The 114,103-nt window shown below is 69.7% G+C and carries 98 protein-coding genes, 2 other RNA genes and 2 pseudogenes (2 of these 102 cut by a window edge); 39 read left to right on the forward strand and 63 right to left on the reverse strand.

The window, feature by feature from the left end:
* On the reverse strand, nt 1–567 hold the 5' portion of the coding sequence (gene miaA / locus QNA08_RS10020) for a tRNA (adenosine(37)-N6)-dimethylallyltransferase MiaA (RefSeq protein ID WP_283740558.1). Its footprint begins 360 nt before the window's first position; only the first 567 of its 927 coding nucleotides appear in the window; its start codon is at nt 565–567; its stop codon lies off the left edge, out of view.
* A gap of 16 nt (nt 568–583) precedes the next feature.
* Between miaA and serB the strand changes: the two genes are divergently transcribed.
* Nucleotides 584–1,495, forward strand: coding sequence for a phosphoserine phosphatase SerB (gene serB / locus QNA08_RS10025; protein WP_283740559.1), 912 nt, complete (start codon nt 584–586; stop codon nt 1,493–1,495).
* An 82-nt stretch (nt 1,496–1,577) separates the two neighbouring features.
* Here serB and QNA08_RS10030 read toward each other — a convergent pair whose 3' ends face one another.
* From QNA08_RS10030 to QNA08_RS10050, 5 genes are all read right to left on the reverse strand, one after another.
* A complete protein-coding gene (locus QNA08_RS10030) occupies nt 1,578–3,068 on the reverse strand; it encodes a DegQ family serine endoprotease (RefSeq protein ID WP_422679892.1) in 1,491 nt (496 codons plus the stop codon).
* 122 nt (nt 3,069–3,190) lie between these two features.
* Nucleotides 3,191–3,388 (reverse strand): DUF2065 family protein, encoded by a 198-nt coding sequence (locus tag QNA08_RS10035; RefSeq protein ID WP_283740560.1) that lies wholly within the window; start codon nt 3,386–3,388, stop codon nt 3,191–3,193.
* A gap of 27 nt (nt 3,389–3,415) precedes the next feature.
* A complete protein-coding gene (gene hflC / locus QNA08_RS10040) occupies nt 3,416–4,327 on the reverse strand; it encodes a protease modulator HflC (RefSeq protein ID WP_283740561.1) in 912 nt (303 codons plus the stop codon).
* On the reverse strand, nt 4,324–5,451 hold the full coding sequence (gene hflK / locus QNA08_RS10045) for an FtsH protease activity modulator HflK (RefSeq protein ID WP_283740562.1): 1,128 nt from the start codon (nt 5,449–5,451) through the stop codon (nt 4,324–4,326). The genes hflC and hflK overlap by 4 nt, the downstream gene beginning before the upstream one ends.
* A gap of 161 nt (nt 5,452–5,612) precedes the next feature.
* Nucleotides 5,613–6,143 (reverse strand): dihydrofolate reductase, encoded by a 531-nt coding sequence (locus QNA08_RS10050; protein WP_283740563.1) that lies wholly within the window; start codon nt 6,141–6,143, stop codon nt 5,613–5,615.
* Between the two features lie 419 nt (nt 6,144–6,562).
* Here QNA08_RS10050 and QNA08_RS10055 point away from each other — a divergent pair, with 419 nt between their 5' ends.
* Nucleotides 6,563–8,152, forward strand: a complete 1,590-nt coding sequence (locus tag QNA08_RS10055; RefSeq protein WP_283740564.1) for a peptide chain release factor 3 — start codon at nt 6,563–6,565, stop codon at nt 8,150–8,152.
* 69 nt (nt 8,153–8,221) lie between these two features.
* On the opposite strand, the gene QNA08_RS10060 is transcribed toward QNA08_RS10055, so the two are convergent.
* Nucleotides 8,222–8,716: a GNAT family N-acetyltransferase gene (locus QNA08_RS10060; RefSeq protein ID WP_283740565.1), complete on the reverse strand. Its 495-nt coding sequence runs from the start codon at nt 8,714–8,716 to the stop codon at nt 8,222–8,224.
* 111 nt (nt 8,717–8,827) lie between these two features.
* The gene (locus tag QNA08_RS10065; protein ID WP_283740566.1) at nt 8,828–9,622 is read right to left on the reverse strand and encodes a thymidylate synthase; all 795 of its coding nucleotides are present in this window, start codon (nt 9,620–9,622) and stop codon (nt 8,828–8,830) included.
* A gap of 122 nt (nt 9,623–9,744) precedes the next feature.
* Here QNA08_RS10065 and ssrA point away from each other — a divergent pair.
* From ssrA to QNA08_RS10090, 5 genes are all read left to right on the forward strand, one after another.
* Nucleotides 9,745–10,098: a transfer-messenger RNA gene (gene ssrA, locus QNA08_RS10070) on the forward strand.
* An 83-nt stretch (nt 10,099–10,181) separates the two neighbouring features.
* Nucleotides 10,182–10,796 (forward strand): SspB family protein, encoded by a 615-nt coding sequence (locus QNA08_RS10075; RefSeq protein WP_283740567.1) that lies wholly within the window; start codon nt 10,182–10,184, stop codon nt 10,794–10,796.
* Between the two features lie 132 nt (nt 10,797–10,928).
* The gene (gene fumC / locus QNA08_RS10080; RefSeq protein ID WP_283740568.1) at nt 10,929–12,329 is read left to right on the forward strand and encodes a class II fumarate hydratase; all 1,401 of its coding nucleotides are present in this window, start codon (nt 10,929–10,931) and stop codon (nt 12,327–12,329) included.
* A 59-nt stretch (nt 12,330–12,388) separates the two neighbouring features.
* The gene (locus QNA08_RS10085) at nt 12,389–12,592 is read left to right on the forward strand and encodes a DUF4169 family protein (RefSeq protein WP_283740569.1); all 204 of its coding nucleotides are present in this window, start codon (nt 12,389–12,391) and stop codon (nt 12,590–12,592) included.
* Complete coding sequence (locus QNA08_RS10090) at nt 12,589–12,813, forward strand: ribbon-helix-helix domain-containing protein (RefSeq protein ID WP_283740570.1); 225 nt, start codon at nt 12,589–12,591, stop codon at nt 12,811–12,813. Before QNA08_RS10085 ends, QNA08_RS10090 begins: the two co-directional genes overlap by 4 nt.
* 164 nt (nt 12,814–12,977) lie before the next feature.
* Here QNA08_RS10090 and QNA08_RS10095 read toward each other — a convergent pair whose 3' ends face one another.
* Nucleotides 12,978–16,646 (reverse strand): AsmA family protein, encoded by a 3,669-nt coding sequence (locus QNA08_RS10095; protein ID WP_283740571.1) that lies wholly within the window; start codon nt 16,644–16,646, stop codon nt 12,978–12,980.
* A gap of 131 nt (nt 16,647–16,777) precedes the next feature.
* Complete coding sequence (locus QNA08_RS10100) at nt 16,778–18,193, reverse strand: FAD-binding oxidoreductase (protein ID WP_283740572.1); 1,416 nt, start codon at nt 18,191–18,193, stop codon at nt 16,778–16,780.
* A gap of 299 nt (nt 18,194–18,492) precedes the next feature.
* Between QNA08_RS10100 and QNA08_RS10105 the strand changes: the two genes are divergently transcribed.
* Nucleotides 18,493–19,071, forward strand: coding sequence for a thioesterase family protein (locus QNA08_RS10105; RefSeq protein ID WP_422679893.1), 579 nt, complete (start codon nt 18,493–18,495; stop codon nt 19,069–19,071).
* Between the two features lie 18 nt (nt 19,072–19,089).
* Here the strand turns inward: QNA08_RS10105 and QNA08_RS10110 are convergent, their stop codons facing one another.
* Entirely contained in the window at nt 19,090–19,362 is a 273-nt protein-coding gene (locus QNA08_RS10110) for a hypothetical protein (protein WP_283740573.1), read from the reverse strand.
* Nucleotides 19,363–19,526: 164 nt separating this feature from the next.
* On the opposite strand from QNA08_RS10110, the gene QNA08_RS10115 reads away from it, so the two are divergent.
* From QNA08_RS10115 to QNA08_RS10130, 4 genes are all read left to right on the forward strand, one after another.
* On the forward strand, nt 19,527–22,004 hold the full coding sequence (locus QNA08_RS10115) for an ATP-dependent helicase (RefSeq protein WP_422679894.1): 2,478 nt from the start codon (nt 19,527–19,529) through the stop codon (nt 22,002–22,004).
* A gap of 146 nt (nt 22,005–22,150) precedes the next feature.
* Nucleotides 22,151–22,348, forward strand: a complete 198-nt coding sequence (locus QNA08_RS10120) for a type II toxin-antitoxin system HicA family toxin (protein ID WP_283740575.1) — start codon at nt 22,151–22,153, stop codon at nt 22,346–22,348.
* Between the two features lie 7 nt (nt 22,349–22,355).
* On the forward strand, nt 22,356–22,646 hold the full coding sequence (locus QNA08_RS10125) for a type II toxin-antitoxin system HicB family antitoxin (protein WP_283740576.1): 291 nt from the start codon (nt 22,356–22,358) through the stop codon (nt 22,644–22,646).
* Between the two features lie 143 nt (nt 22,647–22,789).
* On the forward strand, nt 22,790–23,710 hold the full coding sequence (locus QNA08_RS10130) for a 50S ribosomal protein L11 methyltransferase (protein WP_283740663.1): 921 nt from the start codon (nt 22,790–22,792) through the stop codon (nt 23,708–23,710).
* Between the two features lie 13 nt (nt 23,711–23,723).
* Here QNA08_RS10130 and QNA08_RS10135 read toward each other — a convergent pair whose 3' ends face one another.
* Entirely contained in the window at nt 23,724–23,846 is a 123-nt protein-coding gene (locus QNA08_RS10135) for a hypothetical protein (protein WP_283740577.1), read from the reverse strand.
* A 36-nt stretch (nt 23,847–23,882) separates the two neighbouring features.
* Nucleotides 23,883–24,104: a hypothetical protein gene (locus QNA08_RS10140; protein ID WP_283740578.1), complete on the reverse strand. Its 222-nt coding sequence runs from the start codon at nt 24,102–24,104 to the stop codon at nt 23,883–23,885.
* A 374-nt stretch (nt 24,105–24,478) separates the two neighbouring features.
* On the opposite strand from QNA08_RS10140, the gene QNA08_RS10145 reads away from it, so the two are divergent.
* Nucleotides 24,479–26,305 carry an aminopeptidase P family protein gene (locus tag QNA08_RS10145; protein WP_283740579.1) on the forward strand — a complete coding sequence of 609 codons (1,827 nt, stop codon included), beginning with the start codon at nt 24,479–24,481 and terminating at the stop codon, nt 26,303–26,305.
* A 25-nt stretch (nt 26,306–26,330) separates the two neighbouring features.
* Here the strand turns inward: QNA08_RS10145 and QNA08_RS10150 are convergent, their stop codons facing one another.
* The 3 genes from QNA08_RS10150 to QNA08_RS10160 are packed head-to-tail and all read right to left on the reverse strand — an operon-like array spanning nt 26,331 to nt 28,191.
* Nucleotides 26,331–26,636: an AzlD family protein gene (locus tag QNA08_RS10150; RefSeq protein ID WP_283740580.1), complete on the reverse strand. Its 306-nt coding sequence runs from the start codon at nt 26,634–26,636 to the stop codon at nt 26,331–26,333.
* Complete coding sequence (locus QNA08_RS10155; RefSeq protein ID WP_283740581.1) at nt 26,633–27,364, reverse strand: AzlC family ABC transporter permease; 732 nt, start codon at nt 27,362–27,364, stop codon at nt 26,633–26,635. The genes QNA08_RS10150 and QNA08_RS10155 overlap by 4 nt, the downstream gene beginning before the upstream one ends.
* Nucleotides 27,361–28,191: an AraC family transcriptional regulator gene (locus tag QNA08_RS10160; RefSeq protein ID WP_283740582.1), complete on the reverse strand. Its 831-nt coding sequence runs from the start codon at nt 28,189–28,191 to the stop codon at nt 27,361–27,363. Before QNA08_RS10160 ends, QNA08_RS10155 begins: the two co-directional genes overlap by 4 nt.
* Before the next feature lie 314 nt (nt 28,192–28,505).
* Between QNA08_RS10160 and QNA08_RS10165 the strand changes: the two genes are divergently transcribed.
* A complete protein-coding gene (locus QNA08_RS10165) occupies nt 28,506–29,552 on the forward strand; it encodes a YdcF family protein (protein ID WP_283740583.1) in 1,047 nt (348 codons plus the stop codon).
* Between the two features lie 18 nt (nt 29,553–29,570).
* On the opposite strand, the gene ligA is transcribed toward QNA08_RS10165, so the two are convergent.
* The 23 genes from ligA to QNA08_RS10280 all read right to left on the reverse strand — a co-directional run bounded on the left by ligA (nt 29,571) and on the right by QNA08_RS10280 (nt 57,446).
* Complete coding sequence (gene ligA / locus QNA08_RS10170) at nt 29,571–31,694, reverse strand: NAD-dependent DNA ligase LigA (RefSeq protein ID WP_283740584.1); 2,124 nt, start codon at nt 31,692–31,694, stop codon at nt 29,571–29,573.
* A gap of 125 nt (nt 31,695–31,819) precedes the next feature.
* The gene (gene recN, locus QNA08_RS10175) at nt 31,820–33,487 is read right to left on the reverse strand and encodes a DNA repair protein RecN (RefSeq protein ID WP_283740585.1); all 1,668 of its coding nucleotides are present in this window, start codon (nt 33,485–33,487) and stop codon (nt 31,820–31,822) included.
* Nucleotides 33,488–33,514: 27 nt separating this feature from the next.
* Nucleotides 33,515–34,411 carry an outer membrane protein assembly factor BamD gene (locus tag QNA08_RS10180; RefSeq protein ID WP_283740586.1) on the reverse strand — a complete coding sequence of 299 codons (897 nt, stop codon included), beginning with the start codon at nt 34,409–34,411 and terminating at the stop codon, nt 33,515–33,517.
* Between the two features lie 336 nt (nt 34,412–34,747).
* Complete coding sequence (gene lpxC, locus QNA08_RS10185) at nt 34,748–35,689, reverse strand: UDP-3-O-acyl-N-acetylglucosamine deacetylase (protein ID WP_283740587.1); 942 nt, start codon at nt 35,687–35,689, stop codon at nt 34,748–34,750.
* 309 nt (nt 35,690–35,998) lie between these two features.
* The gene (gene ftsZ, locus QNA08_RS10190; RefSeq protein WP_283740588.1) at nt 35,999–37,750 is read right to left on the reverse strand and encodes a cell division protein FtsZ; all 1,752 of its coding nucleotides are present in this window, start codon (nt 37,748–37,750) and stop codon (nt 35,999–36,001) included.
* 131 nt (nt 37,751–37,881) lie between these two features.
* Entirely contained in the window at nt 37,882–39,222 is a 1,341-nt protein-coding gene (gene ftsA, locus QNA08_RS10195) for a cell division protein FtsA (protein ID WP_283740589.1), read from the reverse strand.
* Nucleotides 39,219–40,187, reverse strand: a complete 969-nt coding sequence (locus tag QNA08_RS10200) for a cell division protein FtsQ/DivIB (RefSeq protein WP_422679897.1) — start codon at nt 40,185–40,187, stop codon at nt 39,219–39,221. Before QNA08_RS10200 ends, ftsA begins: the two co-directional genes overlap by 4 nt.
* Nucleotides 40,188–40,237: 50 nt before the next feature.
* The gene (locus QNA08_RS10205) at nt 40,238–41,161 is read right to left on the reverse strand and encodes a D-alanine--D-alanine ligase (protein WP_283740591.1); all 924 of its coding nucleotides are present in this window, start codon (nt 41,159–41,161) and stop codon (nt 40,238–40,240) included.
* 83 nt (nt 41,162–41,244) lie between these two features.
* Nucleotides 41,245–42,168: a UDP-N-acetylmuramate dehydrogenase gene (murB, locus tag QNA08_RS10210; protein ID WP_283740592.1), complete on the reverse strand. Its 924-nt coding sequence runs from the start codon at nt 42,166–42,168 to the stop codon at nt 41,245–41,247.
* Nucleotides 42,169–42,209: 41 nt separating this feature from the next.
* On the reverse strand, nt 42,210–43,652 hold the full coding sequence (gene murC, locus QNA08_RS10215; protein ID WP_283740593.1) for a UDP-N-acetylmuramate--L-alanine ligase: 1,443 nt from the start codon (nt 43,650–43,652) through the stop codon (nt 42,210–42,212).
* Complete coding sequence (murG, locus tag QNA08_RS10220; RefSeq protein ID WP_283740594.1) at nt 43,649–44,773, reverse strand: undecaprenyldiphospho-muramoylpentapeptide beta-N-acetylglucosaminyltransferase; 1,125 nt, start codon at nt 44,771–44,773, stop codon at nt 43,649–43,651. The genes murC and murG overlap by 4 nt, the downstream gene beginning before the upstream one ends.
* 5 nt (nt 44,774–44,778) lie before the next feature.
* A complete protein-coding gene (locus QNA08_RS10225; RefSeq protein ID WP_283740595.1) occupies nt 44,779–45,936 on the reverse strand; it encodes an FtsW/RodA/SpoVE family cell cycle protein in 1,158 nt (385 codons plus the stop codon).
* A 3-nt stretch (nt 45,937–45,939) separates the two neighbouring features.
* A complete protein-coding gene (gene murD, locus QNA08_RS10230) occupies nt 45,940–47,394 on the reverse strand; it encodes a UDP-N-acetylmuramoyl-L-alanine--D-glutamate ligase (protein WP_283740596.1) in 1,455 nt (484 codons plus the stop codon).
* Nucleotides 47,395–47,401: 7 nt separating this feature from the next.
* Nucleotides 47,402–48,508 carry a phospho-N-acetylmuramoyl-pentapeptide-transferase gene (gene mraY, locus QNA08_RS10235; RefSeq protein ID WP_283740597.1) on the reverse strand — a complete coding sequence of 369 codons (1,107 nt, stop codon included), beginning with the start codon at nt 48,506–48,508 and terminating at the stop codon, nt 47,402–47,404.
* Nucleotides 48,509–48,526: 18 nt separating this feature from the next.
* Nucleotides 48,527–49,963, reverse strand: a complete 1,437-nt coding sequence (locus QNA08_RS10240) for a UDP-N-acetylmuramoylalanyl-D-glutamyl-2,6-diaminopimelate--D-alanyl-D-alanine ligase (protein WP_283740598.1) — start codon at nt 49,961–49,963, stop codon at nt 48,527–48,529.
* Entirely contained in the window at nt 49,960–51,411 is a 1,452-nt protein-coding gene (locus QNA08_RS10245) for a UDP-N-acetylmuramoyl-L-alanyl-D-glutamate--2,6-diaminopimelate ligase (protein WP_283740599.1), read from the reverse strand. Before QNA08_RS10245 ends, QNA08_RS10240 begins: the two co-directional genes overlap by 4 nt.
* A 30-nt stretch (nt 51,412–51,441) precedes the next feature.
* Nucleotides 51,442–53,226, reverse strand: a complete 1,785-nt coding sequence (locus QNA08_RS10250; RefSeq protein WP_283740600.1) for a peptidoglycan D,D-transpeptidase FtsI family protein — start codon at nt 53,224–53,226, stop codon at nt 51,442–51,444.
* Between the two features lie 11 nt (nt 53,227–53,237).
* Complete coding sequence (gene ftsL / locus QNA08_RS10255; protein ID WP_283740601.1) at nt 53,238–53,624, reverse strand: cell division protein FtsL; 387 nt, start codon at nt 53,622–53,624, stop codon at nt 53,238–53,240.
* Nucleotides 53,624–54,661, reverse strand: coding sequence for a 16S rRNA (cytosine(1402)-N(4))-methyltransferase RsmH (gene rsmH / locus QNA08_RS10260; RefSeq protein ID WP_283740602.1), 1,038 nt, complete (start codon nt 54,659–54,661; stop codon nt 53,624–53,626). Before rsmH ends, ftsL begins: the two co-directional genes overlap by 1 nt.
* Nucleotides 54,658–55,161 (reverse strand): division/cell wall cluster transcriptional repressor MraZ, encoded by a 504-nt coding sequence (gene mraZ, locus QNA08_RS10265; RefSeq protein WP_283740603.1) that lies wholly within the window; start codon nt 55,159–55,161, stop codon nt 54,658–54,660. Before mraZ ends, rsmH begins: the two co-directional genes overlap by 4 nt.
* Nucleotides 55,162–55,505: 344 nt before the next feature.
* Nucleotides 55,506–55,905, reverse strand: an RNA gene (rnpB, locus tag QNA08_RS10270) — RNase P RNA component class A.
* A 152-nt stretch (nt 55,906–56,057) separates the two neighbouring features.
* Nucleotides 56,058–56,732, reverse strand: a complete 675-nt coding sequence (locus QNA08_RS10275; RefSeq protein ID WP_283740604.1) for a lytic transglycosylase domain-containing protein — start codon at nt 56,730–56,732, stop codon at nt 56,058–56,060.
* Nucleotides 56,733–56,864: 132 nt separating this feature from the next.
* Entirely contained in the window at nt 56,865–57,446 is a 582-nt protein-coding gene (locus QNA08_RS10280) for a lytic transglycosylase domain-containing protein (RefSeq protein WP_283740605.1), read from the reverse strand.
* A 340-nt stretch (nt 57,447–57,786) separates the two neighbouring features.
* On the opposite strand from QNA08_RS10280, the gene QNA08_RS10285 reads away from it, so the two are divergent.
* From QNA08_RS10285 to QNA08_RS10320, 8 genes are all read left to right on the forward strand, one after another.
* Nucleotides 57,787–58,041, forward strand: a complete 255-nt coding sequence (locus QNA08_RS10285) for a hypothetical protein (protein ID WP_283740606.1) — start codon at nt 57,787–57,789, stop codon at nt 58,039–58,041.
* Between the two features lie 73 nt (nt 58,042–58,114).
* Nucleotides 58,115–58,828: a TerB family tellurite resistance protein gene (locus tag QNA08_RS10290; RefSeq protein ID WP_283740607.1), complete on the forward strand. Its 714-nt coding sequence runs from the start codon at nt 58,115–58,117 to the stop codon at nt 58,826–58,828.
* Nucleotides 58,829–58,845: 17 nt separating this feature from the next.
* Nucleotides 58,846–59,634, forward strand: a complete 789-nt coding sequence (locus QNA08_RS10295; protein ID WP_283740608.1) for an N-acetylmuramoyl-L-alanine amidase — start codon at nt 58,846–58,848, stop codon at nt 59,632–59,634.
* 90 nt (nt 59,635–59,724) lie between these two features.
* The gene (locus QNA08_RS10300) at nt 59,725–61,383 is read left to right on the forward strand and encodes an efflux RND transporter periplasmic adaptor subunit (protein WP_283740609.1); all 1,659 of its coding nucleotides are present in this window, start codon (nt 59,725–59,727) and stop codon (nt 61,381–61,383) included.
* Nucleotides 61,384–61,395: 12 nt separating this feature from the next.
* Nucleotides 61,396–62,148, forward strand: coding sequence for an ABC transporter ATP-binding protein (locus QNA08_RS10305; protein ID WP_283740610.1), 753 nt, complete (start codon nt 61,396–61,398; stop codon nt 62,146–62,148).
* On the forward strand, nt 62,145–63,377 hold the full coding sequence (locus QNA08_RS10310; protein WP_283740611.1) for an ABC transporter permease: 1,233 nt from the start codon (nt 62,145–62,147) through the stop codon (nt 63,375–63,377). Before QNA08_RS10305 ends, QNA08_RS10310 begins: the two co-directional genes overlap by 4 nt.
* A gap of 252 nt (nt 63,378–63,629) precedes the next feature.
* The gene (locus QNA08_RS10315) at nt 63,630–64,091 is read left to right on the forward strand and encodes an Lrp/AsnC family transcriptional regulator (RefSeq protein WP_283740612.1); all 462 of its coding nucleotides are present in this window, start codon (nt 63,630–63,632) and stop codon (nt 64,089–64,091) included.
* A 186-nt stretch (nt 64,092–64,277) separates the two neighbouring features.
* Entirely contained in the window at nt 64,278–65,285 is a 1,008-nt protein-coding gene (locus tag QNA08_RS10320; protein ID WP_283740613.1) for a 1-aminocyclopropane-1-carboxylate deaminase, read from the forward strand.
* A 175-nt stretch (nt 65,286–65,460) separates the two neighbouring features.
* Here QNA08_RS10320 and metH read toward each other — a convergent pair whose 3' ends face one another.
* From metH to QNA08_RS10335, 3 genes are all read right to left on the reverse strand, one after another.
* A complete protein-coding gene (metH, locus tag QNA08_RS10325) occupies nt 65,461–69,207 on the reverse strand; it encodes a methionine synthase (RefSeq protein ID WP_283740614.1) in 3,747 nt (1,248 codons plus the stop codon).
* Nucleotides 69,208–69,281: 74 nt separating this feature from the next.
* Nucleotides 69,282–70,202, reverse strand: a complete 921-nt coding sequence (metF, locus tag QNA08_RS10330; RefSeq protein WP_283740615.1) for a methylenetetrahydrofolate reductase [NAD(P)H] — start codon at nt 70,200–70,202, stop codon at nt 69,282–69,284.
* The gene (locus tag QNA08_RS10335; RefSeq protein ID WP_283740616.1) at nt 70,202–71,215 is read right to left on the reverse strand and encodes an ArsR/SmtB family transcription factor; all 1,014 of its coding nucleotides are present in this window, start codon (nt 71,213–71,215) and stop codon (nt 70,202–70,204) included. Before QNA08_RS10335 ends, metF begins: the two co-directional genes overlap by 1 nt.
* 536 nt (nt 71,216–71,751) lie before the next feature.
* Here QNA08_RS10335 and QNA08_RS10340 point away from each other — a divergent pair.
* Entirely contained in the window at nt 71,752–74,094 is a 2,343-nt protein-coding gene (locus QNA08_RS10340; protein WP_283740617.1) for a methyl-accepting chemotaxis protein, read from the forward strand.
* A 256-nt stretch (nt 74,095–74,350) separates the two neighbouring features.
* Here QNA08_RS10340 and QNA08_RS10345 read toward each other — a convergent pair whose 3' ends face one another.
* Complete coding sequence (locus QNA08_RS10345; RefSeq protein ID WP_283740618.1) at nt 74,351–75,046, reverse strand: B3/B4 domain-containing protein; 696 nt, start codon at nt 75,044–75,046, stop codon at nt 74,351–74,353.
* Nucleotides 75,047–75,309: 263 nt separating this feature from the next.
* Here QNA08_RS10345 and QNA08_RS10350 point away from each other — a divergent pair, with 263 nt between their 5' ends.
* The 4 genes from QNA08_RS10350 to QNA08_RS10365 all read left to right on the forward strand — a co-directional run bounded on the left by QNA08_RS10350 (nt 75,310) and on the right by QNA08_RS10365 (nt 80,048).
* Nucleotides 75,310–76,569, forward strand: coding sequence for a dicarboxylate/amino acid:cation symporter (locus QNA08_RS10350; RefSeq protein WP_283740619.1), 1,260 nt, complete (start codon nt 75,310–75,312; stop codon nt 76,567–76,569).
* 123 nt (nt 76,570–76,692) lie between these two features.
* Nucleotides 76,693–77,193, forward strand: a complete 501-nt coding sequence (tsaA, locus tag QNA08_RS10355; protein WP_283740620.1) for a tRNA (N6-threonylcarbamoyladenosine(37)-N6)-methyltransferase TrmO — start codon at nt 76,693–76,695, stop codon at nt 77,191–77,193.
* Between the two features lie 32 nt (nt 77,194–77,225).
* Nucleotides 77,226–78,218, forward strand: a complete 993-nt coding sequence (locus QNA08_RS10360) for a LacI family DNA-binding transcriptional regulator (RefSeq protein ID WP_283740664.1) — start codon at nt 77,226–77,228, stop codon at nt 78,216–78,218.
* Between the two features lie 243 nt (nt 78,219–78,461).
* Nucleotides 78,462–80,048, forward strand: a complete 1,587-nt coding sequence (locus tag QNA08_RS10365) for an alkaline phosphatase D family protein (RefSeq protein ID WP_283740621.1) — start codon at nt 78,462–78,464, stop codon at nt 80,046–80,048.
* A gap of 101 nt (nt 80,049–80,149) precedes the next feature.
* Here the strand turns inward: QNA08_RS10365 and QNA08_RS10370 are convergent, their stop codons facing one another.
* Nucleotides 80,150–81,625, reverse strand: coding sequence for an AMP nucleosidase (locus QNA08_RS10370; protein ID WP_283740622.1), 1,476 nt, complete (start codon nt 81,623–81,625; stop codon nt 80,150–80,152).
* Nucleotides 81,626–81,896: 271 nt separating this feature from the next.
* Here QNA08_RS10370 and opgC (QNA08_RS10375) point away from each other — a divergent pair, with 271 nt between their 5' ends.
* The 4 genes and pseudogenes from opgC (QNA08_RS10375) to QNA08_RS10390 all read left to right on the forward strand — a co-directional run bounded on the left by opgC (QNA08_RS10375) (nt 81,897) and on the right by QNA08_RS10390 (nt 83,219).
* Entirely contained in the window at nt 81,897–82,160 is a 264-nt protein-coding gene (opgC, locus tag QNA08_RS10375; protein WP_283740623.1) for an OpgC domain-containing protein, read from the forward strand.
* Nucleotides 82,148–82,569: pseudogene (gene opgC / locus QNA08_RS10380) on the forward strand (OpgC domain-containing protein); the annotation flags it as partial. The gene opgC (QNA08_RS10375) and the pseudogene opgC (QNA08_RS10380), both read left to right, overlap by 13 nt.
* 126 nt (nt 82,570–82,695) lie before the next feature.
* Entirely contained in the window at nt 82,696–83,088 is a 393-nt protein-coding gene (locus QNA08_RS10385) for an SGNH/GDSL hydrolase family protein (protein WP_283740665.1), read from the forward strand.
* On the forward strand, nt 83,085–83,219 hold the full coding sequence (locus QNA08_RS10390) for a hypothetical protein (protein ID WP_283740624.1): 135 nt from the start codon (nt 83,085–83,087) through the stop codon (nt 83,217–83,219). The genes QNA08_RS10385 and QNA08_RS10390 overlap by 4 nt, the downstream gene beginning before the upstream one ends.
* Before the next feature lie 9 nt (nt 83,220–83,228).
* On the opposite strand, the gene QNA08_RS10395 is transcribed toward QNA08_RS10390, so the two are convergent.
* The 4 genes and pseudogenes from QNA08_RS10395 to ettA all read right to left on the reverse strand — a co-directional run bounded on the left by QNA08_RS10395 (nt 83,229) and on the right by ettA (nt 86,886).
* Nucleotides 83,229–83,894: a DUF1345 domain-containing protein gene (locus QNA08_RS10395; protein ID WP_283740625.1), complete on the reverse strand. Its 666-nt coding sequence runs from the start codon at nt 83,892–83,894 to the stop codon at nt 83,229–83,231.
* A gap of 45 nt (nt 83,895–83,939) precedes the next feature.
* Nucleotides 83,940–84,710, reverse strand: coding sequence for a trans-aconitate 2-methyltransferase (gene tam / locus QNA08_RS10400; RefSeq protein ID WP_283740666.1), 771 nt, complete (start codon nt 84,708–84,710; stop codon nt 83,940–83,942).
* A gap of 204 nt (nt 84,711–84,914) precedes the next feature.
* Nucleotides 84,915–85,343: pseudogene (locus QNA08_RS18990) on the reverse strand (GNAT family N-acetyltransferase); the annotation flags it as partial.
* Complete coding sequence (gene ettA / locus QNA08_RS10410; protein ID WP_283740626.1) at nt 85,231–86,886, reverse strand: energy-dependent translational throttle protein EttA; 1,656 nt, start codon at nt 86,884–86,886, stop codon at nt 85,231–85,233. The pseudogene QNA08_RS18990 and the gene ettA, both read right to left, overlap by 113 nt.
* Before the next feature lie 260 nt (nt 86,887–87,146).
* Between ettA and QNA08_RS10415 the strand changes: the two genes are divergently transcribed.
* Complete coding sequence (locus QNA08_RS10415) at nt 87,147–88,874, forward strand: carbamoyltransferase family protein (protein ID WP_283740627.1); 1,728 nt, start codon at nt 87,147–87,149, stop codon at nt 88,872–88,874.
* On the opposite strand, the gene QNA08_RS10420 is transcribed toward QNA08_RS10415, so the two are convergent.
* Nucleotides 88,867–89,832, reverse strand: coding sequence for a LysR substrate-binding domain-containing protein (locus QNA08_RS10420; protein WP_283740628.1), 966 nt, complete (start codon nt 89,830–89,832; stop codon nt 88,867–88,869). The genes QNA08_RS10415 and QNA08_RS10420 overlap by 8 nt on opposite strands.
* Nucleotides 89,833–90,083: 251 nt before the next feature.
* Between QNA08_RS10420 and QNA08_RS10425 the strand changes: the two genes are divergently transcribed.
* The 4 genes from QNA08_RS10425 (at nt 90,084) to QNA08_RS10440 (ending at nt 94,675) form a co-directional block, all read left to right on the forward strand.
* Nucleotides 90,084–90,971, forward strand: coding sequence for an NAD(P)-dependent oxidoreductase (locus QNA08_RS10425; protein ID WP_283740629.1), 888 nt, complete (start codon nt 90,084–90,086; stop codon nt 90,969–90,971).
* Nucleotides 90,972–90,989: 18 nt separating this feature from the next.
* Nucleotides 90,990–92,720 carry an IlvD/Edd family dehydratase gene (locus tag QNA08_RS10430; RefSeq protein ID WP_283740630.1) on the forward strand — a complete coding sequence of 577 codons (1,731 nt, stop codon included), beginning with the start codon at nt 90,990–90,992 and terminating at the stop codon, nt 92,718–92,720.
* A 153-nt stretch (nt 92,721–92,873) separates the two neighbouring features.
* Entirely contained in the window at nt 92,874–94,313 is a 1,440-nt protein-coding gene (locus QNA08_RS10435; protein WP_283740667.1) for an aldehyde dehydrogenase family protein, read from the forward strand.
* Between the two features lie 110 nt (nt 94,314–94,423).
* The gene (locus QNA08_RS10440; RefSeq protein ID WP_283740631.1) at nt 94,424–94,675 is read left to right on the forward strand and encodes a hypothetical protein; all 252 of its coding nucleotides are present in this window, start codon (nt 94,424–94,426) and stop codon (nt 94,673–94,675) included.
* Between the two features lie 65 nt (nt 94,676–94,740).
* On the opposite strand, the gene QNA08_RS10445 is transcribed toward QNA08_RS10440, so the two are convergent.
* The 10 genes from QNA08_RS10445 to QNA08_RS10490 form a co-directional block, all read right to left on the reverse strand.
* Entirely contained in the window at nt 94,741–95,868 is a 1,128-nt protein-coding gene (locus QNA08_RS10445) for a Gfo/Idh/MocA family protein (RefSeq protein WP_340321972.1), read from the reverse strand.
* 118 nt (nt 95,869–95,986) lie between these two features.
* Nucleotides 95,987–96,775 (reverse strand): ATP-binding cassette domain-containing protein, encoded by a 789-nt coding sequence (locus QNA08_RS10450; RefSeq protein WP_283740632.1) that lies wholly within the window; start codon nt 96,773–96,775, stop codon nt 95,987–95,989.
* A gap of 3 nt (nt 96,776–96,778) precedes the next feature.
* Entirely contained in the window at nt 96,779–97,936 is a 1,158-nt protein-coding gene (locus QNA08_RS10455) for an ABC transporter permease (RefSeq protein WP_422679898.1), read from the reverse strand.
* Between the two features lie 142 nt (nt 97,937–98,078).
* A complete protein-coding gene (locus QNA08_RS10460; protein WP_283740634.1) occupies nt 98,079–99,023 on the reverse strand; it encodes a sugar ABC transporter substrate-binding protein in 945 nt (314 codons plus the stop codon).
* Nucleotides 99,024–99,411: 388 nt separating this feature from the next.
* Nucleotides 99,412–100,422, reverse strand: coding sequence for an AraD1 family protein (araD1, locus tag QNA08_RS10465; protein WP_283740635.1), 1,011 nt, complete (start codon nt 100,420–100,422; stop codon nt 99,412–99,414).
* Between the two features lie 29 nt (nt 100,423–100,451).
* Complete coding sequence (locus tag QNA08_RS10470) at nt 100,452–101,972, reverse strand: tripartite tricarboxylate transporter permease (RefSeq protein WP_283740636.1); 1,521 nt, start codon at nt 101,970–101,972, stop codon at nt 100,452–100,454.
* Nucleotides 101,973–102,016: 44 nt separating this feature from the next.
* Nucleotides 102,017–102,517: a tripartite tricarboxylate transporter TctB family protein gene (locus tag QNA08_RS10475; RefSeq protein WP_283740637.1), complete on the reverse strand. Its 501-nt coding sequence runs from the start codon at nt 102,515–102,517 to the stop codon at nt 102,017–102,019.
* Between the two features lie 20 nt (nt 102,518–102,537).
* A complete protein-coding gene (locus tag QNA08_RS10480; protein WP_283740638.1) occupies nt 102,538–103,941 on the reverse strand; it encodes a flagellar biosynthesis protein FlgA in 1,404 nt (467 codons plus the stop codon).
* A 104-nt stretch (nt 103,942–104,045) separates the two neighbouring features.
* On the reverse strand, nt 104,046–105,038 hold the full coding sequence (locus tag QNA08_RS10485) for a tripartite tricarboxylate transporter substrate binding protein (RefSeq protein WP_283740639.1): 993 nt from the start codon (nt 105,036–105,038) through the stop codon (nt 104,046–104,048).
* 104 nt (nt 105,039–105,142) lie between these two features.
* Nucleotides 105,143–106,138 carry a 4-hydroxythreonine-4-phosphate dehydrogenase PdxA gene (locus tag QNA08_RS10490; protein ID WP_283740640.1) on the reverse strand — a complete coding sequence of 332 codons (996 nt, stop codon included), beginning with the start codon at nt 106,136–106,138 and terminating at the stop codon, nt 105,143–105,145.
* A gap of 302 nt (nt 106,139–106,440) precedes the next feature.
* Here QNA08_RS10490 and QNA08_RS10495 point away from each other — a divergent pair, with 302 nt between their 5' ends.
* Complete coding sequence (locus QNA08_RS10495) at nt 106,441–107,127, forward strand: GntR family transcriptional regulator (RefSeq protein ID WP_422679895.1); 687 nt, start codon at nt 106,441–106,443, stop codon at nt 107,125–107,127.
* Nucleotides 107,128–107,172: 45 nt separating this feature from the next.
* Here the strand turns inward: QNA08_RS10495 and QNA08_RS10500 are convergent, their stop codons facing one another.
* Nucleotides 107,173–108,282, reverse strand: coding sequence for a M20 family metallopeptidase (locus QNA08_RS10500; protein WP_283740670.1), 1,110 nt, complete (start codon nt 108,280–108,282; stop codon nt 107,173–107,175).
* Nucleotides 108,283–108,450: 168 nt separating this feature from the next.
* On the reverse strand, nt 108,451–109,347 hold the full coding sequence (locus QNA08_RS10505; protein ID WP_283740641.1) for a LysR substrate-binding domain-containing protein: 897 nt from the start codon (nt 109,345–109,347) through the stop codon (nt 108,451–108,453).
* Nucleotides 109,348–109,485: 138 nt separating this feature from the next.
* Here QNA08_RS10505 and metC point away from each other — a divergent pair, with 138 nt between their 5' ends.
* Nucleotides 109,486–110,652, forward strand: coding sequence for a cystathionine beta-lyase (gene metC, locus QNA08_RS10510; RefSeq protein ID WP_283740642.1), 1,167 nt, complete (start codon nt 109,486–109,488; stop codon nt 110,650–110,652).
* A gap of 39 nt (nt 110,653–110,691) precedes the next feature.
* Complete coding sequence (locus QNA08_RS10515; RefSeq protein ID WP_283740643.1) at nt 110,692–111,711, forward strand: amino acid ABC transporter substrate-binding protein; 1,020 nt, start codon at nt 110,692–110,694, stop codon at nt 111,709–111,711.
* A gap of 97 nt (nt 111,712–111,808) precedes the next feature.
* Here the strand turns inward: QNA08_RS10515 and QNA08_RS10520 are convergent, their stop codons facing one another.
* Nucleotides 111,809–112,186, reverse strand: a complete 378-nt coding sequence (locus QNA08_RS10520) for a c-type cytochrome (RefSeq protein ID WP_283740671.1) — start codon at nt 112,184–112,186, stop codon at nt 111,809–111,811.
* Between the two features lie 85 nt (nt 112,187–112,271).
* On the reverse strand, nt 112,272–114,103 hold the 3' portion of the coding sequence (locus QNA08_RS10525) for a heavy metal translocating P-type ATPase (protein WP_283740644.1). The gene runs 547 nt beyond the window's last position; the window shows 1,832 of its 2,379 coding nt (coding positions 548–2,379); its start codon lies off the right edge, out of view; its stop codon occupies nt 112,272–112,274.

Raw genomic sequence — 114,103 nt, forward strand, 5'->3', positions numbered from 1 at the left:
GAGCGGTCCAGGCTTCCTGGCGCCGTGAAAGGCCGCGAGCGGCTGGCCTGTTGCGGCGAATACCTCGAGCGCGCGCAGGATGCGCAGCCGGTCCGTCGGTCTGAGCTTGCCCGCCGTCCGCGGATCGCGCGCGGCGAGGTCGGCGTAGAGGAGCGGCGTCTCCCGACCCTCGGCCTCCTCCCGCACGGCGGCGCGCACCGTCTCCGGCACGACTGGAATCTCCGACAGCCCCTCGATGAGCGCCTTGAAATAGAGGCCCGTTCCACCGGTGACGATGGGCAGGCGGCCCTCGGCCCAGGCGGCCGCGATCACCGCGCGCGCATCCGCGAGAAAGCGGCCGACGGAGTAGTTCTCGGCCCCATCCACATGGCCGTAGAGCCGGTGCGGCGCGCGCGCCTCCTCCTCCGGTGTCGGCCGCGCCGTGATGATGGCGAGGTCGCGGTAGACCTGCATGGAATCGGCATTCACGACGATGCCGCCATGCGCCTCGGCGAGGGCGAGCGCGAGAGCGGACTTGCCGGATGCCGTCGGCCCTGCGATGAGGACGGCTCGAACCTTGTCAGTCACGCGCCCTCCCGCCCCGATGCCCGCTGCCCCGCTTCTCGTCGCGACGCTCGTTTCGAATCCGGCCGCGCCCGCCCTCACCGATGCCGTTCTCGCGCGTGCCGCGCAAGCCCTGCCCGGCGCCGGGCCCGTGACCCGTCTCGACGCAGAGATCGCGGCCGACATCGCATTCCGGCCGAAGGACGAGGCTGACGAGCCGCGTGTTCATGCCGAGGCTGTGCGCGCGGCCCTCGACGGCGCGCCCGTCGACGTCATCGTCCAGCCGGCCGCCGGCCGCCGCAAGCGGCTCTTCCTCGCCGACATGGATTCGACCATGATCGGCCAGGAATGTATCGACGAACTCGCCGATTTCGTCGGGCTGAAGGACAAGGTGGCAGCGATCACCGAGCGAGCCATGCGCGGCGAGATCGCCTTCGAGCCTGCCCTGCGCGAGCGCGTGGCGCTGCTCGCCGGGCTGCGGACGAGCGTGATCGAGACGATCATCGCCGAGCGCATCACGCTCACCCCCGGCGGCCGTGCCCTTGTGCGGACGATGCGCGCCAACGGGGCCTACACCTGCCTCGTTTCCGGCGGCTTCACCCTCTTCACCGGCCCGATCTCCCAGACGATCGGCTTTCACGAGCACCGCTCCAACCTCCTCGTCGAGGAGGATGGCCGCCTCGCCGGCCGCGTCGTGGAGCCGATCCTCGGCCGCGAGGCCAAGCTCGCCGCGCTGAAGGAGCTGCGCGCGCGCCTCGGCCTCTCCGGCGAGGCGACGCTCGCCGTCGGCGACGGCGCCAACGACCTCGCCATGCTCGGCGAAGCAGGACTTGGCGTCGCCTTCCACGCCAAGCCCGCAGTCGCGGCCGCCGCCCATGCCCGTGTCGAGCATGCCGATCTCACCGCGCTCCTTTATGCGCAGGGCTACCGTCGCGAGGACTTCGCCGACTGATCGCCGCGGGGGCCCATCCGCATCGCCAAGGGTCGGCCTGACGGCCGCCCTCGCCCACCGACGGATCTGTCGTCAAGCGCCGTCATTCCATGCTGACGGCGACGAAACGAACCTCGCCCTGGGCATTGGCGACGAGGAGCAGCGCCGACTTCTTGCCTTCCTTCTTCAGCGCCTCGAGGCGCTTGGACACGTCGGCCGGCGTGTTCACGGGCTCCTGTCCGACCTCGACGATGAGGTCGCCCGCCTGGATGCGCTTGTCGGCGGCAGCCGAGTTGGGATCGACGCGCGTGACGACGACGCCCTTGAGCCCTTCCTTGATGTTGAAGCGGCGCTTCAGCTCGTCATTCAGGCTGGAAAGCTCCAGACCGAGCGCCGACTTCACCAGCGGCTTCTCCGGCTCGCCGGGGGCCGCGGAAGCCTGCTTCTCGCCGTCCTCCAGGCGGCCGAGCTTCACGGTCTTCGTGAGCTCCTTGCCCTTGCGCACGATGACGACCTCGACCTCCTTGCCCACCGGCAGCGAGGCGACCATGCGCGGCAGGTCGCGCGATTCGCGCACGTCCTTGCCGTCGAACCTGACGATCACGTCGCCGACCTCGAGCCCGGCCGGCTTCGCCGGGCCCTTCTCGTCGATGCCGGCGACGAGCGCGCCGCGCGCGCGGCCGAGGTTGAGCGCCTCGGCGGTGGCATCATCGACGCCCTGGATGCGCACGCCGAGCCAGCCGCGGCGCGTCTCGCCGAATTCGCGCAACTGCTCGATCGTCGGCGCGGCGAGCGACGAGGGCACGGCGAAGCCGATGCCGACGGAACCGCCGGAGGGCGACAGGATGGCGGTGTTGATGCCCACCACCTCGCCGTTCATGTTGAACAGCGGACCGCCGGAATTGCCCTTGTTGATGGCCGCGTCCGTCTGGATGTAGTTGTCGTACGGACCCTGGTCGATGTTGCGGTTGCGCGCCGAGACGATGCCCGCCGACACCGAGCCGCCCAGGCCGAACGGGTTGCCGATGGCGATGACCCAGTCACCGATGCGCAGCTTGTCGGAATCGCCGAACTTCACCGCCTTGAGCGGCTTGTCCGGCTTCACGCGCAGGACAGCGAGGTCGAGCTTCGAATCCTTGCCGATGATCTCGGCCTTCAGCTTCGTGCCATCGTTAAAGATGACGCTGATCTCGTTGGCGTCGCCAATGACGTGATTGTTCGTCACCACGATGCCCGAGGCGTCGATGACGAAGCCTGATCCGAGGGAGTTCGAGCGGCGCTGGCGCGTGCCGTTGTCGCCCTGGCCGCGACGGTTGAAGAACTCTTCGAACAGGTCCTCGAAGGGGGTGCCCGGCGGCAGTTGCGGCAGCGCGCGGTTGCGCGTCTCCACGGTCGTGGAGGCGGAGATGTTCACCACCGCGTCGATCACCTGCTCGCTGAGATCGGCGAGGGACTCGGGCCCGCGCGCCAGCGCTGCGCTGGGAATGCCGGCGGGTGCGGCCAGCGACACGGCGGCCGCGAGCGCGAAGCTGGTAAAGGCGCGCCTCAGTCCCATCGGGACCGCAGGCACGGAAACTGTCCGGGTGACGGCCATGGTCGTCCTCGTTCCTGGCGGCCGCGGCAGGCTGCGCCGCAACCGGGGGTCACGTCGATTGAAGCACGAAATGCGGCGGAACGGCGACGGCGAGATCGTCGCGCGGCTCAAAATCGCGCGGGTCAGAGGAGGCCCGACCCGCGCACGAGCCAGACGATGACGACGCCGGCGATCGCCGAGACGATGCCGACGAGACGCATGCGTTCAACGGGTGCATCGGCAGCTTCCGCCATCGCCCGCTTCGCGGCCGTCGGAAAGGCCGCGAAGATGATGCCCTCGACCGCGAGGAGAAGGCCGAGCGCGGCGAGAAAATCCGTCATACGCCCCTGCCCCCGCCTCGCATCTCGTCACGGCCTCGCCGGTGCGGCAGGTGCGGCCCCCGCCGCAGCGCGCCCGCGCGGATCCGCGAAGAAGCGGAAGAAATCCGTGTCGGGCGCGATGACCAGCCGTGTGTCGCTCGACTTCAGCCCCTGCTCGTAGGCCTGCATCGAGCGGTAGAAGGCGAAGAACTCGGGGTCGCGACCGTAGGCCTCGGCATAGATGCGGTTGCGCTCGGCGTCGCCCTGGCCGCGCGTCTCCTCGGCCTTGCGGTTGGCCTCGGCGAGGACGACGGCCACGTCGCGGTCGGCCCGCGCCCGGATGCCCTGGGCGATCTGCGTGCCCTGGGCACGGATGTCGGCCGCCTCGCGCTGCCGCTCGGTCTGCATGCGCTGATAGACCGCCTGGCTGTTCTGCTGCGGCAGGTCCACCCGACGCAGACGGACGTCGACGACGGCGAGGCCGAGGCCGCCCGCCTGCTCGTTCACGTCGTCGCGGATCTCGCCCATGAGTTTCGCGCGCTCGGTGCGAACGATATCGGTAAAGGTCGCCTCCGCCAGCACGCTGCGCACCGTCGAGTTGACGATGCTGCCGAGGCGCAGGTTGGCGCCGGCGACGTTGTTCACCGCCTGGTAGAAACGCACCGGATCGATGATCTTGTAGCGGGTAAAGGCGTCGACCACGAGGCGCTTCTGGTCGGCGGCGATCACCTCCTGCTCGGGCAGGTCGAGATCGAGGATGCGCTTGTCGACATAGACCACGCTCTCGATCAGCGGCACCTTGAAATAGAGGCCCGGCAGGGCCGCCACCTGGCGCACCGCGCCGAAACGCAGGACGAGGGCCTGCTGCGTCTGCTGGACGACGAACGTCGCGGAATAGAGGAGGACGAGGGCGGCCGCGAGGAGGATCAGGCCGGTCATCTTGAGGACATTGCCGTTCATCGCGCGGCTCCCCCGGTCTGGGCGCCGGCGCCGGGACGGCGTTGCAGCTCGTTGAGCGGCAGGTAGGGCACGACGCCCTGGCCATTGCCCTTCTGGTCGATGATCACCTTGTCCATGCCGCCGAAGACGCGCTCCATCGTCTCGAGGAACATGCGCTGGCGCGTGATGTCGGGCGCCTTGCGATATTCCTCGTAGACCTGGGTGAAGCGCGAGGCCGCGCCTTGCGCCTCGGCCACGGTGCGCTGCTTGTAGGCCTCGGCCTCCTGGATGATCCCGGCCGCCCGGCCGCGCGCCTCCGGCACGACGCGGCTCGCGTAGGTCTCGGCCTCGTTGCGCACCCGGTCCTGGTCCTGGCGCGCCGCCTGCACGTCGCGGAAGGCGTCGATGACCTGAGCCGGCGGGTCGACCTTCTGCAGCTGCACCAGGCGGATCTCGACGCCCGCCCCGTACTGGTTCAGCGTCTCCTGCATGAGCTGCTTGACCTCCGCCTCGATGGCGCCGCGGTCGGTCGTCAGGATCTGCTGGATGTTGCGGCGGCCAACCACCTCGCGCATCGTGCTCTCGGCCACGGCCTTGATGGCGGCATCCGGGTTCTGCAGGTTGAACACGTAGTGCTCCGGCTTGTCCGGGCTCACCTGCCACTGCACCGTGAAGTCGATGTCGACGATATTCTCGTCGCCGGTGAGCATCAGGCTTTCTTCCAGCACGTCGCGCGGCGCGGAGATCCGGCGCGTCGTATCACCCGTGCGCAGGCCGATCTCGATGGTGTTGACCGTCGTGACGCGTGGCTTCAAGACGCTGCCGACCGGATAGGGCAGGTTGTAGCGCAGCCCCTCGGCGGTCTTGCCGACATACCTGCCGAAAATGAGATTGAGGCCGACCTCGTCCGGCCGGACAGTGTAGAATCCGGTCGTCAGCCAGAGGGCGACGGCGGCCAGCCCGATCAGCGCGATGCCGCGCCCGCTCACGGGGCCTCCGGGCAGAATGGTCTTGAGCCGGTCCTGGCTGCGGCGCAGGAGCTCCTCGAGATCCGGCGGCGCACCGCCGCCGCCCTGCGGTCCCGATCCCCACGGCCCGCCGGGCTTCTGGCCCCACGGTCCGCCGCTCTGGTTGCTCCAAGGCATTCGTGCCCTTTCCTCTCGTCGTCGAAGACCCATCGATGATGGGAATTGATCGAGCAGCTCGGTTGATGGGTCGCCCCTCACCCTGCTGTCAAGCGCGCAAGTGGGGAGACGCCGGGTTTTCGTCAACGGCCTGCCGCTGCGTCACGATGCGCCGTCCCCCATCACCGTCTCCGTTCGTAGTCGACGAAGGTAAACGCATGGTCGTCGTCCGGACCCGCGGGGTGCTCCTCGCGCATCGTCTCGCGGAAGGCCTGGCGATCGAAGGCGGGAAAGAACGCGTCGCCCTCCGGCGCCGTGTGCACCAGCGTCAGATGCAGCCGCTCGGCGAGCGGCAGCGCCTGGGCATAGAGGTCCGCCCCGCCCGCCACCATCACGGCATCGGCGCCGAGACGCGCGGCGATCGACCTGCCCCGCGCCGCCGCCTCCTCGAGGGAATGAACCACCGTCACGCCGTCCGCCGTGAAGGCGGGTTCGCGCGTGAGCACGATCGTCTCGCGCCCGGGCAGCGGCTTGCCGATGGACAAGAAGGTCTTGCGCCCCATGAGCACGGGTTTGCCGAGCGTCAGCGTACGGAAGCGGCGAAGGTCCGTGCGCAGGCGCCACAGGAGCCGGTTGTCACGCCCGATGACGCCGTTGTCGGCGATCGCGGCGATGACCACGAGCGGGATCGTCGATGGGGCGGGAGTCGACATAGAATCCGGAAGGAAGAATGCGCGCCGCCTGCACCCGCATCGCGGACGCGCGTCTGACGACGAACAGGAGAAGCAGGTGCGAAGAAGGGCTGCCCCGCGCGGGGCAGCCCTTCCCCTCGAAACCGCGGCGGCCACGTGGCCGCGCCGACGCCCTGTCAGGCGAGGCGCCCCTCGGCGGAGGCGAGGGACCAGGTCACGCGAGCCGACGACCGCGGCGTCAGATAATGAGACACTGGATCACCTCCTTTCGGTTGTTGACGACGGGAGGCATGTTGGGGCGCCGCCGGCAGGAAGTAAAGGCCGCCCGCTCGCCCGGCTTGATTCGCGGCGGCGCAGGCCTTAGGTCCGCGCCTCACGTTCCGCTTCATCCCGTGAGCCGGGGTCCTGCCCGCGCTCCCCACCCCGACCACGACGTTCCGATGACCAAGCTGCCAGCCCCGGTCGCGCGCCGGCGGACCTTCGCCATCATCTCACATCCCGACGCGGGCAAGACGACGCTGACCGAGAAGCTCCTGCTCTTCGGCGGCGCCATCCAGCTCGCCGGCGAGGTGAAGTCGAAGAAGAACCGCATGCAGACGCGCTCCGACTGGATGGGCATCGAGCGCGAGCGCGGCATCTCCGTCGTCACCTCCGTGATGACCTTCGAATATGCCGACTGCGTCTTCAATCTCCTCGACACGCCCGGCCACGAGGACTTCTCGGAGGACACCTACCGCACCCTGAGCGCCGTCGACTCGGCCGTCATGGTGATCGACGCGGCCAAGGGCATCGAGGCGCGCACGCGCAAGCTCTTCGAGGTCTGCCGCCTGCGCGACATCCCGATCGTCACCTTCGTCAACAAGCTCGACCGCGAGAGCCGCGACCCCTTCGACCTCCTCGACGAGATCGAGAAGACGCTGGCCCTCGACACCGCGCCCATGACCTGGCCGATCGGCCGCGGGAGGAGCTTCGCCGGCACCTACGACCTGCGCCGCCCGCAGGTGCGTCGCCTCGATTCGGACGCGGCACCCATCCCCGTCTCCGGCCCTCAGGACGAGGCGATCGCGGCGCTCCTGCCGGCCGAGGAGGTCTCCGCCTGGCGCGATGAGGTCGCGCTCGCGCAGGAGGCGTGCAGGCCCTTCGACCTCGCGAGCTTCCGCGAGGGCCATCTCACCCCCGTCTTCTTCGGCAGCGCCCTGCGCAATTTCGGCGTCCGCGACCTGATCGACGCCATGGCCGAGCTCGCCCCGCCGCCGCGGGCACAGGCGGCAGATGCGCGCACCGTGGAGGCGCACGAGGAGCGGATGACCGGCTTCGTGTTCAAGATCCAGGCGAACATGGACCCGAACCACCGCGACCGCATCGCCTTCATCCGCGTCTGCTCCGGCAGGCTCACGCGCGGCATGAAGGCGAAGCTCGTGCGCACGGGCAAGCCGATGAGCCTCAACACGCCGCAATTCTTCTTCGCGCGCGACCGGGCGCTCGCGGACGAGGCCTTCGCCGGCGATGTCGTCGGCCTGCCCAACCACGGCACGCTGCGCATCGGCGACACGCTGACGGAGGGCGAGGACATCGTCTTCCGCGGCGTGCCGAGCTTTGCGCCGGAGATCCTGCGCCGCATCAAGCTGCAGGACGCCATGAAGGCGAAGAAGCTGCGCGAATCCCTGCAGCAGATGGCGGAGGAAGGAGTCGTCCAGCTCTTCCTGCCGCACGACGGCTCGGGCGCCATCGTGGGCGTCGTCGGTGCGCTCCAGCTCGACGTGCTGGCCGAGCGCCTCCAGGCAGAATACGGCCTGCCCGTCGCCTACGAGCCGACGCGCTTCTCCGTCTGCCGCTGGATCGCGAGCGACGACCGGCTGGAGCGCGACCGGTTCGTCGACGCCAACCTGTCCGCCATCGCCGCGGACCTCGACGGCGATCCGGTCTTCCTCGCCTCGACCGCCTTCTCGCTCAAATACGAGCAGGACCGGTGGCCGGCGATCCGCTTCACCGATGTGAAGGACTACCAGAAGAGCGCAAGGGCGGGGTGAGATCCCCCGCCCCCAGGCGCGCCCCGGGCGGCGGCGGGTGGCGCGGCACCGGCCCGGGCGGCTGACCCGTCAGACGGCCGCCTCCACTTCGCCGGCGAGCCGCGCCAACGCCTCGCCGGTCACGCGACAGACCGTCCACTCGTCCATGAGCACGGCGCCCTGCCTGCGGTAGAAGCCGATCGCCGGCTCGTTCCAATCGAGCACCCACCATTCGAGCCGGCCGAGGCCCTCGGCGACGCAGCGGCGCGCGAGGTGGACGAGCAGCCCCTTGCCGATGCCGTGCGAGCGGAACTCCGGCCGCACGAAGAGATCCTCGAGATAGAGGCCGTGGCGGCCGAGAAAGGTGGAGTAGTTGTAGAACCAGAGGGCGAATCCGGCGGGCCGGCCCTCCCACTCGGCGATGTCGCAGAAGACGCGCGGATTGTCCCCGAAGAGCGAGGCCGCCACCGTCTCCTCCGTCGCCTCCACCTCGTGCAGGAGCTTCTCATACGCGGCGAGGTCGCGGATGAAGGACAGGACGAGGCCGACGTCGGCCGGCACGGCGGGGCGGATGGTGAGCGACATGATCTTCCCGACAGGCGATGGGGAGCGGCACCGAATGCCGTGCGATACCGCGACATTCCCGCGACATTCAAATGAATCGTCGTGAACGAAGCGATCAGCCCCCTGCGAGCCTCACACCGCCACGGGCGCCTTGATCGCCGGATGCGGATCGTAGCCCTCGATGGCGATGTCGTCGTAGGCGAAGTCGAAGAGCGAGCGCACCGCCGGGTTGAGTCTGAGCTGCGGCAGCGGGCGCGGCGCGCGCGTGAGCTGCAGGCGCGCCTGCTCCAGGTGGTTGAGATAGAGGTGGGCGTCGCCGAAGGAATGCACGAAATCCCCCGGCTGCAGGCCGGTCACATGGGCCATCATCTGCGTGAGCAGCGCATAGCTCGCGATGTTGAAGGGCACGCCCAGGAAGACGTCGGCCGAGCGCTGGTAGAGCTGGCAGGAGAGCCGCCCGTCGGCGACGTAGAACTGGAACAGGCAATGGCAGGGGGCGAGCGCCATCCGATCGAGGTCGGCGGGGTTCCAGGCCGAGACGACGAGGCGCCGCGAGTCCGGATTGCGCCTGATCTCCTCCACGACCCAGGCGATCTGGTCGACGGTCCTGCCGTCCGGCCCCTCCCACGAGCGCCACTGCTTGCCGTAGACCGGGCCGAGGTCGCCCTCCTCGTCAGCCCACTCGTCCCAGATCGTGACCCCGTGTTCCCGGAGGTAGCGGACGTTGGTGTCGCCCTTCAGAAACCACAGGAGCTCGTGGACGATGGACTTCAGGTGCAGCTTCTTCGTCGTGACGAGCGGGAACCCTTCGCCGAGGTCGAAGCGCATCTGGTGGCCGAAGACCGAAAGCGTTCCCGTGCCGGTGCGGTCGTGCTTGCGCACGCCCTCGTCGAGGATGCGTTGCAGAAGGTCGAGATAGGCGCGCACCGGCGATTCTCCTTGGCCACCGGCCCGCATTCTAGCCTCCCCGTGGGCGGCAGGGCCACGCTGTGGACGGCCGCCGCGCCCGCAACCGACTCATGGGGAAGATCGCCGCTCCCGTGCAGGACGATCTTCCATCGCGCGCCGAGCCCTCCTATATTCGGACTGCCGTCGCGAGGCGGCTATGGCGATAAACGCGCACCGCAATAAACCCATCGGACCCGGGGGCGGTACCCGGCGCCTCCACCCAAGCGCAGCGCGGCTGCGCTTCGGCGGGGGCGAAATAGGATCGACGAGGGCGTAAAGGGTGGGCTTTCGCTCGGCATGGTTCCGCCGTTATCGGGCCGAACTTATAGTTGCCAACGACAACTATGCTCCGGTCGCCGCGGCTGCGTAATGCAGCTTGAGCAACCGAATTAAAGTCCTGGCGGTTTGCACCGTCAGGCGGGGTTCGGAGGCACCTGGCAACAGAAGCCTCCACTGCTTCCTGCGAGAGCAATCGCCCGCGACAGCGGCCGGCGAGTCAGCAATCGCGAAACATCGTCGCCATCACCAAGCACCGCGCATGCCGAAGGATCTCATCCGCTACGACCTCCACGTCCAGGACGCGCTCAAGGGCGTAGTGCGCAAGGTGCTCGGTGACGCCGCCCGCGACGGTCTGCCGGGCGATCATCATTTCTACGTCTCCTTCCGCACGGAACATCCGGGCGTCCGCATGTCGACACGGCTGCGCGAGAAATATCCGCAGGAGATGACGATCGTTCTCCAGCACCAGTTCTGGGACCTGACGGTCAACGAACACGCCTTCGAGGTCGGCCTGTCCTTCTCCGGCATTCCCGAGCGGCTGCTCGTCCCCTTCGAGGCGATCAGCGGCTTCTTCGACCCCTCCGTGCAGTTCGGGCTGAAGTTCGAGGTCCAGGGCGAGGAGGCGGAGGAGGAGGCCGGAGACGAAGGGGCGCCGGCGCCCGACAAGGCCGCCGCCAGGCCGCGCGGTGCCGCGACGGAGCCGGCAGAGGTCGCGCCGCGCGCGAAGTCCCGACCGGCGGCGACAGCCGCGGATGCGAAATCGGGCACGGCGCCCGCCTCGTCGGACGAGGCCGCGGCCGTCCAGACGCCCGAGGGTGGTGACGGCAAGGGCGCCCAGGTCGTGAGCCTCGACGCCTTCCGCAAGAAGCACTGATCCCCGGCGAGGCCTGCGATTCCGCCGGACGATTCCCGGATATTCGAATCTCTCCAATGTCTTCGCGCGCCCTGCCCTCCGGGCGCGTGAGGGTTTATATGGCGGGTGCCCTGATTGCCGGAGTGCCCGCCGATGACTGCAGCCCATCCCACCCGCACCGAGACTGACAGCTTCGGCCCCATCGCCGTTCCAGCCGACCGCTACTGGGGCGCGCAGACGCAGCGCTCGTTCGAGAACTTCCGCATCGGTACAGAGCGCATGCCGCTGCCCCTCGTGCGGGCGCTGGCGCTGGTGAAGCGTGCGGCGGCCCTCGTCAACAAGGAACTCGGGGAGCTCGACCCCGTCCTCGCCGACGCCATCGCCGCGGCGGCGCAGGAGGTCATGGAAGGCCGCCTCGACGAACACTTCCCCCTCGTCGTCTGGCAGACGGGCTCCGGTACGCAGTCGAACATGAACGTCAACGAGGTCATCGCCAACCGGGCCAACGAGATGCTCGGCACACCCCTCGGCGCCAAGAAGCCGGTGCATCCGAACGACCACGTCAACCGCGGCCAGTCGTCGAACGACAGCTTCCCGACGGCGATGAACATTGCCGCCGCGCGCGAAATCGCCGGCCGCCTGCTGCCGGCCCTGCAGCACCTGCACGACACGCTCGCAGCCAAGGCCCAGGCCTTCCGCGACATCGTGAAGATCGGGCGCACGCACATGCAGGACGCGACGCCGGTCACGCTGGGCCAGGAGTTCTCGGGCTATGCCGCCCAGATCGAGCACGGCATCGCACGCATCAAGCTCGCCCTGCGCGAGCTTCATCCCCTCGCCCAGGGCGGCACGGCGGTCGGTACCGGCCTCAACGCCCATCCGCAGTTCGCCGAGAGGTTCGCCGCCAAGGTGGCAGAGCTCACCGGCCAGCCCTTCACCTCGGCGCGCAACAAGTTCGAGGCACTGGCGAGCCACGACGCCATGGTCTTCGCCCACGGCGCGCTGACGAGCGTGGCGACCGGCCTCTTCAAGATCGCCAACGACATCCGTCTCCTCGGCTCGGGGCCTCGCTCCGGCCTCGGGGAGCTGTCGCTGCCCGAGAACGAGCCCGGCTCCTCCATCATGCCCGGCAAGGTCAATCCGACCCAGGCCGAGGCCATGACCATGGTCTGCGCCCAGGTCGTCGGCAATGATACGACGATCGCCTTCGCCGGCAGCCAGGGCCACCTCGAGCTGAACGTCTTCAAGCCGGTGATCGCCAACGCCTTCCTGCAGTCGGTGCGCCTCCTCGCCGACGCGGCGACGAGCTTCGCCGACCACTGCGTCGCCGGCATCGAGCCGAACCGCGAACGCATCGAGGAGCTGATGCGGCGCTCGTTGATGCTGGTGACGGCGCTTGCCCCCAAGATCGGCTACGATCAGGCGGCAGCAATCGCCAAGGCTGCACACAAGAACGGCACCACCTTGCGCGAAGAGGCCGTGAAATCGGGTGCCGTTACGGAAGTCGAGTTTGACGAAATTGTGAACCCCCGGGACATGCTCGGGCCTCACTGAGCCGATTACCGCGTGCGCGACTGTGGTAAAATAAAACTCTTCTAGGGATGGCGAGAGCGATGGGAGAGATCGTCAATCTGCGACAGGCGCGCAAGGCGAAGGCACGTGCCTCGAAGGAGGCTCAGGCTGAGGAGAATCGTTTGCGCTTCGGGCGACCGAAGGCGGAACGCGCCGCGGCCGAGGCCAATGACACGTTGGCCATGCGTCGGTTGGAGGGACATCGGCTCGTCGGTCCGCCGGAGGAACCGGACAAGAAGCCATGAAGCGCGGTATCGCCAAACGCTCCGTCGTCGTCGCCGGCCACCGCACGAGCGTCTCGCTCGAGGAGCCCTTCTGGGAAGCGTTGAAGTCGATCGCCGCTGAACGAAAACAGTCTCTTGCGGAAGTGGTCGCGTCGATCGACTCGGCGCGGGAGGGCAACAACCTGTCCTCCGCCATCCGCCTGACCGTGCTCGAGCACTATCGCAAGAAGGCGGGGGCTTGAGTTCGCGCGCGAATTCGCACGACGCACGGGGGCACCGTCCGTCGGAAGTGGTCTGTTTGCGTCTCTTGCCGTGAAGCGCTTCGGCCGCGTCGACTGCGGCCTGTTCCGGCCGGTACGGCACCGTTCGGGCACGGCCTGCCGTCGTCTGACGCGGCAATCGTCGGTCAGGGAGCAGAGGGGTTGCGCGGGCCCTGGGGCACCGGGCGGATGTCGAGGGGCGGCGGCAGGCTCGGCAGGGCCAGTCCCCGCTGCGGGGATTGCCGCGGCGCTGACGCCTCCTCCTCGATGATGCTGCGCAGCCGCTCCTGGTCGCGGCGGCGGTTCTCCTCAGGCGCCCGCAGCTCCGTCTCGGCCCGCCGCAGGGCCTCCGCCTCCTCGTTGCGCCGCGCCTCCTCGGCCGCCCGCGCCTCGGCTTCCGCCTTCCGCCGGGCTTCCTCCGCCGCCCGCGTCTCCGCCTCGCGGCGCTCGCGCTCGGCCTTGAGGCGCCTGTTCTGGGCCGCACGCTCCTTGGCGTCCGCCTCGAAGGCCTCGATGCGCTCGAGTTCCCGCACCAGCGAGACGGCGGCAAGACCGTTGGCGAGGGCGCCGACGTCGATGTCCCGCCGCGGCGCCGTCAGCGCTCCCTTCCAGGTGACACCGTACTGGGGCACGGCACCGCTCCAGCCCTTCGGTTGCACCCCGGCCACGACGGTGCCGCGAACATCGAGCTGCAGCGTGCCGAGGTCGATCTGCCCGCTCGCCTGCGCCTGCGCGCTGCCGCTTGCGAGCACCGCCGGCCCGAAGCGCAGGCTGCCGGCGGCGAGGCTCAGCGGCACGACGACGTCGTCGAGGGGCCAGGCCGCCTTGTCGAGCTCCGGCGCCAGGATCTCGCGCACATGGCCCGGGTCTGCTCGCACCGGGTCCTCGCGCACCAACCGCTCGAGCGCCCGCCCGACCGCCGCAGGATCGAGGCGCGGCAGGCCGCCGTCGACGATGCGAAGTTCCCCGCCGCCGGACAGGTTGGCGACGAGGGCGGCGGGGCTCTCCCCCGCCGCGCCGAACTCGATGTGCCCCGTCAGGCGTCCGCGCGCGCCTTCGCCGAAGAGCTGGGCCGCCTCGACGTGCGTGAAGGCCAGCCGCGCCGCGATGGCCGCCTGGATGCCGGAGCGGCGCAGGCTCGCCTCACCCGCGACCGTCCCTCCGCCGTAGCGCCCGTCGACGTCGTGCAGCGTCAGGACGTCGGGCGCAAGGTCGAGCACGAGGCGCGCATCGCCGAGCTCGATCGATTCGGTGAGCGCGAGGCGCCGCGCCGTCAGGGCCAACCGGCCTTCGGCCGGCGGCGGACCTGCCGCGGGAAAGCGAACGGTCGACCACAGCCGCCCCGACGGCACGGGTGCGGCCGGCCCGACGATCAGGCTCGCGAGGTCGGCGAGCGCCAGGCGCTCGAGCGCGACCTCGCCGTCAAGCCGTCCCTCCGGATCGATCGTCACCCGTCCGCCCAACGGCTGGCCGGCGACACGCCCCTCCAGCCGGTCGAGCACGAGCCCGCGCGCGCCCCAGCTCGCCTGGGATACGAGACGGGCCGGCATGCGCGGCGCCAGGCCCGGCAGCGGCCGGGCGAGAACCTGGGTCAGGAGTGAGACGTCGCCCGTCTCCAGCGTCAGGCGCCCCTCGGCGCGCGTGTCCGCATTCGCGATGCGCACCTGCCCGTCGCCGCGCAACACCCCACCGGCGACCTCAACGAGGAGCCGCGCCGGCAGCGCCGCGCGCGAGGCTCCGGCGAGGTCGAGCTGCAGGCGCCCCGGCCCCGTGCCGCGGATGGGCAACGCGTCAATCCCGAGCTGGCGCAGCAGCGTGACGCCGTCGGCCGCAGCAAGCCCGATCGAGAGCCTGACCGCGTCGGGACCCTCGGCGACCCCCTCCGGGGGCAGGCGCCCGCCCGCGCGTACGCTCGTCTCGCCCGCCTTGCCCGCCAGCGTGAAGGTTGCACCGCCTTCTGCCGGGCGCTCGACGCCAAGATCGAGCGCGAGCGGCGCCATGGCAGGCGCGGCGCGCGTCAGAACGTCTCCCGCCGCGGCCGGCAGGAAGCGGCCCAGAAGCGCGGCCAGCCCCTCGGTCCGCGTCGCCTCGATGCGGCCGGAAATGCGGCCGCCACCCCGCCCGAGCGCCCCCGAGGCGGTCACGTTCGCCCCGCCGAGGTCGGTGACCTCGATCCGCTCGACGGCGATTTCCTCTCCGTTCGTGCTGATGCGCGCCTTGATGCGCCCCGTGTTCCCCCTCACCAGATCGGCGAAGCGAACCGCCCGCGCCTCGAGCACGAGACCGAGATCGGCGTCGGCGAGCATCGTCCGTGCGCTGTCAAAATTCGGCAATGCCCCGAGGTCGAACCCGTCGGCCACGAGCTGGGCGTCGAGGCGGGCGCGGCCGTTCTCCTTCGGCGTGCTGTAGCGCACCATCCCGGTGACGCTGGCCTCGCCGGCTGACAGGCGCAGGTTGCGAGCCGCGAGAAGATTCGCCGAGACGGCGACGTCGCCCTGGAGGGCGAGCGCCGGCAGGCGTGCGAGCGATGCGACCAGCGTCTCCGGGGCGCCCATGCGCGCGAGCGCGCGGGCGAACCGCACGGGCGCATCGCTGCGGACGCCGATGCGGCTCACCAGGTCGGGCTCGCCGGACAGGCCGAGCGAGCCTTCGAGCGTCACACTGGTCCCGGCAAGGGTCGCCTTGAGCCGCTCGATCGCAAGGCGGGACCCGGCATCGTGCAGGGCCAGCTCGACGTCGGTGATCTCCTCACCCGCATAGGCGAGGCTTCCCACCGAGAGCATGAGCGAGACCGGCAAAGGCAAGGCGCCGCTCGCCTCGCGCAGGAGCGCCACTGCCCGAGCGAGCCCCGGCCCGCCCACCGCCTCCGACAGGGCTTCGACATCGATGCGACGGGCGCCGAGCGTCAGATCCAGGCCGGGAGCCTCGCCGAAGGTGAGGCTGCCGACCCCGGTGAACTTCACGCCGCGTCCCGGCTCCCCAACCTCGACCTCGACGCTTTCAGCCTTCGCCGCGCGCCCCGCCGTGGCGATCTTGGCTGTGGCGGAGGCGACGAGGGCCGGTTTCTCCGCGCTCGCCGCGCGCAAGGGCGCCGTAAGGGCGACGCGGCCGACGAAGGCCGGCATCCCTGCGCTGTCGTTCAGCACCGGCGCGGAAACGGTGCCGTCGATGTCGATCTGCGGCCTGCCCTCACCGCCGAGGCTCGCCTTGAGCCGCATCCGACGCTCGCCGTCGAGCGCGCCGGTCGAGAGGTGCAGAAGACGTTCCCCGAGCCGCCCGTCGATGCGCCAGGGCCCCGCGAGGGAGGCCGCCTGGACCGTCGCGTCGATGGCCCCCAGACGGCCAACCTCCTCGCCCCCCATGCGGAGGCCGATCTCGCCCCCCTTCACGACCAGCCGCTCGATGGCGACGGTGGAGGGCCGGGGGCCGTTCGTCCCGCTCGGCAGGGGCAGGCCGAGCCCCCCGTCCTCGCTGACGCGCACGGTGAGACGCGGGCGCGTGAGCAGCGCCTCGACCACGCGCACGTCGCCCTGGAGGAGCGGGGTGGCGGCGAGTTCCACCCTCAGCGCCTCCGCCGCCAGGCCGGCCCCGCCAGCCGCCTCGCCGACGGATACGCCGCCAAGGTCGATGACCGGCGCCGGCAGGAAGCGCACGCGGATCGGCCCGCGGACCTCCACCGGCAGGCCGACGGCCGCACTCAGGACCGTCTCCACCTCGGCACGGCGCGCGCCCCAGTCGATGAAGAGCGGAACCGCGAGCGCGGCCGACAGGACCAGGATGACTAAGACAGCGAGAGCGGTCAGAAGGTCGCGCACCGCACCAGGGGCTCATGCAAGGAGAAAACCGCTTCTACTGTAGCGGATTCCGTGGCGCGACCGTGACGGAGAATATGGGCCGGGGCGCTCCCCCAAAGGAGGGGATCGCCCGCGCCCCGCGACGGCGATCGTCAGAGGGCGACGATCTTGCCCGGATTCATGATGTTGAGGGGGTCGATGGCTCGCTTCAGCGTGCGCATGACGTCGAGCGTGGCTGCGCCGTGCTCGGCCTCCAGATACTGCATCTTCTTCTGCCCCACACCGTGCTCGCCCGTGCAGGTACCCTCCATCGCGAGGGCGCGCTTCACCAGGCGGTCGATGAAGGCCTTGCAGCGCTCCACCTCCTCCGGATTGTTCATGTCGACCAGGGGCTGCGTATGGAAATTGCCGTCGCCCACGTGGCCGGCGATGGGCGCGACGAGGCCCGCGGCCTCGATATCGCGCTTTGTCTCGTCCAGGCAGTCGGCGAGACGTGAGATGGGCACGCACACGTCGGTCGCGACTGACTGCACGCCGGGCCGCAGCGCGAGGGCCGCCCAATAGGCGTCGTGCCTGGCCTGCCACAGGCGTGTCCGGTCCTCTGCCTTCGTCGCCCAGTCGAAGGGGCCGCCGCCGAACTCGGCTGCGATCTCGCCGAAGCGCTCCGCCTGTTCCTTGACCCCGGCTTCGGTGCCGTGGAATTCGAGGAAGAGCATCGGCGTCTCGGGCAGGCCGAGCTTCGAATGCAGGTTGACGCCGCGCATCATCACCTCGTCGAGGAGTTCGATGCGCGCCACCGGCAGGCCGCTCTGGATGGTCATGATCACGGCGTCGCAGGCCGCGCGCACCGAGGGGAAGGGGCAGATGCCGGCGGAAACCGCTTCCGGGATGCCCGACAGACGCAGCGTGATCTCGGTGATGATGCCGAGCGTGCCCTCCGAGCCGACGATGAGGCGCGTCAGGTCATAACCGGCAGAGGTCTTCTTCGCCCGGCTCGCCGTCTTCACCACGGAGCCGTCCGGCATGACAACGGTGAGCGCCAGGACGTTGTCCTTCATCGTACCGTAGCGGACGGCATTGGTGCCCGAGGCGCGCGTCGCCGCCATGCCGCCGATGGAGGCGTCGGCGCCGGGATCGATGGGGAAGAACAGGCCCTGGTCGCGCAGGTGCTCATTGAGTTCCTTGCGCGTCACACCGGGTTCGACCACCGCGTCGAGATCCTCCGCGTGCACGGCGATGATGCGCTTCATCTGGCTCGTGTCCACGGAGATGCCGCCGAAAGGGGCGTTGACATGACCCTCGAGCGAGGTACCCGTGCCGAAGGGAATGACCGGCACGCGATGCGCGGCGCAGAGCCTGACGATGTCCGCCACCTCCTCGGTCGTCCGCGGGAAGACGACGGCATCCGGCGGCTGGTTGGGGACCCAGGTCAGCGTATGGCCGTGCTGCCAGCGCACGGCATCGCTCGTCACCACCCGGTTGCCGAAACGCTGCGTGAGACCCTCGATCACCGCGGCGACGGCGCTTTCGGCGGGCCGGGCGAGCGGGCGGGGAGTGGAATTGGTCATCAAGGAACCCCTCGGGCTTAAGTCGGCTGATCTTCTACGTGGCCAGCCGCCGTTCAAGCCCTTCGCGCGCAAGCGGCTGCGCGAATGGCGCATGCCGGCTGAAAGGCAGCAAGGCCGGGGCTCCTTGCGAGCATGAGTTCACCGCGCTGATGCACGGCGGATCACGCGGCGGTGAGTGTCTCCCTCATCCCCATTAGGCTGGCGTTCAGAATTGCGATAGAATGATCAATTGCTGTCGGGTGGCTCCGCCGGAGAGCCCATGAAGTATGGCGTCAACGGTGTGTGAGTGGGAGCGCGCGTTGCTCGACTTGTCGAACGCTCCAGCGTTGTTCTTTGCGCCCTTTGTCTCGTCCACGATGCGGGTGGAACCGCAGTGGGTCGACTATAACGGCCATCTCAACATGGCCTACTACAACGTGCTCTTCGACCGCGCGGTCGACGAGGCTTTCGGTCTGATCGGCCTCGGTCCGGACTACACCGAGCAGCGCCGGGCGTCCTTCTTCCTCGCCGAGAGCCACGTGCTCTACCGGCGCGAGCTGCAGGCCAACGCGTTCGTGCGTGTCACGGTGCAGCTCCTCGATTTCGACGAAAGGGGCCTGCACTACTACATGGAGCTGCGGCATGCGGCGGAGGGATGGCTGTCGGCCACATCGGAGAATCTCGCCCTGCACGTGGGCATGGAGGAGCGCAAGGTCACGCCCTTCCCGCCCGACATCCTGTCAAATCTCGCCTTCATGCGGGCCTCGCACACCCGCCTGCCGAGACCCGATGCGCTCGGGCGTGTCATCGGCTTGAAGCGTGACAAGGTCGCGGCCAAGGCGGCTGCCCCCAAGACCACTCCGGAAGAGACCCGCCTCGCCTCCGGCACGCGGCATTGAAGGCTGATCGGCCGCGGCTCAGCAGCCGATCGACCCCGGCGGGCAGGTCGGGCTCGATCTGATCGAGGGCGGAAACTGCTGGTTGCGCTGCTGCTGCTGGCGCAGCTGATCGATCTCGAACTGGAACTGTTGGTTCTGCTGCAAGTTCTGCTGCTGGCGCGACATGGAGCGGTTGAGCTCGTTGATCTGCCGCTCCGAGCGCGTGGTTTCGCCGGGCACCTGGGCCCAGGCGACGGGCGGCAGGGCGACGAGGACGGCGGCACAGACGGCGGACAGGATGGCGGTGCGCATGGCGGGCCTCGTGAGTGGCGGGCATCTCGGCCCACATATGGGGGTGCGTCCCGGGCAGGACAGCGGCCGCGGGGCTCCGCAGCCTGAGCGGACATAGTCGAGCCGGCGTCATCGATGAAGAGCTCGGAGGGCTCGCACCCTCGACGTCGTTCGCCTTTTGGTCCATGGTCCCGCCGATGAATCGTTCGCATACCAGAGGCGGCCCTTCGCCCGACGACCTGTCGCACGAGCCTCGCGCGGGATCCTTGAGTGCGCGCGCCCGCGCCGCCGCGGCGCCGACGGCCGCCTATCTTGCCGGCCTCAACGCCGAGCAGCGCCATGCGGTCGAGACCACGGAGGGCCCGGTGCTCGTGCTCGCCGGCGCCGGCACGGGCAAGACGCGGGTGCTCACCACGCGCATCGCCCATCTCATCGCCACCGGCAGCGCCCGGCCGGGCGAGATCCTTGCCGTGACCTTCACCAACAAGGCGGCGCGGGAGATGAAGGAGCGCGTCGGCATCCTTCTCGGCGGTATTGCCGAGGGCATGCCCTGGCTCGGCACCTTCCATGCCATCGGCACCAAGATCCTGCGCCGGCATGCGGAGCTCGTCGGCCTGAAGTCCGATTTCACCATCCTCGACACCGACGACCAGATCCGCCTCATGAAGCAGGTGATCCAGGCCGAGGGCGTGGATGAGAAGCGCTGGCCGGCACGCCAGCTCGCGGGCTTTATCGACGGCTGGAAGAACCGCGCGCTCGCGCCCGCGCAGGTGCCGGCCGGCGAGGCGGCCGCCTTCGCGGGCGGGCGCGGCGCCGCGCTCTACGCCCTCTACCAGGAGCGGCTGAAGATCCTCAACGCGGCGGATTTCGGCGACCTGCTCGTCGAAAGCATCCGCCTGTTCCGGGAGAACCCGGAGATCCTGGCGCAGTACCAGAGCCGCTTCCGCTACATGCTGGTCGACGAGTATCAGGATACGAACGTCGCCCAGTATCTGTGGCTCAGGCTCCTCGCCCAGGCCCGGCGCAACCTCTGCTGCGTCGGCGACGACGACCAGTCGATCTACGGTTGGCGCGGCGCCGAGGTCGACAACATCCTGCGCTTCGAGCACGACTTTCCCGGCGCCGTCGTCGTGCGGCTCGAGCGCAACTACCGCTCCACCGCCCACATCCTCGCCGCGGCCTCCCATCTCATCGCCCACAACGAGGGGCGCCTCGGCAAGACGCTGCGCACGGAGGACGAGCCGGGCGAGAAGGTGACCATCACCGGCGCCTGGGATTCGGAGGAAGAGGCCCGCCTCGTCGGCGAGGAGATCGAGGCCCTGCAGGCGAAGGGCCATCCGCTCTCCGAAATCGCCATCCTCGTGCGCATCTCCGCCCAGATGCGCGAGGTGGAGGACCGCTTCGTCCAGCTCGGCCTGCCCTATCGCGTCATCGGCGGCCCGCGCTTCTACGAGCGCCTGGAGATCCGCGATGCGCTCGCCTATCTGCGCGCCACCGTCTCCCCCGCCGACGACCTCGCCTTCGAGCGCATCGTCAACACGCCGAAGCGTGGCCTCGGCGACGCCACGATCCAGGCCCTCCACGCCCACGCGCGCGCGGCCGGCATCCCGCTCATGCAGGCGGCGCGCCTCGTCGTCGAGACGGAGGAGCTGAAGCCCAAGCCCCGTGGCGCCCTGCGCGACCTGCTCACCGCCTTCGCACGCTGGTCGTCGCTTCTGGAGACGATGCCGCACACGGAGCTCGCCGAAACCGTCCTGGAGGAATCGGGCTACACCGAGATGTGGCAGCGGGACCGCTCGGCCGAGGCCGCCGGCCGACTCGAAAACCTAAAGGAGCTCATCCGCTCGCTCGAGGAGTTTCCCGACCTGCCGAGCTTTCTCGAGCATGTCTCGCTCGTCATGGACGCGGTGGAGAACGAGACGGACGACCGCGTGAGCATCATGACGCTGCACGCGGCCAAGGGGCTCGAATTCGACACCGTCTTCCTGCCCGGCTGGGAGGAAGGGCTCTTTCCCAACCAGCGCGCCCTCGACGAGAACGGCCGCGCCGGCCTCGAGGAGGAGCGCCGCCTCGCCCATGTCGGCATCACCCGCGCAAGGCGCCGCGCCAAGATCTATTTCGCCTCGAACCGCCGCATCCACGGGCTGTGGCAGTCCACCATCCCCTCGCGCTTCATCGACGAGCTGCCGGAGGCGAGCGTGGAGGTGACCGAGGCGCCGGCGGCCTATACCTACGGCGGCTACGGCCGCAGCCGCTTCGACGTGATGGAGCCCTTCGGCTCCTCCTATCGCACGCCGGGCTGGCAGCGGGCGCAGGCGCACCAGCGCGCACAAGGCGGGCGCGGCCTCATCGGCGCGGGCGGAGGCGGCGGCTTTGCCGCCGGCCGGGGAGGCCATGCCGGCTTCGATGACGCCAGAGAGGAAGGTTTCGGCCAGCGCGGCCGCAGCCAGGATCCGCGCCGTCCGCCCACGCTCATCGAGGGCGAGCTCGTGGCGAAGTCAACCGGCACCTCCTCCGCCTTCGCCGAGGGTGACCGCATCTTCCACCTGAAGTTCGGCCCCGGCACGGTGGCCGACGTCGACGGCAACAAGCTCACCGTCGACTTCGACAAGGCCGGCCGCAAGATGGTGCTCGACAGCTTCGTGCAGCGGTCCAGCAGCTAGTTTCGCCAGCGAAACGACAGCCGCATCTCGCTGATATTGCGTGTGAGACCCTGTGAATTCGGGGGATCGAGGGGGCACATGTGCGCAGCCCGGACGGCAGCGGTGGTGCAAGATCAATGGGTGCAGATGTTTCGTCGGAGCACCCCATGCTCATCAACAGTCGCGACATCATTCAGCGTCTCGAACGCGACGGCTTCGTGCAGAAGAGCACCAAGGGCTCTCACTGCAAATTCTGGAGCCCTGTCACAAAGCGTGTTGTCATCGTCCCGCATCCGCGCAAAGATCTTCCGCTCGGCACGGTAAGCGCCATATACAAGGCTGCCGGATGGCCGTTCGAGCGTTGAGCAAGCGATGACGCACTATATTGCCCTGATCCACAAGGATGCGGCGTCGAGCTACGGCGTGTCGTTTCCCGACGTGCCGGGCGTGTTCGCGGCTGCCGACACGCTCGATGCGGCGATCGTCGAGGCGCAGGAGGCCTTGTCCTTCGCCGCTTCGGACTGGCGGGAACTGACCGGCGAACCATTCCCCGGCCCGCGGACGCTGGATGACCTGCGCCTCGATCCCGCCTTTCTCGACGGTGTGGCCGATGCGGTCATCGCGGCGATCCCGCTGCACACCCCCGTCCCGGCGGCGGCGTAGCAACGCCACCGGCCGCGCGCTCGGCCGGCGATGCTGCAATCGGTCGTCGCTTGCGATCGAGCGTCGGAGGTGACACCGCCGCCAATGTGTGGTCATTGCACGCACGGCGCCACAGCCGGCGGAACAGGATGACCGGACGGACGATGCTCGAAGGCCTGCCTCCCCACAAGCCGACCCACGTCATGCGCTTCGCCACGGACGGTGCGTCGGCGCGCGCCATGACGGACATCCTCGGCGAGGTGTTCGACCCGGCCGAGACGGCGGTCGCCTCCTTCGAGATCACGGACGCGGAATGGGTCGTCGAGGCCTATTTCTCGCGCCAGCCAGACCATGCCGCCATCCGGGAGCTGGTGCGGCCCATCATCGGGGCGGCGGCCGACGACCTCGTCTTCGACGCCATCGGCGCGCAGGATTGGGTGAAGGCGAGCCTCGAGGGCCTGAAGCCCGTGCGTGCACACCGTTTCCTCGTGCACGGCAGCCACGATCGGCCGGCGGTGCGCGTGAACGACGTGGCCATCGAGATCGACGCGGCGCTCGCCTTCGGCACGGGCCACCACGGCACGACGAGAGGATGCCTCATCGCCTTCGCCGAGATCCTGAAGCGGCGACGGCCGCGCCACGTGCTCGACATCGGCACGGGCACGGGCATTCTCGCCCTCGCCGCCGCCAAGACGCTGCGCCGGCCGGTGGTGGCCGGCGACATCGACCCGGTGGCCGTCGAGGTCGCACGCGCCAACGCGAGACTGAACCGCGTCGGCGACCTCGTCCGGCTCTACGCGGCGCCGGGCGTGCGCCACGCGCTGGCGGCACGCCCGCGCCGGTTCGATCTCGTATTCGCGAATATCCTGGCCCGGCCGCTGCAGCGTCTGGCGCCGTCGATCGCAGCTGTCCTCGCGCCGCAGGGCACGCTCGTCCTGTCGGGCCTGCTGCCCCGGGACGTGCCCGGCGTCCTCTCGGCCTATGCCGCGCAGGGCCTGAGGCTCGAGCGCCGCGCGGAGCTCGACGGCTGGGCGACGCTCGTCATGAAACGGGGCGGAGCATCGCCCCGCCCCGCCCAACGCTGAAGCGCGTAACCGTTCAGCACTCCACGAAGGGGTAGCGCCTGCGCATCTCGCGGCGCAGGGCGCGGGCTTCGAGGATCACCTCCTGTGTGGCGACCAGAAAGCGCTGCACGGCGCGGAAAATGGTGAGGAAGATCATCGGTCCCTCCTGTCGCCGGCGGGTGAAGCCGGCCCGTCAGCCCTTGAAGGGCAGCACATCCGCCGTGCCGAGATTGAGCTCGGCAAGTCCCGCGTCCTTCAGCGTCGGGCCGAAGTGAGCGCGGTGGCGGCGAATCTCGCGCTCGGCGGCGCGCATGCGCGACTCGACCAGCGCGTTGACGAAGCGGGCGAGAAGGCCCGGCCGCGTGTCGACGGCCGGGGCGGCAAGACCGATTTCGGTGCTGCTGACGTAGGCCATGGCAGAAACTCCATCATCGAGGACGGCTACCGGTCCCATCCGGCGTCCTGATGCGACTAAGGTATGATTTGTTGCACATGCGAAGAAGATAGGTCAGCGCATATGACCTATGACGGGAATGCACGGCTAAATCTTTCATGATTAAAAGATCTGCACATGATGCATGCGCGAAGGGCAAGGCGCCGAAACGGCGGGCGATTGCCCGCAGGCCCCGCTTGACACCGCTCCACCACATTCGCGCAGGCCGCGTCATGGCCGCCGGCCGGTCCCGGCCGGCTCCCTGTGCGCCGAGAGCGGATGACGCACGTTTGGTGTTTCCAGGCGACGGCAATCCGATCTAGCGTGCCGGCATCATCTTCGAGCAGGCGAGTGTCATGCCGCAGAGTCAGTTCCAGTCCTTTGACGACGGCGCCGATCCGAGCCTCGGCCCGGCCCGCCTCGCCCTTCTGCGCGGCGAGCTCGCGCGCCGCGGCCTCGACGGCTTCGTCGTGCCGCGCGCCGACGAGCACCAGGGCGAGTACGTGCCGAAGAACGCTGAACGGCTCGCCTGGCTGACCGGCTTCACCGGCTCGGCCGGCACCGCTGTGGTGTTGCGGGACAGGGCGGCCGTCGTCGTCGACGGCCGCTACACACTGCAGGTCCGCGAGCAGATCGATACGAGGGCCTTCACCCCCGTCGATCTCGCCGAGACGACACCCGAGGCCTGGATCGAGGGGAACCTGCCGGAGGGCGCCACCCTCGCCTATGACCCCTGGCTGCACACGGCTGACGGGGTGAAGCGGCTCGAGAAGGCGGTTGCCGCCGCCGGCGGCCGGCTCGTGCCGGTCGACGGCAACCCGCTCGATGCGGTCTGGAACGACCGCCCGCCGGCTCCGCAGGCCCCGGTGAGGCCCCATCCCCTCGCCTTCGCCGGCGAGGCGAGCGAGGCGAAGCTCACCCGTGTTCGCGAGGCGCTCGCCAAGGCGCGCTGCGACGCGCTTGTCGTCAGCGATCCGCATAACCTCGCCTGGCTGTTCAATCTGCGCGGCAGCGACGTGGCGCACACGCCGCTGCCGCTCGGCTATGCGCTCGTCCCACGCGACGGCCAGGCGACCTTGTTCCTCGATCCCGCCAAGGTCGGCGACGAGGTGCGCAGCCTGCTGGCACCCGTGGCGCGCTTTGCCGCTCCGGCCGAACTCGGGCCTGCGCTGCAGGCGCTCGCCAAGACGGGGGCGCGTGTGCGCCTCGATGCCGCGACCGCCGGCTACGCCCTGAGCCGCCTCGTGGAGGCCGCCGGGGGCAAGGTCGATGTCGGTCCGGACCCGATCACGCTGATGAAGGCGGTCAAGAATCGCACGGAGAGGGAGGGGGCGCGCGCCGCCCACCGCCGCGATGCGGTCGCCATGGCACGTTTCCTCGCCTGGTTCGCGGCCGAAGCACCCTCCGGCCGGCTCACGGAGATCGACGCCGTCGAGATGCTGGAGGACGCCCGTCGCCAGACCAACGCGCTCCTCGACCTGTCATTCCCCTCGATCTCCGGGGCGGGGCCGAACGCGGCGCTGCCGCATTACCACGTGACGCGGCGGAGCAACCGCCGCATCGAGCCCGGCATCTTCCTCATCGATTCCGGGGCGCAGTATCAGGACGGCACCACCGACATCACCCGCACGCTCGCCGTCGGCGCCGTATCCGCCGAGATGCGTGACCGCTTCACCCGCGTGCTGCGCGGCCATATCGCCATCGCCACCGCCGTCTTTCCCAAGGGCACGTCGGGTGCCCAGATCGACGCCTTCGCACGCCGCCCGCTGTGGGAGGCGGGCCTCGATTTCGACCACGGCACCGGCCACGGCGTCGGCTCGTTCCTCTCCGTGCACGAGGGGCCGCAGCGCATCTCCAAGCTCGGCACCACGCCGCTCGAGGCCGGCATGATCCTGTCGAACGAGCCTGGCTACTACAAACAGGGCGCCTACGGCATCCGCATCGAGAACCTGATCGTCGTCGAGCCGCGCGACATCCCGCAGGCCGAGCGGCAGATGCTCGGCTTCGAGACGATCACGCTCGCCCCCATCGACCTTGCCCTCGTCGAGCCCCGCCTGATGACGGCCGAGGAAATCGCCTGGCTGAACGACTATCACGCCCGCGTGCGCGAGACCCTTGCGCCGCAGGTTGACGAGGCGACGCGCGACTGGCTTGTCGAGGCGACACGGGCGATCGGGGCGTGACTGACCCGCGCCCGGCGGGCAGCCGTCAGCCGCCGGCGAGCGTGCGGAAGGCGAGGACCGAGGCCACGCCCACCGCTGTCACCGGCAGGAGCGACAGGCGCGTCGCGGCAAGCGCGGTGACCGCGGCGGCGGCCGTCTCCGGCCAGCCGGTGGCGAGCGCAGTCGGCGCCACGACGGCAAAGAGCACGGCCGGCGGAATGGCGTCGAAGGCCGCCTTGGCGCGTCCGCGCAGAACCAGCCTGTCGGCCAGAAACAGGCCGGCGATGCGCGTGAGATAGGTCACCGCCGACATCGCGAGGATGGCGGCGAGAGTCACGGGGTCGACGGTCATGCCGCATCCTTTCCGTCGGCCGGGTCGGGATCAGCGGCGAAATAGGCCGCGGCAATGCCCGCGGTGGCGCCTGCGGCCACGTGCCAGGGCGCGCCGGCGGTAACCTCGACGAGCGCGGAGGCCGCCCCGCTCGCGGCGATCGTCCAGGCGGTCACACGGCCGCGCCAGAAGGCGGCCACAAGGCCGATGAACAGCGCCGTGAAGGCGAAATCGGCGCCGAGCTGCTTCGGATCGCCCAGGAGCGGACCGAGGATCGAGCCCGTCACCGTCGAGCCGACCCAGGCGATCGGCAACAGCGCCGCCATGACGAACCAGTAGGTCGCCGAGATCGGCTGCGTCAGCGCCCGGCGCTCGGCGAGCGCCCAGGATTCGTCGGTGAGGAAGTAGAAGGCGGCATAGAGTCGCCAGCCGCGGAAGGCGCGCATCTTCGGCCTCAGCGACACCCCCATCAGCACGTGGCGCGCATTGATGAGCAGCGTCGAGAAGACGAGGGCGGCGATCGGCGCGGGCGTCGTCCACAGGCCGATGGCAGCAAATTCCGCGCCGCCCGCGAAGACGAGGCTCGACATCAGCATGACCTCGGCCGGCGCGAGCCCCTTCGCCCGGCACAGCGTGCCGAAGAGGAGGCCGATGGGCACCGCCGCGACCATCACCGGCGCCATGTCGCGCACGCCGGCACGCGCCTCCGCCCACACCGAGGCGGGCCTGACAGGATAGGGAGCGTTCATGGCAAGAAGGCCTGGCGGAAGGCGCCGGGCGTCACGCCGAGGCGTGCCTTGAAGGCGCGGGTGAGATGGGCCTGGTCGCAGAAGCCGACGGCCGACGCGACCGCCGCCACGGTCTCACCGCGCTTCAGCCGGCAGCGCGCCGCAATGACACGCCTGTCGACGAGGAAGGCGTGGGGCGTGAGCCCCATTTCGCGCCGGAAGGCGCGGATGAGATGGTGGCGGGACAGGCGCGCCTCGCGCGCGAGCTCGTCGAGCGTCAGATCGTCAGCGTAGCGCTCGCACAGGAGGTCCCGCACGCGGGCCACTGCGCGCGCCTCGCGCCCCGTCTCCTCCGGCGTCAGCACCGCATGCCGCACGAGGCAATGCGCGTAGAAGCGGTAGAGCTGCTCGTCGGCCGCGAGCGCGTCGCCCCCCGCCTCGATCGCCCGATGGGCCAAGGTGAAGAGCGCGACGCCCTGGGGATCGCACACCTGCGGCCGCGGGAAGAACGGCGTGCCGACATGGGGATTGCCGGTCACCTCGACGGCGATGCGCCGGATCAGCGCGATGCTCGGATAGGTCATGCGGTAGCTGTAGCCCTCGCCGTAGGGCGCGCCATCGTGCACGTCGTGCGGATTGTTGAAGACGACGTCTCCCGCCCCTGCATAGTGCCGCGCCCCGCGGGAGTTCCAGGTCTCGCAGCCGGCGAGGATGCCGCCGACGGCATAGGTGTCGTGCGTGTGCGGTGCATAGCGGTGGCTGCGGAAAGTGGCTGTCAGGCATTCGAGGCCATCGAAGCGCTCGGCCACGAAGAAGCGCGCCCGTTCGTTGCCGACGAGCCCCGTCATGCACGTGGCCTCCGCCTGGGTAATCGCGTTCATGACACGACTGTAGACCCGAATCGCCGGTCCCTGTCTTGAACAAAAGTGATGCGCCTTCGCGCGAGGCGACGTGCGCACCGATGCAGCCTCGCCCGCGCGTCCGGCACGAGACGCCCGGCCGCTCCGACCCGGCCGCTCTGCGGGCAGCCAATCCGTTCACGGGCAGTGGCATCAAAAAGGTATTTGACTGATCCGAAAGAGGATCGTTCAATCACCGGTCTTCAACCGCCTGTCATGGAAGCGCGCTTCAAGTCGCGCGGCTCAACCGGGGAACGTCACCCATGCGCCTGAAAACCGCCGCCGCAGCTCTCGCCATCGCCTTCGCGCCGTCGCTTGCCCTGGCCTTCGATGCAGGCCAGGCCGCCCGCATCAGGACGCTCGTCGACACCGGCATGCAGTACTACTGGTCCGGCGGCGACGTGAAGAAGGCGGAGGCCGAGGTCTTCAAGGGCATCACCCTGCACGGCCGCTATGACGTGGTGGAGAAGGCCTTCGCCGAGGCCGCGGCACTCGCCCCCGAGCGGCTCGACTTCCGCTACGCGGTGGCCTCCACCCAGATCATCCAGAAGAAGACCAGGGAAGCCCGCGCCACTTACCGCGACATCCTCGCCCGCGATCCCCGTGCCTTCGACGCACAGGCCTGGCTCGCCGCCCTCGCCCGCGTCGAGGCGGATGCGGACGATGCCGCCCTCGCCGACCTCGCCATGGCCGGGCTCGACCGCGCCCGCGCCGAGGCCTACCGCGCCCGCTTCGCGCGCGTCGAGCAGATCCTGGCGGAACGTCCCAATCTCGACGTGCCGGCGTTGCCCGGCCGCGTCACCATCGTCGTGCTCGGCTATGCGCTCGCCAAGGACGGCACGGCGCAGAACCCGCTCCTCGATCGCCTCGAAGTCGCCCTGAAGGCGGCGGCAGCCAATCCGGCCGCGCGCATCATGGTGACGGGCGGCCAGCCGCAGGCCGGCGTCACCGAGGGCGACGTCATGACCAAGTGGCTCGTCGACAAGGGCGTGGACCGCGACCGCATCCTCATCGAGGACAAGTCGAAGGACACGGTCGGCAACGTGCTCAACGTCGCCAACCTCCTGAAGCGCCACACCACCGACAGCATCGTCCTCGTGACGAGCGCAAGCCACATGCGCCGCGCCCGCACGCTCATCGAAGATGCGCTGAGGCAGTACGACATTGCGGCCCCCGTGCTGCCCGTCGCGGCGCTCGACTTCCCCTCCGTCGAGGAGGCGGCCAGGGTGACGAAGGACGAGCGGCTTGTCGTCTACCGCGACCTCATGCGCGTCTCCGGCCTGTGGGCCTATCCCGGCCTGCAGCAGTAGTGGCGGCGTGGCGGCGCCTCACCGCTCGCCGACGAGTTCGAACCAGCCGTCCTCGTCGATGACCCGGACGCCGAACTCGGTTGCCTTGGCGAGCTTGGAGCCGGCGCCGGGGCCGGCGACGACGAGGTCGGTCTTCTTCGACACCGAACCCGCCACCTTGGCGCCGAGGCGCTCGGCCATGGCCTTCGCCTCATCGCGCGACATGCGCTCGAGCGAGCCGGTGAAGACCACGGTCTTGCCGGCGACCGGGCTCTCCGTGGCCACGGCCGCGACGGCCTCGGGCGTCACCTCGCGCAGGAGGGCGTCGAGCGTTTCCTCGTTGTGCGGCTCGGCGAAGAACTCGACGATCGCCTCCGCCACGATCTCGCCGATGCCCTCGATGGCGTTGAGCTCGGCCCAGGCGTCGCTCCTGTGGTCGACCGCGGCCCGCATCCCCTCGCGCAGGGCTTCGAAGCTGCCGTAGTGACGCGCGAGAAGCTTCGCCGTCGTCTCGCCGACGTGACGGATGCCGAGTGCGAAGATGAAGCGGTTGAGCGGCACACGCCGGCGCGCCTCGATGGCGGCGAAGAGATTGCGCACGCTCGTCTCGCCGAAGCCCTCGCGGTTCTTCAGCTTCTGGAACTCGCTCGCCTCGTCGCGCGCCTGCAGGGTGAAGATATCCTGCGGGCTGCGCACGAGACCCTCGGCGAAGAAATATTCGATCTGCTTGTCGCCGAGCCCGTCGATGTCGAGGGCGTCGCGCGAGACGAAGTGTTTCAGCCGCTCGACCGCCTGGGCCGGACAGGTGAGGCCGCCCGTGCAGCGGCGCACCACATCCTCCTTGCCGGTGCGGGGATTGACCTCGCGCACCGCGTGGCTGCCGCACACGGGACAGACGGTCGGGAAGACGTAGGGCTGAGCGTCCGCCGGGCGCCGCTCCGGCACGATGCCGAGCACCTGGGGAATGACGTCGCCCGCCCGCTGCACGATGACCGTGTCGCTGATGCGCACGTCCTTGCGCGCGATCTCGTCCTCGTTGTGCAGGGTGGCGTTGGCGACGACCACGCCGCCCACCGTCACGGGCTTGAGCTTGGCGACCGGCGTCAGCGCACCGGTGCGCCCGACCTGGATCTCGATATCGAGGAGTTCGGTCGTCGCCTTCTCGGCCGGGAACTTGTGGGCGATGGCCCAGCGCGGCGAGCGCGACACGAAGCCGAGGCGGCTTTGCAGGGCGAGGGAGTTGACCTTGTAGACCACCCCGTCGATGTCGTAGCCGAGATTTGCGCGTTCGGCCTCGATGGCGCGGTAGTGCGCCATGAGCTCGTCGATGCCCGTGCAGACCCTCATCAGCGGGTTGGTCGGCAGGCCCCAGCGTGCGAAGGCCTCGATGACGCCCATCTGCGTCTCCGCCGGCAGATCCGAGCGGTCGCCCCAGGCATAGGCGAAGAAGGCGAGCGGGCGGGAGGCCGTGATCGAGGGATCGAGCTGGCGCAGGGAGCCTGCCGCCGCATTGCGCGGATTGGCGAAGACAGGCTTGCCCGCGGCCGCCTGCCGCTCGTTGAGCGCGGCGAAATCGGCATGGCGCATGTAGACCTCGCCACGCACCTCCATCACGGAGGGCACGTCGTCGCCTGCGAGCCGCTGCGGGATCGGCGCCACGGTGCGGGCATTGGCGGTCACATCCTCGCCCTCCTCGCCGTCGCCGCGCGTCGCGGCCGTGACGAGGAGCCCGTTCTCGTAGCGCAGGCTGATGGACAGGCCGTCGATCTTCGGCTCCGCCGTGAAGGCGATCGGCTCGGCGTCGCTCAGGCCGAGGAAGCGACGGATGCGGGCCACGAATTCCGCCACGTCCTCCTCGGCGAAGGCGTTGGCGAGCGAGAGCATCGGCACGCGGTGGCGCACCTTGGCGAATTTCTCCGAGGGTCTGGCACCGACCTTGGCGGTCAGGCTCTCGGGCGTTCTGAGCGCCGGAAAACGCGCCTCGATCGCCTCGTAGCGCCGGCGCAGGGCATCGTATTCGGCGTCCGAGACGACCGGCGCATCCTCCTGGAAGTAGTGCCGGTCGTGCTCGGCGATCTCTTCCGCCAGCGCCGCATATTCGCGCCTGGCTTCGCGCGGCGTCAGCACCTCGACGGCGACGGAGCGGAGATTGGAGGTCGTCATGGGCGCCCTGCGTTGCATTCATCATCCCGCGCCGGACGGGCAGGCGTGAAATCGGGGATCGACTCGGGCCGGAGAATAGCGCGCCGGGCGCCCGGCTTCGACAGGAGGCGGGATCTGCCGGAGGCTTATCCCGCCGCCTGCAGGAGCCTGGCGGCGGCCGCCCTCGCCTCTTCCGTGATGGTCGCGCCGGCAAGCATGCGGGCGATCTCCTCGCGGCGCATCTCGGACTGGAGCGGCGTGACGCGCGTCGCCACGCGGTTGCCCGCGGTCGATTCCTTGGCGATGAGGAAATGACTGCCTGCCCGCGCCGCGACCTGCGGTGCGTGCGTCACCGCCATCACCTGCACGCGCCCCGCAAGGCGCGCCAGTCTCAGGCCGATGGCATCGGCCACAGCGCCGCCGACACCCGTGTCGATCTCGTCGAAGACGAGCGTCGGGGCCGACCCCTTGTCGGCGAGCACCACCTTGAGCGCCAGCATGAAGCGCGAAAGCTCGCCTCCCGATGCCACCTTCATCAGCGCCCCCGGCCGCGTGCCCGGATTGGTCTGCACCCAGAACTCGACGCGGTCGAAGCCCTCGGGCGCGCGGGCGGTCTTATCGACATCGATCTGGGTGATGAAACGGGCGCGTTCGAGCTTCAGCGGCGGCAGTTCCGCATTCACCGCCGCATCGAGCGCCGCAGCTGCCGCCAGCCTCCCCTCGCTCAAGCGCGCCGCCGCAGCGACGTAAGTCGCTTCCGCCTCGTCCACCGCAGCGGCAAGGGCCGCAAGCCGCTCCTCGCCTGCATCGAGGGCGGCGAGATCGGCGGCGAAACGCTCGCGCAGCGCCGCGAGATCGTCCGCCGCCACGTCGAACTTGCGTGCGGCGGCCCGCAGGGCGAAGAGCCGTTCCTCGACCCGCTCCAGTTCACGTGGATCATAGGCCGCGTCGCGCAGCGCCTCCTCCAGCACCGCGCGCGCCTCGTCGAGGGCCACGAGCGCCGCGTCGAGCGCCTTGATACTCGGCTCGACGAGGGATGGCGCCTGCGCCGCGCGCCGTTCCAGCCGGCGCACGGCCGCCGACAGCACCGGCACCGGCGAAGCCTGGCCGCCAACGGTGTCGAAGGCTTCCGCCAGCTCCTTCGCCACCTTCTCGGCCTGCATCATGATCTGCCGGCGTTCGGCGAGCGTCTCCTCCTCGCCCGGCTCGGGGGCGAGCTTCACGAGCTCGTCGACTGCATGGCGGAGGAAATCCGCCTCCTTGCGCGCCGCCGCCACGCGCGCCTCATGGGCGGCGCGGGCGGCGCGCGCCTCTGCGAGCCGTGCCTGGGCCTCGGCCACCGCCCGCGCCTCGGCCTCGAGCCCGCCGAAGGCGTCGAGGATCGCCCGATGTGAGGCGGCATCCACCAGCGCCCGATCGTCGTGCTGGCCGTGGATCTCGACGAGCGTCCCGCCGATCGCCTTCAGCGCCTGCACGCTCACCGGCTGGTCGTTGACGAAGGCGCGCGTGCGTCCGTCCGCATGCTGCACGCGCCGCAGGATGAGTTCGCCGTCGACGGGGATGTCGTAGGCCGCGGCCGCACGCCAGGCCGGATGGTCGCGGCCGACGTCGAAGACGGCAGTGATCTGGCCCTGCGCCTCGCCGTGGCGCACGAGCGAACCGTCACCGCGCCCGCCGAGTGCGAGCGCAAAGGCGTCGAGGAGGATGGACTTGCCGGCGCCGGTCTCGCCGGTGAGCACGCACAATCCGCGATCGAAACTCAGATCGAGGCGATCGATGAGGACGATGTCGCGGATCGCGAGCTGGACGAGCATGCCGCCCCCGGCGAGAGGAGAATGGCGTCAGCCTCCGAGCCCGACGGCGCGCGTGAAGCCGCGGAACTGCCGGCTGATCCAGGAGCCCGTATCCTCGCGCGGCTCGAGGCCGCCGCTCTGCAGGAGCTTGTAGGCGTCCTTGTACCACTGGCTGTCGGGGAAGTTGTGGCCCAGCACGGCTGCCGCCGTCTGGGCCTCGTTGACGATGCCGAGCGCCATGTAGGCCTCGGTGAGGCGCATCAGCGCCTCCTCGACATGGCGTGTGGTCTGATACTTCGAGACGACGTCGCGGAAGCGGTTGATGGCGCCGGTGTAGTTGCGCTTCGTCAGGTAGAAGCGGCCAACCTCCATCTCCTTGCCCGCGAGCTGGTCGCGCACGACCTGGATCTTGAACTTGGCGTCGGAGACGTATTCGGACTTCGGATAGCGGTCGACGAGCTCTTGCAGCGCCACCAGCGCCTTCTCGGTACGCTCCTGGTCGCGCGTCACGTCCGGCACCTGCCGGTAGTAGGACATGGCGAGGAGATACTGCGCATAGGCCGCGTCCGGGCTCGACGGGTGCAGGTTGAGGTAGCGCCGCGCCGCGGTGATCGAATCCTGGTACTCGCCGGCCTCGTAATTGGCATAGGCCGACATGACGAGGGCCTTCTTGCCCCACTGCGAATAGGGATACTGCTTCTCGACGTCGTCGAACTTCTTCACCGCGCCGGTGTAGTTGTGGTCCTGCAGGCGCGACAGACCCTCGTTGTAGGTCTGTTCGGCCGGAACCTCCGGCACGATCTCGGGCTTGTACTTCTCGGACTTGTCGAAGGGATTGAGCGACGACAGCGTATCGCACGCCGCCAGCGACAGGCCCACCGCGACGAGCACGACGGATCGGGCCAGACCGGAGCGTGCGGTCCCAAGCGAAAACGCGAAGCGCATCCCTCGTCTTTCCTCCACGACGGCGCCGCGGAGACGGAGGTGCCCCGCGCGCAGCGCTGTTTAACCCAAAGCCCGGGCGAACGCCAAGCGCCCGACGCTACCCGCGCACCGATATCGCGAACACCGGCGGCGGCCCGCCCCACGCCATCACGCCTGAAAGCGACCATTCGATGGCGACGGGTCCGTTCGACGCCAGCGCTTCACCCGGGTGCGACCAGGCTCATCAGGGAACGGAAGGGCCGGCCTCGCGGTAAACGGCCCGCACCCGCCGGCGCAAGATTCCGCCTTGCAACCCGGCGCCTGCGGCGCGCTGGCGCGGGGTCGGCTGAAGCGGCTTCAGTGCGTATCGGCGGCGAAAGCCGGCAGGGCAGCGCCGATCTCGGCGTGGCCCAGTTCGCGGCGGGCACCGGCCTCGACATAGGCATAGTTGGCGCGATCGGCGAACAGCGCCTCGACGATCGCTACGTTCATGCGATGGCCGCCGCGGTAGGAGCGGTATTCGCCGAGGATGGGCGCGCCGGCGAGCGCGAGGTCGCCGACGGCGTCGAGCAGCTTGTGGCGCACGAACTCGTCGGGGAAACGCAGCCCCTCGGGATTGACGACGCTGTCCTCGCCGATGGCCACCGTGTTGTCGAGCGAAGCGCCGAGCGCGAGTCCGGCCTGCCACAGCCGCTCCACGTCGCGCATGAAACCGAAGGTGCGGGCGCGCGCGACCTCGCGCTTGTAGACCGTCGGCTCGAGGTCGATCACCTTGCGCTGGCGGCCGATGAGCGGCGTCTCGAAGTCGATCTCGACATCGAGGCGGAACCCCTTGTCGAAGGGATTGAGCTCGCAGAAGGCAGCGCCCTGCTGCACGCGCACCGGACGCAGCACCTTGAGGTAGCGCCGTGGCGCGGCCAGCGTTGCGATGCCCGCCTGCTGGATGGCGTCGACGAAGGGCGCCGCACTTCCGTCGAGGATCGGCACCTCCGGTCCGTCGATCTCGACGAGGAGGTTGTCGATGCCGAGGCCCGAAAGCGCCGACATCAGGTGTTCGATCGTCGCCACCGAGCCGGTCGATTGCTCGCCGACGATGGTGCAGAGCTCGGTCGCAGACACGGTGACGTGGCGCGCTTCGATGAGGCGGTCGTTGCCGCCGGGCATGCCGGTGCGCAGGAAGACGACGCCGTGGTTGGCATCCGCAGGATGCAGCACGATTCTGACAGGCTTGCCGGAGTGAACACCCACCCCGGTGAGGACCGCCTGTGCGCGAAGCGTCGTCTGCTTGCTGGATTTCATCGTCGTAGCCCCGGCCAGACTCTACCACACGCCGACATTGCGCCGTCGTCGGGTGAACCTGACCGCCTGTTTGACTGCCTCGGGAGCGGCATACGCGACGCTACACAGGGTATCGCCGCACCCCTCTTTGGTGTTGGCGGACCATAGTCGCCGCCACCCGCGGGGCCAAATCACGCTTTCTTACGGTCTGTTACAAATCGCAACGCTGTCGTAACGATCAATAAGCTTTTGATTTTTCTATGCTTTAAAGAAAGAGGCCCGGGCGGTTTCCGCCCGGGCCGAAATGCGGCGACACCACCGTCGCGCGGTTCAGTTCGCCTGGCGGCGCAGGAAGGCGGGAATCTCAAGCTGATCGTCGTCGATTCCCCGTCCCTGAGTCGGCTGGCGGCCATGCGCGTCGAGCGTCCCCTGGGCCGGGCGGTACCCCTGCGGCGCCGCCGGGCGCTTGGCATATTCGGCGTGCACCGGGGAGGGCATCGGCTGGCGAGACGGCAGCGGCGCTGCCGCCGGCTCGCTGCGCTGCTGCGGCTGCGCCGGGGCCTGCTCGTCGCGACGCCCGAGCCCGACCGAGGCCAGGCGCTGCAGGAGCGTCATGCGCTTGTGGTCGGCGGTCGCGGACGCGGCCGGAGCCTCAACCTCTCCACGGCTCGCGCGGATCTGGTTCTGTGCCGGGAGCGGAAGTTCGTCCACCCGCGGCATCCGCGTAGGGCGGACGACGGCACGCTCCGCCTGCGGCGGAATGAAATGCGCGGCGGGTGCCGGCGGCTCCGCCGCCGGCACCTGCTGCGGCGCCGGCTCGATCATCATGCTCGGGCGCGGCTGGGCCGGCTCAAGCAGCACGTCGTTGCGCACCACGGCCTGCGGCATGGGCGCGGGCTCGGCGGCCGCGGACAGGGCCGGCATGACGGGCATGACGGGCGCCGCCACGACGGGAGCGGGCTCGACGGCCGGCATGCGCGCCATCGTCTCCACCGGAACGGAGCGGAAGGCCGGCGCCGGCTGCGCCGCACGCGCGCGCGCCTCGGCGCGCAGGCGCTCGGCCACCTCGGCGATGCGCTGCTCGGTGGCGGACACGTCCTGCTGGCTGGCGATCAGCGCCTGATCGATGCCGGTCGCGACCACGGACACCCGGATGATGCCCTCGAGGCTCTCGTCGAAGGTGGCGCCGAGGATGATGTTGGCGTCCTGGTCCACCTCCTCGCGGATGCGGGTTGCCGCCTCGTCTACCTCGTAGAGGGTGAGATCGGGGCCGCCGGTGATGGAGATGAGGAGGCCCCGCGCGCCCTTCATCGACACGTCGTCGAGGAGCGGGTTGGCGATCGCCGCCTCGGCGGCGGTGATGGCGCGGTTCTCGCCGGAGGCCTCGCCTGTGCCCATCATCGCCTTGCCCATGCCGCGCATGATGGCGCGCACGTCGGCGAAATCGAGGTTGATGAGGCCTTCCTTCACCATCAGGTCGGTGATGCAGGCCACGCCCGAGTAGAGCACCTGGTCCGCCATGGCGAAGGCGTCGGCGAAGGTCGTCTTCTCGTTCGCTACCCGGAACAGGTTCTGGTTCGGGATGACGATGAGCGTATCGACGGCCTGCTGCAGCTCGTTGATGCCGGCGTCGGCGACCTTCATGCGCCGCTGCCCCTCGAAGTGGAAGGGCTTGGTCACGACGCCCACGGTCAGGATGCCCATGTCGCGCGCCGCACGCGCGATCACGGGAGCCGCGCCGGTGCCGGTGCCGCCGCCCATGCCCGCGGTGATGAACACCATGTGCGCGCCGGACAGCTGGTCACGGATCTCGTCGATGACCTCCTCCGCCGCCGCCCGGCCGATCTCCGGCTGGGAGCCGGCGCCGAGGCCCTCGGTCACCTGCAGCCCCATCTGGATCACGCGGGGGCACCGCGAGCTCGACAGGGCCTGCGCGTCGGTGTTGGCGCAGACGAACTCGACACCCTGGAGCCCGGAATCGATCATGTTGTTGACAGCGTTGCCGCCGGCGCCGCCGACACCGAAGACGGTGATGTGGGGCTTGAGTTCCCGGATGTCCGGGGCCTGCAGGTTGATCGCCATGGTCGTGGCCTCTTCTTTCACACTTGGCGCTCGGCTGCGCGCCCCTCTCCTTCCGGTTCCCCGACCGATACGGCCGCCGCGCCGCCACCGGTCCCGAGCAAATCACCCGCGAATCAGATCACTTTTGTGAATCAGAAACTGTCTCTGATCCAGCGTCCGACGCGGGCAAAATAGCCGTCCGTGCCCGTGCCCAGGAGCATGCCTCCCGAGCGCGGTTCGAAATGTTCGACATGCGCGACCTGCGGATAGACGAGCAGGCCGACCGAAGCCGAGAAGGCCGGCCCCTTGGCCGCCTCCGGCAAACCCTTGATCCCGAGTGGGCGGCCGATGCGCACCTGGCAGGAGCCCTTCGGCCCGCCGAGGATGCGCCTCGCCACCTCCTGGAGGCCGGTGAGCTGTGCCGCACCGCCGGTCAGCACGACGCGCCGTCCCGCCTCGGCGGCGAAGCCGGCCTCCTTCAGGCGGTCGCGCGTCAGTTCGAGGATCTCCTCGACGCGCGGCTTGATGATGCGCACGAGGTGCGATTTCGGCATGTGGTTCGGCACGTCGCGCTCGGCCTCGTCCACCTGCGGCACGGAGACGATCTCGCGCTCGTCCGAGGGCGAGGAGATTGCCGCGCCGTAGAGCGTCTTCAGCCGCTCGGCGGCGGAGACGCGGGTGGACAGGCCGCGCGCGATGTCCATGGTCACGTGATGGCCGCCGACCGCGATCGCATCGACGTGGACGAGGTGCCCGCCCATGAAGACGCCGACGCTCGTGGTGCCGCCGCCCATGTCGACGAGGGCGACGCCCATCTCCGCCTCGTCGTCGACGAGCGCCGAGAGGCCCGCCGCATAGGGCGTGGAAACCACGGCCTCGATGCCGAGATGGCACCGCTCCACGGCCAGCATCAGGTTGCGCGCCGCGGCGATGTCGGCCGTGACCACATGCATGTCGACGCCGAGCTTCTCGCCGATCATGCCCGAAGGATCGAGGACACCCTTCTGGCCGTCGAGGGAGAAGCCGGTCGGCAAGGCGTGCAGCACCGCCCGGCCCGGCCGGATGCTGTGGGCGCTGGCGGCCTCTAGCACCCTGTGGATGTCGCCGTCACCGACCGAGCCGCCCCGCACGGCCACGTTGGCGGCGTAGGACTGCGAGCCGATCCGCCCGCCGGTGAGGCTGACGATGACCGACTGCACCTCCACCTTGGCCATGCGTTCGGCCGCGTCGACAGCCTGGCGGATCGCCTGCTCGGCGGCGTCGAGGTCGACGATGATGCCGCCCTTGAGGCCGAGCGAGCGGTGATGGCCGATGCCGAGAATGCGCGCGAGATGCGTGCGCCCCCGCAGCGTCTCGCTCTCGCTGACCGGCTGCAGCTGCGCGATGAGGCAGACGACCTTGCTCGTGCCCACGTCGAGCACGGACAGGATGGCGCTCTTGCGCGTCGACAGGGGCTTCATCCGCGGCGTCAGGCCCTGCTTGAGAAGGTTCATATGTCGGACCCTCCCCGCGGCATCTTCGGTTTCTTCTTCAGCATGTCGGCTCTGGCGGCGGCAGCCTCCTCGGAGAGGCGCACGGCGACACGGTCGGGCATCCTCAGGTCGATGGTGAGGATGTCCTTGTCGAGGATCCTGTGGTCGCGCTCGAGGCTCGCGAGGCGGGCCACTGCCGCCGCCGCGCCGGTTTCCGGCAGGCGCACGTCCACACCGTTGTCGAGCTTGAGGTTCCAGCGCCGCCCGGAGACGAGCGCGCCGGCGCGGATGCGGTTCCTGAGCGGTCCGGCCGCCTCGAGCAACGCGAGATATTCCCTGGAGCGGTCGTTGGCGTGGTCGCCCACGACGAGCGGCAGGTTGGCAAAGCGCGCATCGTTGAGGAGATCGATGACCGTTCCGTCCGCGGCGATGACGAAGAGCTCGCCGTTGCGCTGCCACAAGGCGTAGGGCTCGCGCTCGACGAGGGTGATGGAGAGCTCACTGGGATAGAGCTTGCGGACGGAGGCCTCGCGGATCATGGGCACGGATTCGAGGCGTCGGCGCACCTCGGCCGCATCCAGGAAGGCAAGCGAGATCTTCGGACTGATGCCGGCTGCGGCGAGCACCTCGCTCTCGGTGAGCTCGGCGATGCCGGAGATCGTCACGTGGTCGATGCCGAGGCCGACCAATCGGGCGAGCGCGTGATGCGGCTCCCCGTAGGTGGCCCGGAAGCTGTCGATGTGGCCGCCGAGCGCGGCGCCGTAGAGGCCGACAACGGCGAAGAAGGCGAGGGTGAGAAGGCTGCCGAGCCCGCGCGGCAGGCGCCGCTCGATGGGCAGGCGAACCGAGGCGCGCGATGCGAAGGACTTGGTGCGGCGGGTCTGCGGCAGGCCCACCATCGCCGCGGAAGCCGATGCGGTGCGGCCGCCGGCAGCGACCGTCGCCAGGGCCAGCCGGGGCTCCCCGGCCAGCATCCCCCCGAACAGGCGCGAACCGACCCGCGTCTGCAGGGCAGCGGGACCGAGGGTCCCGGCTGTCAACGATCGCAGGAGGCGTCCTCCACCATCCATCGGACGAGCTCACCGAACGAGTAACCGGCATACGCCGCGAGTTCGGGCACCAGGCTGGTCTCGGTCATGCCGGGCTGCGTGTTGACCTCGAGGCAGACGATTTCGCCGGTTCCGTCCGGACGGTCGTCGTACCTGAAGTCGGCGCGGCTGACGCCCCGGCAGCCGAGTGCTTGATGCGCCGTTAACGCCAACTGTTGAACGAGTTGGTAAATATTCGGTTTAATTTCGGCCGGAAGGACGTGGATGGAACCGCCCTTCGCATATTTGGCGTCATAGTCGTAGAAGACCCCCGTCGCAGGACGAATATCTATGATTCCCAACGGCTTGTCCCCCATCACGGCACAGGTCAGCTCCCGCCCCGCGACATAGCGCTCGGCGAGCAGGTATTCGCCGTAGGGCCAGTCCGGCCGCGTTAACTCTTGCGGGGGATGCGCGCGCTCCTCGCGCACGATGATGACGCCGACAGAAGAGCCCTCGTTGACGGGCTTGAGCACATACGGGGGCGGCAGCACGTGCCGCTTGGCAGCCTCGCGGCGATGCACGGTGACGCCGTCCGCCACCGGCACGCCGGCAGCGGCCATGACGAGCTTGGCCTTGTCCTTCTGCATGGCGAGGGCGGAGGCGAGCACGCCCGAATGGGTATAGGGAATGCGCAAGACCTCCAGGATGCCCTGGATGGTCCCATCCTCTCCCACTCGTCCGTGCAGCGCGTTGAAGACGACATCGGGCCTGATTCGCTCGAGCACGGCGGCAATGTCGCGCTTCACGTCGATCCGCGTGACGCGGTAGCCCTCGCCTTCCAAGGCCCTGGCGCAGGCTGCGCCCGAGTTGAGGGAGACCTCGCGCTCGGCGGACCATCCGCCCATCAGCACGGCGACATGTTTGCTCATGGAATGCTCCATTGCCCGCCCGGGCCGGGGCAGGAGCGCAAGCCCGGGGCTCGAGAAACCTTGCCGCCCGTTCGGGGCGGCGATCAGGGGGCCTGCAGGCCCACCCGCTTGATCTCCCACTCCAGCATCACGCCGGAGTGCTCCAGCACACGCCTGCGCACTTCCTCGCCGAGGCCCTCGATGTCGGCGGCCGTGGCATCGCCGTGGTTGACGAGGAAGTTGCAGTGCATCTCCGACACCTGCGCGCCGCCGCGCCTGAGGCCCCGGCAGCCGGCGGCGTCGACGAGTTCCCAGGCACTGCGGCCGTCGGGGTTCTTGAAGGTCGAGCCGCCGGTGCGCGTGTTCACCGGCTGGGTGGAGGAGCGCGCCTCGGTGATGGCATTCATGCGCGCCGCGATCGCCTCGGGCTCGCCGGGCCGGCCCTGGAACAGCGCGTCGACGAAGACGAGATCCTCCGGCGCGCCGCAGTGGCGGTAGCCGTATTTCATGTCGGCGAGGGCGAGGACATGCGCCCTGCCCTGCCGGTCGAGCGCCCGCGCCTCGACGAGGATGTCCTTGACCTCGCCGCCATAGGCGCCGCCATTCATGCGCAGCGCGCCGCCGACTGCCCCGGGGATGCCGCGCAGGAAGGAAAGCCCGTCGATGCCCGCCTCCGCCGCCGCCCGCGCCACCTTGACGTCGGGCGCCGCAGCCCCGGCGCGGATGCGGCATCCGGCCTCCACCGTCACCTCGGCGAAGGCCCTGCCGAGGCGCAGCACGACGCCCGGCACGCCGCCGTCGCGGATGAGCAGGTTCGACCCCAGGCCGACGACGAGGAGCGGCACCTCGCCGGGTAGATTGGCGAGGAAGAGGGCGAGGTCGGCCTCGTCTGCCGGCATGAACATGACCTGCGCCGGTCCGCCGGTGCGGAACCAGGAGAGGGCCGCCGTCGGCGCATTCGCCTCCAGCCGGCCGCGCAGGCCCGGCATGCGCGCCGCGAGCTCGGCGGTGATGTCGGGAAAGGTCATGGGCCGTCCTCCGCCGTCACATGCGGCACATGCCCCTCACCCTAGCCCTCTCCCCGCAAACGGGGAGAGGGGACGGGGGTTTCAGCATCGGCGGCAAGTTCTCCCGGCAGCGCATAGGCCCAGTTGGTGATCGTGCCAGCGCCGAGGCAGACGACGTAGTCGCCGGGCTTCGCCATGCCGCGCACGAGCCCCGCGAGCGCCTCCGGCGCCTCGAGCGGCAGGACGTTGCGGTGGCCGCGGGCCTTGAGGCCGGCAACCAGGCTGTCGCGGTCGAAACCGTCGATCGGCTGCTCTCCGGCGGCGTAGACCGGCGCGACGATGACGGAATCGGCGTCGTTGAAGCAGGTGCAGAAGTCATTGAAGAGGGCGGAGAGACGCGTGTAGCGGTGCGGCTGCACGACGGCGATCACCTGCCCCGCCGTCGAGGCGCGCGCCGCCTTGAGCACGGCCGCAATCTCCACCGGATGGTGCCCGTAGTCGTCGTAGACCGTGACGCCGTTCCATTCGCCCGTGCGGGTGAAGCGCCGCTTGACGCCGCCGAAACCGGCGAGCGCCTTGCGGATCGCCTCCGCGCCCATGCCGAGCTCATGCGCCACCGCGATCGCCGCCGTGGCGTTGAGCGCGTTGTGGTGGCCGGGCATGGGCATGACGATGTCGTCGATCGCCGTCTCGCGGCCTGTCTTGCGGTCGCGGATGAGCACGCGGAAGCGGCTCTTGCCGCCATTGAGGTCGATGTCGACAAGGCGCACGTCGGCTTGCGGGTTCTCGCCGTAGGTGACAACGCGCCGGTCCTCGATGGTGCCGACGAGGTCCTGCACCGTCGGATGGTCGATGCACATCACGGCGAAGCCGTAGAACGGCAGGTTCTCGACGAAGGAGCGGAAGGCCGCCTTGATGGCGTCGAAGGTCTTGAAGTGGTCGAGATGCTCGGGGTCGATGTTGGTGACGATGGCGACGTCGGCCGGCAGCTTCAGGAATGTGCCATCGGACTCGTCCGCCTCCACCACCATCCAGTCGCCGGCGCCGAGGCGGGCGTTGGTGCCGTAGGCGTTGATGATGCCGCCGTTGATGACGGTGGGGTCGAAGCCGCCGGCATCGAGGAGCGTGGCGACGAGCGAGGTGGTCGTCGTCTTGCCGTGCGTGCCGGCGATGGCGACGCAGGTCTTGAGCCGCATGAGCTCGGCGAGCATCTCCGCGCGGCGCACCACCGGCAAGCGCTTCTCGCGCGCCGCGGCGAGCTCGGGATTGTCGCGCCGGATCGCCGTCGAGACGACGACGACCTCGGCCTCACCCAGGTTCTCGGCGGCGTGGCCGACGAGAACCTTCGCCCCCTTCTCGCGCAGGCGCTTGACGTTGGCGTTGTCGCTCGCGTCCGAGCCCTGCACCGTATAGCCGAGGTTCATCAGCACCTCGGCGATGCCCGACATGCCGATGCCGCCGATGCCGATGAAGTGGATGGGGCCGAGCTCGCGCGGCAGCTTCATGAATTGCTCTCCGAATGGGGACCGAGCCGCCCGACGCGCATGACGAGCGCGGCGAGGCGCTCGCCGGCGTCGGGGACGCCGGCGCTCTTGGCCGCCTCGGCGGCGCGGGTCAAGCCCTCGGGGATGGCGAGGCGGGTCGCGATCTCCTCGGCGAGCCGCTCCGGGGTAAAGTCGTCCTGGCGGATCACGGTCGCCGCGCCGACACTGCCGAGCGCGGCGGCATTGGCGGCCTGATCCTGATCGAGCGCGTGCGGCAGCGGCACCAGGATCGCCGGGCGGCCGATGACGGCGAGCTCGGCCACCGTGGAGGCGCCGGAACGCCCGACGACCAGATGTGCCCGGGCGATGCGCTGCGGCAGGTCGGCGAAGAAGGGCTCGACCACGGCCTCGACGCCGAGCCGCGCGTAGGTCTCGCGGACGCGCGCCAGATCCTCGGGGCGCGCCTGCTGGGTCAGCGACAGCCGCGCCCGCAGCTCGACAGGCAGGCGTTCGACGGCCGCCGGCACGACGTCGCTCATGACGCGCGCGCCCTGGCTGCCGCCGAAGACGACGACGCGCAGCCTGTCTCCCGCCCCGAGCGGCTGGAACGGCACCTCCGCCGCCTCGAGTACCGCCGGACGCACGGGATTGCCCGTATGCGTGAGGCGGCCGCGCAGGCCCTCCGCGACCTTGCCCACCCCGGGAAAGCCCGTGGCGATGGCCGAGGCGCGGGCCGCGAGGAAACGGTTCGCCCGCCCGAGCACGGCGTTCTGCTCGTGGATGATCGCCGGCACGCGCAGGAGCGCGGCGGCAAGCACGGGCGGCACCGTGGGATAGCCGCCGAAACCGACCACGACCGCTGGCCGGCGGGCGCGCATCAGGCCGCGCGCCGTCCAGACGCCGCGGGCGAGCGTCAGCGCCGCTTGCACCGCCGCCGGAAGGGAGCGCCCGGACGGCGTGGCGGACGGGATCTCGAAGATCGCGTCGGCCGGGAAGGCGCCGGCATATTTCGCCGCGCGCCCGTCCGTGGCGAGCGACACGCGTATGCCGCGCCGCGCCAGCGCCACGGCGAGCGCCTCGGCCGGGAAGAGATGCCCCCCGGTGCCGCCGGCAGCGATGAGGACGAAGGGATCGGACGCCACGACGCTCACGCTCCGTAGGCCCGGCCGACCGTGGCCGGGGCGATGCGGTCGAGGATTTCGGCGCGCGGCCGCTTGCGGGTCAGAGCGATGAGGAAGCCCATGCCGAGCGCGAGCGAGAACAGGGACGAGCCGCCGTAGGAGATGAACGGCAGCGTCATGCCCTTCGCCGGCAGGAGATGCACGTTCACCATCATGTTGATGCAGGCCTGGATGCCGAAGAGCGTCACGAGCCCGGTGATGGCGAGGCGGCAGAACGGCTCCTCGTTGCGTTGCGCCAGGATGAGGCCGCGCAGGACGATGAAGGCGAACAGCACCACGACGCCGACGCAGACGATGATGCCGAATTCCTCCGCCGTGACCGAGAAGATGAAGTCCGTATGGGCGTCGGGCAGGATGCGCTTGACCGTGCCCTCCCCCGGCCCCTTGCCGAACCAGCCGCCCTGCAGGAAGGATTCCATCGCGGTGTCGATCTGGAAGCTGTCGCCCGAGTCCTTGTCGAGGAAGCGCTCGATGCGCGCCCGCACGTGCGGGATGAGCTCATAGGCGAGGAAGAGGCCCGTGACGCCGGCCCCGCCGATGCCCGCCACCCAGAAGATGTGCAGGCCCGCAGTGAAGAAGAGCGCCGCCCAGACGATGGTGACGAGCATGGTCTGGCCGATGTCGGGCTGCAGCACGAGCGGCACGATCGTCGCCGGCAGAAGAAGCACGGCGAGGATCGTGCCCGGCATGTCCTTGCGCCGCGCCCCTTCCGAGAACAGCCAGGCGGCGAGCACTACGAAGGCGGGCTTGACGAATTCGGACGGCTGCACCGTGATGCCGGCGATCGACAGCCAGCGGCGCGAGCCCTTGACTTCCGGGCCGATGTAGAGCGCCGCCACGATGACACCTATGCCGACGAGATAGGTGACGAGCGCCGCACGCCGCACGTAGCGCGGCGACAGGAATGACGTCGCCAGCATCAGCGCGACGGCCGGCACCAGATAGAGCACCTGCCGGTTGATGAAATGGAAGGTCGGCAGACCGAGCCGCTCCGCCACCGGCGGGCCGCCGCCCATGAGGAACACGAGCCCCGCGACCATCAGCGTGACGAGCGCCGCGAGCAGCAGACGGTCGACCGTCCACCACCATTCGCCGACGAGGGTACGTTGCGCGCGCGAGGCCATGGCTCAGCTCCTCGGAAAGGGCGCGAGGCCGGGCAGGGCGAGGACGAGATCGCGGAAGCGGTCGCCGCGCACCTCGAAATTCGGGAACTGGTCGAAGGAGGCGCAGGCGGGCGAGAGTAACACCACCGGCTCCTCCGCCTCGGAGCGCGCCGCATCCTCCGCCGCCGCCGCGATGGCCCTCTCCAGCGTGCCGCAGCGGGCATAGGGCACCTTGCCGTCGAGGGTCGCGGCAAATTCCTCCGTCGCGGCGCCGATGAGATAGGCCTGCGCGATCCTGGGGAAATGGGGCGCGAGGGGCACGATGCCGCCGTCCTTCGGCTTGCCGCCGAGGATCCAGTAGATCGTGTCAAAGGAGGTCAGCGCCTTCTCGGCGGCGTCGGCGTTCGTCGCCTTGGAATCGTTGACGAAGAGCACGGGGCCGATGCGCCCCACTTGCTCCATGCGGTGCGGCAGGCCGGGGAAGCTGCGCATGCCGTCCGCGATCTTGTCGTGCGGGACGCCGAGCGCGGAGCAGGCGACGAAGGCCGCCGCCGCGTTCTGCGCATTGTGGGCGCCGCGCAGCGAGCCGATGCCCGTGAGGTCGAGAAGATGCTCCGCGGCGATGCTCCCGCTCGCGTCGAGCTGCACCTGCCGCACGAGATGCGGGGGGTGGTAGAAGATGCCGCCGGCGACGCGGCTTGCGACCGAGATCGCTCGCACCCGTCGTTTCATGTCGTAGAGGCGGCCGTAGACGGCGAGCCCGTACTCGTCATCGACTCCGACGACCGCCGTCTCGGCTGTTTCGACGAGCCGCGCCTTGATGGCGGCGTAGTTCTCCATCGTGCCGTGGCGGTCGAGATGATCGGGCGTGATGTTGAGCAACACCCCTACCGTCGGCGCGAGCGAAGGCGCGAGATCGATCTGGTAGGACGAGCACTCGATGACATAGACGCGGTTCGGCGCCGGCGGCTCGAGGGAGAGCACCGCCGTCCCGATGTTGCCGCCCATCTGCACGTCCCATCCGGCGCGCCGCAGGATGTGAGCGACGAGTGCCGTGGTGGTCGACTTGCCATTGGTGCCGGTGATGGCGACGAGAGGCGCGAGCGGACCTGCCGCGCCTGTGGTCTCGGCGGCGCCGGGCGCGACGGGCCGCTTCGCCCGTTCGCGGCAGAACAGCTCGATGTCGCCGATGATCTCGACGCCCGCGGCCTTCGCGAGCGGCACGGTCCAATGCGGGGCGGGATGCGTCAGCGGCACGCCGGGCGACAGCACGAGGGCGGAAAGGCCGCTCCAGTCAGCCGTACGGAGATCGAGGATGGGAACGCCCCGGGCGGAGGCATTGGCGCGGCCCACCTCTCCGTCGTCCCAGGCGACGACCCTCGCGCCGCCGACGAGAAGCGCCTCGGCGGTCGCAAGGCCCGAGCCGCCGAGCCCGAAGACCGCGACACGCTTGCCCGCGAAGCTGGTGATCGGGACCATCGGCGCCTCACCTGAGCTTCAGCGTCGACAGCCCGACGAGGGCAAGCACGACGGAGATGATCCAGAAGCGGATCACCACCTGTGGCTCCGTCCAGCCGAGCTGTTCGAAATGGTGATGGATGGGCGCCATCTTGAAGACGCGCTTGCCCGTGAGCTTGAACGAGGCGACCTGGATGATGACCGACAACGCCTCTAGGACGAAGAGGCCGCCGACGATGGCAAGCACGATCTCGTGCTTGGTGGCGACCGCGATGGTGCCGATGAGGCCGCCGAGCGCGAGCGAGCCCGTGTCGCCCATGAAGATCTGCGCCGGCGGCGCATTGAACCACAGGAAGCCGATGCCGGCACCGATGAGCGCGCCGCAGATCACCGCGAGCTCGCCCGTGCCGGGCACGAAGTGGATCTGCAGGTAGTTGGCGAAGATGGCGTTGCCGGCGAGATAGGCGATGAAGCCGAAGGTCGCGGCCGCGATCATCACCGGCACGATGGCAAGGCCGTCGAGCCCGTCCGTCAGGTTCACGGAATTGCCGGCCGCCACGATGATGAAGGCCCCGAAGACCACGAAGAACCAGCCGAGGTCGAGCAGCACGTCCTTGAAGAAGGGGATGGCGACCGAGGTCGCCAGCATGTCGCGCGCGGGCGGCAGGGCCCCGCGGCTGGCGATGACGATGGCGATGCAGGCGAGGCCGGCGATCAGCGCCTCGATGGCGAGGCGCGAGCGGCCGGAGAAGCCCTTGTGCGACTGCTTCGTCACCTTGAGGAAGTCGTCGTAGAAGCCGATGGCCCCGAAGCCGACCGTGACCAGCAGCACGATCCAGACATAGGGGTTGCGCAGGTTCGCCCACAGCAGCGTCGAGACGATCACGCCCGAAAGGATCATCAGGCCGCCCATGGTGGGCGTGCCCTTCTTGGTGAGGAGATGCGACTGCGGCCCGTCCTCGCGGATCGGCTGGCCCTTGCCCTGGCGCACGCGCAGCATGGAGATGATCGCCGGGCCGAACATGAAGACGAAGAAGAGCCCCGTCGCCGTTGCCGCGCCGGTGCGGAAGGTGATGTAGCGGAAGACGTTCAGGACCGGGATGGCGGCGCTGAGGTCGGCGAGCCAGGTGAGCATAAGGTGCGGTCTCCGAAGTCAGGCGCTCGCCTCGAGGGGGCGGGACGCGGCCGGAAAGCGGTCCTTCAGGGTGGCGACGATCCTCGACACCTTGGTTGCCTTCGATCCCTTGACCATGACGGCGTCGCCGCCGCGCAGGGCCTCGATCACCATGGGCTCGAGATCGGCCGCGGTCCCCGCATAGCCGCCACGACGCTCGCCCGGCAAGGCCTGCCACAGCTCGCGCATGAGGGGCCCGGCGGCGAAGATGAGGTCGATGCCGTTCTCCTCCACCGCCTCGGCGAGGTCGCGGTGCAGCGCCGGCCCCTCCTGCCCGAGTTCGAGCATGTCGGCGAGCACGGCGATGCGCCGCCCCCGGTGGCCGGGCGCCGTCTGGCCGAGATTGGCGAGGGCCGCGCGCATGGAGGCGGGATTGGCGTTGAAGCTCTCGTCGATGAGGACGATGTCACCGCCCGCGAGAGACAGGCGCGTGCGCTCGCCGCGCCCGACAGGGGCCTCGAGCTGGCCGAGCGACAGGGCGGCGATGGCGAGGTCGGCGCCGAGCACGTGCACGGCGGCGAGCACGGAGAGGCTGTTGAGCGCGATATGGCGACCGGGAGAGCCGAGCCGGTAGGTGACGGGCAAGCCGAAGACGCGCGCCTCGACGATCGAGAGGTCGGGCTGCGTGATGATGCGCTGGGCGCGCACGTCCGCCTCCTCGTGCACGCCGAAGCTCACGACGCGCCCGGCGGGCGAAGCGGCGGCATGCGCCTTCAGCCGCTCGAACTGCGGGTTGTCGCGGTTGAGGATGGCCGTTCCGCCGGGCTCCAGCCCCTGGAACACCTCGCCCTTGGCGTCGGCGATGGCCGCGACCGAGGGGAAGAAGGCAAGATGCACCGGCTCCACGGTCGTGACGATGGCCACCTGCGGCCGCACCTGGCGTGTGAGCGGCAGGATCTCGCCGGGGGCGTTCATGCCGATCTCGAAGATGCCGTAGGCACAGTCGCGCGGCATGCGGGCGAGCGTCAGCGGCACGCCCCAGTGGTTGTTGTAGGAGGCGACCGAGGCATGTGTGCGGCCCTGCCGGCCGAGCGCCAGGCGCAGCGCCTCCTTCGTACCCGTCTTGCCGGCGGAACCCGTGACGGCGACGATCCTCGCCTCGCTGCGGGCACGCGCGGCCCGCCCCGCCGCCATCATGGCGGCGAGCACGTCGTCGACGACGAAGAGCGGGCCGAGATGCTTCAGCTCCCCGGCATGAGCCTCGTCGACCACGGCGGCGGCGGCACCATTGGCGAGAGCATCGGCGACGAAGTCGTGGCCATCGCGCGCCTCGCCCTTGATGGCGAAGAACAGGTCGCCGGGCATCAGCGTGCGCGTGTCGATCGAGGCGCCGCCGACCTCATCCGGCAGCCCGCCGTGCGCCCGGGCGCTGAGCACGGTGAGAAGTTCAAGGCCGGTCCACAGGGGTTGTGTCATCGAGAAAGCTCCGCGACGGCCGCGCGCACGGCGTCGTGATCCGAGAAGGGGAGCGTCCGATCACCCACGATCTGGCCCGTTTCATGACCTTTGCCCGCGACGACGAGGACGTCGCCGGGCTCGAGTTCCCGCACGGCGGTGCGGATCGCCTCGCCCCGGTCTCCGATCTCGCGCGCGCCGGGCGCCGCCGCAAGGATTGCGGCGCGGATCGCCGCCGGTTCCTCGGAGCGCGGGTTGTCGTCGGAGACGATGACCACGTCGGCCCGCTCCGCCGCGATCCGCCCCATGATCGGGCGCTTGCCGGCATCCCGGTCGCCGCCCGCCCCGACGACGACGAAGAGCCGGCCGGCGGTGTAGGGCCGCAGCGCGTCGAGCACCTGCGCGAGCGCGTCCGGCTTGTGCGCATAATCGACGACGACGAGCGCGCCGTTCACCTCGGCCACGCGCTCGAGCCGCCCCTTGACGCCCGCAAGATGTGCGAGCGCGCCGAGAGCCGCGTCCGGCGGCTCGCCGGCCGCGATGGCGAGCCCCGCCGCCACGAGCGCATTCCATGCCTGGAAGTCGCCGGCGAGCGGCAGCAGAATCTCGTGTCTTGCTGCCCCGAACCGGATCGTCAGGCGCTGGGTGAAGCCTTGGCGCACGGCCTCTACCAGCGCAAGGTCGCGGCCCGCGCGACCGACGCTGAGCACGGCCAAGCCGCGCTTCAGCGCGGCCGCCTCCACCGCCCCGGCCTCCGGCGCGTCGGCATTGACGACGGCGGTGGCGCCCGTGGGCATGAGCGTGTCGAACAGGCGCAGCTTCGCCGCGAGATAGTTCTCGACCGTCGGATGGTAGTCGAGGTGGTCGCGCCCGAGATTGGTGAAGGCGGCGGCGGTCAGCCGCACGCCGTCGAGCCGGCGTTGGTCGAGCCCGTGCGAGGAGGCCTCCATGGCAAGATGCGTGACGCCCTCTTGGGCGAGCCGGTCGAGCGTCTCGTGCAGGCTCACGGGATCCGGCGTCGTCAGCGAGCCATAGACGGTACCCGACGGCGCCACCACGCCGATGGTACCGAGGCTCGCCGCGGCATGGCCGCAGGCGGCGAAGAGCTGGCGCGCGAAGTCGACGACCGAGCTCTTGCCCGCCGTGCCCGTGACGGCGACGATCGTGCGCGGCTGGCGCGGGTGAAGCCGCGCCGCGGCCAGCGCCAGCGCGCGGCGCGCGTCGGCAACCTGCGCATAGGCGACCTCCGCCGGAAGGCTGGCGGGGCGCGCCCCCTCCCCCACGACGGCCGCCGCGCCGCGCGCGGCCGCATCCGCCACGAAGCGCATGCCGTCAGCCTTCGTGCCCGGCACGGCGACGAAGAGGGAGCCGGCGCGCACCAGGCGCGAGTCTGCGGTCAGCGCCGCCACGGGCCTCTCGGCGGCGGCACCGGTCGCGAAGACCTCGGGCAGGAGTTCGGCGAGCTTCATTGTTCGGCAATCTTCATCGTCATGCGTTCGTCACTGCTGCGAGCCCCAGGCACCGAGCCGCACCATCGTCGGGAAGGGTTGCACGGGCGGCTCGAAACGCGGTGGTAGCCCGAGGATGGGGGCCACCCGCTCGATGATGCGGCCCGTGGTCACGCCGGCGTTCCAGGCGGCAGTGGCATAGCCGTAGGTCTCCGGCAGGCCCTGCGGCTCGTCGTAGATCGTGAGGAAGAGATATTTCGGCTTGTCGGCGGGAACCGTGGCCATGAAGGTGGTGAAGTTCTTGTTCTTGGCGTAGCGGCCGTTGATGACCTTGTCGGCCGTGCCGGTCTTGCCGCCGACGAAATAGCCCGGCACCGAGGCCTTGGTCGCCGAGCCGCGGGTGGCGTTGAGGCGCATGATGTAGCGCATGGCCTCGCTCGTCTCGGGCTTGATCACGCGTGTCGCCTCGGCTCTTGCCTCCTCCTCGCTGCGCTTGAGGAAGGTCGGCTTCATGAGGTAGCCGCCGTTGACGAGGGCCGCCACCGCCGCGGCCGCCTGGATGGGCGCCACCGCCAGGCCGTGGCCGTAGGAGATGGTGATGGTGTTGAGCTCGCCCCAGCGCGGCGGCAGGATCGGCTCGGCGCTTTCCGGCAGCTCGGTGCGCAGGCGGTCGAGCTGGCCCATCTTCTTGAGGAAGGCCTTGTGCCCCTCCACGCCGATGGTGAGCGCCATCTTCGCCGTGCCGATGTTGGAGGAGTAGATGAACACCTCCGGCACCGTGAGGATGCGGTTCTTGCCGTGATAGTCGCTGATCTTGAAGCGGCCGTAGCGCAGGGCGCTGCGGGCGTCGAAGCTCGAATTGATGCTCACCTTGCCGCTGTCGAGCGCCATCGCCGTCGTCAGCGCCTTGAAGGTGGAGCCCATCTCGAACACGCCGACGTTCATGCGGTTGATGCGGTCCTTCTCCAGCGCGTCGACAGGATTGTTCGGGTCGAAGTCGGGCAGCGAGACGAGCGCGATCACCTCGCCGGTGTTGACGTCCATGACGAGCGCAGCAACGGCCTTGGCCTTGAACTTCTCCATGCCCTTGACGAGCTCGTCGCGCACCGCGTGCTCGGCGTTGGCATCGAGGGAGAGCTGTACGGGCTTCAGGTCCGCGGCCGAGCGGGCGAAGCCTGCCCCGAGCAGGTCCTTGAGCCCCTGGTTGTCGATGTATTTCTCGATGCCGGCAATGCCCTCGTTGTCGACATTGGCGAAACCGAGGACGTGCGCGGCCACGGGCCCGTTCGGATAGACGCGCTTGTGCTCCGGCAGGAAGCCGACACCCGGGATGCCGAGGCGATGCACCTCCGCCTGCTGGCGCGGCGTGATCTCGCGCTTCACCCAGACGAAACCCTTCCTGGTGCCGAGCTTGTCGCGCAGCTCGCGGGCATTGAGGTCCGGCAGCACCGCGGTCAGGAGTTCCGTCGCCTCGTCCTTGTCGATGATGTTGCGCGGCTCGGCGAAGACCGACACCGTCTTCACGTCGGTGGCGAGAACGACACCGTTGCGGTCGACGATGTCTGGCCGCGCCGCGGCGATGGCGGAGGACGCGGCGCGCCGCGCGCTGTTTGCCGCATCGGGCGCCAGGGCCAGCATCGCGAGGCGTCCGATGATGAGGAGGAACAAGGCCGAGAAGGCGACGGCGACAAGGCCGACGCGCGCCTCGCTCTTCTCGGAGCGCATGCGGAAAAGGTCGCGCACGAAGGCGAGGATGCGCCGCAGCCGGCTCGGACGGGGCTCCGCGCCGGGCTCGCCCGCTTCGCTCCGGGCGACCGGAGAGATGTCTTCCTGCATGGCCACCTCCCTCACGGCGTCGCGGTCGAGGACGGGGTGCGCGCTTCACCGACGCGGTCACCCTGCGGTGTCGGCCCGAGGCCGAGCGCCTCCAGCTTGCGGCCGATCTCGTCGATCTTCGGCTGGCGCGTGGGGATGTCCGACATGCGTACGATCTGGTTGATGGAGAGCGGCTGCAGGTCGAGGTGCCGCTCGGCCAGCACCTGCAGACGGTCGGAGCGATTGAGATGCTGCCATTCGGCGCGCAGCACCGCTATGGCGTCCTTCTCGCGCTGGATGCGGCTCTTCAGCTTGGCGACCTGCTCGGCATAGTAGATCGTGTCGTACTTGATCGAGTAGGCATAGCCCGCCGAGGCGACGAGCGCCGCGATCGCGATGATGTGCAGGAAACGCATCATCAGCGCCCTCTCCCCTTCGGTTGCGGCAGTTCGGCGAGCGCCCGCACGCTGTCGTCGAGGCCTCTCGCCGCCGCCTCCGTCCGCTCGGCCGCCCTGAGCTTGGCGGAGCGCGCCCGCACATTGGCGGCGAGTTCGTCCTCGGAGGGGGACACCGCCCCCTTCGTGACGAGCGTGAACGTCGGCGCCTCGGCGGGCGCCCCCGGCAGGTGGCGCGAGCCTGTGCCCACCCGGCCGGAGCGGCGCGCGAGGAACTGCTTGACGATGCGATCCTCGAGCGAGTGGAAGGTCACGACGACGAGCCGCCCGCCCGGAGCGAGCACACGCTCGGCCGCGGCCAGCGCGCGCACGAGCTCGCCGAGCTCGTCGTTCACCGCGATGCGCAGCGCCTGGAAGGTGCGCGTCGCCGGATGCGGTGCGTTCGGCTCGGCCCGCACGACGGTGGCGACGATGTCCGCAAGCTGCTTGGTGGTCGAGATGCGGCCGCGGCGCCGCGCCTCGACGATGGCGTGCGCCACGGCCCGCGAGCGCCGCTCCTCGCCGTAGTGATAGATGATGTCGGCGAGCTCGCGCTCCCCGGCGTGATTGACGAGGTCGGCCGCGCTGGGCCCCGCCTGCTCCATGCGCATGTCGAGCGGCCCCTCGAAACGGAAGGAGAAGCCGCGCCCGGCCTCGTCGAGCTGCATGGAGGACACGCCGATGTCGAGCACGACGCCGTCGAGCGGCACAAAGCCATGGGCTTGCGCGACGGCATCGAGATCGCCGAAGCGCGCCTCCGTCAGCACGAGCCGCCCGGCGGACGCGGCGACGAGATCCGCACCGCCGGAGACCGCCGAGGGGTCACGGTCGAGTGCGAGCAGGCGCACGCCGGGAGCGGCGTCGAGAATGGCGCGTGAATAGCCGCCCGCCCCGAAGGTGCCGTCGAGATAGAGGCCGCGCGGCTTCGGCGCGAGGCTTGCAAGCACCTCCCGCAGGAGCACGGGAACATGACGGGCCGGTCCGCCAGCGGCGCCGGCCGAGCCGTCGCCGCGGCCCGTCATTGTTCCCGTGCTCCGGGAGGAACGCCGCCCGGAAGCGCAGCCGTGGCCGCGCCCCTGGCCGCACCGAGCGACTTCTTGAGATCCCGCACCTTGGCGCGCGCCTCCTCGAGATGCGCGCGGAAGCGTTCGGGCTCCCAGATCTGGAATTTGTGGCCGTGCCCGACGAAGGTGACCGCATCCGCGATCCCCGCATGGGCCCGCAAGGCTTCGGTCAGGATCACACGCCCCTCCGGATCGACCTTGAGCACCTCGCTCGTGCCGAGCAGCGCCGTCGACAGGTGGTCGCGCTCGTCCGAGTAGGGCGAGAGCGTCGACAGGAGCCCGTCGATCTCCCGCAAGAGCGCGTTGCCGCCCGCATCGAGCGCCGGACTGTCCAGCGCCGGATGCACGTAGAGCCCCTCGAAACCGTCCCGCGCCAGCACCGAGCGAAAGGACGCCGGGATCGACACGCGTCCCTTCGCATCCAGCCGATTGGTGAAGTTGGACACGAAGCGGTCCATGACCCGCGGCCCGCGCCGTCCCCTTCATCGCCCCTGACCGAGGCGTGTCGCCCGCGACGGCGCCGCGCCCCATCCCGACGCCCGGCAAGACAGCCGCACGCTCGGTCGAGCCGCAACCTGCGCGGCCCCCGTGCGGTGCGACGCGGCTCGTCGACGGCGGGATGATTTGGGATATCATGGGACCATATGGTCGTCAACGGAATCGGGCGCCCGAATGGCGTCATTCGCCCTCGTCGCGATCACACCGCGTTAAGGTTAACGAACCGTTGAATCGGCATGGATTTCCGGTTGCTGGAACGTCACGGCACAACTGCTGCGGCGGTATCCGAGGCAGGGAATGAGAAGGCGCCAGCCGGCCTGTAAGCCGGGTTCTGTAAGGCCCGGGTCGCCCCGGGCGTGACGGCCATTCCTCTGGGACGGCCGTTACCGGCCGCCTCGAGCAACCAACCCGGGCGACGAGCTTGGAAACCTGCCTGGACGCCGAAACGCCCTGTCGCCCCTATTCGGTTTTGCTCCCGGTGGGGTTTACCGTGCCGCCGACGTTGCCGCCGACGCGGTGCGCTCTTACCGCACCCTTTCACCCTTACCCCGGAGGCCGTGGGCCTCGGCGGGGCGGTTTGCTTTCTGTGGCACTGTCCCTGGGGTCGCCCCCGCCGGATGTTATCCGGCACCGTGTCTCCATGGAGCCCGGACTTTCCTCCGCCCGTGGGTCGCCCCGCAGGCAGCGGCCGTCCGGCCGACTGGCACCCTTGGGATAGGGATGGCGGCGCCCGGGGTCAAGGACGGCAACGCCGCGGCCACGGGGGCCGCGGCGTTGCCGCCGGCAGAAGCGACGCAGCGCGGAAGGAACCTGCCGGGCCGCGCCCGGCGCCTCGGCCCTCGCCTCAGCTCTCGGCTCAGCTCTCCTGGCCCGTGGCGAGGCTCGCGGCTATCGTGCGCACCTTGGCGCAATAGGCGAGGTTGGCGCGGCTCATGCGCGTGGCGTAATGGCCGCCCTGGTAGCGCATCACCGTGCCGCAGGTGTCCCCGCCAGCCAGACGGTAGGCCCCGGCGAGATACTTCACGCCGTATTCGATGTTGGCCTCAGGGCTGTACAGCCCGGCGGGCGAGCCGGTGTAACCGACGCCCCGCGCCGTGCGGTACTTGATCTGCATCAGGCCGATGGCGCCGGCGTTATGGGCCCGCGGGTTGTAGCGGCTCTCGATACGCACCACCGCGTCGACGAGGGCGAAGGGCACGCCGTTGGCGGCGGCGTGCCTGGCCATGAGATCGCGATATTGTTCGCGCGCCGGCACGTCATAGCCGAGGGCGCTGCCCGGCTTGACGTAGCCGGCCTTGGCGCGCTTGCCGCCGGCGGACGCCCCCGCCTCGGCCGGGGCGCTCTCTGCTGGCTTCGCGCCGCTGAACAGGCTTTCGAACAGACCGGGCTGGCGGGGCGTCTCTGTCTGCTGCGGGGCGGCCGCAGCCGCCTCGACCTTCGCGAGCCGGCTCGCAGGCGACTTGGCGAGCACGGGCGTGGCCGCGATGAGCGCGGCAAGACCGATGACGCCAAGCGTCCGATGGTTCTTCAATGCGATACTCCTCGACACTGACAACGAGGATCCACTGCCGCCGGACACGCCTGTGGCCTCCGGGCCTTGCCTTCCGGCGAGACGCTGGCTGCGATGGATCGGGGGGGGGGGGGGGCGTCGGCCCGGGCGGCCTCAGCGCAGTTCGGCGAGATGGGTCTTGACCCTGGCGCAGTAGGCGCGCGCCGCGTTGGTCATGCGTCGGGCGCCGTGCCCGGCCTGATAGCGCAGCACGGTACCGCAGGTCTCCCCGCCGGCGAGCCGATAGGCCTGGGCGAGATAGCGGATGCCATAGCGCAGGTTGGTGTCCGGATCGTAGAGCCCGGCCGCACCCCCGCGATAGCCGAGTGCCTGGGCCGTGCGGGCGTTGATCTGGGTGAGCCCGACGTTCGGACCGTTCCTGGCGCGGGCGTTGTAGCGGCTCTCGATGCGCACCACGGCATCAGCAAGGCCGAAGGGCACGCTGTTCTCGCCGGCGTGCTTGGCGATGAGCGCGCGAAAGGCCGACGAATTCACCGCGGCGGCTGCGCGGCGGCCCTTGCGTGACGTCGCGTCGGCCTCGGAAGGGAGGGCGCCCGTGGAGGGCTCCGGCGCCGCCGCGCCGGCAGCGTCCTGACGGGCGGCGACCAGCTGCCGATCGCCATCCTCCGCAAAGGCGAAGGATCCCGGCAACACCGAGGCCGCGACCGCGGCTGCGAGCACAGTCGTCCTGATCATATGAGCGACCCCTGACCGCAGTTGGCTCTTTATTGGCAGAGATAAATTGCGTTGAAATTTGGCAATGATCAGGCAGAATAAGGACTTTAATGGGTTATAGAATTATGTTACCGAAACAATACGTAATTAATTGCTTATTAACTACTGAATTACTTTGTATTAGTGAATTCGCAAGAAATCGGTAGGCCGATCCCCAAACGGAAGGATGTGGCGCGCCCGTTCGCGCCAGTCCTACCGCCCTACCGCGCTTGGCGCGACATAACGCAGCAGCTACAATGGAACTATCTCTCCTGCCCGCGCGTTGCTGACAGCGGAGTGGAAGCGAGAGGGAGCTGCCCCCATGAAGAAATGGCTGGCTATCGGGGTCGTCGCGCTCAGCGTGGCGGCCTGCTACACGCCCGAGGAACGGGCCGTCGGTGGTGCGCTGATCGGCGGCGCGGCGGGTGCGGCGATCGGCGGCGCGGCGACGGGCCGTGCGGGCGGCGCCGTCGCGGGCGGCATCATCGGCGCGGCCGGAGGCGCCATGATCGGGGCTGCCACCGCTCCCTGCCGCACCTATTATTATCGCGGCCGGCGCTATCAAGAGTGCTACTGATCGTCCGGATGGACGATTCGGACCGTCGAAGCGGGCTTCGGCGGTCCCTTCCGCGTGAGCAAGCAAGACGGGTATGTGGGGCAAGATCGGAGGCGCGGGCCTGGGGCTCGCCATCGGCGGGCCGCTGGGAGCGCTCATGGGCGCGCTTGCCGGGCACGTACTGGTCGATCGCGAGGGCGCGCCCTTCGGCCGCGCGGCAAAGGAAGCGCTCTTCACCACCGGCCTTGTCGCCCTCTCCGCCAAGATGGCGAAGGCCGACGGCGTCGTGACCCATGACGAGGTGGCCGCCTTCCGCCGCATCGTCGACGTGCCGCCCGGCGAGGAAGGCAACGTCGCGCGCCTCTTCGACCTCGCGAAGGCGACGACGGCCGGCTTCGAGGCCTATGCACGGCAGATCGCCGACGCCTTCCGCGACGATCCCGCATTGCTCGAGGACATCGTCGACGGTCTGTTCCTCATCGCCAAGGCCGATCATGCGCTGCACGAGGCGGAGTTGCGCTATCTCGCGGCCGTCGCCGCCATCTTCGGCTTCGCGGAGAGCGATTTCGCCCGCATCGAGGCCCGCCACCTGCACTGCGACGACGATCCTTACGTCGTCATCGGCGCCGATCGGTCCATGCGCGACGAAGCGCTGAAGCGCCACTACCGCCGCCTCGTCGCCGAGACGCATCCCGACCGCGAGATCGCCCGCGGCCTGCCACCCGAAGCCGTGAAGATCGCCACCGACCGGCTTGCCGCCATCAACGCCGCGTGGGACAGGATCGCGCGCGAGCGCAACCTCGCCTGAAGCGCACCCACGTTCTCATGACCGACCGCCCAGCCCCCGACAGCCCCGTCGCCGCCAAGGTGTTCCCCTCGCCCAACCACGGCGAGCGCAAGAGCGCGGACGGCAGCCCGCGCCGGCCGGACATGCTCGTCCTGCACTACACCGGCATGCCCGACACGGGCGAGGCGCTGAACTGGCTGTGCAACCCCGTCTCCGAGGTGTCGGCGCATTATTTCGTCTTCGAGAACGGCCACGTCCTGCAGCTCGTGCCCGAGGCGCGCCGGGCCTGGCACGCCGGCCGTGCCTCGTGGGCGGGGGAAACCGACATCAACTCCGCCTCGCTCGGCATCGAGATCGCCAATCCCGGCCACCCCGGCGGCATGCCGCCCTATCCTGCTGCGCAGATCGCGGCGCTGACGGCCCTGTGCCAGGACATCGTCGCGCGCTGGCACATCCCGGCGGAGCGCGTCCTCGCCCATTCCGACGTCGCGCCCGCGCGCAAGCTCGATCCCGGCGAGACCTTTCCCTGGGAGGCGCTGCATCGGGCCGGCGTCGGGCACTGGGTGCCCCCCGCTCCCGTCCGCGGCGGCCGCTTCCTCAGCCCGGGAGACGCCGGCCAGCCCGTCGAGGCCCTGCAGGCCATGCTCGCCATGTACGGCTACGGCCTGTCCATCTCCGGCCGCTATGATGCGGAGACCGAGCAGGTCGTCGCCGCCTTCCAGCGCCACTTCCGGCCCGAGCGTGTCGACGGCGTGGCGGACGCCTCCACCATCACGACCCTGCGCGACCTCATCGCCTCCCGCCCCGGCCGCATGGCCGTTGCCTGAAGCGAGATTACCGCGAATTCACTCGCCCCCCGGCGCGGCTTTCGCCATGATCCGCCCGCCGCCGAGGGGCGGTCCGGAGCGAGGTGAAACGTGCGGCGAGTGTGGATTGTCGGCGGGGCTGCGGTCGCAGCGGGCCTCTTGGCGGTTGCCTTCGGCTGGAGCGCCACGCGCGAGGCGAACGGCGCAGCCTATCGCACGGCTCCGGTCGACCGTGGCACGATCGTGGCAACGGTCAAGGCGACGGGCACGCTCACCCCCGTGACCACCGTGCTCGTCGGTTCTCAGCTCTCGGGCCAGATCGTCGAGATCCTGGCCGACTACAATTCGCCGGTCAAAGCCGGGCAGGTGGTGGCGCGCCTCTACAGCGAGCAGATCCGGACCCGACGCGATGCAGCCAGCGCCGACCTTGCCCAGGGCGAGGCCGACGTCGCCCAGCGCCGGGCCCAGCGCGACCGCGCCCGGGCGACGCGCCAGCGCTCGGAGGCCGCCCTGCAGGATCTCCTCGCCCAGCGCGACCGGGTTGTGGCCCAGCTCACCGACGCCCGCCGCACCTACGAGCGCCAGAAGGAGCTGTTCGAGCGCGGCACGGGCTCGCAGAGCGCCTACGACAGCGCCAAGACCCAGGCCGACGTGCAGGCGGCCACCCTCGCCTCGACCGACGCGCAGATCGCCTCCGCCAGGGCCGAGCTCGTCGGCCAGGATGCGGACATCGCGCTGGCCGAGGCACAGCTGAAGTCAGCCGAGGCCGTCGTCCTCGCCCGCCGGGCGAAGCTCAGGGACATCGAGATCGATCTCGAGCGCACCGAGATCCGCTCGCCCGTGGACGGCGTCGTCGTGCAGCGCCAGATCGACCTTGGCCAGACGGTCGCGGCCTCGCTGAATGCCCCGACGCTCTTCACCATCGCCCAGGACCTGCACCAGATCGACATCTACGCCAATATCGACGAGAGCGACGTGGGCCGCATCCGCGAAGGCCAGCGCGTCATCTTCACGGTGAACGCCTATCCCAATCGCACCTACGAGGGCCGCGTGCGCATGGTCCGTCTCGGCGCCCAGACCATCCAGAACGTCGTCACCTACACGGGCGTGATCGGCGTCGACAACGCCGACCTGTCGCTGCTGCCCGGCATGACGGCGAACCTGCAGATCGTCACCGATGAGCGGCGCGACGTGCTGCGCGTCCCCAACGCGGCGCTGCGCTTCAAGCCGGTGACCGGAGCGACGGCGGATGCCCCTTCAGCGGGGGCGAAGTCGCCGGTGCGCGTTGCCCCGCTGCAGGAGCTGCGCGAGCGCATCGCGGCGGAGGTGAAGCCCACGCCCGACGAGGCGAAGGCGATCGAGGCGATTCTGGACGAGGCGCGCCGTGCCGCGGGCGCCCGCGCCCAGGAACTCGCCGACGAGGAGCGGCGCGCCGCCCTGCGCGCGGCCCGTCAGGACCTCATGGACAGGATCGCCGCCGCGCTCACCCCCGAGCGCAGGGCGCGCTTCGAGGCGCTCGCCCGGGAGCTGCGCGCCGAACGCGCCGCGGGCGGCGGAACGGGCACACGCGGCCGCGTCCACGTGCTCGACCGCGTCGGCGAGCCGAAGGCCGTTCCCCTGCGCCTCGGCGCGACCGACGGCAGCTACACCGAGCTTCTCGGCGGCGACATTGCGGAAGGCGCGGCGGTCGTCGTGGGCGGCGGCCCGAAGCCCGCAGCCGAAGCGGCGGCGGCGCCCGCCCGCGGGCCGCGCGGCCCGCGCCTGTTCTGAGGCGCGACGGCCATGGCGCCCACGCCGCTGCTCGAAACCCGCGGCCTTACCCGCGTCTACGATCTCGGCGGCACGAAGGTCGTGGCGCTCTCCGGCGTGTCGCTCGACGTGGCGCCGGGCGAGTTCGTCGCAGTCATGGGGCCGTCGGGCTCGGGCAAGTCGACCTTCATGAACCTCGTCGGCTGCCTCGACCGGCCCACGAGGGGCTCCTACCGGCTCGATGGCGCCGATGTCGAGCGGCTCGACGCCGACGGCCTCGCCCGCCTGCGCAACCGCGCCATCGGTTTCGTCTTCCAGCAGTTCAACCTGCTGCCCCGCCAGGACGCGCAGACGAATGTCGAGCTGCCGATGGTCTATGCTGGCGTCGAGCGGCACAGGCGGCGCGAGAAGGCCTTGCAGGCGCTCACCCGCGTTGGCCTCGCCGGGCGCGCGCACCACCGGCCGATGCAGCTCTCCGGCGGCCAGCAGCAGCGCGTCGCCATCGCGCGCGCCCTCGTCAACGATCCCCGCCTCATCCTCGCCGACGAGCCGACGGGCGCCCTCGACAGCCGCACGGCGCTCGAGATCCTCGCCCTCTTCCAGGCGCTGAACCGCGAGGGCGTCACCATCCTCATCGTCACGCACGACGCCGAGGTGGCGCGCCATGCCGCGCGCGTCGTGCGCTTCCGCGACGGACACATCGTTGCCGACGAGCGTCAGGTGGCCTCCGACGCCGCCGCGGCGCTGGCGCAGCTTGCGCCGACGGCGGAGGAGGTGACGGCATGAGGCTTTACGAGGCCCTGCGCGCCGCGCTCTCGGCCATCGCCGCCAATGCCCTGCGTTCGGCGCTCACCATGCTCGGCATCGTCATCGGCGTCATGGCGGTGATCGCCATGGTGGCGATCGGCTCCGGCGCGCGCGACGTGGTGACCCGCCAGATCAAGAGCCTCGGCGGCAACCTCGCCATCGTCTCGCCCGGCAACGTCACGCAGGGCGGCGTGCGGCTCGGGGCCGGCGCCGCCTCGACGCTCACCGACGAGGACGCCCGCGCCGTCGAGCGCGAGGTGGAGGGCGTCGTGGCCGCCGCCCCCTTCGTGCGCGGCTCGGCGCAGCTCGTCCATGGCGGCAGCAACTGGGCAACGTCCGTCTATGCCGTCGACCTGGCCTATTTCACCGCGCGCGAATGGGAAGTGGAGGCGGGCCGCCTCTTCGACCCGGAGGAGATCCGCCGCGGCGAGATCGTCGCCGTCATCGGCCGCACCGTGGCACAGAACCTCTTCGGCGACGCCGACCCCGTCGGCGAGACGATCCGCATCCGCAACGTGCCCTTCCGCGTCATCGGTGTCATGGCGGCGAAGGGCCAGTCGAGCTTCGGCCAGGACCAGGACGACGTCGTCTTCGTGCCGCTCGATGCCGGCCGCAGCCGCGTCATCGGGCGCAACTTCGCCAAGAACCGCTCCATCGGCTCGATCTTCATCAAGTTCCGCAGCGAGGAGGACATCGCCCCCGGCATCGAGGCGACGCGCGCGCTCCTGCGCCAGCGCCACCGCCTGACGGACGACACGGAGGACGACTTTTCCATCCGCAACCTCACCGAGATCGCCGAGACCGTCTCGGCGAGCGCCAACACCCTGTCGCTGCTGCTCGCGGCGGTGGCCGGTGTGTCCCTCCTCGTCGGCGGCATCGGCATCATGAACATCATGCTCGTGTCGGTGACGGAGCGGACACGCGAGATCGGCCTGAGGCTCGCCGTTGGTGCCCGCCCGCGCGACATCCTCGGCCAGTTCCTCATCGAGGCGACGACGCTTGCCACCATCGGCGGGGCGGCAGGGGTTGCGCTCGGCATCGTCGCGGCCCGGCTCGTCGCCGGCGCCTTCGGCTGGCCGACACTCATCTCGCCCGAGGCGATCGTGATCGCGGTCGCCTTCTCCAGCCTCGTCGGCATCTTCTTCGGCTTCTACCCCGCCCGCCGCGCCGCCCGCCTCGACCCGATCGAAGCCCTGCGCCGCGAGTGAAGGGCCGCGGCCCGTGCGGCGTCATCCCGGAAACGATAACGGTGCCGGCAGGGGTGCGACGGCCGCTGCATCTTCCGGTTCACCCGCATCGGTTCTTCGTCCTGGGCTCCCCGCTCCGCTCGGCCCCGGGACGACCGTGGATGGTTCCCGCGCGCCCCTCCACGCGCTTGCCATGCGCCGTGCCTCTTGCGAGCGTGGCGCCGGCTTGCCCCAAGCCGAACTTGCAAGCCGAACGAGAAGGATCGGCGCCCGATGGCCGAGCTCGACAAGATCGACCTGAAGATCCTCCGCCTCCTGCAGGCGGACGGGCGCATGGGCAATGCCGAGATCGCGCGGCGGGTGAACCTGTCACCGGCCGCCTGTCACCGGCGCGTGCAGGCGCTCTTCACCGGCGGCTACGTCACCGGCGTGCACGCCCGCATCGACCCCGCCAAGGTGGATCTCGGGGTGCTCGTGCTGGTCGCGGTGGTGCTCGACCGCTCGACGCCCGAGAGCTTCGCCGCCTTCGAGGAGGCGGCGCTCGCCAATGCCGCGATCCTCGAATGCCACCTCGTCGCCGGCGACTTCGACTACATGCTCAAGGTCCGCGCCCGCGACATCGACGATTTCAACGCCTTCCACGGCTCCAAGCTCATCGCACTGCCCGGCGTGCGTCAGACGCGCACCTTCTTCGTGCTGAAACAGGTGCGCGACGCCGGCCCCCTGCAGTTCTGACCGCCGTCGCCGCGGCGGCAGATGATTGATTGAAAAATGGCGCCTTCTCGCGAATGATCGCAGCTGTTCATGGAATCTGACGCACAATAGCCCTTGCGAGGCCGCTCATCTTTGAAAGGACATTCGCCTGGCAAAACTCCTAGCATTCGCGGCGTCCCCATCGCCCGAGCGCAGGAGCGTCCTCCCATGAATCTCGACCGTTTCGAGCGCATTCCGCTCGCCTTCTATCCCTCGCCGATCCACCCCCTGAAGCGTCTCTCCGCCCATCTCGGCGGACCCGAGATCTGGGCGAAGCGCGACGACATCTGCGGCGGCCTCGCCTTCGGCGGCAACAAGATCCGCAAACTCGAATATCTCGTGCCCGACGCGCTCGCGAAGGGCTGCGACACCCTCGTCTCGATCGGCGGCGTGCAGTCGAACCACACGCGCCAGGTGGCGGCGGTGGCGGCCCATCTCGGGCTGAAATGCCGGCTCGTGCAGGAGAAATGGGTGGAGTGGCCGGACACGATCTACGACAAGGTCGGCAACCTCCTCCTCTCCCGCCTCATGGGCGCGGAAGCGCGCCAGGAGGGCGAGGGCTATTCCACCGCGATCAAGGACACCTGGGAGGGCGCGCTCGCCGAGGTCCGCGCCAGGGGCGGCAAGCCTTACGCCATTCCCGCCGGAGCCTCCGACCATCCGCTCGGCGGCCTGGGCTATGCCAATTTCGCCCGCGAGGTCGCGGCGCAGGAGCGGGAGCACGGCATCTTCTTCGACACGGTGGTGGTCGCCACCTGCACCGGCTCGACGCAGGCCGGCATGATCGTCGGCTTCCTCGGCCAGGACAGGCCGCGCCGCCTCATCGGCATCGACGTCGCCGCCGACGAGGCCATGACGCGCGCGGCCGTCACCAAGATCGCCCGGGCCACGGCCGAGCTCGTGGAACTGAAGACACCCGTACGGGACGAGGACGTGGTGATCGAGACCGGCCATGCCGGCCCGGCCTACGGCGCCCCTGGCAAGGACACGATCGAGGCGATCCGCCTCGCGGCCCGCCTCGAAGGCATGATCACGGACCCCGTATACGAGGGCAAATCCATGGCCGGCCTCATCGGCCTCGTCTCCTCCGGCGCGATCCCCGCCTCCTCCAAGGTGCTCTACGTCCACCTCGGCGGCGTGCCGGCCATCAACGCCTACGCCGGCGCCTTCAACTGAAGGATGCCGAAACGTCGGCCCGGGCCCAGAAGCGATGGCGGTGGAGAACGGGCCCGGGACCGTCGTGCCTTCCCGATCAACCACGTCGGTTCCGGTTCCCGGGCGCCTCGCTCGGTCCCGCCCGGGATGACCGCAGGGCTATTCTCGAAGGCGCCGTGTCGCTCTTCGCCCCGCCCTATTCCGCCGCCTCGCGGGCGTAAGCCCCAGGGTCGTAGTTGAGGATGGGGGCGAGCCAGCGCTCCACCTCCTCGATGCTCATGCCCTTGCGCAGGGCATAGTCCTCGACCTGGTCGCGCTCCACCTTGGCGACGCCGAAGTAGTGGGCATCCGGGTGCGAGAGATAGAGGCCCGAGACGGAGGAGCCCGGCCACATGGCGTAGCTCTCGGTGAGCTTCACGCCGATGCGCCGCTCCGCGTCGAGGAGGGCAAAGAGCGTCGCCTTCTCCGTGTGGTCGGGCTGTGCGGGATAGCCCGGCGCCGGGCGGATGCCGCGGTATTCCTCTCGGATGAGGGCCTCGTTGTCGAGGTCCTCGTCAGGGGCATAGGCCCAGAACTCCTTGCGCACACGCTCGTGCAGGCGCTCGGCAAAGGCCTCGGCGATGCGGTCGGCGAGCGCCTTGACCATGATCGAGGCATAGTCGTCGTTCGCCCGCTCGAAGCGGCGGGCGATGCGCTCCTCCTCCATGCCGGCCGTGACGACGAAGCCGCCGACATAGTCTGCCTTCGCCGACTCCGCCGGCGCGACGAAGTCGGCGAGCGCCATGTTCGGCTTGCCGTCGCGCTTGGTGAGCTGCTGGCGCAGGGTGAAGAAGGTGGCGAGTTCCTCGCCGCGGCTCTCGCCGGTGTAGAGGCGGATGTCGTCGCCGACCGCATTCGCCGGCCAGAAGCCGATGACAGCCTTGGGCGTGAACCAGCGCTCCTCGATGATGCGCCTGAGCATCGCCTGCGCGTCCTCGTAGAGCTGGCGGGCGGCCTCGCCCTGCGCCGCGTCCGCGAGCAGGGCCGGGAAGCGCCCCTTCAGCTCCCAGGTCTGGAAGAAGGGCGTCCAGTCGATGCGGCGCGCGATCTCCGCCACGTCGTAGGACCGGAAGACGCGCGTGCCGAGGAAGCTCGGCTTCGGCGGCACATAGGCCGCCCAGTCGGGCTTGAAGCGGTTGGCGCGCGCCCTGGTGAGGGGCAGGCGCTGCTTGTCGGCCTCGGCGCGGGCATGCGCATTCGCCACCTTGGCATATTCGGCACGCAGGGTATCGACGTAAGCCCCCTTCGTCTCCGGCGAGAGGAGGGAGGAGACGACGCCCACCGCCCGACTCGCATCCGTGACGTAGACGGTCTGGCCGCGCGAATAGTTCGGGTGGATCTTCACCGCCGTGTGCACGCGGCTCGTCGTCGCCCCGCCGATGAGGAGGGGGATGTCGAAGCCCTCGCGCTCCATCTCGGCCGCCACATGGCACATCTCGTCGAGGGAGGGCGTGATGAGGCCCGACAGGCCGACGATATCGACCTGCTTCTCCCGCGCCGTTTCCAGAATCCTGTGCGCCGGCACCATGACGCCGAGGTCGATAACCTCGTAGTTGTTGCACTGCAGCACGACGCCGACGATGTTCTTGCCGATGTCGTGCACATCGCCCTTCACCGTGGCCATCAGCACGCGTCCGGCGGCCGGGCGCTCCGTGAGGCCTTGCCGCTCCTTCTCCTCCTCCATGAAGGGCATGAGATAGGCGACCGCCTGCTTCATCACGCGCGCGGACTTCACCACCTGCGGCAGGAACATCTTGCCGGAACCGAACAGGTCGCCCACCACGTTCATGCCCGCCATCAGCGGGCCTTCGATGACGGCGAGCGGCCGCTCCGCCTTGCGGCGCGCCTCTTCCGTATCCTCCTCGATGAATTCGGTGATGCCGGCGACGAGGGCATGCTCGAGGCGCTTCTCAACCGGCCAGGCGCGCCAGGCAAGATCGGCCTCGCGCGCCTGCTTGCCCGCCCCCTTGAACTTCTCGGCGAGCGTCACGAGGCGCTCGGTCGCGTCCTTGCGGCGGTTGAGGACGACGTCCTCGCAGGCTTCGCGCAGTTCGGGGGCGATCTCGTCGTAGAGGGCGAGCTGGCCGGCGTTGACGATGCCCATGTCCATCCCCGCCTGGATGGCGTGGTAGAGGAAGACGGCGTGCATCGCCTCGCGCACGGGCTCGTTGCCGCGGAAGGAGAAGGAGAGGTTCGACACGCCGCCCGAGACGTGGGCGTAGGGCAGCGTGCGGCGGATCGTGCGCGTCGCCTCGATGAAATCGACGCCGTAGTTGTCGTGCTCCTCGATGCCGGTGGCAACCGCGAAGATATTCGGGTCGAAGATGATGTCCTCGGGCGGGAAGCCGACCTTCTCCGTCAGGATCCTGTAGGCGCGCGTGCAGATCTCGACCTTGCGCGCGAGCGTGTCGGCCTGGCCCTGCTCGTCGAAGGCCATGACGACGACGGCTGCGCCATAGGCACGCACGCGCCTCGCCTCGGCGATGAACTTCTCCTCGCCCTCCTTGAGCGAGATCGAGTTCACGATGGCCTTGCCCTGCAGGCATTTGAGCCCGGCCTCGATGACGTGGAACTTGGAGGAATCCACCATCACCGGCACGCGCGCGATGTCCGGCTCGGAGGCGACGAGGTTGAGGAACTCCGTCATCGCCTTCTCGGAATCGAGCAGGCCCTCGTCCATGTTGACGTCGATGACCTGCGCACCGTTCGCCACCTGGTCGCGCGCCACCTCGAGCGCGGCGGCGTAGTCGCCCGCCGTCACGAGCTTGCGGAACCTCGCCGAACCCGTGACGTTCGTGCGTTCGCCGACGTTGACAAAGGGAATGTCGGCGGTGAGTACGAAGGGCTCGAGGCCGGCAAGGCGCATGTGCCGCTCGACCGTGGGGATCGGCCGCGGCGTCTTGCCGGCCACCGCCTCGGCGATCGCCGCGATATGCGCAGGCGTCGAGCCGCAGCAGCCGCCGACGATGTTGACGAATCCCTCGTCGGCGAAGTCGGCGATCATCGTCGCCATCGCCTCCGGGCTCTCGTCGTAGAGGCCGAACTCGTTGGGCAGCCCCGCGTTCGGATAGGCGCAGACGAAGGTGTCGGCGACCTTCGAGATCTCCTGGATATGCGCGCGCATCTCGCGGGCGCCGAGCGCGCAGTTCAGCCCGATGGCGAAGGGCGCGGCATGGCGCACGGAATGCCAGAAGGCCGTCGGCGTCTGGCCCGACAGCGTGCGCCCGGACAGGTCCGTGATGGTGCCGGAGATCATGACGGGCAGCTCGACGCCGCACGCGTCGAACACCTCCCGCGCCGCCACGATGGCGGCCTTGGCATTGAGCGTGTCGAAGATCGTCTCGATCAGGATGATCTCCGCCCCGCCATCGACGAGGCCGCGGATCTGCTCGGCATAGGCCTCCCGCACCTCGTCGAAGGTCACGGCACGGTAGCCGGGGTTGTTCACGTCCGGGGAGATGGAGAGCGTGCGGTTCGTCGGGCCGATGGCGCCGGCGACGAAGCGACGCCGCCCGTCCTCCCTCTCGGCGAGGCGGGCGGCCTCGCGGGCGATGCGCGCGCCCTCGCGGTTCAGTTCGTAGACGACCGCCTCGAGCCCGTAGTCGGCCTGGGCGATGGAAGTGCCGGAGAAGGTGTTCGTCTCGACGATGTCGGCGCCGGCGCGGAAATAGGCGAGATGGATGTCGCGGATCGCCTCCGGCCTCGTCAGGATGAGCAGGTCGTTGTTGCCCTTGAGGTCGCGATCGAAGTCCCTGAAGCGCTCGCCACGGAAGTCCGCCTCCGTCAGCTTCAGGCGCTGGATCTCGGTGCCCATGGCCCCGTCGAGCACGAGGATGCGCTCGCAGGCGGCCTTCGTCAGGGCGGCGAGAACCTCGGCGCCGTCGGCAGGGCGAACATCAGCCATCTTGAGCGACCTTCATCCTCGTCACCGCCGGACAGGCGCCGGCATCTTCGATCATTGCCCCCGGACAGGGCGCACTACTCCGCCGCCACCGCCGCGCGCGCCGGCTCGGCCTGCGGGCGCAGGCCGAGCAGGTGGCAGACGGCATAGACGAGGTCGGCCCGGTTCATCGTGTAGAAATGCAGGTCGGTGACGCCGCGGTCGACGAGGTCGATGACCTGCTCGGCCGCCACCGCGGCGGCAATGAGGCGGCGCGTCTCGACATCCTCGTCGAGGCCCTCGAAGCGCGTCGCGAGCCAGGGGGGCACGCTCGCCCCGGCGCGCTTGGCGAAGCTCGCGGCCTGTTTGAAGTTCTGCACCGGCAGGATGCCCGGCACGATGGGGATGTCGATGCCCTTGGCACGCACGCGGTCGAGGTAACGGAAATAGAGGTCGTTGTCGAAGAAGAACTGGGTCATGGCGCGGGTCGCCCCGGCGTCGACCTTGCGCTTCAGCATCTCGATATCGGCTTCGACCGACGGGCTTTCGGGATGCTTCTCCGGATAGGCGGCGACCGACACCTCGAAATTGCCGATCGCCTTGATGCCGGCGACGAGATCGGGCGAGGAGGCGTAGCCGCCGGGATGCGGGATGTAGGCTGCGCCGAGGCCGTCTGCCGGGTCGCCGCGCAGGGCCACGATGTGGCGCACGCCCGCCGCCCAGTAGCCGCGCACCACCTCGTCCACCTCGGCGCGCGTCGCGGCGACGCAGGTCAGATGCGCCGCGGGCTTCAGCGCCGTCTCGTCGACGAGACGCTTGACCGTGGCGTGCGTGCGCTCGCGCGTCGAGCCGCCGGCGCCGTAGGTCACGGAGACGAAGGAGGGTGCGAGCGGCGCCAGCCGCTCGATGGAGGCCCACAGCGTCTTCTCCATCTCCTCCGTCTTCGGCGGAAAGAACTCGAAGGAGACGCGCACCGGCCGCGTGCTGTGACGGCTGGGGCGAAAGGCTGCGGTGGACATCAGGCGACCTCCCGGTGAGGCGAACGCACGGGAAGATCGGTGACGATCCGCCGGTCCTGCGCCAGCCACAACGATACGACGAGCCGGTTTTCGCCGCGCTCCGGCGGCGGCAATTCACGATGCGCGACGAGGTCGAGCCCGGCTTCCCCCAGCCAGGCGCCGAGCTGCTCGCGCGAGAAGCCGAGGCGGCGATGCGCATATTGATCGCGCAGGAACTCGAGGTCATGCGGCGCGAAATCGACGATGAGGATGCGTCCGCCGGGCGCAAGAACCGCCGCCGCCTCCCGCACCGCCCGCGCCGGATCGTCCAGATAGTGCAGTACCTGGTGCACCAGCACGAGGTCGAAGGCGTTGCGCTCCACCGGCAGGGCGTAGATGTCGCCCTGGCGCAGCTCGACGCTCGAAAGCCCCGCCCGCTCGAGATTGGCGCGCGCCACCGACAGCATGGCATGGTTGGCGTCCACCCCCACGGCGCGCGCAGCGCGCGGCGCAAGCAGCTGCAGCATCCGCCCCGTGCCCGTGCCGAGGTCGAGGAAGGCCCGCACGGGCTTGTCGCCCACGACGTCGCGGATGGCGGCTTCCACCGCCTCCTCCGACACGTGCAGCGACCGCACGCGGTCCCAGTCCGCTGCGAGCCGGGCGAAGAAGCTCTGCGCCGACTCGGCGCGGGCCTTGCGCACGGCCGCAAGCCGCGCCCGGTCGGCGGCGAGCTGCTCATCCCGCGCGTCGAGGCTGGCGATGAGGCTGCGCGTTGCCGCCGCGGCGGGGCTGCGGTCGGCAAGACGGAAGAAGGCCCAGGCGCCCTCGCGGTGCCGCTCGATCAGCCCGGCCTCCGCCAGGAGCTTCAGGTGGCGCGAGATGCGTGGCTGTGACTGGCCGAGGATGTCGGTGAGGTCGGACACGTTGAGCTCGCCCTCGGCGAGCAGCGCCAGGATGCGCAGGCGCGTCTCCTCCCCCGCCGCCTTGAGCGCGGTGAGGAGCACGGGCATCGGCAGCGGCACAGGGTCGGCCATCGACATTCTCTAAGATATATAAAGATATGTTTATATCAAAATCGCCATCGAGCCAAGCGGATAATGCCTGCCCCTGCCCCCCGCTGCCGCCTGCGGCAAGCACGGGTCATGCACAGGTCATGGGAGCGACTCCGTGTCGCGCGGGCTCTCCGACCTCGGCCGGAGGAAGCCGGAACGGCAAGCTGCCCTTCCCCGCCCCGGGGGCGACGAGCAGGACGAGCGCCTTCGGTCATGCCGGACGGCTGCCGCATGCAATCGCGCACGGGCATCACTCATGCGCGGCGAATTCGGGATGTTCCGGGCGCGCCCTGAATCAAGCAATACAGGCGCCGTGACTCGACAGAGTCGTCATGGAGCGGGTTTGTTAACTGTACTATATGACGAATGAATCTTCAGCAGTATATTTTGTTCCGGAAACATCCGAGCCGTGAGGCATATATTTGCGAAGTGCCCTCAGCATGGCAGGCATGTTCCCGCATTAACGCGAAGGAAACACCTCGACCGCATGAGAACGACAGCAGTCTTGAGGTCAGATTATGCGTGTCCGTGGTTTGTTCATCCTGTGCATGTCGGTCGCCGGAGCCCTGGCGGCCCTCGTCAGTTCCTTCGTCGCCTGGCAGGAGTGGCAGCGTTGGTCCGCCGCGGCCGAGGCGCGCGCCCTCGTCGAGACCCTGGGGCAGGTGGCACGCTTCAACGAGCGCCTGGCGCTCGAGCGCGGCAACTACAACCAGCTCCTGGTCACCGAGGCGCCGGCCGCCGGCCAGCCGCTCGAGACTGCCCTCGCCAGCCGCCGCAACACCGACGCCGTGGCCGACCGTCTCAAGGAGCTTGTGGCGGCGCTGCCGGGCGACGCGCGCAAGCGCATCGAACGCCCGGTGAGCGCCTCGCTCGCCGCGCTCGCGCAGACGCGGGCCGCCGTCGACCGCGGCATCGCCCGCGCCATGGGCGAGCGCGAGCCGGGCGCGGCCGCGCAGTACCAGCGCGCGGTCATGGACATCATCGCCACGGGCTCGCGCCTCCTCGGCGTCATCGAGGCCGAGATCGGCGCGCGCGACGCCGAAACCGCCAACACCACGCCCATCGTCGGCCTCGCCATGGACCTGCGCGACGTCGGCGGCAGCCGCTCGGCCTGGTTCTCGCAATATGTCGGCTCGGGCCAGCGCTTCAGCCCGGAGCTCGTCGTGCAGATCCACGAGATGACGGGGCGCATCACCCAGGCCTGGGATCGCCTGCAGCGCGTCGTCGGGCAGGCCGAGCGCGGCAGCCGGCTCGAGGCGGCCATGCGCGCGATGAAGGCCGCGTTCATCGACGAGGGCGGACGCAACTACGCCGCGGTCTTCGCCGCCGGCCGGGACGGCGCCGCGCCGCCGATGGGCCTTGCGGAATGGCGCAACTGGACGAGCGCCTCGCTGCAGACCATCATCGGCGTGCGCGACGCGGCCCTCGAGGATGCGTTGCAGACGGCCGACGCGACCATTGCCTCGGCCCGCCTGCGCGTTGTCTTCGCGGTCGCCCTGCTCGGCGTCATCGTCGCACTCATCGGCGGCTGCGCCGCCATGTTCTCGCGTCGCGTGGTCGAGCCGCTGGCGGCGCTCACGCAGGCGATCGAGCGCATCGCCGAGGGCAGGTACGAAACGCCCGTGCCCGGCGCCGAGCGCACCGACGAGATCGGCGCCATCGCCGGCGCGATCCGCGTGTTCAAGGACAATGCCTTGCGCATGAGGGAGCTCGAGGCGGAGGAGCGCGCCGCCGCGGCCGAACGCGTCGCCCGCGCCGAGGCTATGGCGGCCGTGGTCGGCGAGGTCGGCAAGGTGGTTGCGGCCGCCGCCGACGGCGACTTCAGCGCCCGCGTCTCGGTGACGGACGCCGAGGCCGACCTGCGGAAGCTCGTCGAGGGCATCAACGCCATCAACGCCGTGGTCGACCGCGCCACCGTCGAGTTCGCCGCCGTCCTGGGTGCCGTCGCCCGGGGCGACCTGACGCAGGCGGTCGCGACCGACTACCGCGGCCGTTTCGGCGAGCTCAAGGCGGCCGTCAACGAAACCATCCACCGCCTGGCGGAGACGGTCGTCACCATCCAGACGACCGCCGCCGAGGTGACGACCGCGGCGAAGGAAATCAATAGCGGCGCCGACGACCTCTCCCGCCGCACCGAGGATCAGGCCTCGTCGCTCGAGGAGACGGCGGCGACAACCGAGGAGCTCGCCGCCTCCGTCAAGGCGAGCGCCCATTCTTCACGCGACGCGGTCGCCCTGGCGCAGGAGGCGATGCAGGTCGCCGAGGCGGGCGGCAGCATCGTGCAGGACGTCGTCGACGCCATGACCCGCATCGAGCGTGCCTCCGCGAAGATCTCCGAGATCACCTCGGTCATCGACGAGATCGCCTTCCAGACGAACCTGCTCGCCCTCAATGCCGCGGTCGAGGCGGCCCGGGCCGGCGAACAGGGCAAGGGCTTCGCCGTCGTCGCCTCCGAGGTGCGCACCCTCGCCCAACGCTCCGGCGACGCCGCCAAGGACATCACCGGCCTCATCGCCTCGAGCGCGGCCGAGGTGGAGCAGGGCGTCAAGCTCGTGCGCTCGGCGGGCGAGGCGCTGGTGCGCATCGTCGGCGCCTCGCAGAAGGTCTCCGAGACGGTCACCGAGATTTCGACGGCCGCCCAGGAGCAGGCGAACGGCATCGACGAGATGAGCCAGGCCGTGGCGCACATGGATGAGATGACGCAGCAGAATGCGGCCCTCGCCGAGCAGAGCGCGGCCGCCGCCGCCATGCTCGCGAGCCAGATCCAGCGCCTCAACGACCTCGTCGCGACCTTCCGGACGCGGCGCGAGGCCGGAACGGCGGCGCGACAGGCGGGCGAACCCCGGCGGCAGGCGGCCTGAGACCTGGCGGATCGCCGCGCAGCAGCCGGAGCGCGCGGCGACGCCGCCCGTAGGCCTCAAAACCCCTCCCTGTCATCCGGCAGGCGGCGCAGCCGCCATCCGGGAGCCGGAACGGATGCGGGTATCGCGAGGCTGCGGCGCCGGGCGCCGCCCCCGGTCGATATCGTCCGGCTCCCGGGCCCACGCCTGCGGCGGCCCCGGGATTGCAGTGGTGGTTCCCGCGCGTTCCCCGGAGAAGGCCGTTGCGGCGGCGCGATCACAGGCTGACTGTCGGTTTCGCCGCATCCGCCACCGTGACGCGGCAGCGGCCGCCGGCGTGGGCGATGACGAGGGCGACGAGATCGCCCACCGCAGCGTCGAGGTCGCCCCAGCCGTTCGCCTGCATGGTGACGACGGCACGCGTCGTACGCGGCTCGATGCCGGTGCGCGCGTCCTGCCGCCAGTTCCAGCGGCGGCAGAGCACGTGGCGGCTGTCGGCATAGACCACCTCGCCCTCCTTGGGCGGGTCCTCTGCCGCCTCCGCGCCCATGTCAACGAAGCTGTCACCCGGGCGCGAGAAGCGGAAGGCGAGTGGAGGAGCGACCTTGTCGAGGTCGTCGGCGCCGCAACAGAAGACATGGGCGAGCGAGACCGCGTTGTAGAGGTCCACCAGCGTGTTGACGACCGGCAGGCGCTCCCCGGCGAGCACCCGCTTCACCAGCCGCTCGACGGCCGAGCGGTAGCTCGTCTTCCTGATGCCGAATCCCTTGTAGGCCTCACGCCAGGCCGCGATCCCCGGGATCGTCGAGAGTTCCATCCCTTGCCAGCGTCGCCGGCAGGCCGCCTCCCGCTCCTCGATCACCGCATCGAGCGCCGGCGGGCGCGCGCCCGAGAGCGTCAGGCCCTCGGCCACGACGACAGCGACGCGGAAGGCGGGAAAGCGCGGAACGATCTCGGCGATCGAAAGCTGCATGGGCGAGCATCCTGGGTGGCGGGCCGCACCGTGCGAGGAATGCACCTCTTGCAGATGCCAGCCCGTGCGATCGTGCGTGGCTGTCCGGCCGCCCGGCGGCGGCGCTGCCCGAGGCCGGACCCCGGCGCAGGACGACAGACTGCCCCCTCGGCTCAGCCTGTGCCATGCGCTCAGCACAAAGGCGCCCTGCATCGCCACGCGTTGTGGGGTGCCGCGCGGGGGGCGATATTTTACATCAGAATTCGCACTGAAAGACAAATCACATGATTGCATCGTGGTTCGAGCGCCCGCTGTGGCAGCGCGTGGCGGCGGGCTTCCTCCTCGGCATCGTCGCCGGCGTGCTCGCCGGCGACAAGGCAGCCGTATGGTTCAAGCCCCTCGGCGACATCTACCTCAATCTCGTGCGCATGGTCGTGGTGCCGCTGGTGTTCTTCTCCATCGCGGCGAGCGTGGCCAAGCTCGCCGACGCCGGCAATGTCGCCCGCCTCGGCGCCCGCACCCTCTTCTGGTTCGTCGCCACCTCGGCGCTCGCCGTCCTCGTCGGCATCGCCTTCGGCCATCTGATCAACCCCGGCGCCGGCCTGTCGAACCTGCCGCTCGGCGAGGTGAAGCCGCGCACGATCCCCACCCCGGTGGAGGTGCTCATCGGCATCGTGCCGACCAACCCGGTCAAGGCGATGGCCGACACCAACGTGCTGCAGGTCCTGTTCTTCGCCGGCCTCGTCGGCGCGGCGCTCGTCTCGCTCGGCGAGCGCACGGCGCGCCTGCGCGGGCTCGTCGAGGAAGGCGCCGCCCTCACCTTCCGCATCACCCGATGGGTGCTGCAGCTCACCCCCATCGGCACCTTCGGCCTCATCGCCTGGGTCGTCGGCCGCTACGGCCTCTCCTCGCTCGCGCCGCTCGCCAAGTTCATCCTGGCGATGTATCTCGCCTGCCTCTTCCACATGGCGGTCGTCTACGGCGGCCTCATCAAGCTGCACGGCCTCAAGGTCTCGCGCTTCTTCCGCGGCGCCTTCCCGGCGCAGCAGATGGCCTTCGCCACCTCCTCGAGCCTCGCGACGCTGCCCATGACACTGCGCGCGGCGGTCGAGCGCCTCGGCGTGCCGCCGAGCTATGCGAGCTTTGCCGTGCCCCTCGGCGCCAACGTCAAGATGGACGGCTGCGGCGCCATCTACCCGGCCATCGCCTCGATCTTCATCGCCCAGTACTTCGGCCTGGAGCTGAGCCTCACGCAATATGTCCTCATCGGCCTCACCGCCGTGCTCGGGTCGCTCGGAACGGCCGGCGTGCCCGGCACGTCGATCGTCATGCTGACGCTGACGCTCAACACGGCCGGCCTGCCGCTCGAGGGCATCGGCTACATCATCGCCATCGACCGCGTCGTGGACATGATGCGCACGGCCACCAACGTCACGGGGCAGCTCCTCGTGCCCGTCCTCGTCGCCAAGGAGGAAGGCATCCTCGACGAGGCCGTCTACGGTGGGACAGCGCAAGCCGAACCCGCCCTCGTCGCCGCCGAGTGACGGCGCCCCCCTTCCGGGACCAGGCCGGAGCAGGGCCGCTGTAATCCTGCGCCTCCCTTCTTGATCGGAGGGAGGCTCCTGTCGTTATGGTCTAGGCCGACGGGCTGACGGGAGGCCAGAGCCATGAGCGACGACACGTCCGGCATCCGCGAAGGCGAGGTGGCGACGTCACTGCCGGCCGCCTTCGACGCGGGGCTCCATTTCATCGGGCGCATCCACACGCCCTGGACGAGGCGCGCCGACTGCCCCAGGAACGCGCGCGAGTCGGACGCGCTCTGCACCATCGAGGTTTCGCCCGCCTTCGCCGAGGGCCTCGCGGACATCGAGGGCTGCAGCCACCTGTGGGTGCTCTACTGGATGGACAAGGCCCGCCGCGACCTCGTGCGGCAGCGGCCACGCCACTACGACGAGACGCACGGCACCTTCGCCCTGCGCTCGCCGGCGCGGCCGAACCCCATCGCCCTTTCCTGCGTCGAGCTCGTCGCCGTCGACGGCAACCGGCTGACCGTGCGCGGGCTCGACTGCCTCGACGGCACGCCGCTCCTTGACCTGAAACCCTATTTCGCCTCCACCGACGCCCGCCCCGAAGCGGTCGTCGCCTGGCACGCGGCGCGGCGCGGCTGAGGAGGGGAGCAGCGCCGATGCGCAGGGATGCCATCACCTCGGGCTTCGTCACCTCGGCCGATGTCGCGCGGCTCGCCGGCGTCTCCCGCTCCGCCGTGTCACGCACCTTCACGCCCGGCGCCAGCGTCTCGGCCGAGGTGCGTGCCCGCGTGCTCGCAGCGGCCGATGCGCTCGGCTACAGGGTCAACCGGCTGGCCCAGGGCCTCATCAGCAGCCGTTCCAACCTTGTCGGTGTGGTCGGCGCACGCCTCGCCCAGCCCTTCCAGGCCATGCAGCTTGCGCTTCTCAGCAGCGCCCTCATGGCGCGCGGCCTGCAATGCCTGCTCCTCAACGCCGACGATGCCGACCAGAGCATCACGCCGCTCATCGAGCGCATGCTCGAGTTCCGCGCGCGCGCCATCGTCATCATGTCGGGCAGCCCGCCGACGGCGATCGTGGAGGAATGCGTGCGCAACGGCGTGCGCGTCGTGCTCGTCTACAAGCCGGTCGAGGGCGTGGCCGCCGACACGATCCTCTGCGACGACGAGGGCGGCGCTCGCGCCGCCGCCGACCTGCTTCTCGCCTCCGGCTGCCGGTCGCTCGCGGTCGTCAGCAGCGGCGGGCAGACGCCGAGCCTTGCCCGCCGCATCGCCTTCTTCCGCGAGCGCCTCGCCGGGCACGACCTCAGCCCCCTCGTCTGGGCCGAGGGGCCGACGAGCTACGAGACGGGCGCCGCCGCGGCGCAAGCCCTCGTGCCGCAGGGCGTCGACGGCGTCTTCTGCGTCACCGATCTCATTGCCCTCGGCTTCATGGACCGGGCGCGCCACGGTCTTGGCCGGCGCATCCCGCAGGACCTCTGCGTCGTCGGCTTCGACGACATCCCGCAGGCCGGCTGGGCGGCCTACGGCCTCACCACCCTGCGGCAGGACCTGCCGGCCGTAACCCGTCACGTCGTCGCCGCCATCGAACGCGAAGCGCCCCCTCCGGCGGAAGCCGTCACCGTACCCGTCACGCTCGTCAGGCGCGGCAGCACGCGCGCCGACTGAGGGCGGGAACCGCCGCACCCGCAGCAAGGACAGCTCAAGCATTTCATCGGCGACGCAGATGGAACGCACATTCCATCTTGCTGCTGATGCACGCGTGTGCAATGCTTCATGCGGCCTGCCGGCTGACGTCGCTCCGGGGCGACGCGGATGTGCGGGCTCGACAGGCGCGCCAGACGCCGAAGGGGAAACGCAGCCGGGTCAATGCGCCGCCGGCGGCAGCCGGATCGGCCGCGGGAGGGGAGTATGCGCCGTTTCGACGTCGATCAGTTCGTCACCATCGGCCGCCGTCGTTTCCTGAAGGGGCTCGCTTCGTCGGCCCTCTTGTTCTCCAGTGGCGCCATCACCTCCAGCGTATGGGCGAACCCCGCGTTCTTCGCCTATCCCTTCCGCCTCGGCGTCGCCTCCGGCGATCCGGCGCACGACAGCGTCGTGCTCTGGACGCGGCTCGCGCCCGATCCGTTCAACGGCGGCGGCATGCCCATGAAGGGGGTGGAGGTCGGCTGGGAGATCGCCGGCGACGAGAAGATGCGCAACGTCCTGCAGAAGGGCAAGGCGCTCGCCCGTCCCGAGCTCGGTCATGCCGTCCATGTCGAGGTCGGCGGGCTCGAGCCGGCGCGGGAATATTTCTACCGCTTCACGGTGGGGGACGAGCGCAGCCCCGTCGGCCGCACCAAGACCTTGCCCGCGCCCGGCGCCCCGGTCGCCGAGATCCGCTTCGCCGCCGCCGGCTGCCAGCGCTACGAGGACGGCTACTTCACCGCCTACCGCCACATGGCGAGGGAACGGCTCGACTTCGTCTTCCACTACGGCGACTACATCTACGAGTATCGCCACTTCGTGCCGGGCGAGCGCGACATCGCCCGCACGATGCCGGTGGCGCTCGACAAGCCCTACACGCTCACCGACTACCGGAACCGCTATGCGGTCTACAAGGCCGATCTCGACCTCCAGGCCGCGCACGCCTCCGCGCCCTTCATCGTCACCTTCGACGACCACAACGTCGAGAACAACTTCGCTGGCGATATGGACGAGAACGGCACGCCGCCGGAGATCTTCCTCCTGCGCCGCGCCGCGGCATTCCAAGCCTACTACGAACACATGCCCCTGCGTCGTTCCGCCCTGCCGCGGGGCGCCGACATCCTCGCCCATCGCCGGTTCGCGCTCGGCGGCCTTGCCGACCTGCACGTGCTCGACACGCGCCAGTACCGCTCGGACCAGGCCTGCGGCGACAGCGTCAAGCCCGTGTGCAAGGAGGTGTTCGACACGAGCCGCACCATGCTCGGCGAGGCGCAGGAGCGCTGGCTTGCGGATGGTCTCGCCGCCTCGAAGGCGACGTGGAACGTCCTCGCCCAGCAGGTCATCATGATGCGCAACGACCGCGACCCGCGCCCGGAAGCCCAGGCCTTCCACATGGACAAGTGGGACGGCTACGTCGCAGCCCGTGGCCGGCTGCTCAAGACGCTCGACGACACCCGCGCCGCAAACCCCATCGTGCTGACGGGCGACATCCACAACAACTGGGCGGGAGAACTGAAGGCGGACTTCGACGACATGAAGTCGAAAACCCTCGGCATCGAGTTCGTGGCGACCTCGATCAGTTCGGGCGGCGACGGCTTCGACATCGACGCGACCTACACCGCCCTCCTTGAGCAGAACCCCCAGGCCAAGTTCTTCAACAACCAGCGCGGCTACCTGCGCCATGTGGTGACGCCAAGGCGCTGGCAGGCGGACTATCAGGTGCTGGAAACGGTGCGCACACCCGGCCAGCCGATCAGGACGCGCAAATCGCTCGTCGTCGAGGCCGGTATGCCGCGGATTGTCGACGCCTGAGCCGTTCGCCTGCCCAGGCGCGCCAGCCATCCGGCCGGCCCTCCCGGCGCCGGCCGCATCCTGGCCCCGCGACGATCGTCGCGGGGCCTTTTTTGGCCTCTTCAGCGGAAGACCGGCTCGTCGAAGCTGCGCAGCTTGCGCGAATGCAGCGACTCCCGCTGGCTGCGCAGGAGGTCGAGCGCCGCCAGCGCGATGCGCAGATGCTCGCCCACGGCCCGCTCGTAGAAGGCGTTGGCCGCGCCCGGCAGCTTGATCTCGCCGTGCAGCGGCTTGTCGGAGACGCACAGCAGCGTGCCGTAGGGCACGCGCAGGCGATAGCCCTGCGCCGCGATGGTGCCCGATTCCATATCCACCGCGATGGCCCGCGACAGGTTGATGCGCCGCCGCTCCTGTGACCAGCGGAGCTCCCAGTTGCGATCGTCGTTGGTCATGACGGTGCCGGTGCGCAGGCGCCGTTTCAGCGCCTCGCCCCGGTCGCCCGTAACGAGCGCCGCCGCCTCCTGCAGCGCCACCTGCACCTCGGCCAGCGCCGGGATGGGAATGTCCGGCGGCACGGCGTCGTCGAGGATGCCGTCCTGGCGCAGATAGGCATGGGCGAGCACGTAGTCGCCGATCGTCTGCGACTGCCGGAGGCCGCCGCAATGGCCGATCATGAGCCAGCAGTGCGGCCGCAGCACCGCGAGATGGTCGGTGATGTTCTTGGCGTTGGCCGGCCCGACGCCGATGTTGACGAGGGTAACGCCGTGCCCGTCCTTCGCGACGAGGTGGTAGGCCGGCATCTGGAAGCGATGCCAGGCGACCGCGGTGGCGCGCGCGATGGCCTCGGTTTCGGGCAGGTCGCGCTCGATCACCGCGTTGCCCGGCAGGACGAGGCGCACGAAGCGCCCGTCCTCCCGCAACTGCGCGAGGCCCCAGCGCACGAACTGGTCGACGTAGCGATGGTAGTTCGTGAGCAGGATCCAGGGCTGCACAGCGCGCCAGTCGGTGCCCGTGTAGTGCATGAGCCGCTTCAGCGAGAAGTCGACGCGCACGGCGTCGAAAAGGGCGAGCGGGCGCGGCCTGTCGGGCGGCTGCTCCCACAGGCCGTCGGCGATCTCGTCACCCACCGCGGCAAGGAGCGGCACGGGGAAGAAGCGCGCGAGCTCGGCCGCCGTCACGCCGCTGCCGGCGAGCTCGTCGCCACGCTCGACGACGTAGGGGTAGGGAATGTCCTGCGCGCTCGTGCCGACGGCGAGCGTCGCGCCATAGTCGGCGATGAGGTGGCGCAGCTGCTCCAGGAGATAGGGCCGGAAGGCCTGCGGCTGCGTGATCGTCGTCGCATAGACGCCGGGCCCCTGGAACTTGGCATAGGCGCGCGCCGACACCGGCATCACACCCTCCGGCCGGTAGGTCACGCGCAGCTCCGGATAGCGGAACAGCGCGCGCTCCGCCGGCGTCGGCGGCGTCCTGTCGGAAAGATAGCGTTCGAGCGCGTCGCGCAGAGCGGCGGTGGCGGAGGCGTGGAGTGCGGTCAGCCGGTCGACCGCTTCGTCGGGTGTCGAGACGTCGATGAATTCGGAACTCTTTTCGAGGCGCACGTTCGTATCCTTCTTTTCGCCCCGCTTCCCGCGTCGCAGGGGCGACGGCGGGGAAACGTGGTCCAGCTTGGCGAAAGGCGTGTGACCCGTAAAGTGGGCCGACACGGGTGCAGCGAACCGTGAATGCACACCGCGCCGGAACGCTCGAAGCCCTGCGCCCATCTGGCCTCTGCCGCCGCGCGCCCGCCCGGCCCCCAGGGGTTGGGGAAGCCCCGCCGATCTCCTGCCCCGATTACGGCGTTACCTCGTCGTGCACTCACCGGGGACGGGCATGCGCAATGACGGGCGCGTCGAGACCAAGGACTTCTGGCGGGGGCCGATCCTCGCCATCATCTTCGTCAACCACGTGCCGGGCAACCTCCTCGAGCACGCGACCCCGCGCAACTTCGGCTTTTCCGATCCGGCGGAAGCCTTCGTCTTCCTGTCCGGCCTCGCCGTTTCCTACGCCTATCATCCGCGCCTCCCGAGGGGGAGGCCGGCATCGCGGCCAAAGCCCGGCGGCGCGCCGGCGTGCTCTCTGCCGTGCATCTCCTGATCACCTTCGCCGCGCTCGCACTCCATGCCAACGGCTTCGTCGTCAGCGGCAAGGATGCCTTCATCGACGATCACGGCCGCGGCCTCGTGTTCGACGATCCGGCGCACGGCATTCCGGCACTCCTCATGCGCATGCACCGGATCGGCTACTTCAACATCCTGCCGCTCCATGTGGTGCTCATGCTTGCGGCGCCGGTCATGCTGGAGGCCGTGCGCATCGGTCCACTGCGCGCGCTCGCATTCTCCTTCATCATTATGTGGCGGCGCGGGTCTTCGGTGTCACCCTGCCGGCCTGGCCGCGGGAGAAGGCCTGGTTCTTCAATCCCTGCATCTGGCAGTTCATCTTCATGCTGGGGATCGCGGCCGGCGTGTTCCGGGGCAGGAAGCCCCTGCCGCTCTCGCCCGTGCTGCTCGCGAGCGTGCTCGCCTTTCTCCTCGCCTCGCTCGTCGTGTCTCACGCTTCCCGCTCCCTCGTGCCGGACGGAAGCGCAACCCCCTCCTTCCCGGGCGAACCCTCGTCACAAACACCCTTGCCCATGGTGTCCCGGCCGCCGGGCTCCTCGACGACGGCGGGCGTGGGCGCCTGCTCCCCAGAGGCCGCCTATCCCGCCCGGCTTGCTGAGGAGATCGAGACGCGCCTGCCCACGATCGACGTCGACATCGGGGCCTCGTGCGTCGGCGGCGAAACGGCCGCACAGACGCTCGAGCGGCTGGAGAGGGAGGTGGCGCGGCTGAAGCCCGATCTCGTCGTCTGGCAGGTGGGCACCAACGACGCCCTCGCCGACGTGGGCGAGGACGTCTTCCGCACCCTCGTCGAACGGGGGATCGCCGCGGCCACCGCCCACGGGGCCGACCTCGTGCTGCTCGACCAGCAGTTCTACCCCACGATCCGCAGGAATGGCCTCTTCGAGCGCACGGCTTCCACATGAGCGACCGCGGCCACGCCTGCATGGCGCGCCGCCTCGCCAACGGGATCATCCGCGCCGCCCGCCGCGGCGAGATGGAGGCGAAGGTCCCCTCGCGCCGCGAGGCGGCCGGGCCCGTCTCCGCCGGCCTTTGAACGCGCGCCCTACGGCCCGCCCGACATCAGGCTCGCCGCCACGTTGATGCCGAGCGCAAGCATCGTGGTGTTGAAGAGAAACGACAGGATGGTGTGCCCGAGAACCACGCGCCGGATGGCGCGCGAGGTGATGACGACATCCGAAGTCTGGGCGGCCGCGCCGAGATTGAACGAGAAATCGAGAAAGTCCCAATAGTCGGCCTCGTGCTGTCCCCTGGGAAAGGCGAGGCCGCCGCGCTGGCCGTCCGCGCCTTCGCCGTAATATTCGTGGGCGTAGTGCAGCGCGAAGGTCGTGTGCAGCAAGAACCACGAACACAGCACCGTCACCACCGCGAGGGCGAGGCGAAAGGCCCGCCCGCCTGCATCGGCGGCGGCAAGCCCGCTCAGCTCGAGCACGATCGCGCCGAGGCTCGCGCCCGCGGCGAGGCAGGTGAGCAAGAGCACGACGGCGGCGCCGTCGTCCTCCCGCGCCGCGCGCCTTCGCATGGCATGGATGTCGGAGCGCACGGCGAGGACGGCGACGAGCCCGAGATAGACGGCGGCACCGGCATCCCACGCGACGAGAAGGCGGCTCGCCATGGTCCAGGAGGCCGGTAGCGCCAACGCGAGGCCGACCGTGACGCCGAGCGCCACCAAGGTCCGCGGCCGCGCCTTGAGCTGATCGACGAAGCGCATCGTACTCCCCCCGCCGGCCTCGCGCGGCATTCCCTTGGCGCCACCTCAGCGCACGGCGACGATGAAGAGCCGCGGGAAGCGCAGGAGCACGCGCCCGTCCGCACGCGGCCCGTAAGCCTGCCGCAGGCGCCCCTCGTATGCGGCGAGGAAGGCCGCGCGCTCGCCCTCGTCGAGCGGCGCAAGATAGGGGCGCAGCCCCGTGCCCTTCACCCATTCGACAATGGCGCCGACGCCCTCGAGGGCGTGGTTGTAGACGGTGAGCCAGATATCCACGCGCCGGCACAGCGGCGCGAGCAGGTCGTAATAGGCCTCGATGCCCGGTAGCCGCGCGCGGTCCACCGGCCGCGCGGCGAAGCGCGCCGCCCATGGCCCCGCCCCGGCCGTCTCGCGCATGGCGACATGCGTCGGCTCGTCGAGATTGTCCGGCATCTGCACGGCGAGCGCACCGCCGGGCGCGAGCATGCCGACGAGCCGCGGCAGGAGCGCCCTGTGGTCCGGCAGCCATTGCAGCACGGCATTGGCAAAGAGGAGATCGACCGGCGCCTCGGCCTGCCAGGCGGCGAGGTCGGCCTCGACGAAGGCGACCGAGGGCAGGCGCCTGCGCGCGGCGGCCAGCATGTCCGGGGCGTTGTCCAGACCGACGACCTGCGCGTCCGCGAAGCGCGCAGCAAGGAGCTCGGTGGAATTGCCCGGGCCGCAGCCGAGGTCGACGACGCTTCGCGCCGTCGCGAGCGGCACGCCCGCCAGGAGGTCGCGCGCCGGGCGCGTGCGCTCGTCCTCGAACCGCAGGTAAAGCCGTGCGTTCCAGTCGGTCATGCGCAGTCTCCCTGACTGGACCTTCGCCCGTCGCCCCGAGGCGGGAGCCCGTTCATCCGTCGAGATCGAGGCGGTGGAGCGGCAGCATGCCGCCACTCCACCACGTCGGAGGGCACCTCGCCCGCGCGCCGAGCCGTTCCTAGACGGCGCGGCGAAGAAATCGGAGCGATGGCGAGCGCCGAAAAGCCCCGCTTGGGCGAAACCGCCGGCGGCGACCATCAGCGCCCGGCCGAGGCCCGCGCCCTGCCAGGCCGGATCGACGAACAGGCGCTTGAGCCGGCCGAGGGCGGCCTCGCCCTCCTCCGCAGCCGAAGAAACGGCGACGACGCCCGCAGGTCGCCCCTCGGCGTCGACGGCGACCAGGGCGCAGCCTGCCGCGATCTCCTCCTCGCTTACGCGCAGGACGGGCGCGCTGAGGCGCATGAAGGCCGCGTCGTAGCCCCAGGAAGCTTTGGACCGCAGCACCGGGGCGGAGAGCGCCCTGCCTTCGCTGGCGCGCGCCGCCCGGATGCGCACGGCCTCAGCGGCCGAACTTCTTGTACTTGATGCGGTGCGGGATGGTGGAGTCCACGCCGAGGCGCCGCTTCTTGTCTTCCTCGTACTCCAGGAAGTTGCCTTCGAACCACTCGACATGGCTGTCGCCCTCGTAGGCGAGGATGTGGGTCGCGACGCGATCCAGGAACATGCGGTCGTGGCTGATGATCACGGCGCAGCCGGCAAAATCCTCCAGCGCCTCCTCGAGCGCGCGCAGCGTCTCGACGTCGAGGTCGTTGGTCGGCTCGTCGAGCAGGAGGACGTTGGCGCCGGATTTGAGCATCTTGGCGAGATGCACGCGGTTGCGCTCACCACCCGAGAGCATGCCGACCTTCTTCTGCTGGTCGCCGCCTTTGAAGTTGAAGGCCGAGCAATAGGCGCGGGAGTTGATCTCCCTCTTGCCAAGATAGATCACGTCGTTGCCGCCGGAGATCTCCTCCCACACGGTCTTCTTGTCGTCGAGGGCGTCGCGCGACTGGTCGACATAGCCGAGCTTGACCGACTCGCCGATGGTGATCGTGCCGGCGTCGGCCTTTTCCTGGCCGGTGATCATGCGGAAGAGCGTCGTCTTGCCGGCGCCATTCGGGCCGATGACGCCGACGATGCCGCCCGGCGGCAGCTTGAACGACAGGTCGTCGATGAGGAGCTTGTCGCCGTAGCCCTTCGACAGGCCGCTGAAATCGATGACGTTGTTGCCCAGGCGCTCGGCGATCGGGATGATGATCTGGGCCGTGGTCGGCGCCTTGTCGGCCGCCTTCTGGACGAGCTCGTCATAGCGCTGGATGCGCGCCTTGTTCTTGGCCTGGCGGGCCTTCGGCGAAGCCGAGATCCACTCGCGCTCGCGCTCGAGCGCGCGCTGGCGCGCCTCCTCCTCGCGGCCCTCCTGGGCGAGGCGCTTCTGCTTCTGCTCGAGCCACGAGGAGTAGTTGCCCTCGTAGGGGATGCCGCGGCCGCGGTCGAGTTCGAGGATCCAGCCGGTCACATTGTCGAGGAAGTAGCGGTCATGGGTGACGATGAGGATCGCGCCCGGATAGGCTCGCAGATGCCCTTCGAGCCACGCCGTGGTCTCGGCATCGAGATGGTTGGTCGGCTCGTCGAGAAGCAGCAGCTCGGGCTCCCACAGGAGCAGGCGGCACAGCGCCACGCGGCGCTTCTCGCCGCCCGAGAGCTTCGATACGTCGGCATCGTCCGGCGGGCAGCCGAGCGCATCCATCGCCTGGTCGACGCGGCTGTCGAGGTCCCACAGGCCCTTCGCCTCGATCTCGTCCTGCAGCCGCATCATCTCGTCGGCCGTCTCGTCCGAGTAGTTCATGGCGAGTTCGTTGTAGCGGTCGAGGATCGCCTTCTTCTCGGCGACGCCCTCCATGACGTTCTCACGCACGGTCTTGGCGGGATCGAGCTGCGGCTCCTGCGGCAGGTAGCCGACACGCGCCCCGTCTGCGACCCAGGCCTCGCCGGTCCACTCCTTGTCGATGCCCGCCATGATCCTGAGCAGCGTGGACTTGCCCGCGCCGTTGACGCCGAGCACGCCGATCTTGGCGTCGGGGTAGAAGGACAGGTGAATGTTGTCGAGGACCTTCTTCCCGCCGGAATAGGTCTTCGAAAGACCGCGCATGTGATAGATGAACTGTCTGCCGGACATGAAAAAGGTCCACCCTGTGCTGTCGGGCGCTGAAGGTCGCGCAGGAGCGAGGAAAGTGGGCCGCTATGTAGCGAGCCGGACGGCCGCTCGCAAGCGAGGCGGCCGAGGCGCGGTTGACATCGGGCGCCGCGTCGCGACGATCCCCTGCACCTCGCATGTGTCGCCTGCGGAACGGGGCGAGCCGCCGGCCGGCCGGCGAAACGCGCCGCCCCGGGACCTCGGCCGTTCCGCCTTCAGAGACCGGATTTCGGGAGTGTGCATTGCCCCGCGTCTACATCGGCCTCGCCACGACCTTCCACGACCCCGCCATCGCCATCGTCGGCCCGGACGGCGACATCCGCTTCGCCGAGGCGACGGAACGCTTCCTGCAGTACAAGCGCGCCCCCCATTGCGAGGCCGACCTCGCCACCTACGTCCCCAGGCTCCTGAAGGAGTATGTGGAGCCCGACGCGGATATCGTCGTGGCGACGACCTGGGGAACGCGCTTCACCGAGTTCCTGACGCGGATCGCCGCCGCCGGCGAATTCACCGTCGACCGGCTGATGCAGTTTCCGGCCGCCCTCAACCGCTCCCTCGTGCCCGAGATCGGCGAGCGCGGTCTGGTCGCGAGCCTTCGCATCGCGCAGGAGCAAGCGGGGCTTGGCCTGCTCCTCGGTCTCCTCCACCTCGGCCGCCCCGCCCGCTTCTCGCTGCGCCGCTACGACCACCATCTGACCCACGCCGCCTATGCCTGTTTCGGCTCGCCCTTCGCGGAGGCTGTCTGCCTGGTGGTCGACGGCATGGGCGAGACCGGCGCGAGCGCCATTTTCCGCTATGCCGACGGTCGCATCGAGGAGGTCCGCCGCCATCGCGGCCGCGAGAGTGTCGGCTTCTATTTCGGCCTCGTCACCGATCTCTGCGGCTTCGACCAGGTGAAGGGCGAGGAATGGAAGGTCATGGGGCTTGCGCCCTATGGCCGGCGCGACGAGGCCCTCGTCGCGCTCCTGCGCCGCCTCTATCGGGTGGAGAACGGCAATCTCAGGTTTGCCGATGCCGAGACGATCGCCGACGCCGTGCGCGACATCGAAGCCCGCCGACCCGGGGACGTGGATGAGCAGGGCTGGGCCGACCTCGCTCGCGCGGGCCAGGACGTGTTCGAGGAGATGATGGCCGTGCTCCTCGCCGACGCGGAAGCGCGGGTCACTTCGCGCAATCTGGTGCTGTCCGGCGGCTGCGCCCTGAACTCCTCCTTCAACGGCAAGATCGTCGAACGCACCTCCTTCGAAGCGGTGCACGTTCCCTCCGCCCCCGCCGACGACGGCAATGCCGTGGGGGCCGCTCTTCTCGCGCTCAAGGAGGACGAACCGGCCTGGAAGCCGCAGGGCCGCCGCTTCACGCCCTATCTCGGCGCCGGCCTCTGCACCGAGCCGATGGAGCGACTGGCGGCGCAGGAGCCGCGGGCCCGCCGGCTGGGCGCCGACATCGTGACGGCGACCGCGCGCCTCCTGGCCGAGGGCAAGCTCGTCGGCTGGGCGCAGGGTCGCGCCGAGTTCGGCCCGCGCGCGCTCGGCAACCGCTCCATCCTCGCCGATCCGCGCCCGGCCGGCATGAAGGACGCGATCAACGCCAAGGTGAAATACCGCGAGGCCTTCCGCCCCTTCGCCCCTGCGATCCTCGCCGAGCACGGGCCGGCGTGGTTCGAGGCCTATCAGGAGACGCCCTACATGGAGCGTACCCTGCGCTTCCGCCCGGAGGTGCGCGAGCGCGTTCCCGCCGTGGTCCACGCCGATGGCACGGGCCGCCTGCAGAGCGTGACGGACGCGTGGAACCCGCACTTTCACGCCCTTCTCGAGGAATTCCATCGTCTCACCGGCGTGCCGATCCTCCTCAACACGAGCTTCAACGTGATGGGCAAGCCGATCCTGCACACGACGGAGGATGCGATCCTGATGTTCTACACCACGGGCCTCGACGCGCTCGTGGTCGAGGACTGGCTCGTCGTCAAGTAGCCGCGGCGAGCCGCGCCGCATGGGCGCGCAGCCGCGCGATGACGCGGGCGACCGCCGGCGAGGGCGGCCGCTCGCGCAGCGTCACGATGCCGACCGCGCCGAGATCGAGCGCAATCGCGATGGGCAGGCTTGCCAGGAAACCGCGCGCGATCCACGGCGCTGCCGTGTCGCGCGGCAGGACGGCCACGAAATCGCCCGAGAGCAGCAGGTTCACGGTGATGTCGACGGAATCCGTCTCGATGGCCCGCTCCGGCGAGGCGAGATTCCTGCCGCGCAAGAGCTCCTCGAAACGGGCCCTCAACACGCTGCCGTGCGGATGCATCACCCATGGAAAGGCGAGCGCCTCGGCGAGATCGGATGTCTTGCCGCGCACGAGGGGATGGTCCACCCGGCAGACCACGGCCTGCCGCTCGTCGAGGAGAAACTCGAAGGCGAGATCGTCACGCTCGCTCGTCACCGGGATGCGCCCGACGACGAGATCGAGCTGCCGGTCCCGCAGGGCCGCGATGAGCACGCCGCTGGTGCCCAGCGTGATGGAGAGCGCCACCCTCTTGCCGGCCGCGTGCAGATCGAGCGCGGTCGCGCTCACGAGCCCCGGCACCGCCCCCACGATGGAGCCGAGGCGCACCCGCCCCATGCGTCCGTCCGCCAGGGCCGCGAGCTCCTGGCCCGCCGCGGCGAGCTCGGCGAGAGCGTTGGCCGCGTGGCGCAGCAGGGCTTCGCCCGCGGGCGTCGGCCGCACGCCGCGCGGCAGTCGCTCGAAGAGCTGCGTGCCGAGGAGAGCCTCCACCTGCTGCAGGAGTTTGCTCGCCGCCGGCTGGCTGATGTGCGCCGCCTCCGCTGCCCGATGCAGGTTGGCGTGCTCCCCGAGAGCGACGAGGAGCTGAAGCTGCCTGATCTTGAGATGCTGCACGCCGGCGACGTGATGCCCGGTCCCTCCCGCACTCGGTACGGGCATGGCGCGTTCCCCTCCCTCATGCCGATCCACGGCCATGCCTGCCCCTCACGGCCGGGTCGGCCCGCCGCCCGGCCTCGTCGCCGCCGCGAGGCGCCGTGCAGCGCCCACCTGGGCGGCCGGTCCGGGCCCCATCGCAATCGATAATGTTTCCTATATCGGTCGATCCGATATTGCCATTGGTTAGTTATCGATCTGTGCCCTAGACCCGATCCGGCTGCCCTCTCGTGCAGGGATCCGGGAGCACCATGCCAATGAGGGAACAGAAGCCGTCGATCGCCTTCCTCGGCATCGGCCTGATGGGCTCGCGCCAGGCCCGGCGCCTTCTCGACGCGGGTTATCCGCTCATCGCCTGGAACCGCTCGCGCGAGAAGGCCGAGGCGCTTGCCCCCCTCGGCGCCGCGGTCGCGGAAACGGCGGCCGACGCCGTGCGCAGCGCCGACCTCGTCGTCACCATGCTGGAGAACGGCCGCATCGTCGCCGAGGTCGTCTTCGACCAGGGCGCGGCCGTGGCGATGCAGCCGGGCGCCGTTCTCGTCGACATGAGTTCCATCAAGCCGGCCGAGGCGCAGGACCACGGCGCGCGCCTCCACGCGCTCGGCGTCGCCTACCTCGATGCCCCCGTTTCCGGGGGAACGGTGGGTGCCGAAACCGGCACACTCGCCATCATGGCCGGCGGCGAGGCGGAAACCTTCGCCCGGGTGGAGGAGATCCTGAAGGCCATGGGCCGGCCGACCCACGTCGGGCCAACCGGCTCGGGCCAGCTCGCCAAGCTCGCCAACCAGATCATCGTCGGCGTCACCATCGGCGCCGTGGCGGAAGCGCTGATCCTCGCCGAGCGCGGCGGCGCGGACCCCGCCAAGGTGCGCGAGGCCCTGCGCGGCGGTTTCGACGAAAGCCGCGTGCTGGAGCTGCACGGGGACCGCATGGTCCGGCGCGACTTCGCAACCAGGGGCCGCTCGGTCACGCATCTCAAGGACATCGACAACGCCCTGGATGCCGCCCGCCGCCTCGGCCTGACGGACACGCCCTTCGCCACCGCAACGGCAGAGCTCCTTCGCGGCCTCCTCGCCCATGCGGGCGACCTCGACCATTCCGCCCTGTTCGCCGAACTCGAACGGCGCAACCGGCTCGACGCCTGAGAACCATACGGAAACGCCATGTCGGAGACGAAGAAACCGCTGCGCAGTGAGGCCTGGTTCGCGCGCCAGGACAAGATGGGCTTCTACTACAGGTCCTGGCTCAAGAACCGCGGCTTCCCGCAGGACCAGTTCGACGGCAGGCCGGTCATCGGCATCTGCAACACCTGGTCCGAGCTCACCCCCTGCAACTCGCACTTCCGGACCATCGCCGAGCACGTGCGCTGGGGCGTCCTGGAGGCGGGCGGCTTTCCGCTCGAATTCCCGGTCATGTCGCTCGGCGAGACCATGCTGCGTCCGACCGCGATGCTTTACCGCAACCTCGCCGCGATGGACGTGGAGGAATCGATCCGCGCCAATCCCCTCGACGGCGTGGTGCTCTTGATGGGCTGCGACAAGACCACGCCGGCGCTCCTCATGGGTGCGGCGAGCGTCGACATCCCGACCATCGGCATTTCGGGCGGCCCGATGCTGCGGGGCGTCTACAAGGGCCGGCACATCGGCTCCGGCACCAATACGATCTCCATGAGCGAGCAACTGCGCTCGGGCCAGATCACGCTCGAGGAGTACCACGAGGCGGAAGCCTGCATGCACCGCTCGCACGGCCATTGCATGACCATGGGCACGGCCTCGACCATGGCCTGCATGGTCGAGGCCCTCGGCGTCGGCATGCCCGGCAACGCCGCCATTCCGGCCGTCGACGCCCGGCGCAACCTCCTCGCCCGCGAGGCCGGCCGGCGCATCGTGGAGATGGTCAGGCAGGACATCGTCCTGTCGCGCATCCTCACTCGCGAGGCTTTCGAGAACGCCATCCGCGTCAACGGCGGCATCGGCGGCTCGACGAATGCGGTCGTCCATCTCATCGCCATGGCGCGCCGCATCGGCGTCGACCTTGGCCTGGAGGACTGGGACCGGCTCGGCCGGGACGTGCCCTGCCTTGTCGACCTGATGCCCTCCGGGCGCTTCCTGATGGAAGACTTCTTCGAGGCCGGCGGCCTGCCCGTCGTCATCCGCGAACTCGGCGAGCGCGGCCTCATCAACAAGGACGCGCTCACCGTCAACGGCCGGACGATCTGGGAGAACAACGCCGCGGTAGAGTGCTGGAACCGCGAGGTCATCCACGCCTTCGACAAGCCCTTCAAGCCGAGCGGCGGCATCGCCGTCCTGCGCGGCAATCTCGCGCCGGACGGAGCGGTCCTGAAGCCCTCCGCCGCCTCGCCGCATCTCATGAAACACACCGGCCGCGCCGTCGTCTTCGAGTCGATCGAGGACCTGCATGCCCGCATCAACGACGACGCCCTCGACATCGACGAGACCTGCGTCATGGTGCTCAAGAACTGCGGGCCGAAAGGCTATCCCGGTATGGCGGAGGTCGGCAACATGCCGCTGCCGCCCAAGCTCCTGAAGCGCGGCATCACCGACATGATCCGCATTTCCGACGCTCGCATGTCCGGCACGGCCTACGGCACGGTGGTGCTGCACACGGCCCCGGAGGCCGCCGCAGGCGGGCCGCTCGCTCTCGTCGAGAACGGCGACCTGATCACGCTCGACGTCGAGGCGCGCAGCCTGCACCTGCACGTGGATGCGACCGAGCTCGACCGGCGCCGCGCTGCCTGGACACCGCCCGCGCCGCATGCCGGCCGCGGCTACGTCAAGCTCTACGTCGACCATGTGCTGCAGGCCGACGCCGGCTGCGACCTCGACTTCCTTGTCGGCAGGAGCGGTGCCGCCGTGCCGCGCGACAACCACTAGGAGCGGCGGCCCCGAGCCTCCCGCTCGATGCACGCCAGCCCCCCGTCGCCGGCGGCTCGCCTTGCGCCGCCGGCGGCAGTAGTGTTCCCGCCGGCCGCCTGCGCTGCGGCCGGGCAATTCACGATGCGCGACGACGACCTCGGGCAGGAGACGATGAGCGAGCACAGGAACTACATCGCGGGCGAATGGGTGGCGGGCACGGACGCGGCGGCCAACATCAACCCGTCCAACACGAACGACGTCGTCGGGCACTATGCGCGCGCCTCCGCTGCCGACGCCGAGCGCGCCATCGCAGCGGCCAAGGCCGCCTTTCCCGCCTGGTCGCGATCCACGCCGCAGGAGCGGCACGACCTCCTCAAGAAGGTCGGCGACGAGATCCTGGCGCGCAAGGACGAGCTCGGACGCCTCCTGTCGCGCGAGGAGGGCAAGACCCTGCCGGAAGGCGTCGGCGAGGTGGTGCGCGCCGGCCAGATCTTCCTCTTCTTCGCCCAGGAGTGCCTGCGCCAGGCGGGCGACAAGCTCGCCTCCGTGCGCCCGGGCGTCGAGATCGAGGTGACGCGCGAGCCCGTCGGCGTCGTCGGCATCATCGCACCCTGGAATTTCCCCATCGCGATCCCCGCCTGGAAGATCGCCCCGGCGCTCGCCTACGGCAACACCGTCGTGTTCAAGCCGGCGGACCTCGTGCCCGGCTCGGCGCACGCGCTTTCCGAGATCATCGTCAAGGCCGGCGCCCCGGCGGGCGTGTTCAACCTCGTCATGGGCCGCGGCTCGGTGGTGGGCGAGGTGCTCCTCACCCACAGGGACGTGGCGGCGATCACCTTCACAGGCTCCGTCGCGACCGGGCGCAAGGTGGCCGCCGCCTGCGTCGGCACGATGAAGAAGTTCCAGCTCGAGATGGGCGGCAAGAACCCGCTCGTCGTGCTCGACGACGCCGATCTCAAGACGGCGGTGGACTGCGCCGTGAACGGCGCCTTCTTCTCCACCGGCCAGCGCTGCACGGCCTCCTCGCGGCTCATCGTCACCGAGGGCATCCACGACCGCTTCGTCGATGCGGTGGCCGAGCGCCTGAAGGGCCTCGTCGTCGACGATGCGCTGAAGCCTGGAACCCACATCGGCCCGGTGGTCGACCAGAACCAGCTCGACCAGGACCTCGCCTATGTGAGGATCGGCCAGGACGAGGGGGCGAAGCTCGTCTGCGGCGGCGAACTCCTCAACCGCGACACGCCCGGCTTCTACATGGCCCCGGCGCTCTTTACCGAGGTGGCGAACGGCATGCGCATCGCGCGCGAGGAGATCTTCGGCCCGGTGGCGGCCGTGGTGCGCGTCAAGGACTACGAGGCGGCGCTCGCGGCGGCGAACGACACCGAGTTCGGCCTCTCCGCCGGCATCTGCACCACGAGCCTGAAGTACGCCAGCCACTTCAAGCGCAATGCCGAGGCCGGCATGGTCATGGTCAACCTGCCGACGGCGGGCGTCGACTATCACGTGCCCTTCGGCGGCCGCAAAGGCTCGAGCTTCGGCCCGCGCGAGCAGGGCCGCTATGCGGCCGAGTTCTACACCACAGTCAAGACCGCCTACACCTTGCCTGTGTGAGGCGGAACCGGCGAGCGCCGCCCCGGGGCGGCGCTCGCGTCGTTCCCGTTTGCAGCGGGCCACACCGCATCCCTATACTCATGTATGCTCTCTGAACTGGGAGACGCGTCATGAGAACGCTCACCGTCACGGAGAAGAGTTCGGGCAGCAGGCTCCTGATCAATCCCGCCTACGTGCTGATGGTGCGCAGCATCGCGCAGGGCGGCAGCAACATCTACCTGTCAACGGGAAGCCTGCACATGCCGGACGTCGTCGTCGTGGCCGAGGACCTCGACCGGGTGATGGCGCTGATCGAGGAAGCGGATATTTCCAACGTTCCGCCGGACGTCCACGATACGCGGCGCGGGGTGGCGTCGCACTGAAGCGCGGCGCGCACGGGCCTGAAAGACCGTCGATCGGGCCGCAGCCGCCCCGCCCGGGGGCGACGTTACAGGTCCACCCACCGCCGCTCCTCGGCCGAGCGGACGAAGCCGTGGATGACGCGCTCCACGGCAAGCCCCTCCTCGAAGTCGAAGGCGATCGGCGTATGCGCGGCAATGGCGCGCAGGAACTCCGCCGCCTCGATCACCTTGAGCTCGTTGAAGCCGAGCTGGTGCCCGGGCGCCGGGCAGAACTGCCCGTAGGGCGGATGGGCCGGTCCCGTCAGGATCGTGCGGAAACCGCGGGTCGCCGCATCGCCCTCAGCCACGTAAAGCTCAAGCTCGTTCATGCGCTCCTGGTCGAAGGTGATCATGCCGTGCGAGCCGTGCAGCTCGATGCGGATGAGGCTCTTGCGGCCATGCGCCGCCCGGCTCGACGAGAGGACGCCGGTCACGCCGTTCTCGAAGCGCACGAGCGCCTGGGCGATGTCCTCGTTCTCGACGGTGCCGAACTTGCCCGGCTCGTCCTTCATCGGGCGTTGCGGATAGGCGACGGCGATGTCGGCCGAGAGGCTCGTGATGCGCCCAACGAGACCGTGCAGGAGCGAGACGAGGTGGCAGGTGATGTCGCCGAGCGTGCCGAGGCCCGCGTCGGCGGCGCGACAGCGCCAGGACCAGGGCAGGTCTGGATCGGCCATGTAGTCCTCGTCCACCTGGCCGCGCACGTGCAGGAGCCGCCCGATCGCCCCTTCGTGGACGAGGCGCCGGGCGTGCTGGATCGCCGGATTGACGGTGTAATTGTAGCCGAGGCGCGTGCGCCCGCGCGCCTTTCGCGCCGCCGCCGCCATCGCTTCTGCATCGGCGAGGGTGAGGGCCATGGGCTTCTCGCAGTAGACATGCTTGCCGGCCTCGAGCGCGGCGATCGCCATCTCGCGGTGCTGGGCGTTGGGCGTCGTGATCGACACGAGGTCGACCTCCGGGTCGGCGATCACCGCCCGCCAGTCCGTGGTGTGGCGCGCGAAGCCGAAGTCGCTCGCCTTCTGCGCCGTATGCGCCGCATCGACATCGCACAGCACGGTGAGCCGCGGCCGCGGCACGTCGCCCATGGTGGCCTTGACCGCGTTGAAGGCGAGCGCATGGCACTTGCCCATGAAGCCCGTGCCGATGAGACCGATGCCGATCGAATCCATGGTCATCCCCCGAGGCGGGCCTTCCACGCGGCCGCCCTTGGGCGCGGGAGGCTGCACTGTCCCCGGCCGCTCCTCGGGCTCCGGGGAGCGGCCCTTCTGTTCCCGCACCGCCCGCTCGGGCGGCCTAGACCGTCCCGCCGAGCTCGGCCGAGAGCTGCTGCAGCTCCTTGCCGCCGGCCATGAGGTTCTGCAGCTCGTCGATGTGGATATCCGACTTCGTGTACGTGCCGAGCGTCTTGCCGCGGTTGAGCACGGTGAAGCGGTCGCCCACCGCATAGGCATGGCGCACATTGTGGGTGATGAAGATGACGCCGAGGCCCTTCTGCCGCACCTGGTGAATGTATTTGAGAACCATGGAGGTCTGCGCCACACCGAGTGCCGAGGTCGGCTCGTCGAGGATGAGCACCTTGGCACCGAAATAGACGGCGCGGGCGATGGCGACGCACTGGCGCTCGCCGCCCGAGAGGGTGCCGACCGCCTGGTGGGGGTCGCGGATGTCGATGCCGATCTTGTGCATCTCCTCCCGCGTCACCGCGTGCGCGTGATCGAAGTCGATCCACTTGAACGGCCCGAAGCCCCTGGTCGGCTCACGGCCCATGAAGAAGTTGCGCGTCACCGACATGAGCGGGATCATCGCCAGATCCTGGAAGACGGTGGCGATGCCGGCATCGAGCGCATCGCGCGGCGAGCTGAACTCGACCGACCGTCCCTCGACGCGGTACTCGCCCGTCGTCGGCTTGTGCACGCCCGACAACGTCTTGATGAGCGTCGACTTGCCGGCGCCGTTGTCGCCGAGGAGGCACATCACCTCGCCGCGGTTGACCGTGAGCGACACGCCCGAGAGCGCGATGACCGAGCCGAAGTGCTTGACGATGTCGCGTGCTTCGATGAGCGGAGTGGCAGCGGTGGTCATGGCTCAACGCTCCCCCGTGACTTTCTTGCGGATGAAGTTGTTGAACAGCACCGCGAGCAGCAGCATGGCGCCCAGGAAGACCTGGAACCAGTCGGAGTCGAAGCGGGTGTAGGTGAGCCCGATCGACACCATGCCGAAGATGATCGCGCCGAAGAAGGCGCCGATGGCCGAACCGTAGCCGCCCGTCAGCAGGCAGCCGCCGATGACCGCCGCGATGATGGCCTCGAACTCCTTCTGCACGCCGCGCCGCGCGTCCGTCGACCCGGCGTCGAGCACGGTGAGGATGGCGACGAGGGCCGCCGCGCAAGCCGTCAGCATGAAGAGGCCCGTCTTCACCCGGTTCACCGGCACGCCGGAATTGCGCGCCGCGTTGGCGTCGCCGCCCGCCGCGAAGATCCAGTTGCCGATGCGCGTGCGCAGGAGCACCCAGGTGGCGATGCCGGCGAGCACGATGAACCACAGGATCGAGACGGGCACGCCCGACACCTTCGGCATGCCGTTGTCGAACTTGTCGATGAGGTTGTTGGCCGCGAGCCAGGAGAACAGCCCCTGGAAGGCGTGGCCGGAGAAGAGCGAGCGCAGAACCCCCTCCCCCGCCGCATCGCCGATGCCGCGCAGCTGCGTCGAGCCGCCCGTCACCCACTTCAGGCCGACGAGGGTCATTCCACGCAGCATGAAGAGGCCGGCGAGGGTGACGATGAAGGAAGGCAGCTTCGTGCGGATGGTGATCTGCCCGTTCACCGCGCCGGCGGCGGCTGCGACGACGAAGGTGGCGAGGATCGCCACTGGCAGCGGCAGTTGCCAGGCGACGATGGCGGCGCCGAAGATCAGGCCGGCGAAAGCGACCATGGAGCCGATGGAGAGGTCGAATTCCCCGCCGATCATGAGCAGGGCCGCGGCGATGGCGAGGATGCCGAGCTGCGCGGCCGGGGCGAGGATCGTCATCACGCCGGCCAGGCTGAACATCGTCCGGTCGGCGGTGAGGAAGAAGAAGATCGTCACGAGGACGAGGCCGGCCACCGCCCCGAGTTCCGGCCGGCGCATGATCCGCGTCAGCAACGACACCTCGCGCAGCCGCTCGTCCTGAACAGGAGGGGCCTTCGCAGGTCCCGCGCTCGGCTCGGATGCGACCGCGCCCGGCCCGGTAGCGCCCGCTCGCATGTCCACCATGGCGTCCTCCGTCTGATCGGAAGCGTGACCCCGCGCGCCGACGCGCACGGCCTTGGGCCACACGGCATTATAGTTCTTGGGGGGCGTCGAGCGGCGCGGAAATCGCTCGCGTCGCTCGACGCCGGGCGTCGTCTCAGCGGATGCCCTTCGCCGACAGCTCGACCACCTGTGCCGCCTTGTCCTTCGTGATCAGGTTCGGACCGGAGGGCACGTTGCCGCCGGGCACGAGGCCGTAGCGGGCATTGAGCGCCAGGAAGGTCACGGGCAGGTAGCCCTGCAGATATTGCTGCTGGTCGATGGCGAAGGCCGCCTCGCCCGCGGCAACCGCCTTGAGGAAGCTCGCGGAGAGGTCGAAGGAGGCGACCTTGATGGCGCCCGCCTTGCCCGCCTCCTTCACCGCGGCGACCGTCGGCTCGCCGGCGAGCGAGGCGCCGAGGGCCATGATCGTGTCGATCGAGGCATCCGCACCGATGGCCGCCTTGACCTTCGAGCGGATCTCGGCGGGGTCGTTGGACACCGGGAGGACCGTGACCTTGCCGCCGAAGCCGTCGGCGAACCCCTTGCAGCGCAGGTCGAGCGCCACGTTGCCGACCTCGTGGTTGACGCACAGGCCCGCCTTGCCGCCCATCTCCTTGAGCTTGGCCCCGCCTGCCTTGCCGGCGTCATACTCGTCCTGGCCGACATGCAGCAGGGCGCCGAGCGACTTCGACACGTCGGAGCCCGAGTTCATGGAGACGACGGGGATGCCGGCGGCGACCGCCTTCTTGATGGCGGGGCCGAGCGCCGAGCCGTCGGGGATCGATACGACGAGCCCCGCCGGCTTCTGGTTGACCGCGGCGTCGATGAGCTGGCCCATTGCCACCATGTCGAAGGTCTCGGGCGCGCGATAGTCGACCTTCACCTTGGCATCGTCGGCCGCCTTGGTGACGCCGTTCTTGACCACCGACCAGAACGGATCGTTCGCCTGGCCGTGGCTGACCACGATGATGCGGATGTCCTGCTGGGCGCGGGCGGAGCCGGCGGTGAGAGCCGCGGCCGCCACGGCCGCCACCGCCAGGGTCTTGAGCATGGAACGCATGGGTTTCCTCCACTTTGGCACATCGGCCTCGTCGTTCATCGCCACCGGCGGACGAGGGCCTTCACGGCCCCCTCCGAAGGAAGCCGGGCGGCAGACGACATCGCCTGCGACAGCAGTGTGCCATGCGCTCCTCCCGGCATCGCCCCGCCCGACGAGGCGGAACGAATGAACTTAGTTTTCTTGTTATAGAATATTTATTCCATTCCTCCGGCAACGGAGTCAAGCGCCAATGCGCGGCCTCGCGCGCAGGTGAGGGGCGAGGGCGAGCAGGGGTCGGCGGCTGGCGGGCGCTCACGAGGCAAATGGAAGCGCCGGGCGGAGGACCGCCCGGCGCTTCTGCGTCAGGGAACTCGTGCAGGAGGGGCCGACCCGCGGAGGTCGGCGACGGTTACAGATCGCGGACGCGCACCAGAACCTCGCCGCCGGGCTCGACCGCGAGCGGATTGCGCAACGGCCGCCCGAAACCCGCCGCCTCGATCTCGAAGACGTCGCCCGGCTCGGGGCGGACGCCGTCGGCGAAGCTGAGCGTCGCCGTGCCGAAATAGTGCACGTGCACGTCGCCCGGCACGCGATGCTCGGCATATTTGAAGTGGTGATGCTCGAGATTGGCGAGGCTGTGCGACATGTTCGCCTCCCCGGTGAGGAAGGGCTTCTCCCAGATCACGGCGCCCTGGCGGCGAATGCGGCTCGTGCCGCGGATGTCGGCAGGCGGGGGTCCCAGGCGCAGTTCCGGACCGAAGGAGCTCTGGCGCAGCTTGGAATGGGCGAGGAACAGATAGTTTCTCCGCTCCATGACGTGGTCGGAGAACTCGTTGGCGATGGCAAAGCCGAGGCGCACCGGCGTCCCGTCGGAGGCGATCACGTAAAGGCCGGCAAGTTCCGGCTCCTCCCCGCCGTCCTCGGCGAAGGCGGGCGACACGAGCGGCTTCTCGGGCGCCACGACGAACCGGCCGTTGCCCTTGTAGAACCATTCCGGCTGGACGCCGACCTCGCCCATCGGCGGGCGCCCCTTCTCGAGGCCCCAGCGGAACATCCTCATCGAGTCGGTGAGCTTCTCCTCCTCCGCCTCGATCGTCGACCTGTGCATCTTGTCGCGCGTATCGGCGCTGCCGAGATGCGTCAGACCCGTGCCAGTGACGTGGCAGCGGCTCAAGTCGGGATGGTCGATCGGCGGCAGCAGGCGCCCCTCGGCGACGACCGCATCATAGTCCACCGTCTCCCGTCCGAGGCGGGCGCGGACCGCAGCCTCGAGCGACACGCCTTCCGCCAGCGCGCCGAGGGCAAGATCGTAGACGCGACCCGCTCCCGTGAGCACGGCAAGTGTCCTGCCATCCTCGGAGGGCACGCCCGTGCAGCGGGCGCCGTGGCGGTCGATGAACTGGACGAGACGAAGGCTCATGGAGGCTGCTTCCGATTGTTGTGGCCGAGTCAGACAACGGCTTCCGGCGCGCGGACGCGCTGCGGCCTGGCACGCTGGATGAGAGCCGACCCGGCCGGCCAGAGCAACAGCACGATGGCGAGCGCCGTGATCGTGGCGACGAGGCCGTTCGACCAGAAGACCGACAGCGAGCCGCGCGACATGATGAGCGACTGGCGGAAGGCGTCCTCCGCCTTGTCGCCGAGCACCATGGCGAGCACGAGCGGCGCGATCGGATAGTCGAGCTTCTTGAAGACGTAGCCGACGATGCCGAAGACGAGCATCAGCCACAGGTCGAAGGTCGAGTTGGCGACCGTGTAGGCGCCGATGGCGCACACGACGATGATGACCGGCCCGATGATGGCGAAGGGGATGCGCAGGATCGCCGCGAACAGCGGCACGGTCGCGAGCACGAGCACGACGGCCACGACATTGCCGAGATACATGGAGGCGATGAGCCCCCAGACGAAGTCCTTCTGCTCGACGAAGAGCATCGGGCCGGGCGCGAGGCCCCAGATCATCAGGCCGCCCATCATCACCGCGGCGGTCGCCGATCCCGGAATTCCCAGAGCGAGCATGGGCAGGATGGCACTGGAGCCGGCGGCGTGATCCGCCGTCTCCGGCGAGACGACACCCTCGGGCTCGCCCCGGCCGAAACTGGCGCGATTGCGCGAGAAGCGCCTGGCAAGGCCGTAGCTCATGAAGGAGGCGGCCGTCGGCCCGCCCGGCGTGATGCCCATCCACACCCCGATCGCCGACGAGCGCAAGAGCGCCACCCAATGCCGCGGCATGTCGAGGCACGTCTCGAAGACCTTGCGCGGCGACACCCGGGCGCGCACGCCGTCGAACTTCAGCCCCTCCTCCATGGTGAGGAGGAGCTCACCGATGCCGAAGAGGCCGATGACGGCGACGAGGAAGCTGATCCCGCCGATCAGCTCGTTGAGGCCATAGGTCAGACGCAGGCTGCCCGATACCGTATCCATGCCGACCGCCGCGAAGGCAAAGCCGAGCATGATCGACACCACCGTCTTGAAGGGCGACGCCCCGCCGAGCCCGACGAAACTCGCGAAGGCAAGGAAGTAGACGGCGAAATATTCCGGCGGCGAGAACTTGAGCGCAAACTGCGCCACCCAGCCCGACAGGGCCGTGATGACGGCGACGCCGACGAGCGCGCCGGTGCCCGCCGACAGGAAGGCATAGGTCAGCGCCTCCGTCGCCTGCCCGTTCTTGGCCATGGGATGGCCGTCGAAGGTGGTGGCGACGGAGGAGGGTTCGCCGGGAATATTGAAGAGGATCGAGGTCGTCGAGCCGCCGAAGAGCGCGCCCCAGTACATCGACGTGAGCAGGATGATGGCCGAGACCGGCTCCATGGAGAAGGTCAGCGGCAGGAGCAGCGTCACGCCGTTCGGCGCGCCGAGGCCCGGCAGGACGCCGACCAGGATGCCGAGCAGCACGCCCGCCATCATCAGCGCCACGTGATAGGTGGTCAGCGCCACGCCGAAGCCGTGCATGAGCGAGGAGATGTTCTCCACGGGCTTCCTCCCTGTCGAGCCGTTCGTCCGGCCTCTCGCGGTGGTCAGTGAATTCCGAGAAGGGCCTCGGCCGGCCCCTTGACGAGCGGCACCTTGAACCACCACTCGAAGAGGACGAAGAAGAAGCCCGTGACGCCAAGGCTCACCACGGCGGCGAAGGGCCAGCGATAGCCGCCCTGGCCGAGCATGACGGCGAAGAGGTAGAGCGCCGTCGCCACATAGAGGCCGAGGAAGACGACGCAGAACACGAAGCCGACAACGGGCAGGAGGAAGGCCGCGACGCGCCTCAAGCGCTCGCGCGAGACGAAGGCCTCTCCCGTGCCGCGATGGGTGACGAAGGCCTGGGCGAGCACGCCGAGACTCGCGAGGGCGATGACAAGCCCGACGCGGAAGGGAAAGTAGCCGGGCTGTGGGCCGGTCTCGTCCCAGCCGATGGCGTACTCGACCGCGCCCCCCATCACCACCGCCCCCGCGGCGAGCGTCACCAGCGCCGTCACGACCTCCAGGGTGAAACGCGACAGCACCACCCGATCGTCTGCCTTCATGACCGCCCTCCTCTCCTTGCTCACACGGCGCTCGGGCGCGGCTCGCGCAGGGCGTCCAGCGCGTCCTGCTCGCGGCGCAGGCGCATCAGTGCACTGTCCTCGTCGACGACGACATCGGCGAGCGTGAAGGTCGCCCCCCGTCCCACCGGCCGCCTGAGGCGTGCGCCGGCGGCGAGATAGTAGGGCACCGGCGCTTCGGGTCCGAGTGGCCGGGCCGGCACCAGCAGCGGCGCCACGCCGGAGAGGGCATGGCGCGCACCCATGTCGAGCGTTTCCCCGGCGGCGAAGTCGCGCTCGGCCCTCGCCACGAGGTCATAACGCTGCCGCACCTCGTCCCCGCCCGTGGAACGCCCGTCGTGCACGGCGCTCAGTACAGAGATCGGTGCCTCGACACCGAGGAGATGCACCGGATTGTGCAGGAGCAGGTAGCGGCCCTCGCCGTCGCCCGGAATGCCCTTGGCGGCAAGCAGGCGACCGGTAGCGGCGTCCGGCGCCTCGACGACGACGAAGACGCCACCCGCGAAGCTGATTTCATCCGGCCGGCGCAGGCAGACGAAGACGTCGACGACACCCTTGCGTGCGAGCAGCCCCCCCTCCTCGCGCGGGCGGAAGAGCCGCGCGAGCTCGACCGTGCGCGCCACGGGCGCATGCAGCTCGGCGCGATCGACGGCGAGGCCGCAATGGTTCGCGACGATCCCCATCTCGCAGAGGTCCGGCACCGTCGCGGTGTCGAGCCCGGAGACGACACGCGCCGCAAGGCTCGCGGCGAGATCGGCCTCGCCGGTGAAGAGCGGTGCGTAGTCCGGTCGCGCCACCGTCCGGCCCCAGGTCGACACCGTGCCGGCGCCGGGATCGTAGACATAGTCGGATTCGGTCGACTTGCCGGCCGTGACGACCGGCAGCCCGAGCGTCCTCGCGCGGGCGAAGAGCCTCATCAGGAGGCTCGGCTGGTCGCCGTCGACCGGCGTGTGGACGAGGCCGGCAGAGCGGGCCTTGCGCGCCAGGATCGGTCCGACGACGATCTCCGCTTCCTTGGTGGCGAGCGCCGTGTGATAGCCGGCGGCGAGCGCAAGGTCCGCAAGCGCCGCGGCGGCGTGCGGCTGGCCGGTGGCCTCGACGACGAGGTCGAGCGGCAGATCGGCGACGAGCGTGAAATCCTCGACGACGGCGATGCGGCCACGCGCGAGGGCGGCGAGGATCCCGGGGCGGCCGTCGCAGGCCGCGACATCCTCAGCCCCGTAACCCGCCGCCGCGAGCGCCCCTAGGGCGCGCGTCCGGTCGCGGTCGCAGACAAGCCGCAGCGCGAGTGACGGAATGCGCCGCACCTGCGCCGCGAAGGTCGCGCCGAATTCGCCGGCCCCCACGAGGGCAACGGAATGCGCGGCGTTGGCAGGGCACGCGGTGCGCAACGAGGGAACGGTCATGAAGGGCTCCGCGGATGGCCGAGGGCGCACGACGTACCCGCGCCGTGGGTGCGAAGGGCAGCGGCGCGCGATCCTCGACGCGCGCCGCCCGTCCAGGACCGGCGTCAGTTCACGAGCCAGCCTTCTTCCCTGATCGTCTCGCGCCCCTTCGCCTCATCCGCCTTGATGAAGGCCTCGAAGGCAGCCCCCGTCAGAAACCTGTCCGACTGGGAGGTGCGCTGGATGTAGTCCGCCCACTCGGGCTTCTCGCGCACCTGCTTCAGTACCCCGACGTAATAGGCCACGGCGTCCGCCGGCACGTTGCCGGGCAGGAAGACGGTGCGCGGCATCTGGTACTGCTCCGGCCCGATCCCCGCCTCCTTGCAGGTCGGGATGTCGGCCCAGGAGAGACCCGCCGTCACCTTCGCCTCGGCCATGCGCTGCGGGCTGAAGACGCAGAGGGGGCGCACCGCCCCGGCCTTGAGCTGGCCGAGGTTCTCGGCCGGATTGTTGGTGTTGGAGTCGACATGGCCGCCGGCGAGCTGCACCGCCGCCTCACCGCCGCTCTTGAAGGGCACGTAGGTGAACCGCGCGCCGGTTGCCTTCTCGATCTGCTTCGTCAGGATCTGGTCGGTATCCTTGGACTGGCTGCCGCCCATCCTGATCTCGTTGGGCTTGGCCTTGGCGGCCTCAACGAAGCTCTTCGCGTCCTTGTGCGGCGAATCCGCCTTCACCCAGAGCAGGAACTCGTCCACCGCCATGGCGGCGACGGGCGTGAGGTCGCTCGGCTTGAAGGCGAGCTTGGCGACGAGGGGGAGAAGATACTCGTTGTTCGTGGCGAAGATGACCTTGTGTGGCTCGCCGCTCGCGGTCTTGCCGTAGACGAAGCCTTCGGCGCCGCTGCCGCCGCCCTTGTTCACGACGACGACCGGCTGCTCCATCAGGTTGTACTTCGTGATGATGGCCTGGACCGTGCGCGCGAACTGGTCGGTGCCCCCGCCGGCGCCAGAGGTGACCACGAACTCGACCGGTTTCGACGGTTTCCACCCGGCCTCGGCGGCGCCGGTCGCGAGAGCGGCCAGCGCCACCGCAGCCGCAAGCGTCGTCTTCACACCCATCGTTCCCTCCTCCATCGAAATGGCTCGATCGTCTTCGTTCTTGTTGTTGTTCTCGTTGGCGCAGCCCCGTCGCTGCCGCTGTGGGACAGCCGCCGGCCGGCGGCTCAGGCCGCCGCTGCCGCCTTGCCGCGCAGGCGGTCGGAGGCCATGCGCGCGGCGAGCAGAAGCGCGGCGCGTGCGGCGCCGACATTGGCGATGCCCCTTCCTGCGATGTCGTAGGCCGTGCCGTGTGCCGGCGTGCAGATGGGAAACGGGAAGCCGCCGAGCAGCGTCACGCCGCGGTCGAAGCCCATGAGCTTCATCGCGATCTGCCCCTGGTCGTGGTACATCGTCAGCACCGCGTCGAAGGCGCCGCCGCGCGCCCGCACGAACACCGTGTCGGAGGGAAAGGGCCCGTCGACGGCAAAGCCCTCGACCTTGGCCTTCTCCACCGCCGGACCGATGACCTCGATCTCCTCACGGCCGAAGCTGCCGCCGTCGCCGGCATGCGGATTGAGCCCGGCGACCGCGATCCGCGGCGCGGCGATGCCTGCCGCCCGCAGCGATGCGTCGGTGAGCGTGATGCCCCTCAGAATGGCATCGACACTGAGCAGGGACGCCACGTCCTTCAGCGGGACGTGCGAGGTGACGCGGGCGTTCCAGAGATCGTCGAGGATGTTGAACTCGCTCGCTGGGCCGCTTGCACCGACGATCTCGACCGAATAGCCGATTTCGTCGTCATAGGACGGGTGCGCGAGGCGCATCGCGGCCTTGTTGAAGGGCGTGAAGACCACCGCATCCGCGGCGCCCTCGGCCGCGAGCTCGAGCGCCGTGCGGAAATTCGTGAGCGCGAATCGCCCGCCCCGTTCGCTGACGGTGCCGAGCTCGATGGTTGCCGGATCGAGATGGGCGAGATCGATGAAGGCCGGCCGGTCGGCCTCGGCCGGCGCGTCCCCGATCGACGCGACCACCAGAACGTCCGGCTCGACCTGGGCCGCAGCAGCACCCGCCCGAAGCACCCGGATGTCGCCGATGACGAGCAGACGCGCCGCCGCTCGGATTTCGTCCAGGGCCAGGAGCTTTGCCGTGAGTTCGGGACTGATGCCGGCGGGATCGCCCATGGCGAGCGCGATCGTCGGTCTTCTCGATGCGGAACGGGGCGAAGCGCCGGCCAAAGGTGCCTCCTCTGCTGTGCGTCGACGGGACGCTAGCATGGCAAAATTCCGTCTTCAAGAATGCTGCATACAGAATTTCGCATTCTGAGTGTCGATTGACTGTGTCGAGCCGGAGCGGCATTTTGAGATGTTGAAGATTGCTGCTGTCGCCGGCGCGGCGGCCGGCCGCGCACCGCCCGCGTGCCCGCATCGCGGCGGCGAAGGGCCGGCGGAAGTCGACCGCGCCCGGGATTTCCACGGGGCACCGAGTGACGATCATTGAGAACAATGTCCGGCAGCGCGCCGAGGAACCTGCCCCGATCACGCGCCGCACCCTGCACGACGAAATCGTGACGCGCGTGCGCGACATGATCATCGAGGGGCGTCTCGCCCCGGGTACGCGCATCCACGAGGGTCAACTCGGCCAGGCGCTGGGTGTCTCCCGTACGCCGCTGCGCGAGGCGTTGAAGTTCCTGGCGAGCGAGGGGCTCATCGACCTCGTGCCGAGCCGAGGGGCGGTGGTGCGGCGCTTTACCGAGAAGGACGTGCGCGACATGCTCGAGGTGCTGGCCGCGCTTGAGGCGCTCGCCGGCCGGCTCGCCTGCATCCATGCCACGGACGAGGAGATTGCCGAGCTGCGCGCCCTGCACGAGGCGATGATCGCCCAATATGCCGCCCGCAACCGCCTCGAATATTTCAAGCTCAATCAGCGCATCCACTCGGCCTTCGCGCTCATGTCGCGCAATGCCGTGCTGGTAGCGACGCACGACAATATCCAGGCGCGCCTCAAGCGCATCCGCTTCCTGGGCAACGAGACGCCCGAGAAGTGGCAGTCGTCGATCGCCGAGCACGAGGAGATGGTGGCGGCCCTCGAGCGACGCGACGCGGATGCCCTCGCCGACGTCCTGGCGCGGCACATGCACAACGCCTGGGAGCGCATCAGATCGGTGATCTGAGGGCGCCACGGGGCGGCGGCCGCCGCCCAGGCTGGCGGTTGTCGGTCAGAGCGCGCTGTCGAGACGCAGAATTGCCAGGGCGAGGGCCTGGGCGCGCGGCACGAGGCTGTCGAGCTCGAGATATTCATCCGGCGTGTGAGCCTTGCCGCCGACGGGCCCCAGGCCGCAGATCGTCGGCGTGCCGACGCTCGCCGCAAAGCCCGAATCGGCGCAGCCGCCGGTGAACTCGCCGTCGAGCGTCAGGCCCGCATCGGCCGCGGCCTCCCGGTAGAGCACCAGAAGCCGCCGCGCCTCGGGGGTCGCCACGAGCGGCAGGAATTCGCCCTTCGTCTCCAGGGCGGCGCGCGTGCCCGGCACGATGCTCGTCTCGACGATGCGCGTCACCGCCTCCATCACCGCGCGGCGCTGCTCGGGCGTGACATAGCGGATATCGATTTCAGCCTCGGCGTGCGGCGCCGTGGTGTTCACCGACTGCCCGCCGCGCACCAGGCCGACGTTGACGGTGATGCCGGCGGCGACGTCGGTGAGCCCGTGCAGGGCCACGGTCTTGTGCGCCAGTTCGCCGATGGCGTTGATGCCGTCGGCGAAGTTCGCCCCCGAATGCGCCGCCTTGCCGTAAACATCGAGCTTGAGGAAGAGGCCGCCCTTGCGGCCGCTGACGACGTTGCCCGACGGCCGCCCGGGCTCGGCATTGAAGACGACACGCGCCTTGCGCGCCTCGCTCTCGATGACCGGGCGCGAGAAGGGGGAGCCGATCTCCTCGTCGCCCGTCATCAGCACGGTGACCGGCAGCGGCGCACCGCCGAAGCGCTTGAAGGCGGCGAGCACGAAGGCGTTCATGACGAGGCCGCCCTTCATGTCGGCGACGCCGGGACCATAGGCGCGTCCGTCGGCAAAGCGGAACGGCCGCCGAAGAGGCTCGCCCTTCGGGAACACCGTGTCGCGGTGCCCCATGAGCAGCGCCGCGCCCCCGCCGGCATTCGGACCATCGACCACGGCGTGAAGGGCATTGCCGAAGGTCGCATCCGGCGTCACCGAGACGGCGATCCCGTGGTCGGCGAAGAACCGGCGGAAGCGCTCGCCCACCGCGTCGACGCCGGCCTTGTCGTAACTGCCGCCGTCGATGTTCACCACCTCGCCCAGGAGGTCGATCATCGCCTCGCGTTGCGCGGCGAGCCAGTCTGTGATGGTTCGTTCGGTTTCGCTGCGGCGCGACACGTCGCCCTCCCTCGCATCGGATCGCCGGATGCCCCCGCGGGCAGCCTCATCGGCTGTAGCGCATGCCGGCCGCCCCGCCGAGGCGCCTCGCTGCATGGCCGCGCCTCATCGCCCGGCGCCCCACGCATTCCGGCAGGCCATCAGGGCTTCGACGAAGGCGACGATGAGGCGCGATTTCTGCCGATCGGCGGGCAGGAGGAGCAGGGTGCGCGCATGGAGCGCGGGTTCGAAGGGCTTCAGCGAGACGCCCGCGGCCTCAAGCCCCTCGACCGTGTAGGGATTGACGAGGCCGAGCCCGAGGCCCTGTGCCACCAGCGCCCCGACGGTGAGTGACGCCGGCGTCTCCACGACGATGCGCGGCCGCGCGCCGATGCGCAGGAGCTCCTCCTGGAGGGCGCGGCGCACGGTGTCCTCCGGCGCCAGTGCGACGAAGGGTTCGCCGTCGAGATCGGCGGCCTCGATCACCTCTCGCGTTGTGAGACGGTGCCCCGCCGGCACGGCGCACAGCATGCGCGGCGTGCAGAAGACCTGGTGCACGACCCCGGACGTGTCGATTTCGTCGGCGGCGAGGCCGATGTCGAACTGCGCCGAGGCCACGAGGTCGCGCACTGTGCTGGAGCCGTGGATCTGCAGGGTGACGGACACGCCCGCATGACCCGCGACGAACCGGCCGATCGCCTGCGGCACGAGTGTCGTGCCGAGCGCCGAAAGGCTCGCAACGCGCAGATCCCCCGACCCGAAGTCGCGAATGCGGGCCGCGGACGCGCGCAGCCGCTCCAGCCCGGTGAAGGCCTCCTCGACGTCGCGGAAGAAGAGCCGGCCCTCCGGCGTCGGCACGAGGCGGCTGCGCACCCTGTCGAACAGCCGCAGCCCGACGGAACGCTCTAGCTCGGCGACGGCGCGGCTCACCGCCGGTTGCGTGACCCCGAGGATTTCCGCGGCGCGGGACGCCGTGCCCGTGATCATGACAGCCCGAAAGGCCTCGATCTGCTTGAGATTCATCAAGCACCATCCTCCGCAGCCCGAGGCCTCCCGGACAGGTATAAGATTCGAGCATAGACTCCAGCGATCTAGGCACTGGATCGCATGAGGAAAGCATCGTTAGCCTGCTCGGGACCGGAAACCAACCCACGGCCCCTCATGCGCGACGCGACCCGCTGCGTACAGGCACCGGCCATCGACGCGGACGGCTTCGCGAGCCTCACCGTGCCGGTGCAGCGCGCCTCCACGATCACCTTTCCCGATGCCCCGAGCTTCGCCCGCCGCCACGAGCGCGGGCACGACGGCTACACCTACGGCCTCTACGGCACGCCGACGACGCGCGCGCTGGAAGCCCAGATTGCCATGCTCGAAGGCGCGGCGGGTGTGGCATTGACGCCTTCGGGCCAGGCGGCTGTGACGACCACCATGCTCGCGCTGCTCAAGCCGGGCGACCACCTGCTCATTCCCGACTCCGTCTATCCGCCGGTGCGCGCCTTCGCCGACGGCTTCCTCGCCGCGCTCGGGGTGCGTACCACCTATTACGATCCGCTGATCGGCGCCGGCATCACCGCGTTCATCGAGGCGGCGACGCGCCTCGTCTGGGTGGAGTCGCCCGGGTCGGGAACCTTCGAGGTCCAGGACGTGCCGGCCATCGTGGCGGCGGCCCACGCCCGCGGCCTGCTCGTTGCCTGCGACAACAGCTGGGCGACACCCCTCCTCTTCCGCCCGCTGGCCGCCGGCGCCGACCTCTCCATCCTCGCCGTCACGAAATATCTCTCGGGCCACTCCGACCTGCTCATGGGCTCCATCGCGGCGCCCGACAAGGCGCTCCTCCACCGCGTGAAGGATACGACGCGCATCCTCGGCCTCGGCGTCTCGCCCGACGACTGCTCTCTCGCGCTCCGCGGTCTGCAGACGCTGGCGGTGCGGCTGCGCCACGTCGGCGCGGCCGCCATCGACCTGGCGCTGTGGCTGGAGCGCCAGCGCGACGTCGAGCGTGTGCTGCACCCGGCCTTGCCGGGTTGCCCGGGCCATCCCGTCTGGGAGCGCGACTTCAAGGGAGCGAGCGGCGTCTTCGCTGTCGTGCTCGCGCCGGCCGTCACACCCCGCCTCGATGCCGCGCTCGGACGGCTCGACATCTTCCGCATCGGCGCGAGCTGGGGCGGCACGCACAGCCTCATCGCGCCGATGGACGTGAGTGGGCAGCGCACCGTCGTGCCATGGACGGAGAGGGGGCCGCTCCTGCGCCTCTCCATCGGCCTCGAGGACCCGGAAGACCTCAAGGCGGACCTTGCACGCTTCCTCGCGGCCCTGACGAGCGACTGACGACAACAGCCGAGCAACGAGACAACCCGAGGAAACGCCATGCTGAAACCGCTTCTCGCCCTGCTTGCCACGCTTTCGCTCATGGGGGCCGCGTCGACGGCGGACGCCCAGACGACGCTCCAGAAGATCCGCGAGCGCGGCGCCGTGCGCTGCGGCGCGAGCCAGGGAGTGGCCGGCTTCTCCATCCCCGACGACAAGGGTGTGTGGTCGGGCTTCGACATCGACTTCTGCCGGGCACTGGCGGCGGCGATCTTCGACGATCCGGACAAGACCCAGTTCGTACCCCTGTCGAGCAAGGACAGGCTCACCGCCCTCCAGGCTGGCGAGATCGACGTCCTGTCGCGCACCACGAGCTGGACCCTGCAGCGCGACGTGGCCCTCGGCCTCAACTTCACGGCGGTCGCCTACTACGACGGCCAGGGCTTCATGGTGCGCAAGTCGCTCGGCGTAAAATCAGCGAAGGAACTCGACGGCGCCACGGTCTGCATCTCGCAGGGCACGACCAACGAGCTCAACGCCGCCGATTTCTTCCGCAAGAACAAGATGAAGCTGGAGGTGGTGACCTTCCAGGAGGTTGTCGAGACGGTAAAGGCCTTCGAGGCCGGCCGTTGCGACGTCTACACCACCGACAGTTCGGCCCTCTTCGCCAACCGCCTGAAGCTCGCCAAGCCTGACGACTATCTCGTCCTGCCCGAGGTCATCTCCAAGGAGCCGCTGGGCCCCTGGGTCCGCCAGGGCGACGACCAGTGGTTCGACATCGTGCGCTGGACGCTGTTCGTGCTCGTGGGTGCCGAGGAACTCGGCGTCACGCGCGGCAATGCCGACGCCATGCGCGAGTCGGACACTCCGGAGGTTCGCCGCCTCCTCGGCGTCGAGGGCAACTTCGGCGAGGCGCTCGGCCTCACCAGGGACTGGGGCCATCGCATCATCCGCCGGGTCGGGAACTACGGCGAGATCTTCGAGCGCAACCTCGGGAAGGGCACGCGCCTCGCCATCCCGCGCGGCTACAACGAACTCTGGACCAGGGGCGGCCTGCAATATGCCCCGCCGGTACGCTGAGGGCGATGCCGTCAGCAACCCTTCGCGACCAGGATCTCGCGATCACGCCACTGCCGCGCGGATCGCCCGCGCGGCTGTCCATCGACGGATAGGGCGATCACTTCTTCTTGCCGTCGGCATCGAACTGCTTGAGATAGGCGACGACGTCGTCAATCTCCTTGTCGGTCTTGAGACCGGCGAAGACCATCTTCGTTCCGGGGATCTTGGCTTTCGGATCCTTGATGTAGTCCTTGAAGGTCGCCTCGTCCCAGGTCAGCCCGGAGTTCTTGTTGGCCTCCGAATAGCTGTAGCCCTCGACGTTGCCCGCCTTGCGGCCGAAGAGGCCGTTGAGCTTCGGTCCCACCACATTCTTCGCGCTCTCGCCCACCTGGTGGCAGGCCCGGCACTTGAGGAACACCTTCTCGCCCGCTGCCGCATCCCCCTCGGCCCGGGCCGCCGTGGCGAGCGCCGCAATCGCAAGGCCGGCAATCCACATCCGTCGCATTCTCGATGGCTCCCTCGATCGTTAAGAGCCGATCCCGCCTGCGGGACCGGCTCTCGCGGCGCCAGACTGGAGCGAGTCACGCCGCCGAGGAATGCGGCAATTTGATACCGGCCTGCCCTTCGGGCGACCGCTGCCACACACCGTCGCGCCGACCGAAGCGCAACAGGCGCAAGGCATTGGCCGTGACGATGACGGTCGCGCCCGTATCCGCGAGGATCGCCATCCACAGGCCCGTCACGCCGGCTACGCTCGTCACCAGGAAGACCAACTTCAGGCCAAGCGCGACGACGATGTTCTCGCGCACGTTCGCCATGGTCGCCCGCGCGAGCCGCAGCAGGCGCGGGACATCGGCGACACGGCTGCACATGAGGGCCGCGTCGGCCGTCTCCAGCGCCACGTCCGTTCCCGAGCCCATGGCGACGCCGATGGTCGCGGCGGCGAGCGCGGGGGCGTCGTTGATGCCGTCGCCGACCATCGCCACCACGCGCGTCTCGGCGAGGCGGCGCACCTGCGCCACCTTGTCGTCCGGCATGAGCTCGCCCTCAGCCCGCAGGCCGAGCGCTCCGCCGATGGCGCTGGCCGTGCGGGTGTTGTCGCCGGACAGCATCACCGCATCGACGCCGAGGGCGGCAAGCTCGGCAATGGCGCCACGCGCGTCGGGCCGCGGTTCATCGCGCAGGGCGATGAGCGCCGTCACCGCGCCATCGACCACCAGCACGGACAAAGTCTTGCCCTCGCCCTCCAGGCGCTCCGCCGCCGCGGCCACCGGGCCGTCGAACGGCGCGCGCTCGGCCGCATGGCGCGGCGAGCCGAGGAACACCCGCACGCCCCCGACGTCGCCCTCGATGCCCTTGCCGGGCAGCGCAACGATCGCGGAGGCGGACTCGAGGTCGACCGCTGCATCACCGGCCCGCTGCAGGATCGCCGCGGCGATCGGATGGCTGGACCCGTTCTCGACCGACGCAGCAAGCGCCAGGGCCTCGGCCTCGGAGCGCCCGAAGGTGACGATGTCGGTGACGCGCGGCCGGCCTTCGGTCAGCGTACCGGTCTTGTCGAAGGCGACGAGCGAGATGCGCGCCGCCTGCTCCAGCACGACGCCGCCCTTCAGCAGAAGCCCGGAGCGCGCACCCGCGGACAGGGCAGAAGCGATGGAGGCCGGCACCGAGATGACGAGCGCGCAGGGGCAGCCGATGAGAAGCAGTGCCAGCGCCCGGTAGGTCCAGGTGCCCCATTCCCCTCCCAAGGCGAGCGGCGGCAGGACGGCGACGAGCACGGCTGCACAGGCGATCATCGGCATGTACCAGCGCGAGAACCCGTCGATGAAGCGTTCCGTCGGCGCGCGGGCCTCCTGCGCCTCCTCCACCAGGCTGATGATGCGCGCGATCGTGTTGTCGGCCGCGGCCTTCTCGACGACGACACGCAGCACCCCGTCCTTGTTGATGGAGCCGGCGAAGACGGCGTCGCCCACGCCCTTGGCCTTGGGCACGGATTCGCCCGTCACCGGCGCTTCGTCCACGCTGGAGGCACCTTCGACGACACTGCCGTCCGCCGGAATGCGATCGCCGGCGCGCACCAGGACGGTCTGGCCGACGACGAGCATCGCCGCCTCGATCTCGTGCGTCGTTCCGTTCTCCTCGACGAGCGCCGTCTTCGGCACGAGAGCGGCGAGCGCGCTTATGCTCGCGCGGGCGCGCCGCGCGGCGACACCCTCCAGGAGCTCGCCCACGGCGAAGAGGAAGACCACCAGCGCCGCTTCCTCGACGGCGCCGATGACGAGCGCGCCCGCGACCGCGATCGTCATCAGGAGTTCCATGGTGAAGGGCACGTGTGCCCGAAGCGCCGCGAGCGCGCGCCGCGCCACCGGCGCGGCCGCGATCAGCGCCGCGGCGCCGAAGGCCCAGGCCGACG

The organism is Chelatococcus albus (assembly GCF_030067675.1).
GTDB classification, from domain to species: domain Bacteria; phylum Pseudomonadota; class Alphaproteobacteria; order Rhizobiales; family Beijerinckiaceae; genus Chelatococcus_A; species Chelatococcus_A albus.

Bases quoted from the DNA above. Each gene is read 5' to 3' on its own strand.
- serB (WP_283740559.1), top strand. From the start codon at position 584: ATGCCCGCTGCCCCGCTTCTCGTCGCGACGCTCGTTTCGAATCCGGCC.
- QNA08_RS10030 (WP_422679892.1), bottom strand. From the start codon at position 3,068: ATGGCCGTCACCCGGACAGTTTCCGTGCCTGCGGTCCCGATGGGACTG.
- QNA08_RS10035 (WP_283740560.1), bottom strand. From the start codon at position 3,388: ATGACGGATTTTCTCGCCGCGCTCGGCCTTCTCCTCGCGGTCGAGGGC.
- hflC (WP_283740561.1), bottom strand. From the start codon at position 4,327: ATGAACGGCAATGTCCTCAAGATGACCGGCCTGATCCTCCTCGCGGCC.
- hflK (WP_283740562.1), bottom strand. From the start codon at position 5,451: ATGCCTTGGAGCAACCAGAGCGGCGGACCGTGGGGCCAGAAGCCCGGC.
- QNA08_RS10050 (WP_283740563.1), bottom strand. From the start codon at position 6,143: ATGTCGACTCCCGCCCCATCGACGATCCCGCTCGTGGTCATCGCCGCG.
- QNA08_RS10055 (WP_283740564.1), top strand. From the start codon at position 6,563: ATGACCAAGCTGCCAGCCCCGGTCGCGCGCCGGCGGACCTTCGCCATC.
- QNA08_RS10060 (WP_283740565.1), bottom strand. From the start codon at position 8,716: ATGTCGCTCACCATCCGCCCCGCCGTGCCGGCCGACGTCGGCCTCGTC.
- QNA08_RS10075 (WP_283740567.1), top strand. From the start codon at position 10,182: ATGCCGAAGGATCTCATCCGCTACGACCTCCACGTCCAGGACGCGCTC.
- fumC (WP_283740568.1), top strand. From the start codon at position 10,929: ATGACTGCAGCCCATCCCACCCGCACCGAGACTGACAGCTTCGGCCCC.
- QNA08_RS10085 (WP_283740569.1), top strand. From the start codon at position 12,389: ATGGGAGAGATCGTCAATCTGCGACAGGCGCGCAAGGCGAAGGCACGT.
- QNA08_RS10090 (WP_283740570.1), top strand. From the start codon at position 12,589: ATGAAGCGCGGTATCGCCAAACGCTCCGTCGTCGTCGCCGGCCACCGC.
- QNA08_RS10100 (WP_283740572.1), bottom strand. From the start codon at position 18,193: ATGACCAATTCCACTCCCCGCCCGCTCGCCCGGCCCGCCGAAAGCGCC.
- QNA08_RS10110 (WP_283740573.1), bottom strand. From the start codon at position 19,362: ATGCGCACCGCCATCCTGTCCGCCGTCTGTGCCGCCGTCCTCGTCGCC.
- QNA08_RS10115 (WP_422679894.1), top strand. From the start codon at position 19,527: ATGGTCCCGCCGATGAATCGTTCGCATACCAGAGGCGGCCCTTCGCCC.
- QNA08_RS10120 (WP_283740575.1), top strand. From the start codon at position 22,151: ATGCTCATCAACAGTCGCGACATCATTCAGCGTCTCGAACGCGACGGC.
- QNA08_RS10125 (WP_283740576.1), top strand. From the start codon at position 22,356: ATGACGCACTATATTGCCCTGATCCACAAGGATGCGGCGTCGAGCTAC.
- QNA08_RS10130 (WP_283740663.1), top strand. From the start codon at position 22,790: ATGCTCGAAGGCCTGCCTCCCCACAAGCCGACCCACGTCATGCGCTTC.
- QNA08_RS10135 (WP_283740577.1), bottom strand. From the start codon at position 23,846: ATGATCTTCCTCACCATTTTCCGCGCCGTGCAGCGCTTTCTGGTCGCC.
- QNA08_RS10140 (WP_283740578.1), bottom strand. From the start codon at position 24,104: ATGGCCTACGTCAGCAGCACCGAAATCGGTCTTGCCGCCCCGGCCGTC.
- QNA08_RS10145 (WP_283740579.1), top strand. From the start codon at position 24,479: ATGCCGCAGAGTCAGTTCCAGTCCTTTGACGACGGCGCCGATCCGAGC.
- QNA08_RS10150 (WP_283740580.1), bottom strand. From the start codon at position 26,636: ATGACCGTCGACCCCGTGACTCTCGCCGCCATCCTCGCGATGTCGGCG.
- QNA08_RS10155 (WP_283740581.1), bottom strand. From the start codon at position 27,364: ATGAACGCTCCCTATCCTGTCAGGCCCGCCTCGGTGTGGGCGGAGGCG.
- QNA08_RS10160 (WP_283740582.1), bottom strand. From the start codon at position 28,191: ATGACGGGGCTCGTCGGCAACGAACGGGCGCGCTTCTTCGTGGCCGAG.
- QNA08_RS10165 (WP_283740583.1), top strand. From the start codon at position 28,506: ATGCGCCTGAAAACCGCCGCCGCAGCTCTCGCCATCGCCTTCGCGCCG.
- ligA (WP_283740584.1), bottom strand. From the start codon at position 31,694: ATGACGACCTCCAATCTCCGCTCCGTCGCCGTCGAGGTGCTGACGCCG.
- recN (WP_283740585.1), bottom strand. From the start codon at position 33,487: ATGCTCGTCCAGCTCGCGATCCGCGACATCGTCCTCATCGATCGCCTC.
- QNA08_RS10180 (WP_283740586.1), bottom strand. From the start codon at position 34,411: ATGCGCTTCGCGTTTTCGCTTGGGACCGCACGCTCCGGTCTGGCCCGA.
- lpxC (WP_283740587.1), bottom strand. From the start codon at position 35,689: ATGAAATCCAGCAAGCAGACGACGCTTCGCGCACAGGCGGTCCTCACC.
- ftsZ (WP_283740588.1), bottom strand. From the start codon at position 37,750: ATGGCGATCAACCTGCAGGCCCCGGACATCCGGGAACTCAAGCCCCAC.
- ftsA (WP_283740589.1), bottom strand. From the start codon at position 39,222: ATGAACCTTCTCAAGCAGGGCCTGACGCCGCGGATGAAGCCCCTGTCG.
- QNA08_RS10205 (WP_283740591.1), bottom strand. From the start codon at position 41,161: ATGAGCAAACATGTCGCCGTGCTGATGGGCGGATGGTCCGCCGAGCGC.
- murB (WP_283740592.1), bottom strand. From the start codon at position 42,168: ATGACCTTTCCCGACATCACCGCCGAGCTCGCGGCGCGCATGCCGGGC.
- murC (WP_283740593.1), bottom strand. From the start codon at position 43,652: ATGAAGCTGCCGCGCGAGCTCGGCCCCATCCACTTCATCGGCATCGGC.
- QNA08_RS10225 (WP_283740595.1), bottom strand. From the start codon at position 45,936: ATGGCCTCGCGCGCGCAACGTACCCTCGTCGGCGAATGGTGGTGGACG.
- murD (WP_283740596.1), bottom strand. From the start codon at position 47,394: ATGGTCCCGATCACCAGCTTCGCGGGCAAGCGTGTCGCGGTCTTCGGG.
- mraY (WP_283740597.1), bottom strand. From the start codon at position 48,508: ATGCTCACCTGGCTCGCCGACCTCAGCGCCGCCATCCCGGTCCTGAAC.
- QNA08_RS10240 (WP_283740598.1), bottom strand. From the start codon at position 49,963: ATGACACAACCCCTGTGGACCGGCCTTGAACTTCTCACCGTGCTCAGC.
- QNA08_RS10245 (WP_283740599.1), bottom strand. From the start codon at position 51,411: ATGAAGCTCGCCGAACTCCTGCCCGAGGTCTTCGCGACCGGTGCCGCC.
- QNA08_RS10250 (WP_283740600.1), bottom strand. From the start codon at position 53,226: ATGCAGGAAGACATCTCTCCGGTCGCCCGGAGCGAAGCGGGCGAGCCC.
- ftsL (WP_283740601.1), bottom strand. From the start codon at position 53,624: ATGATGCGTTTCCTGCACATCATCGCGATCGCGGCGCTCGTCGCCTCG.
- rsmH (WP_283740602.1), bottom strand. From the start codon at position 54,661: ATGACGGGCCGCGGCGACGGCTCGGCCGGCGCCGCTGGCGGACCGGCC.
- mraZ (WP_283740603.1), bottom strand. From the start codon at position 55,161: ATGGACCGCTTCGTGTCCAACTTCACCAATCGGCTGGATGCGAAGGGA.
- QNA08_RS10280 (WP_283740605.1), bottom strand. From the start codon at position 57,446: ATGATCAGGACGACTGTGCTCGCAGCCGCGGTCGCGGCCTCGGTGTTG.
- QNA08_RS10285 (WP_283740606.1), top strand. From the start codon at position 57,787: ATGAAGAAATGGCTGGCTATCGGGGTCGTCGCGCTCAGCGTGGCGGCC.
- QNA08_RS10290 (WP_283740607.1), top strand. From the start codon at position 58,115: ATGTGGGGCAAGATCGGAGGCGCGGGCCTGGGGCTCGCCATCGGCGGG.
- QNA08_RS10295 (WP_283740608.1), top strand. From the start codon at position 58,846: ATGACCGACCGCCCAGCCCCCGACAGCCCCGTCGCCGCCAAGGTGTTC.
- QNA08_RS10305 (WP_283740610.1), top strand. From the start codon at position 61,396: ATGGCGCCCACGCCGCTGCTCGAAACCCGCGGCCTTACCCGCGTCTAC.
- QNA08_RS10310 (WP_283740611.1), top strand. From the start codon at position 62,145: ATGAGGCTTTACGAGGCCCTGCGCGCCGCGCTCTCGGCCATCGCCGCC.
- QNA08_RS10315 (WP_283740612.1), top strand. From the start codon at position 63,630: ATGGCCGAGCTCGACAAGATCGACCTGAAGATCCTCCGCCTCCTGCAG.
- QNA08_RS10320 (WP_283740613.1), top strand. From the start codon at position 64,278: ATGAATCTCGACCGTTTCGAGCGCATTCCGCTCGCCTTCTATCCCTCG.
- metH (WP_283740614.1), bottom strand. From the start codon at position 69,207: ATGGCTGATGTTCGCCCTGCCGACGGCGCCGAGGTTCTCGCCGCCCTG.
- metF (WP_283740615.1), bottom strand. From the start codon at position 70,202: ATGTCCACCGCAGCCTTTCGCCCCAGCCGTCACAGCACGCGGCCGGTG.
- QNA08_RS10335 (WP_283740616.1), bottom strand. From the start codon at position 71,215: ATGGCCGACCCTGTGCCGCTGCCGATGCCCGTGCTCCTCACCGCGCTC.
- QNA08_RS10340 (WP_283740617.1), top strand. From the start codon at position 71,752: ATGCGTGTCCGTGGTTTGTTCATCCTGTGCATGTCGGTCGCCGGAGCC.
- QNA08_RS10345 (WP_283740618.1), bottom strand. From the start codon at position 75,046: ATGCAGCTTTCGATCGCCGAGATCGTTCCGCGCTTTCCCGCCTTCCGC.
- QNA08_RS10350 (WP_283740619.1), top strand. From the start codon at position 75,310: ATGATTGCATCGTGGTTCGAGCGCCCGCTGTGGCAGCGCGTGGCGGCG.
- tsaA (WP_283740620.1), top strand. From the start codon at position 76,693: ATGAGCGACGACACGTCCGGCATCCGCGAAGGCGAGGTGGCGACGTCA.
- QNA08_RS10365 (WP_283740621.1), top strand. From the start codon at position 78,462: ATGCGCCGTTTCGACGTCGATCAGTTCGTCACCATCGGCCGCCGTCGT.
- opgC (WP_283740623.1), top strand. From the start codon at position 81,897: ATGCGCAATGACGGGCGCGTCGAGACCAAGGACTTCTGGCGGGGGCCG.
- QNA08_RS10385 (WP_283740665.1), top strand. From the start codon at position 82,696: ATGGTGTCCCGGCCGCCGGGCTCCTCGACGACGGCGGGCGTGGGCGCC.
- QNA08_RS10390 (WP_283740624.1), top strand. From the start codon at position 83,085: ATGAGCGACCGCGGCCACGCCTGCATGGCGCGCCGCCTCGCCAACGGG.
- QNA08_RS10395 (WP_283740625.1), bottom strand. From the start codon at position 83,894: ATGCGCTTCGTCGATCAGCTCAAGGCGCGGCCGCGGACCTTGGTGGCG.
- tam (WP_283740666.1), bottom strand. From the start codon at position 84,710: ATGACCGACTGGAACGCACGGCTTTACCTGCGGTTCGAGGACGAGCGC.
- ettA (WP_283740626.1), bottom strand. From the start codon at position 86,886: ATGTCCGGCAGACAGTTCATCTATCACATGCGCGGTCTTTCGAAGACC.
- QNA08_RS10420 (WP_283740628.1), bottom strand. From the start codon at position 89,832: ATGCCCGTACCGAGTGCGGGAGGGACCGGGCATCACGTCGCCGGCGTG.
- QNA08_RS10425 (WP_283740629.1), top strand. From the start codon at position 90,084: ATGAGGGAACAGAAGCCGTCGATCGCCTTCCTCGGCATCGGCCTGATG.
- QNA08_RS10430 (WP_283740630.1), top strand. From the start codon at position 90,990: ATGTCGGAGACGAAGAAACCGCTGCGCAGTGAGGCCTGGTTCGCGCGC.
- QNA08_RS10435 (WP_283740667.1), top strand. From the start codon at position 92,874: ATGAGCGAGCACAGGAACTACATCGCGGGCGAATGGGTGGCGGGCACG.
- QNA08_RS10440 (WP_283740631.1), top strand. From the start codon at position 94,424: ATGAGAACGCTCACCGTCACGGAGAAGAGTTCGGGCAGCAGGCTCCTG.
- QNA08_RS10445 (WP_340321972.1), bottom strand. From the start codon at position 95,868: ATGACCATGGATTCGATCGGCATCGGTCTCATCGGCACGGGCTTCATG.
- QNA08_RS10450 (WP_283740632.1), bottom strand. From the start codon at position 96,775: ATGACCACCGCTGCCACTCCGCTCATCGAAGCACGCGACATCGTCAAG.
- QNA08_RS10455 (WP_422679898.1), bottom strand. From the start codon at position 97,936: ATGCGAGCGGGCGCTACCGGGCCGGGCGCGGTCGCATCCGAGCCGAGC.
- QNA08_RS10460 (WP_283740634.1), bottom strand. From the start codon at position 99,023: ATGCGTTCCATGCTCAAGACCCTGGCGGTGGCGGCCGTGGCGGCCGCG.
- araD1 (WP_283740635.1), bottom strand. From the start codon at position 100,422: ATGAGCCTTCGTCTCGTCCAGTTCATCGACCGCCACGGCGCCCGCTGC.
- QNA08_RS10475 (WP_283740637.1), bottom strand. From the start codon at position 102,517: ATGAAGGCAGACGATCGGGTGGTGCTGTCGCGTTTCACCCTGGAGGTC.
- QNA08_RS10480 (WP_283740638.1), bottom strand. From the start codon at position 103,941: ATGACCGTTCCCTCGTTGCGCACCGCGTGCCCTGCCAACGCCGCGCAT.
- QNA08_RS10485 (WP_283740639.1), bottom strand. From the start codon at position 105,038: ATGGGTGTGAAGACGACGCTTGCGGCTGCGGTGGCGCTGGCCGCTCTC.
- QNA08_RS10490 (WP_283740640.1), bottom strand. From the start codon at position 106,138: ATGGGCGATCCCGCCGGCATCAGTCCCGAACTCACGGCAAAGCTCCTG.
- QNA08_RS10500 (WP_283740670.1), bottom strand. From the start codon at position 108,282: ATGATCGACCTCCTGGGCGAGGTGGTGAACATCGACGGCGGCAGTTAC.
- QNA08_RS10505 (WP_283740641.1), bottom strand. From the start codon at position 109,347: ATGAATCTCAAGCAGATCGAGGCCTTTCGGGCTGTCATGATCACGGGC.
- metC (WP_283740642.1), top strand. From the start codon at position 109,486: ATGCGCGACGCGACCCGCTGCGTACAGGCACCGGCCATCGACGCGGAC.
- QNA08_RS10515 (WP_283740643.1), top strand. From the start codon at position 110,692: ATGCTGAAACCGCTTCTCGCCCTGCTTGCCACGCTTTCGCTCATGGGG.
- QNA08_RS10520 (WP_283740671.1), bottom strand. From the start codon at position 112,186: ATGTGGATTGCCGGCCTTGCGATTGCGGCGCTCGCCACGGCGGCCCGG.